At 70.7% G+C, this 114,438-nt stretch carries 99 protein-coding genes, 5 tRNA genes and 1 other RNA gene (2 of these 105 running past the window's edge); 36 read left to right on the top strand and 69 right to left on the bottom strand.

The features are described 5' to 3' along the window. Positions 1-140, bottom strand: the beginning of a protein-coding gene (locus tag AHOG_RS01030) for a hypothetical protein (protein ID WP_157736565.1). 145 nt of this gene lie to the left of the window's left edge; only the first 140 of its 285 coding nucleotides appear in the window; the start codon lies at positions 138-140; the stop codon falls past the left edge of the window. A 291-nt stretch (positions 141-431) separates the two neighbouring features. Here AHOG_RS01030 and leuA point away from each other — a divergent pair, with 291 nt between their 5' ends. Further along, positions 432-2,234, top strand: coding sequence for a 2-isopropylmalate synthase (gene leuA / locus AHOG_RS01025; RefSeq protein WP_093939691.1), 1,803 nt, complete (start codon positions 432-434; stop codon positions 2,232-2,234). Positions 2,235-2,482: 248 nt separating this feature from the next. Beyond that, positions 2,483-2,716: a hypothetical protein gene (locus AHOG_RS01020; RefSeq protein WP_093939690.1), complete on the top strand. Its 234-nt coding sequence runs from the start codon at positions 2,483-2,485 to the stop codon at positions 2,714-2,716. A 141-nt stretch (positions 2,717-2,857) separates the two neighbouring features. Here the strand turns inward: AHOG_RS01020 and AHOG_RS01015 are convergent, their stop codons facing one another. From AHOG_RS01015 to ffs, 10 genes are all read right to left on the bottom strand, one after another. Then, positions 2,858-4,009 (bottom strand): ABC transporter ATP-binding protein, encoded by a 1,152-nt coding sequence (locus AHOG_RS01015; protein ID WP_093939689.1) that lies wholly within the window; start codon positions 4,007-4,009, stop codon positions 2,858-2,860. Then, positions 4,006-5,001, bottom strand: a complete 996-nt coding sequence (locus AHOG_RS01010) for an ABC transporter ATP-binding protein (RefSeq protein WP_093939688.1) — start codon at positions 4,999-5,001, stop codon at positions 4,006-4,008. The genes AHOG_RS01015 and AHOG_RS01010 overlap by 4 nt, the downstream gene beginning before the upstream one ends. Positions 5,002-5,003: 2 nt before the next feature. After that, entirely contained in the window at positions 5,004-5,939 is a 936-nt protein-coding gene (locus AHOG_RS01005; protein WP_093939687.1) for an ABC transporter permease, read from the bottom strand. After that, a complete protein-coding gene (locus tag AHOG_RS01000) occupies positions 5,939-6,949 on the bottom strand; it encodes an ABC transporter permease (RefSeq protein WP_093939686.1) in 1,011 nt (336 codons plus the stop codon). The genes AHOG_RS01005 and AHOG_RS01000 overlap by 1 nt, the downstream gene beginning before the upstream one ends. Before the next feature lie 40 nt (positions 6,950-6,989). Further along, positions 6,990-8,684, bottom strand: a complete 1,695-nt coding sequence (locus AHOG_RS00995; RefSeq protein ID WP_093939685.1) for an ABC transporter substrate-binding protein — start codon at positions 8,682-8,684, stop codon at positions 6,990-6,992. 130 nt (positions 8,685-8,814) lie between these two features. Beyond that, positions 8,815-9,501 carry a uridine kinase family protein gene (locus AHOG_RS00990; RefSeq protein ID WP_311770207.1) on the bottom strand — a complete coding sequence of 229 codons (687 nt, stop codon included), beginning with the start codon at positions 9,499-9,501 and terminating at the stop codon, positions 8,815-8,817. 26 nt (positions 9,502-9,527) lie between these two features. After that, complete coding sequence (gene recR / locus AHOG_RS00985; RefSeq protein ID WP_093939684.1) at positions 9,528-10,136, bottom strand: recombination mediator RecR; 609 nt, start codon at positions 10,134-10,136, stop codon at positions 9,528-9,530. Positions 10,137-10,248: 112 nt separating this feature from the next. Next, a complete protein-coding gene (locus AHOG_RS00980) occupies positions 10,249-10,620 on the bottom strand; it encodes a YbaB/EbfC family nucleoid-associated protein (protein WP_221439167.1) in 372 nt (123 codons plus the stop codon). Positions 10,621-10,865: 245 nt separating this feature from the next. After that, the gene (locus tag AHOG_RS00975) at positions 10,866-13,073 is read right to left on the bottom strand and encodes a DNA polymerase III subunit gamma and tau (protein WP_093939682.1); all 2,208 of its coding nucleotides are present in this window, start codon (positions 13,071-13,073) and stop codon (positions 10,866-10,868) included. A gap of 206 nt (positions 13,074-13,279) precedes the next feature. Continuing rightward, an RNA gene (gene ffs, locus AHOG_RS00970) (signal recognition particle sRNA small type) lies at positions 13,280-13,374 on the bottom strand. A 754-nt stretch (positions 13,375-14,128) separates the two neighbouring features. On the opposite strand from ffs, the gene AHOG_RS00960 reads away from it, so the two are divergent. The 4 genes from AHOG_RS00960 to AHOG_RS00945 all read left to right on the top strand — a co-directional run bounded on the left by AHOG_RS00960 (position 14,129) and on the right by AHOG_RS00945 (position 17,929). Continuing rightward, positions 14,129-15,163, top strand: coding sequence for a sugar-binding protein (locus tag AHOG_RS00960; protein ID WP_157736564.1), 1,035 nt, complete (start codon positions 14,129-14,131; stop codon positions 15,161-15,163). After that, the gene (locus tag AHOG_RS00955) at positions 15,160-16,662 is read left to right on the top strand and encodes a sugar ABC transporter ATP-binding protein (RefSeq protein WP_093939679.1); all 1,503 of its coding nucleotides are present in this window, start codon (positions 15,160-15,162) and stop codon (positions 16,660-16,662) included. Before AHOG_RS00960 ends, AHOG_RS00955 begins: the two co-directional genes overlap by 4 nt. A 16-nt stretch (positions 16,663-16,678) precedes the next feature. Further along, positions 16,679-17,710 carry an ABC transporter permease gene (locus tag AHOG_RS00950; RefSeq protein ID WP_093939678.1) on the top strand — a complete coding sequence of 344 codons (1,032 nt, stop codon included), beginning with the start codon at positions 16,679-16,681 and terminating at the stop codon, positions 17,708-17,710. A 131-nt stretch (positions 17,711-17,841) separates the two neighbouring features. Further along, a tRNA-Ser gene (locus AHOG_RS00945) sits at positions 17,842-17,929 on the top strand. Between the two features lie 311 nt (positions 17,930-18,240). Here AHOG_RS00945 and AHOG_RS00940 read toward each other — a convergent pair. Then, a complete protein-coding gene (locus AHOG_RS00940) occupies positions 18,241-18,693 on the bottom strand; it encodes a hypothetical protein (RefSeq protein ID WP_093939677.1) in 453 nt (150 codons plus the stop codon). A 13-nt stretch (positions 18,694-18,706) separates the two neighbouring features. Then, entirely contained in the window at positions 18,707-19,576 is an 870-nt protein-coding gene (locus AHOG_RS00935; protein WP_093939676.1) for a helix-turn-helix domain-containing protein, read from the bottom strand. A gap of 152 nt (positions 19,577-19,728) precedes the next feature. Between AHOG_RS00935 and AHOG_RS00930 the strand changes: the two genes are divergently transcribed. After that, positions 19,729-20,475, top strand: coding sequence for an SDR family oxidoreductase (locus AHOG_RS00930; protein WP_093944033.1), 747 nt, complete (start codon positions 19,729-19,731; stop codon positions 20,473-20,475). A gap of 232 nt (positions 20,476-20,707) precedes the next feature. Here the strand turns inward: AHOG_RS00930 and AHOG_RS00925 are convergent, their stop codons facing one another. Genes AHOG_RS00925 through AHOG_RS00875 form a run of 11 tightly spaced genes read right to left on the bottom strand, consistent with a single transcriptional unit; the run spans position 20,708 to position 32,204 of the window. Then, on the bottom strand, positions 20,708-22,114 hold the full coding sequence (locus tag AHOG_RS00925) for an Nramp family divalent metal transporter (protein WP_093939675.1): 1,407 nt from the start codon (positions 22,112-22,114) through the stop codon (positions 20,708-20,710). Next, positions 22,114-23,274, bottom strand: a complete 1,161-nt coding sequence (locus AHOG_RS00920; RefSeq protein WP_093939674.1) for an enolase C-terminal domain-like protein — start codon at positions 23,272-23,274, stop codon at positions 22,114-22,116. Before AHOG_RS00920 ends, AHOG_RS00925 begins: the two co-directional genes overlap by 1 nt. Positions 23,275-23,301: 27 nt before the next feature. After that, the gene (locus tag AHOG_RS00915) at positions 23,302-24,243 is read right to left on the bottom strand and encodes a phosphoglycerate dehydrogenase (protein ID WP_093939673.1); all 942 of its coding nucleotides are present in this window, start codon (positions 24,241-24,243) and stop codon (positions 23,302-23,304) included. Then, complete coding sequence (locus AHOG_RS00910) at positions 24,240-25,418, bottom strand: sialidase family protein (RefSeq protein ID WP_093939672.1); 1,179 nt, start codon at positions 25,416-25,418, stop codon at positions 24,240-24,242. The genes AHOG_RS00915 and AHOG_RS00910 overlap by 4 nt, the downstream gene beginning before the upstream one ends. Continuing rightward, positions 25,415-26,182 carry an HpcH/HpaI aldolase family protein gene (locus AHOG_RS00905; protein ID WP_093939671.1) on the bottom strand — a complete coding sequence of 256 codons (768 nt, stop codon included), beginning with the start codon at positions 26,180-26,182 and terminating at the stop codon, positions 25,415-25,417. The genes AHOG_RS00910 and AHOG_RS00905 overlap by 4 nt, the downstream gene beginning before the upstream one ends. Positions 26,183-26,206: 24 nt before the next feature. Then, positions 26,207-27,160 carry an aldo/keto reductase gene (locus AHOG_RS00900; RefSeq protein WP_093939670.1) on the bottom strand — a complete coding sequence of 318 codons (954 nt, stop codon included), beginning with the start codon at positions 27,158-27,160 and terminating at the stop codon, positions 26,207-26,209. Beyond that, the gene (locus AHOG_RS00895) at positions 27,157-28,005 is read right to left on the bottom strand and encodes an ATP-binding cassette domain-containing protein (protein ID WP_093939669.1); all 849 of its coding nucleotides are present in this window, start codon (positions 28,003-28,005) and stop codon (positions 27,157-27,159) included. Before AHOG_RS00895 ends, AHOG_RS00900 begins: the two co-directional genes overlap by 4 nt. After that, positions 28,002-28,808, bottom strand: coding sequence for an ABC transporter ATP-binding protein (locus AHOG_RS00890; RefSeq protein WP_093939668.1), 807 nt, complete (start codon positions 28,806-28,808; stop codon positions 28,002-28,004). The genes AHOG_RS00895 and AHOG_RS00890 overlap by 4 nt, the downstream gene beginning before the upstream one ends. Beyond that, positions 28,805-29,704: an ABC transporter permease gene (locus tag AHOG_RS00885; protein WP_093939667.1), complete on the bottom strand. Its 900-nt coding sequence runs from the start codon at positions 29,702-29,704 to the stop codon at positions 28,805-28,807. Before AHOG_RS00885 ends, AHOG_RS00890 begins: the two co-directional genes overlap by 4 nt. After that, entirely contained in the window at positions 29,701-30,636 is a 936-nt protein-coding gene (locus tag AHOG_RS00880; RefSeq protein ID WP_093939666.1) for an ABC transporter permease, read from the bottom strand. The genes AHOG_RS00885 and AHOG_RS00880 overlap by 4 nt, the downstream gene beginning before the upstream one ends. A 2-nt stretch (positions 30,637-30,638) precedes the next feature. Then, positions 30,639-32,204 (bottom strand): ABC transporter substrate-binding protein, encoded by a 1,566-nt coding sequence (locus AHOG_RS00875; protein ID WP_093939665.1) that lies wholly within the window; start codon positions 32,202-32,204, stop codon positions 30,639-30,641. A 146-nt stretch (positions 32,205-32,350) separates the two neighbouring features. Here AHOG_RS00875 and AHOG_RS00870 point away from each other — a divergent pair, with 146 nt between their 5' ends. Genes AHOG_RS00870 through AHOG_RS00860 form a run of 3 tightly spaced genes read left to right on the top strand, consistent with a single transcriptional unit; the run spans position 32,351 to position 35,077 of the window. Continuing rightward, positions 32,351-33,193, top strand: coding sequence for a hypothetical protein (locus tag AHOG_RS00870; protein WP_157736563.1), 843 nt, complete (start codon positions 32,351-32,353; stop codon positions 33,191-33,193). Then, positions 33,190-34,188 carry a 4-hydroxythreonine-4-phosphate dehydrogenase PdxA gene (gene pdxA / locus AHOG_RS00865; protein WP_211290507.1) on the top strand — a complete coding sequence of 333 codons (999 nt, stop codon included), beginning with the start codon at positions 33,190-33,192 and terminating at the stop codon, positions 34,186-34,188. Before AHOG_RS00870 ends, pdxA begins: the two co-directional genes overlap by 4 nt. Positions 34,189-34,201: 13 nt before the next feature. Continuing rightward, entirely contained in the window at positions 34,202-35,077 is an 876-nt protein-coding gene (locus AHOG_RS00860) for a DeoR/GlpR family DNA-binding transcription regulator (RefSeq protein ID WP_093939663.1), read from the top strand. A 661-nt stretch (positions 35,078-35,738) separates the two neighbouring features. On the opposite strand, the gene AHOG_RS00850 is transcribed toward AHOG_RS00860, so the two are convergent. The 3 genes from AHOG_RS00850 to AHOG_RS00840 all read right to left on the bottom strand — a co-directional run bounded on the left by AHOG_RS00850 (position 35,739) and on the right by AHOG_RS00840 (position 39,760). Further along, on the bottom strand, positions 35,739-38,468 hold the full coding sequence (locus tag AHOG_RS00850) for an endonuclease/exonuclease/phosphatase family protein (protein WP_184451143.1): 2,730 nt from the start codon (positions 38,466-38,468) through the stop codon (positions 35,739-35,741). Positions 38,469-38,716: 248 nt separating this feature from the next. Beyond that, positions 38,717-39,238, bottom strand: a complete 522-nt coding sequence (locus AHOG_RS00845) for a GNAT family N-acetyltransferase (protein ID WP_093939660.1) — start codon at positions 39,236-39,238, stop codon at positions 38,717-38,719. 9 nt (positions 39,239-39,247) lie between these two features. Beyond that, positions 39,248-39,760 (bottom strand): MarR family winged helix-turn-helix transcriptional regulator, encoded by a 513-nt coding sequence (locus AHOG_RS00840; RefSeq protein WP_093939659.1) that lies wholly within the window; start codon positions 39,758-39,760, stop codon positions 39,248-39,250. Between the two features lie 117 nt (positions 39,761-39,877). Here AHOG_RS00840 and AHOG_RS00835 point away from each other — a divergent pair, with 117 nt between their 5' ends. Both AHOG_RS00835 and AHOG_RS00830 read left to right on the top strand, forming a co-directional pair. Next, complete coding sequence (locus AHOG_RS00835; RefSeq protein WP_093944031.1) at positions 39,878-40,540, top strand: FMN-dependent NADH-azoreductase; 663 nt, start codon at positions 39,878-39,880, stop codon at positions 40,538-40,540. A 40-nt stretch (positions 40,541-40,580) separates the two neighbouring features. Further along, positions 40,581-42,221, top strand: a complete 1,641-nt coding sequence (locus AHOG_RS00830; RefSeq protein WP_093939658.1) for an LLM class flavin-dependent oxidoreductase — start codon at positions 40,581-40,583, stop codon at positions 42,219-42,221. 173 nt (positions 42,222-42,394) lie between these two features. Here the strand turns inward: AHOG_RS00830 and AHOG_RS00825 are convergent. The 5 genes from AHOG_RS00825 to AHOG_RS00805 form a co-directional block, all read right to left on the bottom strand. Further along, a tRNA-Ser gene (locus tag AHOG_RS00825) sits at positions 42,395-42,481 on the bottom strand. A gap of 67 nt (positions 42,482-42,548) precedes the next feature. Beyond that, positions 42,549-43,175 carry an RNA polymerase sigma factor gene (locus AHOG_RS00820; protein ID WP_093944030.1) on the bottom strand — a complete coding sequence of 209 codons (627 nt, stop codon included), beginning with the start codon at positions 43,173-43,175 and terminating at the stop codon, positions 42,549-42,551. 200 nt (positions 43,176-43,375) lie between these two features. Continuing rightward, the gene (locus tag AHOG_RS00815; protein WP_093939657.1) at positions 43,376-43,591 is read right to left on the bottom strand and encodes a CsbD family protein; all 216 of its coding nucleotides are present in this window, start codon (positions 43,589-43,591) and stop codon (positions 43,376-43,378) included. 112 nt (positions 43,592-43,703) lie between these two features. Beyond that, positions 43,704-44,174, bottom strand: coding sequence for a nucleoside deaminase (locus AHOG_RS00810; protein ID WP_093939656.1), 471 nt, complete (start codon positions 44,172-44,174; stop codon positions 43,704-43,706). Between the two features lie 7 nt (positions 44,175-44,181). Further along, a complete protein-coding gene (locus AHOG_RS00805; protein WP_093939655.1) occupies positions 44,182-44,670 on the bottom strand; it encodes a tRNA adenosine deaminase-associated protein in 489 nt (162 codons plus the stop codon). A gap of 244 nt (positions 44,671-44,914) precedes the next feature. On the opposite strand from AHOG_RS00805, the gene AHOG_RS00800 reads away from it, so the two are divergent. Both AHOG_RS00800 and AHOG_RS00790 read left to right on the top strand, forming a co-directional pair. Beyond that, positions 44,915-45,901, top strand: a complete 987-nt coding sequence (locus AHOG_RS00800) for a prephenate dehydrogenase (protein WP_221439156.1) — start codon at positions 44,915-44,917, stop codon at positions 45,899-45,901. A gap of 706 nt (positions 45,902-46,607) precedes the next feature. After that, on the top strand, positions 46,608-46,826 hold the full coding sequence (locus tag AHOG_RS00790) for a hypothetical protein (protein WP_093939652.1): 219 nt from the start codon (positions 46,608-46,610) through the stop codon (positions 46,824-46,826). Positions 46,827-47,348: 522 nt separating this feature from the next. On the opposite strand, the gene AHOG_RS00785 is transcribed toward AHOG_RS00790, so the two are convergent. From AHOG_RS00785 to AHOG_RS00755, 7 genes are all read right to left on the bottom strand, one after another. Next, the gene (locus tag AHOG_RS00785) at positions 47,349-48,020 is read right to left on the bottom strand and encodes a putative glycolipid-binding domain-containing protein (RefSeq protein WP_157736562.1); all 672 of its coding nucleotides are present in this window, start codon (positions 48,018-48,020) and stop codon (positions 47,349-47,351) included. Beyond that, positions 48,017-48,190 carry an antitoxin gene (locus AHOG_RS00780; protein ID WP_093944029.1) on the bottom strand — a complete coding sequence of 58 codons (174 nt, stop codon included), beginning with the start codon at positions 48,188-48,190 and terminating at the stop codon, positions 48,017-48,019. Before AHOG_RS00780 ends, AHOG_RS00785 begins: the two co-directional genes overlap by 4 nt. 415 nt (positions 48,191-48,605) lie before the next feature. Next, positions 48,606-49,856, bottom strand: coding sequence for a thioester domain-containing protein (locus AHOG_RS00775; protein ID WP_169725792.1), 1,251 nt, complete (start codon positions 49,854-49,856; stop codon positions 48,606-48,608). Between the two features lie 1,269 nt (positions 49,857-51,125). Then, positions 51,126-51,198 (bottom strand) — tRNA-Arg (locus AHOG_RS00770). Positions 51,199-51,235: 37 nt separating this feature from the next. Further along, positions 51,236-51,326: transfer RNA gene (locus AHOG_RS00765), tRNA-Ser, on the bottom strand. A gap of 67 nt (positions 51,327-51,393) precedes the next feature. After that, positions 51,394-53,475, bottom strand: coding sequence for an acetoacetate--CoA ligase (locus AHOG_RS00760; protein ID WP_093939649.1), 2,082 nt, complete (start codon positions 53,473-53,475; stop codon positions 51,394-51,396). A 90-nt stretch (positions 53,476-53,565) separates the two neighbouring features. After that, on the bottom strand, positions 53,566-54,270 hold the full coding sequence (locus tag AHOG_RS00755; RefSeq protein WP_093939648.1) for a dienelactone hydrolase family protein: 705 nt from the start codon (positions 54,268-54,270) through the stop codon (positions 53,566-53,568). 305 nt (positions 54,271-54,575) lie between these two features. Here AHOG_RS00755 and hisC point away from each other — a divergent pair, with 305 nt between their 5' ends. Together hisC and AHOG_RS00745 are read left to right on the top strand one after the other, a co-directional pair. Beyond that, complete coding sequence (hisC, locus tag AHOG_RS00750) at positions 54,576-55,643, top strand: histidinol-phosphate transaminase (RefSeq protein WP_093939647.1); 1,068 nt, start codon at positions 54,576-54,578, stop codon at positions 55,641-55,643. Positions 55,644-55,776: 133 nt separating this feature from the next. Next, a complete protein-coding gene (locus tag AHOG_RS00745; RefSeq protein WP_093939646.1) occupies positions 55,777-56,076 on the top strand; it encodes a hypothetical protein in 300 nt (99 codons plus the stop codon). 133 nt (positions 56,077-56,209) lie between these two features. Here AHOG_RS00745 and AHOG_RS00740 read toward each other — a convergent pair whose 3' ends face one another. Further along, positions 56,210-57,454: an alpha/beta hydrolase gene (locus tag AHOG_RS00740; protein ID WP_169725791.1), complete on the bottom strand. Its 1,245-nt coding sequence runs from the start codon at positions 57,452-57,454 to the stop codon at positions 56,210-56,212. 575 nt (positions 57,455-58,029) lie between these two features. Between AHOG_RS00740 and AHOG_RS00735 the strand changes: the two genes are divergently transcribed. Continuing rightward, a complete protein-coding gene (locus AHOG_RS00735; RefSeq protein WP_093939644.1) occupies positions 58,030-58,785 on the top strand; it encodes a M23 family metallopeptidase in 756 nt (251 codons plus the stop codon). A gap of 248 nt (positions 58,786-59,033) precedes the next feature. Here the strand turns inward: AHOG_RS00735 and AHOG_RS00730 are convergent, their stop codons facing one another. From AHOG_RS00730 to AHOG_RS00705, 6 genes are all read right to left on the bottom strand, one after another. Further along, on the bottom strand, positions 59,034-59,255 hold the full coding sequence (locus tag AHOG_RS00730) for a DUF2188 domain-containing protein (protein ID WP_093939643.1): 222 nt from the start codon (positions 59,253-59,255) through the stop codon (positions 59,034-59,036). 762 nt (positions 59,256-60,017) lie between these two features. Next, a tRNA-Ser gene (locus AHOG_RS00725) sits at positions 60,018-60,102 on the bottom strand. A 28-nt stretch (positions 60,103-60,130) separates the two neighbouring features. Then, complete coding sequence (locus AHOG_RS00720; protein ID WP_093939642.1) at positions 60,131-60,598, bottom strand: MarR family winged helix-turn-helix transcriptional regulator; 468 nt, start codon at positions 60,596-60,598, stop codon at positions 60,131-60,133. Positions 60,599-61,136: 538 nt separating this feature from the next. Next, on the bottom strand, positions 61,137-62,285 hold the full coding sequence (locus tag AHOG_RS00715) for an endonuclease/exonuclease/phosphatase family protein (RefSeq protein ID WP_093944028.1): 1,149 nt from the start codon (positions 62,283-62,285) through the stop codon (positions 61,137-61,139). Between the two features lie 496 nt (positions 62,286-62,781). Next, complete coding sequence (locus AHOG_RS00710; protein WP_093939641.1) at positions 62,782-64,299, bottom strand: M28 family peptidase; 1,518 nt, start codon at positions 64,297-64,299, stop codon at positions 62,782-62,784. 129 nt (positions 64,300-64,428) lie between these two features. After that, positions 64,429-65,094 carry a GNAT family N-acetyltransferase gene (locus tag AHOG_RS00705; protein WP_093939640.1) on the bottom strand — a complete coding sequence of 222 codons (666 nt, stop codon included), beginning with the start codon at positions 65,092-65,094 and terminating at the stop codon, positions 64,429-64,431. A 102-nt stretch (positions 65,095-65,196) separates the two neighbouring features. Here AHOG_RS00705 and AHOG_RS00700 point away from each other — a divergent pair, with 102 nt between their 5' ends. Beyond that, positions 65,197-66,183, top strand: coding sequence for an NAD(P)H-quinone oxidoreductase (locus AHOG_RS00700; RefSeq protein ID WP_093939639.1), 987 nt, complete (start codon positions 65,197-65,199; stop codon positions 66,181-66,183). 60 nt (positions 66,184-66,243) lie between these two features. Here AHOG_RS00700 and AHOG_RS00695 read toward each other — a convergent pair whose 3' ends face one another. Continuing rightward, positions 66,244-66,909, bottom strand: a complete 666-nt coding sequence (locus AHOG_RS00695; RefSeq protein ID WP_093939638.1) for a class I SAM-dependent methyltransferase — start codon at positions 66,907-66,909, stop codon at positions 66,244-66,246. Between the two features lie 296 nt (positions 66,910-67,205). Then, positions 67,206-68,405, bottom strand: coding sequence for a cysteine desulfurase-like protein (locus AHOG_RS00690; RefSeq protein WP_093939637.1), 1,200 nt, complete (start codon positions 68,403-68,405; stop codon positions 67,206-67,208). Positions 68,406-68,684: 279 nt separating this feature from the next. Here AHOG_RS00690 and AHOG_RS00685 point away from each other — a divergent pair, with 279 nt between their 5' ends. The 5 genes from AHOG_RS00685 to AHOG_RS00665 all read left to right on the top strand — a co-directional run bounded on the left by AHOG_RS00685 (position 68,685) and on the right by AHOG_RS00665 (position 72,539). Beyond that, a complete protein-coding gene (locus tag AHOG_RS00685; protein ID WP_169725789.1) occupies positions 68,685-69,272 on the top strand; it encodes a bacterial proteasome activator family protein in 588 nt (195 codons plus the stop codon). Positions 69,273-69,393: 121 nt separating this feature from the next. Further along, positions 69,394-70,254, top strand: a complete 861-nt coding sequence (wzm, locus tag AHOG_RS00680; RefSeq protein ID WP_093944026.1) for a galactan export ABC transporter permease subunit Wzm/RfbD — start codon at positions 69,394-69,396, stop codon at positions 70,252-70,254. A gap of 15 nt (positions 70,255-70,269) precedes the next feature. Then, positions 70,270-71,088: a galactan export ABC transporter ATP-binding subunit Wzt/RfbE gene (gene wzt, locus AHOG_RS00675; protein ID WP_093939636.1), complete on the top strand. Its 819-nt coding sequence runs from the start codon at positions 70,270-70,272 to the stop codon at positions 71,086-71,088. Then, complete coding sequence (glfT1, locus tag AHOG_RS00670) at positions 71,085-72,032, top strand: galactofuranosyltransferase GlfT1 (RefSeq protein WP_093939635.1); 948 nt, start codon at positions 71,085-71,087, stop codon at positions 72,030-72,032. The genes wzt and glfT1 overlap by 4 nt, the downstream gene beginning before the upstream one ends. 252 nt (positions 72,033-72,284) lie before the next feature. Then, the gene (locus AHOG_RS00665) at positions 72,285-72,539 is read left to right on the top strand and encodes a hypothetical protein (RefSeq protein WP_157736560.1); all 255 of its coding nucleotides are present in this window, start codon (positions 72,285-72,287) and stop codon (positions 72,537-72,539) included. A gap of 190 nt (positions 72,540-72,729) precedes the next feature. On the opposite strand, the gene AHOG_RS00660 is transcribed toward AHOG_RS00665, so the two are convergent. Continuing rightward, positions 72,730-73,581: an NAD(P)H-binding protein gene (locus AHOG_RS00660; protein ID WP_311770190.1), complete on the bottom strand. Its 852-nt coding sequence runs from the start codon at positions 73,579-73,581 to the stop codon at positions 72,730-72,732. A gap of 149 nt (positions 73,582-73,730) precedes the next feature. Between AHOG_RS00660 and AHOG_RS00655 the strand changes: the two genes are divergently transcribed. Next, positions 73,731-74,342: a TetR/AcrR family transcriptional regulator gene (locus tag AHOG_RS00655; protein ID WP_245856499.1), complete on the top strand. Its 612-nt coding sequence runs from the start codon at positions 73,731-73,733 to the stop codon at positions 74,340-74,342. Between the two features lie 248 nt (positions 74,343-74,590). Here AHOG_RS00655 and AHOG_RS00650 read toward each other — a convergent pair whose 3' ends face one another. The 3 genes from AHOG_RS00650 to lhgO form a co-directional block, all read right to left on the bottom strand. Continuing rightward, positions 74,591-76,600: a glycosyltransferase gene (locus AHOG_RS00650; protein WP_093939632.1), complete on the bottom strand. Its 2,010-nt coding sequence runs from the start codon at positions 76,598-76,600 to the stop codon at positions 74,591-74,593. A gap of 3 nt (positions 76,601-76,603) precedes the next feature. After that, the gene (gene glf, locus AHOG_RS00645) at positions 76,604-77,791 is read right to left on the bottom strand and encodes a UDP-galactopyranose mutase (protein WP_093939631.1); all 1,188 of its coding nucleotides are present in this window, start codon (positions 77,789-77,791) and stop codon (positions 76,604-76,606) included. A 1,922-nt stretch (positions 77,792-79,713) separates the two neighbouring features. Further along, positions 79,714-80,907: an L-2-hydroxyglutarate oxidase gene (gene lhgO / locus AHOG_RS00635; protein WP_093939629.1), complete on the bottom strand. Its 1,194-nt coding sequence runs from the start codon at positions 80,905-80,907 to the stop codon at positions 79,714-79,716. Positions 80,908-81,093: 186 nt separating this feature from the next. On the opposite strand from lhgO, the gene AHOG_RS00630 reads away from it, so the two are divergent. The 5 genes from AHOG_RS00630 to AHOG_RS00610 all read left to right on the top strand — a co-directional run bounded on the left by AHOG_RS00630 (position 81,094) and on the right by AHOG_RS00610 (position 88,034). Further along, complete coding sequence (locus AHOG_RS00630) at positions 81,094-83,085, top strand: DUF6541 family protein (RefSeq protein WP_093939628.1); 1,992 nt, start codon at positions 81,094-81,096, stop codon at positions 83,083-83,085. Between the two features lie 1,057 nt (positions 83,086-84,142). Beyond that, the gene (locus tag AHOG_RS00625; protein ID WP_245856498.1) at positions 84,143-85,048 is read left to right on the top strand and encodes a glycosyltransferase family 2 protein; all 906 of its coding nucleotides are present in this window, start codon (positions 84,143-84,145) and stop codon (positions 85,046-85,048) included. 111 nt (positions 85,049-85,159) lie between these two features. Continuing rightward, entirely contained in the window at positions 85,160-86,842 is a 1,683-nt protein-coding gene (locus AHOG_RS00620; protein ID WP_157736559.1) for a polysaccharide biosynthesis protein, read from the top strand. A gap of 132 nt (positions 86,843-86,974) precedes the next feature. Then, positions 86,975-87,661, top strand: coding sequence for a glycosyltransferase family 2 protein (locus AHOG_RS00615; protein ID WP_093939625.1), 687 nt, complete (start codon positions 86,975-86,977; stop codon positions 87,659-87,661). A gap of 4 nt (positions 87,662-87,665) precedes the next feature. Then, a complete protein-coding gene (locus tag AHOG_RS00610; RefSeq protein WP_093939624.1) occupies positions 87,666-88,034 on the top strand; it encodes a DUF2304 domain-containing protein in 369 nt (122 codons plus the stop codon). A 225-nt stretch (positions 88,035-88,259) separates the two neighbouring features. On the opposite strand, the gene AHOG_RS00605 is transcribed toward AHOG_RS00610, so the two are convergent. From AHOG_RS00605 to AHOG_RS30185, 3 genes are all read right to left on the bottom strand, one after another. Further along, positions 88,260-89,192, bottom strand: a complete 933-nt coding sequence (locus tag AHOG_RS00605; protein ID WP_093939623.1) for an NAD-dependent epimerase/dehydratase family protein — start codon at positions 89,190-89,192, stop codon at positions 88,260-88,262. Positions 89,193-89,330: 138 nt separating this feature from the next. Then, positions 89,331-90,143, bottom strand: coding sequence for an HAD family hydrolase (locus AHOG_RS00600; protein WP_093944024.1), 813 nt, complete (start codon positions 90,141-90,143; stop codon positions 89,331-89,333). Between the two features lie 139 nt (positions 90,144-90,282). Next, complete coding sequence (locus AHOG_RS30185) at positions 90,283-90,414, bottom strand: hypothetical protein (protein ID WP_257787494.1); 132 nt, start codon at positions 90,412-90,414, stop codon at positions 90,283-90,285. Positions 90,415-90,653: 239 nt separating this feature from the next. Here AHOG_RS30185 and AHOG_RS00595 point away from each other — a divergent pair, with 239 nt between their 5' ends. Further along, positions 90,654-91,541 (top strand): LLM class flavin-dependent oxidoreductase, encoded by an 888-nt coding sequence (locus AHOG_RS00595; RefSeq protein WP_093939622.1) that lies wholly within the window; start codon positions 90,654-90,656, stop codon positions 91,539-91,541. 138 nt (positions 91,542-91,679) lie between these two features. Here the strand turns inward: AHOG_RS00595 and AHOG_RS00590 are convergent, their stop codons facing one another. Next, entirely contained in the window at positions 91,680-92,249 is a 570-nt protein-coding gene (locus AHOG_RS00590) for a helix-turn-helix domain-containing protein (protein WP_093939621.1), read from the bottom strand. Positions 92,250-92,510: 261 nt separating this feature from the next. Between AHOG_RS00590 and AHOG_RS00585 the strand changes: the two genes are divergently transcribed. Further along, positions 92,511-93,206: an endonuclease gene (locus AHOG_RS00585; RefSeq protein WP_245856497.1), complete on the top strand. Its 696-nt coding sequence runs from the start codon at positions 92,511-92,513 to the stop codon at positions 93,204-93,206. Between the two features lie 138 nt (positions 93,207-93,344). Here AHOG_RS00585 and AHOG_RS00580 read toward each other — a convergent pair whose 3' ends face one another. From AHOG_RS00580 to AHOG_RS00570, 3 genes are all read right to left on the bottom strand, one after another. Next, positions 93,345-93,815 (bottom strand): DUF350 domain-containing protein, encoded by a 471-nt coding sequence (locus AHOG_RS00580; RefSeq protein WP_093939620.1) that lies wholly within the window; start codon positions 93,813-93,815, stop codon positions 93,345-93,347. A 285-nt stretch (positions 93,816-94,100) separates the two neighbouring features. Then, the gene (locus AHOG_RS00575; RefSeq protein ID WP_093939619.1) at positions 94,101-95,264 is read right to left on the bottom strand and encodes a glutathionylspermidine synthase family protein; all 1,164 of its coding nucleotides are present in this window, start codon (positions 95,262-95,264) and stop codon (positions 94,101-94,103) included. Between the two features lie 4 nt (positions 95,265-95,268). Beyond that, entirely contained in the window at positions 95,269-95,901 is a 633-nt protein-coding gene (locus AHOG_RS00570; protein WP_311770189.1) for a hypothetical protein, read from the bottom strand. 262 nt (positions 95,902-96,163) lie between these two features. On the opposite strand from AHOG_RS00570, the gene AHOG_RS00565 reads away from it, so the two are divergent. Both AHOG_RS00565 and AHOG_RS00560 read left to right on the top strand, forming a co-directional pair. After that, positions 96,164-97,426 (top strand): septum formation family protein, encoded by a 1,263-nt coding sequence (locus AHOG_RS00565; RefSeq protein ID WP_169725788.1) that lies wholly within the window; start codon positions 96,164-96,166, stop codon positions 97,424-97,426. Then, positions 97,416-97,766, top strand: coding sequence for a metallopeptidase family protein (locus tag AHOG_RS00560; RefSeq protein ID WP_093944021.1), 351 nt, complete (start codon positions 97,416-97,418; stop codon positions 97,764-97,766). Before AHOG_RS00565 ends, AHOG_RS00560 begins: the two co-directional genes overlap by 11 nt. A gap of 543 nt (positions 97,767-98,309) precedes the next feature. Here the strand turns inward: AHOG_RS00560 and AHOG_RS00555 are convergent. Continuing rightward, positions 98,310-98,927: a histidine phosphatase family protein gene (locus AHOG_RS00555; protein ID WP_093944020.1), complete on the bottom strand. Its 618-nt coding sequence runs from the start codon at positions 98,925-98,927 to the stop codon at positions 98,310-98,312. 5 nt (positions 98,928-98,932) lie between these two features. Next, complete coding sequence (gene pheA, locus AHOG_RS00550) at positions 98,933-99,934, bottom strand: prephenate dehydratase (RefSeq protein WP_093939617.1); 1,002 nt, start codon at positions 99,932-99,934, stop codon at positions 98,933-98,935. 188 nt (positions 99,935-100,122) lie between these two features. Between pheA and AHOG_RS00545 the strand changes: the two genes are divergently transcribed. Next, positions 100,123-100,716, top strand: a complete 594-nt coding sequence (locus tag AHOG_RS00545) for a macro domain-containing protein (RefSeq protein WP_093939616.1) — start codon at positions 100,123-100,125, stop codon at positions 100,714-100,716. A gap of 461 nt (positions 100,717-101,177) precedes the next feature. Here AHOG_RS00545 and AHOG_RS00540 read toward each other — a convergent pair whose 3' ends face one another. Next, a complete protein-coding gene (locus AHOG_RS00540) occupies positions 101,178-101,708 on the bottom strand; it encodes an Hsp20/alpha crystallin family protein (RefSeq protein ID WP_093939615.1) in 531 nt (176 codons plus the stop codon). A gap of 136 nt (positions 101,709-101,844) precedes the next feature. Here AHOG_RS00540 and AHOG_RS00535 point away from each other — a divergent pair, with 136 nt between their 5' ends. Continuing rightward, the gene (locus AHOG_RS00535) at positions 101,845-102,477 is read left to right on the top strand and encodes a response regulator (protein WP_169725787.1); all 633 of its coding nucleotides are present in this window, start codon (positions 101,845-101,847) and stop codon (positions 102,475-102,477) included. A gap of 362 nt (positions 102,478-102,839) precedes the next feature. On the opposite strand, the gene AHOG_RS00530 is transcribed toward AHOG_RS00535, so the two are convergent. The 7 genes from AHOG_RS00530 to AHOG_RS00500 form a co-directional block, all read right to left on the bottom strand. Continuing rightward, a complete protein-coding gene (locus tag AHOG_RS00530) occupies positions 102,840-104,000 on the bottom strand; it encodes a GAF domain-containing sensor histidine kinase (protein WP_093944018.1) in 1,161 nt (386 codons plus the stop codon). A gap of 130 nt (positions 104,001-104,130) precedes the next feature. Further along, positions 104,131-107,913, bottom strand: coding sequence for a thiol reductant ABC exporter subunit CydC (gene cydC, locus AHOG_RS28170; RefSeq protein WP_157736558.1), 3,783 nt, complete (start codon positions 107,911-107,913; stop codon positions 104,131-104,133). A 26-nt stretch (positions 107,914-107,939) separates the two neighbouring features. Beyond that, positions 107,940-108,947 (bottom strand): cytochrome d ubiquinol oxidase subunit II, encoded by a 1,008-nt coding sequence (cydB, locus tag AHOG_RS00520; protein ID WP_093939614.1) that lies wholly within the window; start codon positions 108,945-108,947, stop codon positions 107,940-107,942. A gap of 126 nt (positions 108,948-109,073) precedes the next feature. Further along, positions 109,074-110,630, bottom strand: coding sequence for a cytochrome ubiquinol oxidase subunit I (locus tag AHOG_RS00515; protein WP_093939613.1), 1,557 nt, complete (start codon positions 110,628-110,630; stop codon positions 109,074-109,076). A 219-nt stretch (positions 110,631-110,849) separates the two neighbouring features. Then, entirely contained in the window at positions 110,850-111,551 is a 702-nt protein-coding gene (locus tag AHOG_RS00510; RefSeq protein WP_093939612.1) for a helix-turn-helix domain-containing protein, read from the bottom strand. Between the two features lie 17 nt (positions 111,552-111,568). Beyond that, entirely contained in the window at positions 111,569-112,774 is a 1,206-nt protein-coding gene (gene fahA / locus AHOG_RS00505) for a fumarylacetoacetase (RefSeq protein WP_093939611.1), read from the bottom strand. Positions 112,775-112,943: 169 nt separating this feature from the next. Then, complete coding sequence (locus AHOG_RS00500) at positions 112,944-113,747, bottom strand: hypothetical protein (RefSeq protein WP_281258101.1); 804 nt, start codon at positions 113,745-113,747, stop codon at positions 112,944-112,946. A gap of 131 nt (positions 113,748-113,878) precedes the next feature. On the opposite strand from AHOG_RS00500, the gene AHOG_RS00495 reads away from it, so the two are divergent. After that, positions 113,879-114,438 carry the 5' portion of a homogentisate 1,2-dioxygenase gene (locus tag AHOG_RS00495; protein ID WP_093939609.1) on the top strand. 625 nt of this gene lie beyond the right edge of the window, so 560 of the gene's 1,185 nt are visible here — the first part of the coding sequence; it begins with the start codon at positions 113,879-113,881; its stop codon lies beyond the right edge, outside the window.

Raw genomic sequence — 114,438 nt, 5'->3', positions numbered from 1 at the left:
ATCAGCTGGACCACCTCGATGCTCGAGTCCACGTTGAGCAGGACGAGGAGGACGTTCGCGACCAGCACGGCTGCCAGGACGAAGCCGACAGCGTTGATCAATCCGGCCAGTCCACTGCTTCCACGGTTCGATGCCGCCATGAGATGAGTGTTTCTCACCATCCGATCGCCGTACACTCCCCGTCCGGCCCAGCGTCCGCGCGGAGTTTCGGCAGGCGGCGCGACCGCCTCAGCGGCGGCGAGGTCGTCGTCCGTCTCCTCTCACCATCTGGACCACGGCTTTCGCGTGGACGGCCCGGTCGGCTAGCCTCTCGTCCGTGGCTCGCGCACTCCTGCTTCGCTGCCGCGACGGGGTCTGACCAGACCGGCTCCCCGGCGCGGAGTTCGAGGCCGTCGGTCGTCGTACCCGGCATCAGTAGGAGAACACCCGTCATGACCAGCCACTCCGACATCTCCGCGCCCGACGCCTTCAGCACCGGCCGCAGCAGGCTGCGCGTCCCGTCCCGTCCGGCGCCTGCCGACCAGCCTGCCTGGAACCCGCAGCGCGGCAGCTCGATGCCCTTCCACCGCTATCAGTCCTTCGCGGAGCAGGTGGAGCAGGTCACACTGCCCGACCGCACCTGGCCGGACGTCACGCTCCGCTCGGCCCCGCAGTGGTGCGCCGTCGACCTGCGGGACGGGAATCAGGCGCTGATCGACCCGATGTCCCCGGCCCGCAAACGGCGCATGTTCGACCTGCTGGTCCGGATGGGCTACAAGGAGATCGAGGTCGGCTTCCCCGCCGCGAGCCAGACCGACTTCGACTTCGTGCGCGAGATCATCGAGGACGAGGCGATCCCCGACGACGTCACGATCCAGGTGCTCACCCAGGCCCGTCCGGAGCTCATCGAGCGGACCTTCGAGGCCGTCGAGGGCGTGCACAAGGCGATCGTGCACCTGTACAACTCGACGTCGATCCTCCAGCGCCGCGTGGTCTTCCGCAACGACCGCGAGGGCATCAAGAAGATCGCCACCGACGGCGCCGAGCTGGTGGCCGCGTTCGCCGAGAAGTACCCCGAGACGGAGTTCCGTTTCCAGTACTCCCCCGAGTCCTACACCGGCACGGAGCTGTCCTACGCCGTCGAGGTGTGCAACGCCGTGATCGAGATCTGGCAGCCGACGCCGGAGCGTCCCGCGATCATCAACCTCCCCGCGACGGTCGAGATGGCCACGCCCAACGTCTACGCCGACTCCATCGAATGGATGCACCGGAACCTGGCCCGCCGGGACTCGATCGTGCTGTCGCTGCACCCGCACAACGACCGGGGCACCGGGGTGGCCGCCGCCGAGCTGGGCTACCAGGCGGGTGCCGACCGCATCGAGGGGTGCCTGTTCGGCAACGGGGAGCGCACCGGCAACGTGTGTCTGGTCACGCTGGCGTTGAACCTGTTCAGCCAGGGCGTCGATCCGCAGATCGACCTGTCGGACATCGACGAGATCCGTCGCACCGTCGAGTACTGCAACCAGCTCGCCGTGCCGGAGCGGCATCCCTACGGGGGTGAGCTGGTCTACACCGCCTTCTCCGGCAGCCATCAGGACGCGATCAACAAGGGGCTGGACGCGCTGCGCGCCGAGGCCGAGGCGACGGGCACGGCCGTCGACGACTTCCGCTGGGCCGTGCCGTATCTGCCGATCGACCCGAAGGACGTCGGCCGCAGCTACGAGGCGGTGATCCGGGTCAATTCGCAGTCCGGCAAGGGCGGCGTCGCCTACATCATGAAGACCGAGCACCAGCTGTCGCTGCCGCGCAGGCTCCAGATCGAGTTCTCCAAGCTGGTGCAGGCGGTCACCGACTCCGAGGGCGGCGAGGTCGACCCGAAGGCCATGTGGGACGTGTTCGCCACCGAGTATCTGGAGCCGACGGCGCCGCTGCGGTTGAGCAGGCATCGGGTGAGCGGTGGGGACGAGGATCAGATCATCGCGACAGTGGTGGTCGACGGCGAGGAGCGCGAGATCACCGGCTCCGGCAACGGTCCCATCTCGGCCTTCGTCGACGCGCTGGCGACGATCGGATACGACGTCCGGGTTCTGGACTACGTGGAGCACGCCCTCACCGGCGGGGACGACGCGAAGGCCGCGTCCTATGTGGAGTGCGCGGTGAGCGACCGGCTCCTGTGGGGAGTCGGCGTGGACACCTCCACCGTCACGGCCGCGCTGCGTTCCGTGGTCTCGGCCGTCAACCGCGCGCACCGCTGAGGCGGAATCGGTCGACGCCGACGCCCGGCGACGGCGCCTTTCTCCCGCCCCGGCAGGTCGAGTCGGGGCGGGCCGGGGCACGATCCGCCCCGCTGTTCGACGTCGGCGCCCCGCGGGTCACGGCGCCGACCGAGGCGGCGGGTCGGCATCCGTCGGGCACCGGCCGAACGATCGCCGTGAAACCGGACGCCAGTACTGTGAATACAATTCAGGTTATCCCGGCCCTACTAGCGATGAATGGAGACGGCATGAACGCCGGACCGGACGAGACACTGCGCTGGTGGGTCGACTGCTCGGACGCCTCGGGGCGAGACCGGCAGCTCACCGTCCTCGTGCTGGGTGACCGCGTGGCGGTCGTGACGCCGCCCGGCGAGACCGCCGTCCTGGGCCCGGCGGACGCCGTCGGCCTGGCCCAGGCCCTCGAACGCGCCTCCGACGCCCAGAAGGTCGTCGCCGCCGAGGCGTGTCAGGTGCTCTCCTGACTATTCGGATGCTCGCCTCCCGGCGACACACCAGGCGCTGAGGCCGCCTGCGGCAGCGCGAACCCCGGACACGGCGGACGCCCGACCCGACGAATCGGGCCGGGCGTCTCTCGTCCGCGCCGGACGGCTGCGATCAGCTCGTCACGGGTGATCCAGCGCCTCGGTGACCGAGGCGGGCCCGAACGGCGAATCGGTCGAACCGGTGGCGAGATCGGGATCGACCGCCTCGGCCGTCACCTCATGCCGCCCGATCCTGCCGTCCCGGATGTCCTCCGCGAAGTGGCACGCCACCCGATGGCCGGGCGTCAGCTCCCGCAGGACGGGACGCTCGGTGTCACACCGCGTCTCCTGCCGCCACGGACACCGAGTGTGGAAACGACAGCCGCTGGGCGGAGCGGCGGGCGACGGCAGATCGCCGGAGAGCAGGATGTGCTCCCGCCGATCCTCCAACGCCGGATCGGGCACCGGGACCGCCGAGAGCAGCGCACGGGTGTACGGATGCAGCGGTTCGGTGTAGAGCGCGTCGGAGGTGGCCTCCTCGACGATTCCGCCCAGATACATCACGCCGACCCGATCCGAGATGTGCCGCACGACGGCCAGGTCGTGCGCGATCACCAGGTAGGTCAGGCCGAACTCCTGCTGCAGGTCGCCGAGCAGGTTGATCACCTGGGCCTGCACCGAGACGTCCAGCGCCGAGACGGGCTCGTCGGCCACGATCAGATCCGGGTTGACCGTCAGCGCACGGGCGATGCCGATCCGCTGCCGCTGCCCGCCGGAGAACTCGTGCGGATACTTCCGCAGCGCGCTCTCAGGCAGCCCGACGGCCTTGAGCAGGCTTCGCAGCCGACTGCTCGTCTCCTCGCGGTCCTTGTCGAGGCCGTGGGCCCGCAGGCCCTCCACGAGGATCGACTCGACCGACTGACGAGGGTCGAGCGAGGACAGCGGGTCCTGGAACACCATCTGCATCCGCTTGCGCATCCGCCGAAGCGGCTCGCCCTTGAGCGTGGACAGATCGGTGCCGTCGAAGACGACGCTCCCGGTGGTCTCGTCCACCAGCCGCAGCAGCGCCCTGCCGAGGGTGGACTTCCCGCAGCCGGACTCCCCCACCAGGCCGTAGGTCTCGCCACGGCGGATCGTCAGGTCCACGCCGTCGACCGCGTAGACATAGCCGACGGTGCGGTCCAGGATCATGCCGCGCTTGATCGGGAAGTGGACCTTCAGGTCCTCCACGGAGACCAGCACATCCGGCTGCTCGGCGGCGGTGGTGTCGGCGGTGGTGTCGGCAGGGCTCATCGGGCCGCCTCCTGCTTCTCGGTCCGCCGCTTGATCGGGTTGTGGCAGCGCAGCAGTCGATCCTCGTCGGACTCCATCGCGGGCGAGTCCTGCTCGCAGACGTCCAGCCGATTCGGGCAGCGCGGGGCGAAGGCACAGGCGGAGTGCCACGGCAGGTTGTCCGCCATCGAACCCTCGATGGGGGTCAGTCGCTCCCCCTTCAACGAGTCCAGCCGAGGGATGGAGGCGAGCAGCCCGGAGGTGTAGGGATGCCTCGGCTCGGCGAACAGCCGGTGCCTGCCCGCGCGCTCGACCATCCGGCCGCCGTAGAGGACGTTCACCTCGTCGCAGAGGCCCGCGACGACGCCCAGGTCGTGCGTGATCATGATCAGCGCGGTCCCGGTGTCGCGGACCAGTTCGGCCAGCAGCGACAGGATCTGCGCCTGGATGGTGACGTCGAGGGCGGTGGTCGGCTCGTCGGCGATCAGCAGCCGCGGCTTGCAGGCCAGCGCGATCGCGATGAGTCCGCGCTGCCGCATGCCGCCGGAGAGCTGATGCGGGAACTCGTCGAGCCTGCGCGTCGGGTCGGGGATGCCGACCCGATCGAGCAGTTCGGTCGCCTCGACCCTGGCCGCCTTGCGGCTCATGCCCCGGTGACGCTCCAGCACCTCGGTGACCTGAAGCCCGATGGGGACCACCGGGTTCAGCGAGGAGAGCGGGTCCTGGAAGACCATTCCCAGGTCGCGGCCCCGCCGCTCGTCCATCTGCCTGGAGTTGAGCCGAAGCAGATCGGTGCCCTCGAACTCGACGCTGCCGCCGACCTTCGTGCCGCGCTCCGGCAGCAGACCCATGATGGCCAGCGAGGTGACGGACTTGCCGCAACCCGACTCGCCGACCAGGCCGACCGTCTGGCCGGGCTCCACGTCGAAACTGATGCCGTCGACCGCGGTGAAGGGCTTCTCGCCCTTGCGTTGGAACGTGACGGAGAGGTCACGGACTTCGAGCAGTGCCATCCTTACCGCCGCCTCTTCGGGTCAAGCGCGTCCCGCATCGACTCACCGACGAGGGTGAAGCCGAGCGCCACCAGGATGATGCAGCTCGCTGGATAGAACGCCAGGTGTGGATGTGTGTCGATGACCGTCTGCGCACTGCCGAGCATCTGTCCCCACTCGGGGATGGCGTCGTTGGCCGCGCCGAGACCGAGGAAGGACAGCGCGGCGGCGTCGATGATGGCGACGGCCAGCACGAGCGTCGCCTGCACGATCACCGGGCCCAGCGCGTTGGGCAGCATGTGTCGGAACACGATCGCGCCCCGCTTGACGCCCAGGGCCCGCGCCGCGAGGACGTGGTCGCTGGATCGCTGCGCGAGCATCGCGCCGCGCAGCAGCCGGGCGAAGACCGGGATCTGCACGATCGCCACGGCCAGGATCACCGTGAACTGCGTCTGCCCCGCGAACAGCGCGCCGATGGACACGGCCAGCAGCAGCGACGGGACCGACAGCATCACGTCGACGATCCGCATGACCAGCGAGTCGACCCAGCCGCCGAACGCGCCGGCCAGCGTGCCGAGGGTGAGACCACCGCCGAGGCCGATCAACGTGGCGAACAACGCCACCAGCAGCGTCTGCTGCGAGCCGAGCAACAGTCGGGACAGCAGGTCCCGACCGTTCTGGTCGCCGCCCAGCGGGTGGCCGTCCTGCGCGGGCGGGATGCTGTTCGTCGCCGCCGACACCTGGTCGGCGAGCAGCCGCGAACCGGGATCGTGCGGGGCCAGCAGCGGTGCGAGCAGCGCCAGCAGCACGAAGAGCCCGATGATCGTGGCGCCGACGAGGAAGGTCGGGCTGCGACGAAGTCGCCGCCACGCCGAGGCCGCCAGGCTGGTGCCCGACTCGGCGGGACCCGCCTCGGCCAGAGAGTCGATGCGCTCCTTGCGAGCGTTTCCGATCGCCATCACCGCGTCCTGATCCGGGGATCGATCGCCGCATAGGACAGATCGACCACCAGGTTCACCAGCACGTACACCATCGCCGCTGCGATGATCACGACCTGAAGCACTGGAAAGTCCTTACGCTCGAAGCCCAGCGCCAACGCCTGCCCGAGCCCGGAGATGTTGAACACGCGCTCGGTCAGCACCGCTCCCGAGAGCAGCGCGCCGGTCTGGAGACCGATCGTCGTGACCACGGGCAGCATCGCGTTGCGCAGCACGTGGCGACGTCGGATCACCGAACTCGCCAGGCCCTTGGACCGCGCCGTGCGGACGTAGTCCTCGTCCAGCACGTCGAGCACCGCCGCCCTGGTGATCCGGAAGATCACGGCGAACGGGATGGTCGACAACGCGATCGCGGGGAGGATCAGATGCAGGAACGCATCCCATGCCGCGTCCCACTCCCTCGTCATCAGGCCGTCGAGGATGTAGAACCCGGTGATCCTGGTCGCGTCGAGTCCCGTGCTCTGCCTCCCGGAGGCGGGCAGCCAGCCCAGCTCCACGGCGAAGATCCACTTGAACAGGAATGCCAGGAAGAACACGGGCACCGCGATGCCGATCAGCGACCAGCCGACGCTCAGGTTGTCCAGCAGGCCGCCCCGCCGACGCGCGGCGAGGTACCCGACCGGGATGCCCACCGCGATCGCGATGAGGATCGCCATGAACGACAGTTCGAGCGTGGCGGGGAACCGCTGGAGGAAGACCTCTAAAGCGGGCACGCCGCGCTGAACGCCGGTCGAGGTGCCGAAGTTCCCGGTGAAGGCACGTTCCAGGAAGCTGAAGTACTGCACGAAGATCGGCTGGTCCAGGCCCAGCTCGGTTCGAAGCTGCGCTGCGGATTCGGGGGTGGATCGGTCTCCCAGGAGGGCCGAGACAGGCCCTCCCGGGAGGATCCGAAGCCAGCCGAACAGCAGCACCGAGAGCACGGCGATGACCAGCACCAGCTGAGCCAGCCGCCGAACGGTGTATCGGAGCACGCGTTCGCCTCTTGTGGTGGGGTTCGGTGTCGGAGCTGATCTACTCGGTCACGGTGATGGTGTTGAACTCCTCCGCCGTGAGCGGACTGGTGATCAAGCCCTCGACGTTCGGCCCGACGACGATCGCGGGCGGCGAGTGCGACAGCGGGATCGACGGCAGCCAGTCGGACATCATGTTGCGGTTGATGTCCTCGTAGAGCGCCGCGCGGGCATCGGCGTCCGGCTCGGCGTCGGCGGCCTGCAGAGCCTCGGACAGCTCCGCGCCGCCCTCGGACTCACCGGTGTAGAACTGGCCTTCCAGCTCGGTGAAGAAGGTGCCGATGAAGTTGTCGGCGGTGTTGTAGTCGCCGGTCCAGCCGAGCAGGAAGAGCTGGGCGTTGCCCTGGTTGGTCGCCTCGATGTAGCCGCCGTTCCACGGGCTGCTGACGGCCTCGACGGTGATGCCGACGGCCTCCAGGTCCTCGGAGATCGCGTTGAAGATGGTCTGCGGGTTCGGCATGTACGGGCGGGTGACCTCGGTGGGCCAGTTGAACTCCACCGTCAGGTCGGACGCGCCCGCCTCGGCGAGCAGCGACTCGGCCAGCTCGGGGTCGTACTCGTAGGTCTGCACGTCGTCGGCGTAGCCCTCCACCGACTCCGGGTAGAACTGGGTCGCGACCTCGGCCCCCGCGGGCATGGTCGAGGAGACCAGTTCCTCACGGTCGATGGCGTGCGCGATGGCCTGCCGGACCCGCAGGTCACGCAGCGATTCGTTCTCCTTCTGGGAGATGCCCAGGTAGAGGATGTTGAACGGCTCGCGGATCTCGACCTGGAAGCCGCCGTCCTGCAGCGTCTGGTAGTCGGCCGGGTTCGGCAGGTCGTAGCCGTCGATCCCGCCGGACTGGAGCTCCTGGCGGCGGGTGGTCTCGTCCGGGATGATCCGGAAGATCAGCTTCTCGATCTGCGCCGCGGCGTCGGCGTCCCAGTAGTCCGCGTAGCGGGTCAGCTCGATCGTCGCGTTGCCCTCGTCGTAAGACGAGAACTGGAACGGACCGGTGCCGGTCGGGTGCTCACGGGCGTACTCCGAGAAGACGAAGCTGTCGCCCTCGGCCTGGACGTTGTTCGCGTCGTACTCCTCCAGCGCGGTGGGCGACTGCATGGAGAACGAGGGCAGCCCGAGGATCGACGGGAACTTGCCGGTGGCCCTGGTCAGCTGGATGACCGCGGTGCTCTCGTCCTCCACGGAGCAGGACTCGAACAGCGACGGAGACTCACCGTCGGAGAAGCCGCCGAAGGTGTTGTTCCAGTAGTAGGAGATGGCCGGGTTCTGCCCGGTGCCCTCCTGGTTGTACCAGCGGTCGAAGTTGAAGCAGACCGCCTCGGCGTTGAAGGGCGTGCCGTCGTGGAAGGTGACGCCCTCCTCGAGGTTGAAGGTCCACGTGAGGCCGTCGTCCGAGGCCTCCCAGTCGGTTGCCAGCTCGGGCTCGACGTCCACGCCGCCCGGTTCGAAGCCGACGAGGCCCTCGAAGATCTGCCGCGAGACCCGGAAGGTCTCGCCGTCGCTGGCGTAGAACGGGTCGAACAGCGCGGGCGCTCCGGCGGCACCGAAGACGAATGTGTCGCCTGTACCGCCGTTCGAGTCACCGTCGGAGGCTCGCTCCGACTCAGCGCAGGCGGACAGGGCTAGGGCTCCGGCGAGGCCCACGGCGCTCAGCCGTAGGAGCCGCGACCTCTGGGCCGTTCGGGATGTGGCCATCACGCACCTCGGTGTTCGGCTAACTCACAGTTGGTCGCAGACGATAACCCTTGGGCACTACCGATCCGTAGCGTGACCGGGTCACGATCCCGACACGCTGAACTATGCCACCAGAATTCGCGTGTCGCCGTCACTCACAGTGATGATCGGCTGTGGCTTGCAGTCCAGGCGGGCCGCCGTCCGTGAGGAGGACGTCCGCACGCTCCCACGGCCGATCCTCGGCGAACCAGGCGCGCTCGAAGCGCTGCCAGCCGAGCAGGGGCACACGGATCGACTCGCCGTCCCTGGCCACCGCCCGCTCACGTCTGTGCCCTTCGTCACCCCAGCAGACCCAGACCAGTAGACACAGCAGTCCCGCGGCGGCCCGCCGTCCCGTGGTGACGCCCTCGAGAACCAGCACCTCGGGGACCTCGACCCGGACCGGACCGCCGAGCCTCGGCCCCGACACCGTCCATTCGACGGGCCGGTAGCCGCCCGCCCGGCCCGCCCGCAGCGGGACCAGCACCTCGTGTTCGAGCCGGTGCCACCAGCTCGCGGGCTCGGTCCAGGTGGCGAAATGGTCCGAGCGCACCAGGCCCGTGACGACGCCGCGGGCCCGTGACTCGGCGACCATCGCGTCCGCCAGCGTCGACTTCCCCGACCCGGACGGCCCGTCGACCGCCGCCACCCGGACCGAGCCGAGTCTCGGCGGCCGTCCTAGCACGGTGTCGACCAGCCGGGCGGGCGTCCCGGCGGGCCACGGCGCGTCCCCGCCGCAGGACTGCTCGGCCTGCGGGCCGCAGGACTCCGCACGGTCGGGCCGCTCACGACCGGGCATCTCGCGATCGGTCCGCTCGCCGCCGGTCACACCGTGCGGCGTCCGGACAGCGCCCGACCCAGTGTCAGCTCGTCGGCGAACTCCAGATCGCCGCCCATCGGCAGGCCGGAGGCCAGCCTGGTGACCGTCAGTCCGGGGAAGTCACGCAGCATGCGGATCAGGTAGGTGGCGGTGGCCTCCCCCTCGGTGTTGGGGTCGGTCGCGATGATCACCTCGTTCACCTCGACCCCGTCCACCGAGCTGCCGATCCTCGCGAGCAGCTCACGAATCCGAAGCTGGTCGGGACCGACACCGGACAGCGGGTCCAACGCCCCGCCCAGGACGTGGTAGCGCCCCCGGAACTCACGGGTGCGCTCCACGGCGGGCACGTCCTTGGGCTCCTCGACGACGCAGACCACCCTCGGGTCCCGCCGCACGTCCCGACAGATCCGACAGGTCGGCTCCTCGGAGACGTTCCCGCAGACGTCGCAGAACACCACGCCCTCCTTGACCCGCTGCAACACCTCTTGCAGCCGGGTCACGTCGGCGGGCTCGGCGGAGAGCAGGTGGAAGGCGATCCGCTGGGCGCTCTTAGGACCGATGCCGGGCAGTCGCCCCAGCTCGTCGATCAGATCCTGAACCGGACCCTCGTACAACCCGACCTCTCCTTAACCTGGCGGTTCCGCGGGCGGCGGACCGCCGAGGGACGGCGGCGCGACACACGTCCGTGTCGGGCGGCCTCGGCCATGCCGTCCGCGTGCCGATCGACTACTGGGAGAACCCCGGCAGTGCCGGACCGCCGGGACCGCCGCCGAGACCACCGAGACCACCGAGGCCGCCCAGGTCGCCCAGGCCGCCGAGCCCGCCTGCCACCGGGCCGAGCTTCTGCTGTGCCAGCTCCTGGGCCTGCCGGTTCGCGTCGCGCACCGCCGCCACGACCAGGTCGCCGAGCGTCTCCGTGTCGTCCGGGTCGACGACCTTCGCATCGATGTTCACCGTCTGGAGCTCGCCGGAGCCGTTGACCGTCGCGGTCACCAGGCCGCCGCCCGCGCTGCCGGTCACCTCGGCCTCGGCGAGTTCCTGCTGCGCGGCGAGCACCTGCTGCTGCATCCGCTGTGCCTGCTGAAGGATCTGCTGCATGTTGGGTCCACCGGGCTGCACTTGTCTGGTTCCTCTCCACGACGGGCGGGGACTGCCGTCAGCCTACGGCGTGTTCGCCGGGCTCCGATGCGGTGTGGCGGCGCCGACGACCGGCCGCCGGGCGGCGGCGTGACCGAGAGGAGCCTCGCACGGCGGACCGACGAGAACCGTCGCGACAGGCCGAGGCCGATCGGGCGGTCGAACCCGGACCGCAGGGCGCCGGTACAGGACACCGCACGACGTCGTCAGATACGGAGCCTGCTCACGCCGAGTTCCTGGGTGAGGAGCTGTTCGGCCTGCCGCATCGGGTCCTGCGGCCGGTCCGACCCGCTCGCGGAGGGTCCGGGGCCGGTCGCCTCGACGGTGTCCGTCGGACGAGACGGCTCGTGATGGTCCCGACGAGGGTGTGCGGGCCGGCTGAACTCGGCTTGAGCGGGCGCCGGGTCGGCGGCGAATCGGGAGTCGGCGGGATCGGGTTCCGGGGGCTCCATGTCCGGCGGCTCCGGTGGCAGCGGCACCCCGTCCGCGTCGACGGTGTCCACCCGACGTGGACGACCACCGCCCGCGGGCTGTTCGCCCTCCGCCGGACGCCGCGGGCGAGCAGGCGCCTCCCGGCGTGGCGGCGCCTCCCGCACCGGCGGGGCGGCGGGCGCCGAGGACCGACCGGGCGTGATCGCGGCGACCTCGTCGGTCGGGGCGCAGCGCACCTGCCACGATCCGCCGAGCACCTGGCTCACCGCCCCGGCGATCGCCTCGGAGTTCCTGCTGTCCGCCAGGCGCCGGGCCAGCGGGGCGGACATGTGGGTGAGCACGAGCAGATTGCCTTGGACCGCATGCACCGTGGCATCGGACAGCATCGCGGCCAGGCTTCGGCTCCGGTCTCGGACGGTGCCGAGCAGAGTCGTCCACACTCGGCGGACGGCTGCGGCGTCGACGGCACCCGCGGCCTCCACCGTCGATGAGGCCTCCACCGTCGACCGGGACTGCTCCGTCGGCGAGGCCTGCTCCACGGCGGGGCCTGCGGGCGGTGCGGTCTGTCCCGCCGCCGGGCCTGCTCTCGTCGGCTCGTCGTGGTCTGCCCTCGGCTCGGCAGGCCGACGCGGCGGGGAGGGCTCCGGGGCGGTCGCGGCCTGCTGCTGGACGGGCTGTCGACCGGCAGGGCGCGGCGGTTCCTCGGCCGGGACCCGGTCCGCGGCGGCACGGTCCGGCGGACGGGCGACAGGCGGCGCGGCCTGCCGGGGACCGGCCTGCTCGGCGGACTGTCGATCGGAGGGCGCGGCGGCCGGGCTCGCGGCCGACATCCGTCGTTCCACCTGCTCCAGCCGCTGCAACAGGGCCTGCTCGGTGTCGGCGACGGCGGGCAGCAGCATCCGGGCACACAGCAGTTCGAGCAGCAGCCTCGGCGCGGTGGCGCCGCGCATCTCCCCCAGCCCGGCGTGCACGACCTCGGCGAACCGGGCGAGGGTGCCGGGCCCGAACTGCCCGGCCTGCCGGATCATCACGGCGAGTTGATCGGCGGGGACGTCCACCAGACCGCGCTCGGCGGCGTCCGGGACCGCCTGTAGCAGGACCAGGTCCCGAAGCCGCTCCAGCAGGTCGGCGGCGAATCGGCGGGGATCGTGCCCCGCGTCGGCCAGTCGGTCCACCGTCCCGTAGGCGGCGGCGTGATCGGCGGCGCCCAGCGCGTCGACCATCTCGTCGATCAGCGCGGCATCGGTGACGCCGAGCAGCGTGACCGCGCGCTGGTAGGTGACCCCCTCCGGCCCGGCGCCCGCGAGGAGCTGATCGAGCACCGACTGGGTGTCCCGCGCGGACCCGCCGCCCGCCTTGATCACCAGCGGGTAGACGGCGGGCTCGACGGCCACGCCCTCCTCCGCGCAGATCCGCTCCAGCAGTCCGCGCATGGTGGCGGGCGGCATCAGCCGGAACGGGTAGTGGTGGGTGCGCGAACGGATGGTGGGCAGCACCTTGTCCGGCTCGGTGGTGGCGAAGATGAAGATCAGGTGTTCCGGCGGCTCCTCCACGATCTTCAGCAGAGCGTTGAAACCCTGCGTCGTGACCATGTGCGCCTCGTCGACGATGAACACGCGGTAGCGGGACTCGGCGGGCGCGTAGAAGGCACGGTCTCGGAGCTCCCGCGCGTCGTCCACCCCGCCGTGGCTGGCGGCGTCGAGTTCGACGACGTCCACGTTGCCGGAGCCTTCCGGGGCCAGCGCCACACAGGAGGAGCACGTCCCGCACGGGTCGGGGGTGGGACCGTCGACGCAGTTCAGCGACCGTGCCAGGATGCGCGCGCTCGACGTCTTCCCACAGCCCCTCGGCCCCGAGAACAGGTAGGCGTGATTGATCCGGCCCGCCGCCAACGCGGTGCGGATCGGCTCGGTGACATGTTCCTGACCGACGACCTCGGCGAAGGTCGCCGGACGGTATTTGCGGTAAAGGGCCAGCGCCACACGACGAGGCTACGCGGCCCCCCGGACACGGTGGCGACAAGCCTGGGCGACCCGGGCGACCGACGGACGCCCTGGCCTGGGCATCGCGCGGGGAGACCGGCGGCCGGTTCGCTCGCCCGTCGGCGACCGGCGCCTCGACGGCCTGCCCGCGGAACGGGGAAGGCCGGAGGCCCTTGCCGAGGCCGGCGACGCACGGGCCTGGAGACAGAAGGGGACCCCGTGCACCCGCCAGAGCCCGCTTACCCTTGCTGCCTTCCGGCCCTGGGGGAGTTCACAGGATGGACGCCGCACGGGGTCCGAGGACAAGTGTAGCGACCCCTGCCGGGGGCGTGGGACGGGCGGGGGCACCATCCGCGCCGCGCCGGCGTCTCCCCAGTTCAGCCGCAGTGTGATGCCGTGTCGGCGGCGGGGTCGGGCGCCGGGTCGAGGCCGGATCACCGGCCGGCGCCGTGTCGGCGTCGATCGACGACGCGGGCTCCCGGGCGGCTGAGCGGACGCCGGCCGTGCGGCGTCGTGATCCGGTGCGTCGTGATCACGGTGTGCGGCCGGGCGCGGCAGGCGGCGACCCGTGGTTCCTCCTGGCGGAAGGCCCCAGAGTGAGGAGCGTCCGGCGCGAGGAGCGGCGCCACGGCGTTCGACGTCGCCGACCCTGCGGCGCGCGCTGCCATGCCGACCGAATCACCTCGTCGATTCGTGCTGACAGAAAGTGCTTCTCCCCTTGATCCGGCGATCGATGACAAGGGCCGGACGGGTGAAACGACTGGCCCGTCGGAATGAAGATTCGGCGCCGACGCGGCGATCCCAGGACCGAAACAGGTCGACGACTCGCCGCAGGCCGAAGAACGACGCGCACCGCCGCCATCCGAATCGGCGGCGACACGCAGGCGTCCCAGCAGGAGCGACGCCGCAGTGGTTCGTCCGAACGGCTCAGTCCGAGGATGCCCGACGTGAATACGGTTCTTGACGGCCACCCACGACTGGCCTAACTTTGCGACAGTATCTCGGACAGCATCCGATATCTCGGAACAGCGTGGTCACCGAAGGGATGTGCGAGGGTGCGACCGTTCCCGCTCGCGGTTTCCGTCGTCCTGGTCGCCCTCGTCGCGACCGGTTGCGGCTCCAATTCCGATTACCTGGCACAACAGCGTGAAACGATCCCCGACGACGCGAGCCAACAGGACGCGGCGGACCTCGCCGCCGAATTGGGCATTCCCGAAGTCACGGGCGAATCGGATGACCTCTACATCTTCCTGCCCAAATCGCTGGACAACCCGTACTGGGACGACGCGAGACTGGGGATGAACGCGGCGGCCGAACGATTAGGCGTCAGCGCCGAGTTCATCGGCCCGCAGACCACCGACGTCGGTCAGCAGGTGCAGATGTTCGAGGCCGCCGTGTCCCGCCGACCTGCTGGAATCGCGATCTCCCCCAATGATCCCGCATCGGTGCAGGCCACCATCTCCGCGGCAAGGGACGCCGGAATCCAGGTGATCGCCTGGGACTCCCCCGTTCCCGACAGCGACGTGCAGGGCTACATCGGCACCGACAACACCCAGGCCGGGCGCACGTTCGGCGAGAACCTCGTCGACGAGCTCGGCGGGGAGGGCGAGGTCGCCGTCATCGTGGGCTCGCTCGGCGCGGTGAACTCCCAACAGCGACTCACCGGCCTCCGCGAGGTGATCGAGGCCGAGCCGAACATGGAGATCGTCGCGATCGAGGAGTCCAACGACAGCCTCGCGCAGGCGACCAGTCGCACCGAGGCCATCCTGTCCGTCCACCCGGACGTCCGAGCGATCGTCGGAGTCAACGGCGGCGACGCCCCCGGCGCCGCCGTCGCCCTCCAGCAGCAGAACCGCTGCGGGGAGGTGCTGGTAGCCGGCTTCGACGCCATTCCGCAGTCCCGAGACCTGATGCGCGCCGAGTGCATCCAGCTGCTGGTCTCCCAGCGGCCCTACGGAATGACCGCCGCGGGTCTGCAACTGCTGGTGGCGATGGCCAACGGCGAGACGCCCGCCGAGACCGAGCTGGACACCGGCGTCGTCGCGGTCACCCCCGAGACGCTGGACGCCTTCGAAGAGGTCGTCTCATGACGAGCCCGGCCGTGCGGATGACCGGGGTCGTGAAGACCTACCCGGGCGTGCGGGCCCTGGACGAGGTGGACTTCGAGGTCCGCGCCGGCGAGGTCATGGGCCTGGTCGGCGAGAACGGCGCGGGCAAGTCGACGCTGTTGAAGATCCTCGCGGGCGCCGTCCTGCCCGACGCGGGCAGCACCGAACTGTCCGGCGAGCCGGTCCGGATCACCGATCCGCGCGTCTCCAAGGCCAACGGGATCGCCGTCATCCACCAGGAGCTGACGCTGGCACCCGACCTCTCGGTGGCCGAGAACATCCTGGTGGCGGCGGAGCCGACGCGGTTCGGAATGCTGGACAAGGCCGAGATGACGCGGCGCAGCACGGCGGCCCTGGCCGAACTCGGTGTCGCGATCGACCCGTGGGCCGAGGTGGGCACCCTGTCGCTGGCCCGGCAGCAGCTCGTGGAGATCGCCAGGGCGCTGGCCGCGAAGGCTCGGATCGTGGTGATGGACGAGCCGACCTCGGCGCTGACCGAGGACGAGGTGGACCTGCTGCTGGACGTGGTGCGCAGGCTGCGGGACTCCGGCGTGTCGGTGGTCTACGTCAGCCACCGGATGCGGGAGGTCTTCGCGGTCTGCGACCGGGTCACCGTCCTGCGCGACGGCAGGCACAACGGCGTCCTGGCGGTGGCCGAGACCGACTCGGACGCCCTGGTGACCCGCATGGTCGGCCGGGAGATCACCCGGCTCTACGGCGAACGCTCCGACGCCGCCCGCGACGAGGTGGTCCTCGAGGTGCGCGGCCTGCGCAGTGGACCGCGCGTGCACGACGTCTCCTTCAGCGTGCGTGCGGGCGAGATCGTCGGCCTGGCGGGCCTGGTCGGCTCCGGCCGCACCGAGACGGCCAAGGCCGTGTTCGGAGCGGCCCGCTTCGACGGTGAGATCCGGCTGCGCGGCGCCGCGGTCTCCTTCCGACATCCCCGCCAGGCGGTGCGCGCGGGAGTGGGCTATCTGTCGGAGGATCGGGCGCTGTCCGGTCTGTTCCTGGACAAGTCCGTCGGCGGCAACATCTCCGTGACCGTCCCGGAGCAGGTGGCGCCGGGCGGCTGGTTCCGCGCGGGCCGCGAACGACGGCTCGGCGAGCGGTTCCGCGCCGACCTGCGCATCGCCTGTCCCGACGTCTCCTCGATCACCGGGGCGCTCTCCGGCGGGAACCAGCAGAAGGTGGCCCTGGCCAAGTGGCTGGCCGTGAACCCGACGGTGCTGCTGCTGGACGAGCCGACCCGAGGCGTCGACATCGGCGCGAAGGCCGAGATCTATCGGATCATCCGGGGCCTGGCCGCCGAGGGCGTCGCCATCGTGCTGATCTCCAGCGAGCTGACGGAGGTCCTGGGCATGAGCGATCGGATCGTCGTTCTGCACGAGGGGCGCTCGGTCGGCGAACTGGACGCGGCGAGCGCGACCGAGGAGACGGTGGTGGCGCTGGCCACCGGTGTGACCACGGCATCCGCCGGTTGAGGAGGAGTGTCCATCCATGGTTGAGACGAAGTCCGCGAACCCGCCGGACCCTCCCGGCCGGACCGAGGCGGCGGCGACCCCCTCGGCGGTGCCGTTCTGGCAGCGGGCGCTGCGGGCGCGCGAGTCCGGACTCGTGCTGGTGCTCATCGCCTTACTGGTGCTGCTGGCGGTGCGGACCGACAGCTTCGTGACTCTGGACAACCTCGTGGTCGTGGCCAGGCAGGCCGCGCTGGTGGTGATCATCGCCGTCGGCGTGACCTTCGTGATCGCCACGGGCGGGATCGACCTGTCCGTGGGCTCGGTGGTGGCACTGACGTCGGTGGCCACCGGCTACTGGGTCATCGTCGCGGACCTGCCCTACATCGTGGCCATCCCGTTCGCCCTGCTCACCGGCCTGGCATGCGGTGTGCTCAACGGCGTGTTGATCGTGGTGACCAGGGTGCCTCCGTTCATCATCACCCTGGGCATGCTCGGCATCGCGCGAGGTCTGGCGCTGGGCCTGACCAGCGGCTCGACGCAGACGGGCTTCGCACCGCCGTTCCTGGCGCTGGGCCAGGGCTCCTGGCTGGGCATCCCGATCCCGGTGTGGATCGCGGCCGTGGTCGCCGTGGCGGCTCATCTGGTGTTGAGCCGCACCACGCTCGGCAGGCACGTCTACTTCACCGGCTCCAACGAGCCTGCCGCCGTGCTCTCCGGCATCCGCGTCGAGCGGGTCAAGCTGTTCGTCTACGCCACGGCGGGTTCGCTGGCGGCGCTGTCGAGCCTGTTGGAGACGGCGCGACTGTCGGTGGCCCAGCCCAGTGCGGGCGTCGGCTACGAGCTGACCGCCATCGGCGCGGTGGTGATCGGCGGGGCGAGCCTCTTCGGCGGCCGGGGCACCATCCTCGGCACCGTGCTCGGGGCGGTGCTGCTCAGCGTCATCACCAACGGGCTGATCGCCCTCCAGGTGAGCGCGTACTGGCAGCAGGCCATCCAGGGCGCGGTGATCATCCTCGCCGTGATGCTCAACGAGTACCGATCCCGGCGGTCGGTGGTGCCGACGGGTTGACCGGGGCGGGCCCGCCTGGTGGGCCCGCCACCGCCCTGCCGAAGCCCGAGCGACGTCCACAGGCACGTCCGCGTTCGGGCAGGTCCGGGGCGGTTTCCGCCCCGAAGACCCGATCGGGTAGAGTCTCTCTCGGAGGATTGGCCGAGCGGCCTAAGGCGCACGATTGGAAATCGTGTTGGGCTAAAACCCTCACGGGTTCGAATCCCGTATCCTCCGCCACAGGTCAGAGGCCCGAGCGTGTTCCTGCGCTCGGGCCTCTGGTCGTTTCGAGGCCGTGCCTCGGCGGGCACGCGTTCGCCCGGCGAGATGGTGCGCCGCCGTCCCGAAGACACCGGGTCGGCGTGGGCCGCCGGGAAGCGACGTCCTGCTCGGCACCGACTCGCAGGCCCGTCGAGTCGCACGATGTCCTCGCGTGGTGAATCGAACGGCGCTTCCGCACCGGGCGGCTCCGATTCGCCTCGACGGGCGCTCGTCGTCACCGACGGACGTGCCGCGAGCGTGGTGCGACCCTTTCGACAGGCACGGACGGCTCACCGGCGGCGCGGCGCGGCCCGGACGGCCCTCTCCGCCCGACGATCGCGTGCACGCAAGGGGCGGGCCCACCTCGGGTAGAGGAGATTCGGCAGTGGGATGAACGGCAGCAGGACGACCAGGAAGGGCAGGAACAGCAGCGCCGCGATCGGAGACGTCACCAGCATCAGATACTCGCCGACCGTCGGGAGGATGCCGAGGACGAGACACAGACACATCACGGCGAGCAGTGGCGCACCGAGCACCGTCCTCCGCTCGTCCACCGTCCGCTCGCCGAACCCGTCACCCATCCACTGCCGTGCCGAGGCGGAGCCGCCGCGACGTGCCCGGACGGAGTAGGCGAGTAGCAGGATTCCGACCACCGTCGTCCCGCCCGCGATCAGCAGACGGGCGGCCTCCGGATCGTCATGCGGGCAGTCTGGCAGAGCCCTCGGCCGGGCGCGGCCGACCATCTTCCCGAGGCGGTCAGCGTCGCGGACGCGCCGCCCCGAGGGAGTCGACGTCCGCGCCCGGCACCGAAGCGGCCGCGGCCGCACGCAGACCGTGTGCTCGCAGTCGCAGCAGGGCGAACGCCTCCGCCGCCGAGGTGCCCGGCTCCGCGTCGTAGACGATCACCTGGTGTCCCGGGCTCTCGGGGACGTCGAGCGCGTGGTACTCCAGAGTCAGGTCGCCCACCTCGGGGTGACGGATCCGTTTGGCCGCATGGGTCTTGCCGCGTACGTGCCTGCGTGCCCAGAGCGTTCGGAAGTGATCGTCGGCTTCGGCCAGCTCCTCGATGAAGGGGTCGAATTCGGCGGCCGGCACCAGGGTGGAGTTGTGCCGCAGCACGGCGACCGTGTTCTCCGCGACATGCTCCCAATCCCGATAGAACGTCCGGCCCGCCGGGTCCACGAACACCGCGCGAGCCAGATTGTCCGCGTGTGTCAACGGGGCGAAGAGGGCCTGCGCGACGACATTCGGCGCCAGAACGCCCAGGGTGCCGGTCAGGACGAAGGCGGCCTGATCGTGCCAGCGGCCGAGCTGCCCGGCCAACGCGGGGCGGACCGTGTCCGCCGACGCCTGAACCGGCGGGCTGTAACCCGCCAGCCTGAAGAGATGCCGCCGTTCCTCCGTGGTGAGGTTCAGGCCTCGGGCGAGGGATTCGATGATCTGCACCGAGGGATTCCGCTCGCGGCCCTGCTCCAGGCGGCGGTAGTAGTCCACGCTGATGCCCGCCAGCACCGCGACCTCTTCGCGTCGCAGACCGGTGACGCGACGCTGTCCGGTGTCGGGCAGCCCGAGCCGCCCAGGCATCAACCGGCCGCGCAGGCCGCGCAGATACTCGCCGATCTCCATGTCCGTCGAGCCTAGGCGGCATCGCACACGCCTTCCTGGCCCTGTCGCTGCCCCCTTGCGCGGACAGGTCGGGGCGCGGCCCGATGCGGCGCGGCCTGTCTCCGGCCGCCGCGGATCGCGAGCATGAGTGCCACGACCCGACGGAAGGCGCCATGATCAGACACTCTGCCCACCTGCCCAAGACCGTGCTCGTCACCGGAGCCTCCAGTGGGATCGGCGCCGCCACCGCCGCCCGGCTGGTGCGGGAGGGGCACACCGTCGTGCTGGGTGCCCGCCGCGTCGACCGGCTCGCGGAATCGGTGACCCGGTTGAGCGGCACCGGCGGCGCCGTCGACTCCGTGCATCTCGACGTCACCGACGCCGACAGCGTCCGACGGGCCGTCGATCACGTCCGCGAAGAGCACGGCAGGCTGGACGTGCTGATCAACAACGCAGGCGTGATGCCGGTGTCCGCCCTGGCGGAGAACAAGGTCGAGGAATGGAACCGGATGATCGACGTGAACATCCGGGGCGTGCTGCACGGGATCTCCGCCGCTCTTCCCGTCATGCGCGCCCAGCGATCGGGGCACGTCATCACGGTCGCCTCGACGGGAGCCCACGAGGTGGTCCCGACGGCGGCGGTCTACTGCGCGACGAAGTACGCGGCCTGGGCGATCAGCGAAGGACTGCGGATCGAGTCCGAACCCTGGCTTCGGGTCACGACCATCACCCCCGGTGTCACGGAGTCGGAGCTCGCCGAGACGATCTCCGATCCGGACGCGCGTGCCGCCATGCGTGAATACCGGTCCGGCGCGATCCCGGCCACCGCGATCGCCGATGCGATGAGCTACGCGATCAACGCCGATCCGGCCGTCGACGTCAACGAGATCATCGTGCGCCCGGTGCGGCAGCGGCCGTGAGCCTGCTTCGACGGGCGTCGGAGCAGACGGCGCGGTCGAGAACGGCCGCGGATCGCCGCGCGGACCACGATGCTCGACAGGTCACGGCAGCACCCGGCCACGACGCCGACGACCGTGATCCGCCGCCGGAACGACTCGTCGCGAACGGCGGCGGCGACCCGAGCAGACCGCGAGAGGCCGCGATGAGAGGCCCCCGCTGTCGGGGGCCTCTCCCGGCCGGTGGCGAGCCGACTCAGCCGATCGAGATGCCGAAGACCTCCAACGCCGAGTACACGCCCAACGCCATGATGGCGATGCTGCTCACCACCAGCGCCCCGGTGATGAACGGATTGGGCCGGAACCGCTTGTCCGGTTCCTTGGTTCGCAGGTACCACACGCCGATGACCACGGCGATCAGGAAGACACCGGATCCGATGCCGCCGATCTGCACCATCAGCACCGGCGACTGGACGAACAGATAGAACGACGCCCACAACGGCGGGAAGCAGAAGGTGAGCAGCCGGATCGTCTTGCGTCGCACCTCGGGGTTCTTCCAGTCCAGCACCCCGATGATGCCCAGCGTGTTCGTCCAGAGCCTCGGCACGCTCGCCGTCGAGCCGATGTTCGTCGAGAACAGCACGGCGATCGCACCGACCAGGAAGACGATCTCCGCCCAGCCGCCGATCGTGTCGGTGTACATCCGCGACAGGGTGGTGATCATCTCGTTGCCCTCGGGCACGAGTCCCTGTGGATGCAGCACGGACGCGCCGATGATGTAGAAGGCCACCGTGCAGATCGTGCAGACCAGCCAGGACACCGCGACGTCCAGTCGCATGACCTTGAGCCAGCCCTCCGCACGCCGATCCCGCTCCGGGGTGCCGTCGGCGGGTCCCGTCCACCGGGCGTAGCCCTTCTCCATGCACCAGTAGGTGTAGGTCGTCATCTCGTCGGCGCCGACCCCGGTCGAGCCGAACATCGCGACGGCCAGACCCAGCGCCCCCACGGGCACGGCCAGCTCCAGGCCGCCCGCGATGTCACCCATGCTCCAGCCGAACTCGGTGAACGGCAGTGCCAGGGCGAGTCCGACGGTGATCATCGTGAACATCGCCACGGCGATCACCGAGGCGGTCTCGACGATGGAGTACTTGCTGCTCTGGAGGATCGCGATCGTGATCACCACGATCACCACGCACCAGACCGTGGTGGACTCCCTGCTCAACGGTTCGCCGACGATCGGGAACAGGATCGAGCAGGCCGCCGCCGCTCCGCCGATGATCCCGCCGCGCTGGAACATCTTGGCGAAGTCCATGCCGATCCACAGATAGTTGATCCAGCTGCCGCGCCGAGTGCGCGGGGCGACGTCGCTGAACGCCTCGAGCGCGGGCCGTCCGTATAAGACGGTCAGCCGCCCGAGCTCCATCTGCACCCAGACCTTCACCGTCGTGGCGACGATGATCAGCCACATCAGCGCGAAGCCCGCCCGCGCGCCGAGGGAGGTGGTGAGGATCAACTCGCCGGAGCCGATCACCGCCGCGGAGAGGATCATGCCCGGCCCGAGGTACCGCAGCCTGCCCCGCAGGGTGGTGGGCGGCTCCTGCACGTCCTCGGCGCGCAGCGCGTACAGGTCGGGCTGTTCGGCTCTCGCCGTCTTGCCGGCCATCAGGAGAACTCCATGGTCTCGACGGTGTTCGCCTCGATGAGGTCCCAGTCGTAGGTCACGCCGAGTCCGTTGCCCTCGGGCACCGGCACGCAGCCCTCGGAGTCGACGGCGGTGAGCCCGTCGCGATAGTCGTCCGCGTAGACGAGCTGGCTGCGGCCGATCTCGCTCGACTTCGGGTGGACGAAGGACATCTCGTAGTAGTTGGTGTTGCGCAGCGAGGCCATCAGCTGCCGCTGCGCGGGCCCGGGGGTGTGCAGCTCGACGTCGAGTCCGAAGCCCTCGGTGGCATGCGCGATCTTCAACGCGCCGGTGATGCCGCCGTCGTACTCCGCGTCGGCGCGTACGAAGTCGGTTCCGCCGCCGACGACGAAGTCGACGTGCTGCTCCAGCCCCCGTACGTGCTCGGTCTGGAGCAGCGGAGTGCGGATCAGCTCACGGAGTCGTTTGTGCCCGAAGATCGAGATCCCGGTGTCCTTGTACGGATCCTCCAGCCACAGGAAGTCCGCCTCGTCGCAGGCCCGGCCGACCTGGACCGCGTGTGCGAAGGTCTCCAGCTTGCAGCCCGGGTCCAGCATCAGATCCATCTCCGGGCCGACTGCCTCCCGGACCTTCCGGATGGTACGGACGACCTCGGCGACCTCGTACTCGTCCCACACATGCAGCTTGTAGGCCCGATAGCCGAGGTCCTTGCACGCCACGGCGAAGTCCGCATAGGCCTCCGGGCTGTCCAGCCCGCCGTTGCGGTCACCCGCCGCCGTCGAGGCGTAGGCGGGCAGCCGTGTCTTCCAGCCGCCGAGGAGGGTGCGGATCGAGGCGTCGTGCGCGTGTCCGGCGAGGTCCCAGAGCGCGATGTCGACGAAGCCCATGCCCATCTTGTCGAACTTGCGGAGCTGCCGTTTGACGTCGTTGTAGATCAGCTCGCGCTGCAACGGGTTCTTGCCGATCAGGTAGTCGCCGAACATCCGCACCTGGGCGGCGGCGATCGCGTTGCCGCCGACGTAGCCGCCCGTCACGCCCTCGTCGGTGTAGACGCGGATGGCGTAGGCACTGGTCGGCTTCCGGCTGCCCGGCTCGTAGACCAGGGAGAAGCCGGTCGGATGCTTGGCGAAGTCCACCATGTCGAACCTGGCCTTGTCGATCCTGATGCGATCGATCTTCATGGGTGATCCTCTTCGATGTCTGGCCTTCTAGAAAGCGGAATGACGCGGCTCGCGGCCGCCGAGCACGCTCAGCACGCCTTCGACCACGGCGACGCCCATCGCCTCGTTGGCCTCGCGGCTGCACGCCCCGATGTGTGCGGTGAGCACCACGTTCGGCGCCGTCGACAGCGGACCGTCGCCGATCGGCTCGACGGCGAAGGCGTCGAAGCCCGCGCCCGCCAGGTGCCCGCTGTGCAGCAGCTCGGCCGCCGCCGCCTCGTCGACGAGGCCGCCTCGGGCCGCGTTGAGCAGGATCGCGCCCGGCCGCATCGATTCCAGCCGGGCGCGGTCGAGCAGCGGACCGGAGCCGGGCACGGCGGGCAGGTGCAGGCTGACCACGTCGCAGGCGATCGCGGTGTCGAGGTCGACCGAGGGAACGTCGCCGAAGCCGTCGGCGGGCACGAACGGGTCGTGTGCCACGACGGACATCCCGAAGGCGGTGGCGTAGCCGGCCATCAGCCTCCCGATCCGGCCGAAGCCGACGACGCCGAGACGACGGCCCGCGAGTTCGACGCCGAAGGTCTTCGGCCAGCCGCCCGCACGGACGGCCCGGTCGTTGGCCGAGATGCCTCGGGCCACGTCCAGCAGCAGCCCGAAGGTCAGCTCCGCGACAGCCCGCGAGTTGCTGCCCGGCGCGTAGACCACCCGCACGCCGTGATCCCGCGCGGCGTCGAGGTCGATGTTGTCGTAGCCGACGCCGTGCTTGGCGACGACCTTCAACCGGGGCGCGGCCTCGAAGACCGCCCGGTCGATGGTGTCGAGGCCGACGATCAACGCCTCGGCCGCGGGCACCTGCTCCAACAGCTCGGCGCGGGGCAGCGGCCCGTCCTCACGAGGTCGGCGGGCGTCGACGCCTGCGTCGCGCAGCAGGTCCCACGGCGTCGCGGAGTAGCGGCCGAAGGTCGGCGTGGTGATCAGTGTGCGGCTCATCGGGCCTCCTGCCAGCCCGGCCAGTCCGGTTCGATGCGGACGTGCCGGATGGACGAGCGGTGATGGGTGTAGGCGACGTGCACCCGGCCCTGCGGGTCCTCGACGATCGAGGGATAGGACAGCTCCCGGTTGAGCCCGTCGCGCGAGTTGTTGGTCAGGCAGGTGCCCTCGCCCTGAGCCAGGTCGGGGTGCCGCCGCCAGGTGCGTCCGTCGTCGGACGAGGTGGCCAGCGCGATCGGCGCCCGAGGAGCGCCCCAGAAGGCCTCCCGTCGGTCGGCGACGCCGCCGGGCTCGACGGCCACGGCAGGACGTTCCCGGCCTGCCAGCGCGCCGTGCTCGTCGACCTCGTCGTAGAGACCCGCGCGCCGATGGCTCGCCTCGGCGGCGCTGCTCGCGTTGTAGACCAGGGCTAGCCTGCCGTCGCGGAGCCGCGTCGCCTGCACCGAGGAGTTGTTGTTGGGCAGGTCCGTCGCCACGGGCTCGGACCAGCGCACACCGTCGGACGAACCACTGGCGTGGATCGCGTCGGCGAACCGACTCCGGTAGAGCGCGACGTAGCCGTCCTGGGCGGGCAGCACGTTCATGTGCACCGCGCCCCGGCTGCCGGGCACGTCGTGGCGGGTCCAACTCGTCCCGCCGTCGTCGCTCGCGTACACCGCGCTGGTGTCCTCGCCGCCGGACCAGGTGCCGGTCGCGGGGATTCGACAGGAGAACGTCGGCAGCAGCCAGGTTCCCTCGGCCGTGACCTGCACGGGCTGCCGGATGAACACGCCGCCGCGCTCGTCGGCGGGCAGCAGGACCCGTGGTTCGTCCCAGCTGCGCCCGCTGTCGACGGAACGACGAACGCGCACCTCGGCCGTGTCCTGCCTGCCCGCGTGCTGCGCGGTCCAGAACAGCCAGAGGCTGTCGTCCGGGGCGTGGAAGAGCAGCGGGTTCTGCTCGGAGCGCTCCGGGTCGTCGGTCAACGCGACCGGGTCGGACCAGGTGGTCGCGTTGGGGCCCAGTCGCGCGAACCAGATCCGGATGTCGTGCACGCCCTCCTGCGTGCCGCCGAACCAGACACAGCCCAGGTCGCCGTCGGGCAGCACGGCGAGGTTCGCCGCATGCGACTGCGCGACCGGGGCGACGAGGCTGGCCTCGGCCAGCCCCCGCCCCGTCTCGCGCAGGACGCTCACTGCTCGCCCCGCGCGGCGTTCAGGTGGGCCTTCGCCGCCTGCTCCAGGTGCACGAGGTCGGAGGCCACCGAGGCGAAGGTGTATCCCTGGGCGAGTCGACGCCGGGCGACCTCGCCGTTCGGGGTGTGGATGCCCGCGGCGATCCCGGCGGCCGAGGCCGCCTCGGCGATCCTGGTGACGGCCTCCTCGAAGGGCCCGTCGACGGCCGGATCGGTGGACGTGGCGCCGCCGACCGCGAGCCGCAGGTCGGAGGGCCCGACGTAGACGCCGTCCAGGCCGGGCGTCGCGCAGATCTCCGCGACGTTGGCCAGTCCCTCCGGCGTCTCGATCATCGCCAGCACCAGAGTGGCCTCGTCGGAGACGGCGGGCGTCGGGCCGACCCGCAGCTGCGCCCGCATCGGCCCGTACGAACGACGTCCGTGCGGGGGATAACGGGTGGAGCGCACCGCTGCCGCCGCGTCCTCGGCCGTGTCGATCAGCGGGACGATCACGCCGGTGGCGCCCGCGTCGAGCACCCGACCGATGGCGAAGGGATCGTTCTGCTCGACCCGCACCATGGCGGCCGAGGCCGCCCCGGCGTCGATGGCCAGCATCGCGTTGCGGATGCCCTCGTAGCCGAGCAGCCCGTGCTGGGCGTCGACGGCCACGTAGTCGTAGCCGAGCCGAGCGAGCCGCTCGGTGGCGATCGGGTCGTCCAGCACGACCCAGTAGCCGACGGCCTGCTCCCGGTCGCGGATGCGGCGGGCGAAGTCGAGTGCGCTCATGACAGTGGTGCTCCTTGTTCGTTCTCAGCGGTTGTAGGCGGGCATCGGTCCACGCAGCCGGGCACCGACGTCGTCGCAGGCGGCGACGACGTCGTCCGGCAGCGGACCCCGGCCCAGCGCGTCGATGTTCGAGGTGAGGTGGTCCAGCCGGGAGGCGCCGAGCAGCACGGCGTCGACGACCGGACGGGACAGCAGCCAGCGCAGCGCCAGCTCGGTGAGCGGCACGCCTGCCCGGGCCGCGATCGACGCGAGTGCGTCGACCGCCTCGAAGAGCTGGGCGTCCCAGTAGCGCTGCCGGTACATCCCGGCCAGCACCGAGTCGCCGAACCGGCCGCTGCCGGGGGTGCTGTCGAAGCGGTGCCGTCCGGTGAGCAGTCCGCCGCCGAGCGGGTTGTAGACGACCGTGTCCAGTCCGGTCGCGGCGGCCATCGCGGAGTACTCCTCGTCGATCCGCCTGGCCAGCAGGTTGTAGAGCTGCTGGGCGATGACGGGCCGGGGCGTGCCGAGCTGGTCGGCGATCCGGTTCAGCTCGACGATCTGCCAGGCCGCGAAGTTGGACACGCCGAGGCCGCGGATCTTGCCCTCCTCGACGAGTTCCGCGACCGTCCGCATCGTGTCCTCGGGCCGGGCGGCGGCGTCCGGCTGGTGCAGGTAGAAGAGGTCGATGTGGTCGACGCCGAGCCTGCGGAGGCTGCCCTCGACGCTCGCCCGCAGTCCCGCGGGCGACAAGGGCGAGTGCTCACCCGCGTCCGGATGCGGCATTCCGGCCTTGGTGGCCAGCCTGATCCGGTCGCGGCGTCGGGAGATCAGCGGGGCGAGCAGTTCCTCGGTGGTGCCCTTGGCGTACCCGTTGGCGGTGTCGACGTCGGTGATGCCCGCGTCGAGCGCCGCATCCAGCAGCCGCTCGGCGTCGGTCGCCGAGACGGTGTCCCCGAACGTCATCGTCCCCAGGACCAGTCTGGGGGTGCCGGTCGTCATGAGTTCCTCTCCTCCTCGGAGCCGCCCGCGCGCAGCGCGGCCAGCAGGTGTCGTGGTTTGCGGCCGGTGATCGCCGTCGGGTCCAGCGCCGCGTCCCGCAGCACACGGGTGTACTCGGCGGCGGGAGCGGTGAGCACCTGCTCGGTGGGTCCGTGCTCGACGACCGAGCCGCGGCGCATCACCAGCACCTCGTCGCTCAGTTCGCGGACCACGCCGAGGTTGTGCGAGATCACCACGTAGGCCACGCCCGTCTCGGCCTGGATGTCCTGGAGCAGCCGAAGGACCTGGGCCTGCACGGAGACGTCCAGCGCGCTGGTGGCCTCGTCGCAGACCAGGACGTCGGGACGGCAGGCCAGTGCCCTGGCGATGCCGATGCGCTGCCGTTGGCCGCCGGAGAACTCGCCGGGACGTCGCCCGAGGGCCTTCTCCGGCAGCTCGACGCGGGCCAGCAGCTCCGCCGCCTGCCGCCGTCGCTCCGCGGCGTCGCGCACGCCGCGGAGCTTGAGCGGCTCCCCGACGATGTCGCCCGCGTCCAGGTGCGGATCGAGCGAGGCGTACGGGTCCTGGAAGATCATCTGCACCCTGGCCCGCATCGGCCGCAGCCTGCGTTCGGACAGGTGGGTGATGTCGACGCCGTCCAGCAGGATGCGGCCGGACGTGGGCCGCCGCAGGCGGACGATGCTGCGCGCGATGGTGCTCTTCCCGCAACCGGACTCGCCGACGACGCCCACCGTGCGGCCCCGGTGCAGGTCGAACCCGACGTCGGAGACCGCGCGGATCGCACCGCCGGTGCCGGGGAACTCCACGACGAGGTTCCGCACGGACAGGATCGGGGTGTCGCTCATGCCCGTCCCTCCTTCGCGACGAGTCGGGGCACCGAGGCCAGCAGCTGCCGGGTGTAGGGATGCCTCGGGGCGTCCACCACCTCTTCGACGTCGCCGCTCTCCACGAAGCGACCCGCCCGCATCACGTGCACCCGGTCGGAGACCAGTCGGGCCACGCCGATGTCGTGGGTGATCATCAGGATCGCGACGCCCGTGCGCTCCTGCAGTTCCATCAGCAGGTCGAGCACGCCCGCCTGCACGGTGACGTCCAGGGCGCTGGTCGGCTCGTCGGCGACGAGCAGTTCCGGCTCGCCGGTGAGCGCGCAGGCGATCAGGACCCGCTGTTGGAGTCCGCCTGAGAGCTGGTGCGGATAGCGGTCGAGCAGCCACGCCGGGTCGGGGACGCGCACGCTCTCCAGCAGCGCCGCCGCCCTGGCCCGCGCGGCCTGTCGGCCGGTGCCCGGATCACGGAGCCGGACGAGCTTGGTCAGCCTGCGGCCGATCGTCTCCACCGGGCTCAGCGCGGTCATCGGATCCTGCGGGATCAGTCCGACGACGCGGCCTCGCAGTGCGGCGATCGACGCGGGGTCGGCCACGACGTCGTGGCCCGCCAGCATCGCCCGGCCGGAGAGCACGGCCAGTTCCGCGGGCAGGAGCCGCAGCAGCCCCATCGCCGTGGTCGACTTCCCCGAACCGGACTCGCCGATCAGGGTCACGGTCTCGCCCGCGTCGATGTGCAGCGATACCCCGTCGACGGCGCGCACCACGCCGTCGGCGGTGACCAGTTCGATCTGCAGGTCTTCGACGTCCACGATCCGGCTCATGCCGTGACTCCCTTCCTGCCGCGCGTGCGGTCCCGGAGTCCGTCGCCGAGCAGGTTCACTCCCACCACGAGCAGCACGATCACCAGTCCGGGCAGCGTCACCAGCCACCAGGACGTCGTGACGTAGTCCTGCCCGTCGGAGATCAGCCGGCCCCAGGTGGCGTAGGGGCGTTCCGGTCCCGCGCCGAGGTAGCTCAACGCGCTCTCCAGCAGGACGGCCTGTGCCAGCAGCAGGAGCACGACGAGGCTGGTCTGCCGGACGACGTTGGGCACCAGGTGCCGGAACAGCACGCCGGAGTGGGTCAGCCCGAGGGTCCTGGCGGCGTCCACATACGGCTTCTCGCGTTCGACGATCACCATCGACCGCGTCAGCCTGGCGACCTCCGGCCACTGGGCGATGGCGATGACGGCGGTGATGACCGGGATCGACGGGCCGAAGAGTGCGACGACCAACAGCAGCATCATCAGCAGCGGCAGCGACATCTGGGCTTCGAGCAGTCGGGAGACGACCGCGTCGACCCAGCCCCCGAAGTAGCCTGCCGCCGCGCCCGCGACGAGGCCGATCAGGCCGGAGACGACGACGGCCAGTACGCCGATGAGGACCGAGACCTGGCCCCCGTCGAGGATCCTGGCCAGCAGGTCTCTGCCGAGCTGGTCGGTGCCGAACAGGTGTCCGTCGGTCAGGGGCGGCAGGCGACGCGAGCCGAGGTCCTGTTCGTCGGCGTCCGGAAGCGGCAGCAGGTCGGCCAGCAGGATGGGCAGCACGACGAGGGCGGTGAGCAGCGCGCCGATCCAGGTCTTGGCCTTGGCGGTGCGCGCGCGGCGGGCGACCCCGGCGTCGCGCAGTTGTCGGGCGGTCACCCGGCTCGGCCGGGTCTCGGGTGAGGTGGTGGTCATCGCGCCGTGCCCTTTCCGAGCCGAACCCGCGGGTCGAGCAGCGGGTACACCAGGTCGATGAGGAGCTGGACGAGGATCGCGAGCGCGGCGGTGACCAGCACCGTCGCCTGGATCAGCGGATAGTCGCGCGTCTCCAACGCCCGCACGACCAGGGAGCCGACGCCCGGCCAGGCGAACACGACCTCCACCACGACCACGCCGTTGAGCATCGCGGCGAAGCGGGTGCCCAGCGCGGTGAGCACCGGGATCATCGAGTTGCCCAGCGCGTAGCCCCACACGAGACGGCGTTCGCCGAAGCCGTGCGCGCGGGCGACCGTCAGGTAGGGCGCGGTCAGGTTGGAGACCATCTCGCGGCGGACCAGCCGGGAGATCAACGCGATCTGGAGCAGCGCGACGGTGACCGCGGGCAGCACCAGCCCGCCCCAGGTGGTGAAGCCGGACGACGGCAGCACCGGGAGCAGGACGGAGAAGACGGTGAGCAGCATGATGCCGCTCCAGAACTCCGGCATCGACTGCGCCGCGACGGTCGCGATGTTCGCGCCGGTCTCCCGAGCGGTGTCGGCCCGGCTCGCCATCCAGATGCCCAGCGGGAGGGCGATGAGGGCGGTCGACAGGATCGCCGCCGACGCCAGCGTGATCGTGTAGGGCACCCGTTCCAGGACCACGTCGAAGGCGGGGGCCCGGAACGAGTACGAGGTCCCGAGGTCGCCGGTGAACAGCTGCCCGAGGAAGGTCAGGTACTGCGAGCCGATCGAGCCGTCGAGTCCGAGCTGGGTGCGGATCTCGGCGAGGTCCTCGGTGGTGGCGTTCGGCGCGGCGAAGGCCGTCGCGGGGTCGCCCGGTGCCATCCGGATCAGCACGAAGACCGTCGAGACGGTGAGCATGACGACCAGGACGCTCTGGCCGAGTCGCTTCAGGACGTATCGGAGCACCTCTACGCCTCCAGACCGATGCGCGCGAGCTCGTAGGAGTTGGTCGGTTCCAGTCCCACGTCGCTGATCCGCCGTCGGTAGGCGAGCACCGAGTTCGGGACGAAGGCCCACATGCTCGGCCAGGAGTCCCACACCACCTGTTGCAGCTCGGCGGTGATCTCCTGACGCCGGTCGGCGTCGACCTCCGCGTAGGCCTCGTCGAGCAGCGCGACGACCTGGGGGTTGACGTAGCCGTGGTAGGTGTCGCGGGTGCGTTCGCGCTCCGGGGTCCCGCCGTACATCCCCTGAAGGATCGGCAGAGCGGCGCCCACCGGGGAGGCATAGCCGTTGCCGAGGACGTCCCAGTCCCCGCCGCGGCCCTGCCGCCATTCGGAGATGTCGCCACCCGGCTCGAACTGTCGGAGGCGGACGGGCACGCCCACGTCGCCGAGCATCTGCACCACCGCCTCCATGACGGTGGTGTCGCTGGCGAACTCGCCGGTCTCCCAGATCAGGGTCAGCCGCAGATCGCCGTCGGCGATCCCCTCGGCCTCGAGCATCTGCTTGGCCCGCCGGGGGTCGTAGGCGTACTCGCCGCAGACGACGGACCCGTTGAGCGTCTCCGCCACCGGACCTCGCGCGGCCTCCACGGAGCCGGCGAGGATGTCCTCGGCCAGCCGCCTGCCGTCGATGGCGAAGGACAACGCCTGCCGGACCGACGCCCTCGACAGCGGATGGTCCGAGGGTTTGCGGAAGTTGTAGAAGAGCTGGTTGAGCCGGGTTCCCTTGACCTGGTCGATGCGGATGTCGGGGAGGCCCTGGAGCTGTTCCGCGGAGTCGGGGCTGATCGTGTCGATGACGTCGATCTCCCCGGAGCGCAGGGAGACGACGCGGTTGGACTCCTCCGGCATGAACCGGACCTGCACCTGCTCCACCCGGGGGCGGTCGGCCCAGTAGTTCTCGTTGCGGCGCAACGTGTAGTCGCCGGTCCCCCGGTTCGACGCGGTCACGCGGTAAGGGCCGCTGCCGACGCCGGTCTGGAGCTCCTCGGGCACGTTGGCGGCCGCGGGAGTGATCAGGATGTTCGCCATCAGGTAGTCGAGGACGGGCAGCGGGTGGTTCGTCTCCAGGGTGAAGGTGTGCTCGTCGATGGGCACGACCTCGGGCCACTCGGGGAAGAACGCGGCCAGATAGGAGCCGCTGACCTGCCGATACATCGCCAGCGCCGTCTCGACGTCGGCGATCTCGATCGGCGTTCCGTCCGAGTACCGCACGCCCTCGCGCAGGCGCACCGTCCACTGGGTGGGCGCGGTCAGCTCGAAGCGCTCGGCCAGGACGGGGATCGGCGCCAGGTCCGGGCCGATGCGGGTCAGCCCCTGCCGGACGGCCCGCTGGACGGTCACCGCGGCGTCGAACTGGTTGAGCTTGTTGTCGAGCGAGACGAGCGACCGGTTGAGGCCGAGCGTCACCGAGCCGGGGGGTGGTCCGCCGGTCGGACCCGCGCATCCGGTGAGCGCGCCCGCGGCCAGCGCGCCGCCTGTGACGCCCAAGGCCTTGAGCAGCGCTCTCCGGGACATCTTCGTCTGCATTCGCCAACCTCCGTTGCCCTCGGGCGCCGTCGCCCGTGGAGCACCACCTGCTGGAGCGCCACCCAAGCACGCTTGCGTGATATGCGCAACACCGATAGCGTGATTCGCGCAGAACACGTAATAGATCAGCCCGAGAGGAGGCATCCATGAGATCAGGCAGACGCCGCCTGGCCTTGTGCGATGACCTCGCCGGCGCAGATGGAGCAGCCCTTTCACCGACCGAGGGCCGCGACGACTCGTCGGTGCGCCACACGCCACCAGACGCCAATGTTGCGCGTTTCGCGCATTGCGCGACTCGCAACGGCGCGGCGTCGACCGACGTGCACGCGACCGTTCCCGACGTCTCAGGACCGGTGTCGCTCAAGATCGGCTCGCCGCTGCGCGCAGCCATCACGCCGACGGTGCGCGGTCCGCGCGATCGGCGCGTCCGCACCGGGGCCCGCGCGCCCGTCCTGCCCACGCTGCCGGCACTGGCCGCCGAGAGTCGGGCCGCCGCGGACGGTCACGGGGTGCTCGCCGCACACTCGGGCGTTCCCGGCCGGGCAGAGCCACGGCCGCCGTCCGTCACGGCCGCGCTCGCCGGGCCGCCGATCCGACGTCTCCGGCTCGAGGCGGTGCGCCCGACGGACCGAGCCGCGAGCCCGGCCGAGGCGGCCGCGACGCGGCACGTGGCTCCGTGCGACGCGGAGACCGGCGCCGACCTCGATGGCATCGCCGCCGCGGCTGCGGCGGTCCCCGACGTGATCGCGGTCGGGTCGCCGCGCCGGGCCGCGGTCTTCGGCAGACCGCGTGACACCGCCCGCCGAGCGCCCGCCCGCCTCGGCGTCACCCGACTCGACCTGCTCCACCAGGTCCATCCAGGCGCCGTGCGCACCCGCACCGGCGCCCACCACGAGATCGTGACCAGGCCCGGCAGCCACGGCGGCCCGGACAGCCTGCTCCCGATCGCCCGCCAGCCTCGTCATACCGATCATCAGGAGGACCCGTGAGCACGCCCGTGATCGCCATCACCATGGGGGACGGAGCCGGCATCGGCCCAGAGGTCGTCGTCGGCGCGCTCGCCACCCAGACCGTGTACGAACGGTGTCACCCGCTGGTGATCGGCGACGCACGACGCCTCCGCGCGGCCGCCCGGCTGATGAACGTGGAGGTGGAGGTCGTCGGAGTCGACTCGGTCGGCGACGCCCGTTTCACGCCCGGCCGCATCGACGTCATCGACCTCGGACTGCTGCCCGAGGACCTGCCCTGGGGTGAGTTGAGCGCGACCGCGGGCGACGCGGCGTATCAGTACATCCGCACCGCCTCCGAGTTGGCGCTGGCGGGCGAGGTGCAGGCCATCTGCACCGCCCCGCTGAACAAGGAGGCCCTGCACGCCGCCGGGCACCTCTACCCCGGCCACACCGAGATGCTCGCCGCGCTGACCGGGACCGAAGAGGTGTCGATGATGCTCTCGACGCCGAAGGTCAAGGTCATCCACGTGACCACGCACATCGGCCTGATCGCCGCCATCGCCAAGATCGAGCCGGGGCTGGTCGAGCGGACCGTCCGCCGGGGCCACGAGGCCATTCGGGCCTCCGGGGTGGACGCCCCGGTGATCGGGGTGTGTGCGATCAACCCCCACGCCGGGGAGAACGGGCTGTTCGGCGAGGGTGAGGAGGAGGAGAAGATCGTCCCCGCGCTGGAGCGGCTGCGGGCCGACGGCATCGACGCCCGCGGCCCGCTGCCCGCCGACACCGCCTTCTTCCTGGCGGGTCGCGGCGACTACGACCTGATCGTGGCGATGTATCACGACCAGGGCCACGGGCCGGTGAAGGTGCTCGGCATCGAGGCGGGCGTCAACATCACGGTCGGCCTGCCGGTCATCCGAACCTCGGTGGACCACGGCACCGCCTTCGACATCGCGGGCACCGGCACCGCGGAGGTCGGTAGCATGATCGAGGCGCTACGCCAGGCTGCCGAGCTGGCGCCCGCCGCCGCAGGCTGAGAGGGACGAGCGCGTGCCCCGTGATTCCGAGCTCCGTCGAGAATCCATCGTGGCGATGGCCACCAACGGCCTCGCCAACGTCGACGAGCTGTCCGCCCACTTCGGCGTCACCGCGTCGACCATCCGTCGCGACCTCGCTCAGCTGGAGCGGTCCGGGGCGCTCGCCCGCACCTACGGCGGCGCCATGGCGCTGGTCGCGCATCCCGAGTCCAGTCTGCGCCAGCGTGTCGGCGAGCAGTTCGAGGCCAAGCGCGCCATCGCCCGCTGGGCGGCGAGCCAGATCGGAGCGGGCGAGACTCTGCTGCTCGACGCGGGCACCACCACCGGCGCCCTCGCGCACGAGTTGCACTCGGTGCCCGCGCTCACCGTGGTCACCACCGGGATGACCGCGCTCCAGGAGCTCGCCGTCTCCGACACGGTGACGGTGGAATGCCTCGGCGGCGTGCTCCGACCGAAAAGCCTCGGCTTCATCGGACCGCTCGCCGAGGCCGCTCTGGAGCGCCGCACCTTCGACCGGGTGTTCCTCGGGGCCGACGGCGTCACCGCGCAGGAGGGCATCTGTGAGGCCGACATCCGGCAGACGCGACTCAAGGAGCTCATGGCGCGCCGCGGTGAACGGGTCTACGTGCTCGCCCACGGCTCGAAGATCGGCAGGCGCCCGTTCCACGCCTGGGCGCCGATGCCGCCACAGTGGACATTGGTGACGGATCTCTCCGCCCGCGAGGCGGACTTGGCGCCCTTCCATGAGCGGGGCGTCACCGTCGTCATCGCCGACGCGAACGGCGTCGACGTCACCGACGCGAACGGCGTCGACGTCACCTCTCAGGAGCACGCGGGCCGGGCGCGGCGGGCAGCAGGGCCGACCGCGGCGGCGGGACAGGCAGGCTGAGCTCGCGGGGGTGTCTGCCACCGGGGCTTTCGCGTCGTTCGCGGTCCGCCGAGGCCGGTGAACCGACGTCCCCCCGACGTACCGACGCCCGCGACGACCCGGCGTCCGCGATCGCCCGGTGTCACCGGGTCGCGCGCGGCCGCCTGCCGTCCTCGAGTCGACGTCGCGCCTCGGCGAGGTCGTGCTTCAGCCGGTCGACCACGCCCTTCATCGACCGCGAACCCGAGTCCGCTCCGGCGGAGAAGCCCTCCCGCCAACCGCGACCGTATGCCGCCGCGAGCGCCCGGTCGTGCTCGTCGGCGTGGACTCCACAGGCGACGTCGTACCCGTGCAGTCTCGATCGACACGGTCTTCCCGTGCGCGTGGGCCGACCGCATGTGCGGACGTCCGACCAGTGGTCACGCATCTGCATCGTCCTCCAGGCCTCACCTGCGGCGGCACGGACCGCGCGCACCCTGCACTCGGTTCAGTGACGCTTCGTCACGCTGTGCATCGTCTAGTCGCGCCAGGGCGTTGCATATCAACCCCGGTGCGTGACCACAATCCTTCGAACGGACCAGCGCGAACCGGCAGGCCACGCCTCGAACGCCGGACGGGGCCCCGGCATGACGCCGAGGCCCCGTCCCGATCACGGTGCACGCTCGCACCGACGGCGATCGCGCTACGCCGACTCGGAGTCGTCGGAGCCTGTCTTCCTCCGGCGGGTCAGCACCAGTGCCGTGCCGCCGCCCGCCAGCAGGACCACGGCGGCGACCACCAGCCACACCATGCCCGACACCCCGGTGTTGGCGAGGCCGCTCGCTCCCGCGAGAGCGGGTGGCAGGCTGCCGGGTTCGGTGGCGGGCGGCGGGGTCTCGCCGCCCGGCGGCGCGTCGTCGACCCCGCCGTCGCCGCCCTGACCGTCGTCCTCGCCCGCGCCGTAGTACTCCCGTTCCTCGGCCGCGTCGATCTCGGCATCGCCCGACAGCGGCCGGAATCGCACGATCTGCGGATCGTTGTCGCTGGCCTGATCGGCGAACTCGGCGTTGATGCGCACCGGGTCGTAGTCGGCGCGCGTCGACAGGTTCCCGCTGACCAGCAGGTGATCCAGCGCCTGCGAGTTGCCGTCGAACACGTACCCGTAGCGCTCGGTGGGAGGCAGGCCGTTCATGGGGTTGACCAGCACATCGGCCTCGGTGAGTGTGCCGAGCACCGGAGAGAACTGGAAGTCGTTGAGGTCGCCCACCACCAGCACGTTCGCGGCCGGGTCCACGGCGACCACCTCGTCGACGAAGGCCCGGACGACGGCGGCCTGTTCCAGCCGCTGTTCCTCCGAAGACCGATGCGGGGGCTGGAAACGGCCGTGCAGCGGCTGATCCCCGCCCTTGGAGGCGAAGTGATTGGCCACGACGAAGACGTTGCGGCCCTCGAAGCGGAACTGCCCGACCAGCGGCTTGCGGCTGTCCACCCACGCCGGATCGGCAGGGTCGATCCGGCCCGGCGAGACGCTGAGCGTCGCGCGCCCGTCCTCGTCGGCACGCACCGCGACGGCGGTGTCGGCGTCCCCGCCGGGAGCGTCCACGAAGGACACCCGGTCGGGGTCGAAGAGGAATGCCACCCGGATGTTGCCGCCGGGCTGCCCTCCGTCCTGTCGGTCGTTCGGGTCGATCTGCCGCCATTCGTAGCTCGGGCCGCCCGCCGCCGTGATCGCCGCCGTGAACCGGTCGAGGGTCGCCGTCGCGCCGACGACGCCGTCGTCGGTCGGACCGCTGTCGTCCTGGATCTCCTCCAGCGCCACGATGTCGGGCGAGGACAGGTTCTCCACCACGCCCGTGGCGAGCCGGTCGAACTTCTCCTGGTCGTCGGCGGGCGAGAGGTTCTCGACGTTGTACGTCGCCACCGCCAGCTCCCAGTCCTCGGCGGGTCTGGTGACCTCCCTCGCCAGCTCGCCGGAGACGTGCTCGCCAAGGGTGGTCGCCTTGATCAGGTAGCCGCCGTACTGGGAGTAGTACAGCGGCCCCTCGGTGACTCCGACGATCTCGTCTCCGACGTCGGCGATCGGGAACGGCCGCTCGTCCGCCGGGAGAAGCGACTCGATCTTCAGTCTGCCCGTGTTCGAGTCGCCGTAGCCCTGGTAGACCGTGCCGCCGCGCTCGCTGCGGTTCTGGTCCGGCTTGGTGGTCACCCAGAGCGCGGAGTAGGCGTCGGTCGGCCCGACCACGGGGGCGTCCTCCACCCGGACGAGCATGCTCTCCCGCGAGGCGTAGAAGTCCAGCGCATACTCGGCGGGCTCCAGCTCCAGGCCCTCGATGTCGCCGTTCGCGTGCGGGGCCTGCGTGAACGGCACCGCCTCGGCATCCAGCAGCTCGGCCTCGGGCAGCGGGTTCTCGCTGGAGAGCACCGTCCACCGCGCCCCGCCGAGCTGAGTGATCGACTGCGCGGCACCTGCCTGACCGCCCGCTCGGTATTCGTCGACCCGGCCGGAGACCAGGACGTCGTCGCCGATCGCGACGTCCGGCGTGGTGCCGCCGGTGAAGACGAACAGGCCTTCGCTGGTCCGTTCGTCGCCGTCGCCCTCGACGTCCTGGAACCAGAAGCCGCGCGCCGAGCCGAAGGCGTTGACGGCGGTGACGATCCCCGGCACGCCGACGACCTCCTCGCCGAGGTGCGGCGAGATCCTGGTGACGCCCTGGATGTCGTGGATGCGCAGGTCGCCGGGCTCCTCCGGTCCCGGTGGAAGCTCCGGTTCCTCCGCCTCGCCCGGGCCCTCTCCCGCCGAGTTCACCGGCGCGGGCGGGCCGACGGTGAAGTCGGCGGCGTTGTCGTCGGTGTCGGTGAGGTCGGCGTCGCGCCGCACCGACGAGGTGTTGTTCGTCGCTGGCGCGGGCGTGCCCTCCCGGACCTCGGCGGAGCCCCAGCCCACCAGGTCGACGATCCGATCGTCCTCGGCGCAGTCGGCGAAGGTCAGACAGGTGAGCGGTTCCCGGTCGCTCACCAGCGCCACGGTGCCGGTGCTCGCCGACATGGCGATCGAACCGACGGCGTCCGGTTCGGGCAGTTCCACGGAGCCGCCCGCGCCGCGACTCTGCGCGATCAGGAAACGACCGTCCGCGGCCACGCCGCCGGTCAGGGCGGTGGCCTGCCATCGCGAGTTCGGCCCCGGCGAGGCGGTCAGGTACTGCACGCTCCAGCCGTCCACCGACACCTCGGCGGATCCGCGATTGCCCAGAGTGACGAAGTCGGTGGTCAGGGCGGCCCCGGAGTTGCCCCCGCCGCCGTAGACCTCGGCGATCACGACGTCGGCCGACTGCGCCGTCGCCACGGGCACCCACGCCAGGCCTGCCGCGACGGCCAGGCCCACCGCCGCGCCGACGGGGGCTCGGCACCGAGACCGGCGCCGGGATGAAGACAAGAGACTCACTCGATCCTCCGAGTCGACAAGGAGCCGGGGCGCCGCCAGACGTGCGGCGGCCGACGGCCTGACTCCCACGGTCGGAGAATCTTCACCTTTGCGGGTGAACGCGAGGAAGACAACGGAGGAACTGATACACGGTCCGCTACCAGATCGTTGTGATCAGGTCACGAACAACGGCGCGGAACCGGCGAGCGGCGCCCGCGACCCACGGGGTCAGCCGCGGCGGGCGGTGACGGCGGAGCGACTCAGGTACGAAGGGCGAGGCAGCGGGCGGTCTCCTGGACGCCGTTCAACTCCATCGGCACCGCGTCGATCTGGCGGAAGCCGTATCGGAGGTAGAACAGGACGGCCGCACGATCGCGGTCGAGCACGTCGAGCACCGGAAGCAGCCCATGCCGACCGGCCTGCGCGCAGGCCGCGTCGAGCAGCAGCGTTCCGACGCCCCGACTTCGAGCGACCGGGGAGACGAAGAGCCTGCTGATGCCTGCCGGGCGCGCGGCGGCCGGGCCGGCGTGCCGCAGCCAGGCCCGCCCCGCGATCTCCTCGTCCGCGGCGACCAGCGTGACATGGCCGAGCAGCGAGCCCACCGCGCCGGAGTCGACGGCCACCCAGGAGCCCAGGACCGGTCCGGGCGGCCTGAGCCACCGAGCCGGATCGGCGGGCCACCTCGTCGGGTAGCCGTCGGCACGGTGCGTGTCGCCGAGCATCGCCACGCAGCCGTCGAGATCCTCGGGCCGTCGCGCCCTGATCAGTACGCGCGTCCGCATGCGTGGCGGCTACTGGAGTTCCTCGACCAGCTGGCACGTATGGGTGATGGGGTCGAGCCCGTTGGCGTGCGTCGCGAGCCGTTGCAGCAGGATGCGAAACGCGGCGGCATCCTCGCCCAGCACGCCCAGCACGCGCAGCTCGACCTGCCGCAACGCGGCCTGTCGGTCGGTCCACAGCGCGCGACCCTTCGGCGTGGCGACGACCAGGCGGCTCCGTCGATCCGCCGGGTCGGGGCGACGCTCGACGAGATCCATCTTCTCCAGATCGTCGATCAGGTAGGTCAGGACGGTGCGATCGATACCGAGCTGCGCCGCGAGCGCGCCCTGGTTGCCGCCGAGGTCCTGGACCGCGGAGGCCAGCACCTGATAGCCCCGCGGGCCGCCGGGGATGTCCGCCAGCACGGCGTGAGTCGCCTTCACATGCGAGCGAAAGACGACGCCGAGCGCCCAGCCCAGGTCGTCCTCCAGCGCCGCCGCGCACGCATCGTCGCGGGCCGGTTCCGCTGAGGCAGGAGTCGCCATGTGTGTCAGCGTACCCCCCGCGACACCTACCATCTTCCCGAAATATCTTCTGCATAAGATAACGTCTTATCCACAACACATCTGCGACGCAGATCGAATGTGACCGAGGAGCTGTTCATGTCCCTGTTCCGTCTCGACGCCAGCATCAACCCCGCGCACTCGGTGACCCGCGAGATCGCCGACGTCGCGCAGAACGCCTGGCAGGACACCAGGCCGGGTGCGCCGGTCGTGCGGCGTGACCTCGGCGCCGACCCGATCCCCTCGGGGGCCTGGGCCGCGGCGACGCTGTCCGGCTTCGTGCCGGTGGATGAGCAGGACGCGGACCAGCGCGCGGCCCAGGCCTTGGCGGCGACGCTGGCAGCCGAGCTCGTGGCCGCCGAGGCCTACCTGTTCGCCGTGCCGCTCTACAACTACGGCGTGTCACAGCACTTCAAGACCTGGGTCGACCTGGTCCTCGCCGACCCGACCTTCGCCGCGGGCGGCCCGCGCGACGCCATCGCGGGCAGGCCCGCCGTGCTGGTCACCGCCAGGGGCGGCGGCTACGGCCCCGGCACACCCAAGGAGGGCTGGGACCACGCCACCCCGTGGATGGTCCGCATCCTCGCCGACGTGCTCGGGCTCGACGTCCAGGTCAGCGCCGCCGAACTCACCCTCGCCGAGTTGACGCCCGGCATGGAGTCGCTCGTCGACACGGCCCGCCAGTCCCGCGATGACGCGCGTGAGTCGGCTCGCACCCAGGGCCGTTCGCTGGCCGAGCGGGTCGTCGGCGCGTCAGTCTGACCAAGGCACCATCCGACCCGGTCGCCGAAGGAGAGAGAAGATGACCGACTACGGGCATGATCTGCGTTTCGGGACGTTCCTCACCCCGGATGCCGACCACGCCGACCAGGTCGTCGCGCTGGCGCGGCTCACCGAACAGGTGGGGCTCGAGCTGGTGACGGTGCAGGACCACCCCTACCAGGCGAGGTTCCTGGACACCTGGACGCTCCTGTCGGTGATCGCCGCCCGCACCGAGACACTGCGGGTGGCGCCCAACGTCGCGAACCTCCCCCTGCGCCAGCCCGTGGTACTCGGCCGCAGCGCCGCGAGCCTGGACATCCTCAGCGGCGGGCGCGTGGAGCTGGGCTTGGGCGCGGGGGGATTCGCGGAGGCGATCACCTCCATCGGCGGGCCCACACTCAGCGCCGCCGAGCGGGTCACCGGCCTGGCGGAGGCGATCGAGATCATCCGGGGCATCTGGGCGCCGGAGGGCGGCCGGGTACGGGTGGACGGCAGTCGGTATCGGGTCCCCGGCGCACGTTCGGGACCCGCGCCGGCGCACGACATAGGAATCTGGCTCGGCGCCTACAAGCCCCGGATGCTGCGGATGACGGGCAGACTGGCGGACGGCTGGCTGCCCAGCAGCGCCTATGCCGCGCCCGAGGCCCTGTCCGCGATGAACGCGACGATCGACGAGGCCGCCGTCGCGGCGGGCCGGGCACCCGAGGAGATCACCCGGCTCTACAACCTCATGGGGTCCTTCGGTCGCGACGACGGCACATTCCTGCACGGCCCGGCGTCGGTCTGGGCGGAACAGCTGGCCGAGCTCACGCTCACGGAGGGGATGAGCACCTACATCCTCGCCTCGGACTCCCCCGAGGACATCCGACGGTTCGCCGCCGAGGTCGTCCCCGCCGTACGGGAGCTCGTGGCGGCCGAACGAGGCCTGCGCCGCGCGGCGTCCGATGAGCGGCAGGCGGGTGGAGCGGCGCACGACGCGGGCGGCGGGCCCGGCCCGCACCGCGGCGACGCGGCGGCGGGCGACGCGCCGAGCGGGGACGAGCGCGAGCGGACGACCGCACCGGTCCGGGTCGCCTCGACGAGCTTCGCCGTGACACCGACTCCGGACGACGGCGTGCGGTACAGCGACCACGCGGCCTGGGACGAGTCGACCAGACCCAGCGGCCCCGACCCGGACCCCGATCGGCGCTACACCGCGCACGAGCAGGCGGCGGGCCGTCATCTCGTCGACGTCCACGATCACCTGCGGCAGGAGCTCGCCCAGGTCCGCGACCTCGTCGAGCAGGTCGCGGCAGGCACCCTGGACGCGGGCAGCGCCCGGTCGCACATCAACACGATGACGATGCGGCAGAACAACTGGACCCTCGGCGTCTACTGCGAGACGTACTGCCGAGTGGTCACCACGCACCACACCATCGAGGACGTGAGCCTGTTTCCTCATCTACGGAAGGCGGACCCCCGGCTCGCCCCGGTCCTCGACCGACTGAAGGAGGAGCACCACGTCATCCACGAGGTGCTGGAAGGGCTGGACCGGGCGCTCGTCGCCTTCGTCGCCGATCCGACGAACGGGATGAAGGGACTGCGAGCCGGTGTCGACCTGTTGACCGACACGCTGCTGTCGCACCTGTCCTATGAGGAACGCGAACTCGTCGAGCCGCTCGCCCGTCTCGGCTTCACCTGATCCGGTCGGCCCCGGCGGGCAGCGGCCCGCCGGGGGCTCGTCCGATCGAGACTCCGACGGCGCGTCGGGACTCGGACGGCCCCGCGACCGACGGGTCTCCCACAGGCCCCTCTCGACGACGAACGCCGGGCGAGTCATGATCGACTCACCCGGCGTTCGGTCTGCATCCTGCGCGGTAGCGGTGGGATTTGAACCCACGGAGGGGGTAAACCCTCACGCGCTTTCGAGGCGCGCTCCTTAGGCCGCTCGGACACGCTACCGTGCGCCAGAATAGCGAACGACCCACCGCGGCCGGCACGGGGGGGCCGCCAACCGGCCGCGCCACGGTCAGCGCCATGCCCGCAAGGCGTCGGCCAGCCGACTCCGCGCCCGGCAGAGCCTGCCCCGAACGGCCCGTTCGTCGAGGTCGAGCAGTCGCGCGGTCTCCGAGTGCGAGGCACCGTCGACGTCGATGAGCAGCCACACCGCCCGCTGCGGCGAGGACAGCGTGCCCACCGCACCGCCGAGGTCACGGAGCTGGGCGCTCGCCTCGGCCGTCCGTTCCGGCTGCGCCCAGCAGTGACCGCCGCCCGGCCAGAAGACGACGTCCTGCTCGGGAACCTCGGCGTAGGGCTCGGTGCGTCGTCGACGGCGCAGCCGCAGAATCTGGAGACACTGCCGTTGCGTGACGCGGAACAGCCAGCCGCCGATCGCCTCGGGCTCCAGCAGAGCGGAGAGCTTTCGCCAGCAGATCAGGAACACGTCCTGGGTCACGTCCTCGGCCTCGGCACGATCACCGAGCATCCGCAGCGCGACACCGAACACCTGGCCGGAATGTCTGCGCAGCAGCTTCGCGAAGTCCGCGTCGGTGAGCGGCGACCGCTCGCGAGCCGAGGCAGGCAGGTCGTCGTCCGCCGGATCGACCGCACCGCGGGCAACCGGTCGGGCCACCTCGACGTCCCGATGCTCGGCCATCTTCGCCACACCCCCGAGGTCGCGCACAGGAAGGCCCGCCCCACCGTCGTGGGACGGGCCTCATGGTGGCAGCGTCGGGGCGCCCCCGCCGGGCGAGATACCGAGCGACTTTCGCGTTCAGCGACGGTTCAGCTGCCCGCGAAGCGACTTTCCGGCCGAACCCTCGGGATACGCCGACGGGCGCTCACCGTGCCGACGCCTCAGCGGTTGCCGCCGTCGAACTTGCCCTTGATGTCGTCGACCGCTCCGGCGGCCTTGTCCTTGACATCCTGACCGGCCTGCTTGGCCTGGCTCTCCAACCTGTCCCGCGTCCCCGCGTTCTCCATGTCCTCGTTGTCAGTGGCGCGGCCCAAGGCCTCCTTCGCCTTGCCCGCGACTTCCTGAGCCTGGTGCTTGGCCTTGTCGAACACGCCCATCGGGTGACTCCTTCGCTCTCATCGGCGAGAAGGCTCCGCGTCGGGTGACGCCCGCCCTCATGTCCACGGGGTGCCCAACCCGCGCAGCAGCGTCACAAATCTGTGAGGTTCGTCACTCACGCGGGCGGCGGCGGCCGAGGAAGAACCGATCCAACAGTGCGGCGCACTCCGACTCGAGCACCCCGCCGACCACCTCGGGGCGGTGATTGAGCCTGCGGTCGCGCACCACGTCCCACAACGATCCGACCGCGCCCGTCCTCGGCTCCCAGGCGCCGAAGACCAGCCGGTCGATTCGCGCCGCGACGACCGCGCCCGCACACATCGCACACGGCTCGACGGTGACCGCCAGCGTGCAGCCGGTCAGCCGCCAGCCGTCGCCGTGCGCCGTCGCCGCGGCCCGCAGGGCGAGGATCTCCGCATGCGCCGTGGGGTCGCCCGCCGCCTCCCGCCGGTTGTGCGCCGCCGCCAGCAAGGCGCCCTGTCCATCCACCACCACCGCTCCGATGGGGACGTCACCGGTCTCGATCGCGCCTGCCGCCTCGGCGACGGCTCGTCGGATCAGCGCTCGGTCGGACTCGCGCACATAGAGGTCAGACACTCTCCCGATGCTCCAACACGGTGGCGAGCGGCGCCGCGAAGCCACAGCGTTGCGCGATCATCATCAACTGCTCGTCGGGGTAGACGTCCTCCTCGACGATCACCGTCAACTCGGCGTCGGACAATCCCAGGTCCGCCAGGATCCCCAGATCGCCCTCGGGCCAGAGTTCGTCCTCGTCCTCGTCCGGCAGCTCGATCCGAAGCAGGTCCAGGACGTCCGCCGCGATGTCGTAGTCGAGGGCGGCGGTGGCATCCGAGAGCAGCATCGACACGCCGCCGGGTGCGGGCCGCAACAGGACGAAGAACTCGTCGTCGACGTTCAACAGCGCGAACGCCGCCCCCGTCGACCGGGTGTTGCGCAGTTCCGTGATCGCCGTGTCCAGGTCGAGCAGGGCCGACTCGGGCATCCGGATGCACCGCCATTGGCCGTCTTCCCGAAGCACCGCCACGGCGGTGCCCTGGATCGGCTCCTGCACCGACATGACACCACGGTATGCCCACCCGGCGTCACACGAAAGCACCATCGCTGTGAGACAACCCGGACGGGGACCACGCCCAGGGAACGCGACCGGGGACATGGCGGGCCGCCAGGCCCGTCACCTGCGAGAACCGCAGGCCTGGGCCTGCGTGTCCGGTCGAACCGGCCCGGCCGCGGCGGCTGGACGGCGGTCACTCGTCCGCATGGAATGCGGGTTCCCTTCACACAATGCCCGCGAACGGGGGAGGATGACCGGCGTGCCCGCGGTGTGTGTGATCGGACTCGGATTGATCGGCGGGTCGGTGCTGCGCGCCGCCGCGGCAGCGGGTTGGCAGGCCTACGGGGCGACCGCCTCGACCGCCGACGCCGACGCGGCCCGCGGTGCAGGTCACGACGTCGCGGCCGACGTCGACGAGGCGCTGCGCCGGGCTGCCTCCGACGACGCCCTCCTGGTCATCGCGGTCCCGCTGACCGCGCTCGACAGCGTCCTGCGCCAGATCGCCCGATTCGCACCGCACTGCGGCCTGACCGACGTGATCAGCGTCAAGGGGCCGGTGGCGGCGAGCATCACCACGAGGCTGCCCGAGGCACGCTACGTCGGCGGTCATCCGATGGCGGGCAGCTCGACGTCCGGCTGGGCGGGCGGCTCGGCTGAGCTCTTCCGCGACGCGCCCTGGCTGCTGGTGACCGAGGACGACACCGACCGTGCCCACTGGCTGCGGACGGCCCGCCTCGCACTCGCCTGCGGCGCCGAGGTCGTGGCGGCGTCCGCCCGCGAACACGACGCCGCCGTCGCTCGCATCTCGCATCTTCCCCACGTTCTGGCCGCCGTGCTCGCCTCGGTGGGCAGCGGTGGCGGCGGACTCGCGATGAGCCTCGCGGCGGGGTCCTTCTCCGACGGCACCCGAGTGGCGGGCAGCAGACCCGCGCTGGTTCAGGCGATGTGTGAGGGCAACCGCGACGAGCTGCTCGCCGCCATCGACGACGCGCTGGGCAGGCTCGGCGTCGCACGTGGATCACTGGCCACGACCGGATCGCTGGCCGCCACCATCAACCACGGGAACCTGTCCCGCATGCGGTGGACCGAATCGAAGACGCTGCCGACGGGCGAGTTCCGTCTTCAGTTCCTCGATCCCGACGCGCCCGCCGAACTGCGTGCCATCGGCGAGGCCGGCGGGCGGATCCACACCATTCGCGGCGACGTGCTGCACGGAACCCTGCCCCGCCGCGACTGACCGAGCCCTCGAGGCGACTCCGTCCCCGCCGCGATCGACGAGATCCGGTGGCCTGAGGCGTCCACGCCCCGCGGCCCTGCTGCCCATCGCGGCCCTGCCGATGCTGGGCGGTGCCGTCTTCCTGCTGCGCGACCAGGTGGATGCCGTGTCCGCGCCGACGTGGGAGATCACCGATCCGCTGATCGCCGAGCAGGCCGAGTCGGTCGGCCATCGACCGACCATGCCGCTCCGGCCGCCGCGCCGCCGCTTCCGATCGAGAGCAGTCGCCACCCGCTCGCCGCGGCACACCGCGCGGAGTTCGTCAGCACGCTACCGATGGCGAACGGCGTGAGGCTGCTCCTCGACGGCGCGGCCGTACCGGCTGGGGAGGAGCCCGTCGACCGAACCGGGACGAGCCTGGATACGGGCCGACCCGCCGATGCCGGCGCTACGGGCGAAGCCGGCAGGCCTCACGGCCGGCGGGGCCGGTGGTGCCGTGGCGCCGACGGGCCGGGTTCGCGTGTGGTCGGAGCCGTCGGCGGAACCTGCCGAGGCACATCCGTTGTCGTAGGCGGCACCGACCACACCCGTGCTGCCCGTGATCTCCGCCAGGGTGCGCGGCGACGGCGGGCCGATCGCCGTGCGGGCGTCCGAGGCGTCGGTGCCCCGGGCGCACTGTTGATCACGCTTCGTCGACGGGCATCACCCTGGCGGGCGGATCGATCAGGTGCTGTCGGCCACGGGCTTCGACGTGCTGGCCGACGACGACGTGCTCCTCCGGGTCCCCGCGCACGAGGACGGGCCGATGGTCGGCGGTCTGCACGACATCACCGTGGACGTCTCGAATCATCCGCATGACACGCTGATCCTGCGCGCCGCGGTGCACGGCCGGACGGCAGGCGAGGTCGAGGCCGGTCCGATCGCCCGGCTCAGACTCACCGGATGACGGGGCGGGACGCACCAGCCGGATCGCGGGGCGGGCGATCCGCGCACGGTCGCCCCCGCTCGCCGCGATCTCGGCGGCGTGCAGGCTTCTCACCCGGCTCGACGTCACCGTCGACGACGTGGTGCCCCGGAAGATCGACGAGGCGGTCGCGATGGTGTGCCGGTGCGGGCGCCGCCGGACATCGCTCCACCACGGAGACGACCGATGCGGCGGATCGGCGCGCACGGCGGGGTACCTGCCTGCGGGCCTCCGCTCGGCTCCTCGATGTCGCGCGTCGTCGACCTCTGTCGGCACCGTCAGGCAGGCGGCGGGCCGGGTATCCAGACCGCGTGCCTCGCGACCGCCCAGGCATCGCGATCGCCGTCGAGCCCTGACCCACTCGAGGCTGCGAGGGATCGATCGTCGGCGGCCGGGCCGCTCCGGGGCCGATCGCCTGCCACCCCGTATCCCCGATCCGCGCGAGCCGCCGCGCGGCATGGACCCGAGCCCAGCCGGCCGCCGCTCGACGAACGGGGAAGGCGGTCAGATCCGGCGGGCCAGGCCGGGGTGGTCCAGAACGAAGCCGTCGGCGTCCACGGTGAGTTCGACCGTCTCCGCGCCCGAGGTGAAGGCCACGATCGTCGCCGTGTCGTCGGCGCGGACGAGTTCGTAGCGCCGCGTCACCGGCTCCACCGCCAGATCGGGGAGGCTGACGAGGGCCATCGGCACGTCACGTGCCCCGATCTCGGTACGCAGACCCAACCGGTTGATCGGCATCGTGGCGAAGAGCGCCGAGCCCGCCAGCTCGATGTCGACGGCGCCGTTCAGCTCCGTCCGCTCGACCCGCTGCTCGCCTGCCGCGAGGTTGTCACCCCGGTCGATCAGCCAGATCCCCTCGTGAGAGTGGCTGATGGACAGGTGGCGCTCCTCGTCGGCGGTGACGGAGTGCACCAGCAGGCGCCGCACGCCGCCCTGGTCGTCCAGGTGCAGCTCGTAGGAGACGGTCATCGCGGGAGCGGCGTCGGCGGCCGCGGCGATGATCTGCCCCAGCGCGCGCAGCCGCCGTCCGCTGCGCAGCACGCGCGCGGATTCCAATCGGCCGCCGTCGACGCCCTGCCAGGTCAGCATCCGCGCGGACGGGGCAGCCGGAACGGCCTCGGCCGAGCGGGCCCCACGCTCCCCGGGGGCCCGCTCCGTCGTGTCAGGAATGTTCACTCTCCACCCGGGATGTAGTCCTTGCCCTTGTCGACGGCCTTGTCGACCTGTTCTTCGTGGCCCAGCTTGTCCTTCGCGGACTCGCCCGCCTTGTCGGCACCCTCACGCAGCTTGTCGCCGTGCTGTTCGCCGAGTTCCTGCGCCTTCTTCTTCATGTCGTCCAAGCCCATGAACACCCCTCCTCTTTCCGGCCCGTCGCCGGGCTGTCACAGGCGGAGCGCGTGGCTCTGGAGCCGGAGAGTACCCGAATCCTGTGCCCTCCACCTATACGAATGAAGGCCACCGAAAGCGAGCCGGTATCAAGCTGAACCATCGGTGACCAGGGCGCGCGTCCTGATACCGCCTGCGGCCGACCAGGACACCCGGCCGACGCTACTCCGAATGACGCAGAGCGCTCGGCTGCGCAGTGGACGCTCACCGAAGTGGGTAATCACCGTGAGTCGACAGCCTCGACAGAACGCCACTGAGGAGTGAGCAGACAACGCGACGGGGCCGCCCCTCCGGATGGAGGAGCGGCCCCGGATCACTCGGTTGAATCGATGCGGCGACCGGCTCTGGACTTCACCGGTACGGCCTGAGCCGGACTCAGACCTCGCCGGTCTTCTTGCGACGCATCATCAGCAGGGCGCCTGCGCCGCCGCCGATGAGCACCACGCCGATGATGACCGGCAGCCAGATCGACGCGCCGGTGTCGGCGAGGTCGTCCTGTTCGTTCACGTCCTCCACGTCGGTCTCCGTGGTCGGCGGCGTGGTGGTGCTCGGCGCCGGCTCGGACGGGGTCGGGGTGGACTCGGTCGGGGTGGGCGGCGTGGTGGTCCCCTCCGGCGGGGTGGTCTCGGTGGGGGGAGCGCCCTCGACCCACGAGGCCGTCGCCTGGCTGTCGAGCGCGGTCGGCTTGGACTCCGCGACGATCAGCGACTGGGTCCGCATCTCGCGACGTGCGGTCTCGTGCCGCACCCCGCTCCAGTTGGCGGACTCGTCGCCGATGAACAGCCGACCGGCGTTGACGGTGGCGGTGGCGTGCGCGGTGATGGTGGCGCTGCCCTCGGCGACGTCCGCCGGGACGTCGAGGAAGAGCTCGCCGAGGTCGGCGGTCGAGACGTCGCCGTCCAGGATCGCGACCGGCTCCGCGTCACCGTTCTTGCTGACGAGCTGCACACCCTCGGGCGCGTCCACGGCCAGCTCGACCGTGTCGGCGGTGGTCTCCAGGGAGAACGGGCCGACCAGACCGCCGGCCTCGCCCTGCACCTCGGCGGGGGCGAACTGGAGGGTGGGGCTGGGCTGCTCGCCGATCCCGACGTTCTCGTCGCCGGTCAGGTAGTCGAACAGCGCGATGACATCGTCGGCGTTGTCATCGTCGAGCTGAGCGCCGTTGCTGTAGTGCCAGATCGCGGCCTGCGTGCCGCCGATGGCCTCCTGCTGGTCGAGGTCGGTGCCCAGTTCCTCGTTGAGGGCGTCCACGGCGACACTCGGGAAGGAGTGCTGGAGAATCCACAGCACGTTCTCCCGGTTCTCGTCGAACGTGGCGCCGTCCACGGTCGGGTACTGGTCCCAGGGCACCTCGATCATCGGGGCGCCGGTCCGTGCACCGACGGTGAGCTCCACGCAGTAGGTACGCAGGACCGTGCCATCGTCGAGGCCGAGGCTCAGCAGCCGCGTGACCTGGTCGCCGCCTTCCTCCAGGCTCACCCGAGTTCCACGGTCGGGATCGGGATTGGGCGCGGGAAGAAGCTCGCCGCGAGTGGCTGCGAACGCAGGCAGCGCGGTGGTCGCCAGAATGGCCGCGGCGCCGAGGAGGGCCGCACCCGCCTGCGCGACACGCATCCGGATTCCCATATCTCTCCTTTCGCCTGGACCTGGGTCCGGTCCAGAAACCGCCGACCGCCGGCGGAGCGTCCTCGTCTTCGGACCGCGACATCGCATCCCGACACCGACTTCGACAAGCCGATGTCCACCTGGTGTGAGAACCACGGACTCTCGCCGGATCGCGAGACGGAGCGGGCGTGGATCGCCGTCCACATTCGAGTGACACGCGGACTTTACTTCCCACCCGAATTCGGCGCTGAACGGGGGTGGCTGACGTCGGGCGTCCGATGGCAAACCGTCGCAGCCGGTTACCGCCGATGTCGACGAGCCGAAAGCACCACCGCGGCACAAGCTCGAATGGGGCGACCAAATGATAACGACCTGATAAATACGATGCCTTGGCTGAAACATTCTCGCCGCTATCGACGATCACCGGCGAATGCCGGGTCCGCGCGGCGTCGCCTCCGACGGCGCACCGGGGCGCCCCGGCGACCGCGACCACCGCTCATCACCGGATGGACCACCGCTGTTCACCACGACATCGCCAGGTCGCCGCCGTGACGGGTCTGTCGCGGGACCGTCGTCCACGGGGCGCTCGCACGCGTGGCCGAGGCCGCCGATCGAGCCGACGTTACAGATCCACGCCACACCTTCGGCGGACCAGCCTTCCCGTCCTGTGACGAAGATCGGTTCCCCGCCGATCGTCACCCTGGCGATGGTCAGCTAGAAGGATTCCCCCGACTTCGGATACACACCATCCGAAGTAGACGAATAACGGCGACTCGGCTGACCGGAGCAGCAGGCCAAGCTATTCGAACTCCGATCAACGACCCCGATCGATCCACTCGACAGTCCCGTTCGCCGCCATCGTCACTCCGCCGCCGTCACCCGAGTCCGCCCGCATCGAAACGCGGGCGGGTCGGTGACGCCGCGCACACGACGGTGCGCCGGGAACGACCGAGCGGGCGGGTGGTCCTGATCTCATTTCGTCGGATGCCGTGAATGCGGCGCGACGGCGAGGCCCGGACATCGCGGGCTTCCGGTCGAGCATCCGTGCCGGGCCGTCGGATCGTCGACCGACACGACATCGGTGACGTCGGACACAACGGCGAGATCGGCGTCCCGACTCGCGGACCACCATCGAGGAAACCGGGTCCAGACGGCTCAGGCACACGGCACACGGCACACGGCGAACATGCCGGGACAGCCGGTTCGACGCCGCCCGCACCGCGAACCGCCAGACAGCAAGAAGCCCCCACCGACGAATCGGTGGGGGCTTGCTGCTGTCTCAACCAGACGCGCGCCCGTAGGGATTCGAACCCCAAACCTTCTGATCCGTAGTCAGATGCTCTATCCGTTGAGCTACGGGCGCATGTTCAGTTGTCGGCGGTCAGGTTCGACCACCAGCGCGGAGGCTCCGGGATTTGAACCCGGGAGGGGGCTTAAACCCCCAACCGCATTAGCAGTGCGGCGCCATAGACCAGACTAGGCGAAGCCTCCCGGGACCTCGTTGGCGTCTGGGCATACAGTACACAGCCCCTGGGGGAAGAAGCAAAGCGGTACCCCCTTATCGCGCCCTCGGCGGTGGGAAGGGCAGCGCCTGCGACGGTGTCGACGCCTCCACCTGCGTCGATGTCTCACCAGACCGGTTCGCCATCCGCACGAAGGGCTCCAACGCCTCGGGGTTGGCCAGTGCGTCCCGGCTCACCGCGTGCTCGACGGGCGTCCCCGCGAGGATCTTCTTCACCGGCACCTCGCACTTCTTGCCGTTGAGCGTTCGAGGAACGGCGGGGACGACGACGAAGAGATCCGGAACGTGCCGAGGCGAGAGCTCCCGACGCAGCTCGACTCGCAGTCGGGCCGCCACGTCCTCCTCGACGGCCTCCGGGGCGAGCACCAGGAAGCACAGCAGCCTGCCCTCCGGCTCCCCCGCACCACTGGTGTCGATGACCAACGAGTCGAGCACGCCCTCGTCCTGCTCGGCGATCCGGTAGAACTCGGCGGTGCCCATCCGGACGCCGCCGCGGTTCAGCGTCGAGTCGCTGCGCCCGTAGATCACGCAGGACCCCCGGGCGGTGATCCGAATCCAATCGCCATGCCGCCACACGCCGGGGAAGTCCTCGAAATAGGCGGCGGAGAGCCGTGCGCCGTCCGGGTCGTTCCAGAAGGCCACCGGCATCGAGGGCATCGGCCTGGTGAGGACCAGCTCACCCACCTCGTCCGCCACCGGCCTGCCCACCTCGTCGAAGGACTCGACGGCGGCGCCGAGCATGGGGCCGGACAGCTCGCCCAGCCACACCGGACGATCCGGCCAGGCACCGATGAAGGCCGTACACAGATCGGTCCCGCCGGACACGCTCGCGAGCTGCACCCTCGGACCCAGTTCCCGTGCCACCCAGTCGAAGCCCGCCGCCGACAGCGGCGCACCGGTCGAGCCGACCGCGCGCAGCCTGCTCAGATCGCGCCCCGCCGCCGGGTGGACGTCCTGCTTCAGGCACGCCTGGAGGTAGCCCGCGGACGTGCCCAGGTAGGAGATCCGATGCCGCTGGGCCAGCTCCCAGAGCCGGGCGGTGTCGGGATGCGCGGGGCTGCCGTCGTAAAGCACGACCGTGGCGCCGACGAGCAGACCGGAGACCAGGAAGTTCCACATCATCCAGCCGGTGGTGGTGTACCAGAGGAACCGCTCCCCCGGCCGGAGGTCGGCGTGCAGGCCGAGGGCCTTGAGATGTTCCAGGAGGATGCCGCCGTGCCCGTGCACGATGCCCTTGGGCAGGCCGGTGGTCCCCGAGGAGTAGAGCACCCACAGCGGGTGATCGAAGGGCACCGGATCGAACCGAGGGCGCGTACCCCAGTAACGCTGCAGGGCCTCGGACCAGTCGAGCACGGGATGCGGTCGGTCCGGCAGGACGGCGTCCGGGTCGAGACGTCGGATCAGCAGCGTCCCGCGGAGGCTTGGAATCTCGGCGCGCAGCCGATCGACCGTCGGACGGATGTCGAACCCTCTGCCGCCGTACTCGTACCCGTCCACGGTGATCAGGACCACCGGCTCGATCTGCTGGAATCGATCCGCGACGGCTCGGACGCCGAAGTCCGGCGAACAGGACGACCAGATCACACCGAGGCTCGCGCAGGCCAGGAAGGCGACCACCGCATGAGCCGAGTTCGGCAGCAGCCCGACCACTCGATCGCCGCGACGCACGCCGAGGTCGACCAGATAGGCCCGAATGGCGGCGACATGAATGCGCAGCTCGCCGAAGGTGTAACGCTCGACCCGCCCGTCCTCACGCGCCTCCACGAGCGCCAGGTCGTTGTTCTGTCGACCCGGACCCCGCCGCAGGGCGTGCTCGGCGTAGTTGACGGTGGCACCGGGGAACCACCGGGTGCCCGGCATGGTCGCGTCGGCCAGGACGTCCGAGGGCCGCTCGTGGAAGCTCACCTCGAAGAAGTCCGCCACCGCGCCCCAGAAGCCTGCCAGGTCCGTCACCGACCAGCGGTACAACGCATCAGGCCCCGAGGGAGCCGGTCCGCCGTCACCTCGCCGGTCCCACTCGGCCGCCAGCCACCGCCGGAACTCGGCCATGGTGCTGTCCGCCGTCCGCTGCGCGTCCGGCTGCCACAACACCCTCGGTTCGACCTCGTCTGCCGCCATAGTCAACCGTCCTAGCCGATGTTCGCTGATCCGCCAAGATCCTTCCGCCGCGACAGCGGGATGCGCAACGTTCGTCGATTCGCGAACGGGTCAGCGCAGGTGAGCGTCGAACCAGTTCAAGGTGCGCTGCCACGCCTCGGCGGCGACCTCCTGATCGGCGTCGAACCGATGTCCGGCGTCTCCGTAGCTGACCACGTCGATGGCGACCTGAGCGCCGGAGGCGGCCTCGCGGAGCTTCGCGACGTGGTCGGCGGGGATGTCCGTGTCCTGATCGCCGTAGATGCCCAGCCACGGGCAGCTCAGTTCGGCGGCCAGATCGGCCAACGGGGTCATCCCCGGCGCGATCGGCTCGATGATGCCGCCTGCGCCGACGCTGACCGCGGCGCCCACCGATCGGGTCGCGGCGACGGTGAAGGCGGCCACTCCGCCGAACCCGAAGCCCAGAAGCCCGATCTGATCCGCCTGCACGCCCTTGTCCACGAGCCAGACCGACACGGCGTCGACGTCGCCGAGCACCGGCTGGCCGGAACCGGCCGCCTCGGGAGCGCCGTCGGGTTCGGGCTGCGGCGCTTCGGTGACCGGCCGCCCGACCGGCGACGGCGTCAGATGCGGCGCGACGGTCAGCCAGCCCTCCACGGCCAGCGCCGAGACGAGCCCATCCAGCCGCTCGTCATCGCCGGAGGATTCATGCAACAGGACGAGGCCGCCACGCAGCGTGTCCTCCGGTTCCGCGACGGTGACTCGCATGTCACTGCCGTCGGTCAGCGCGATGGTCTCGATCCGCGTCTGCGTCATGGCCTCAGCCAATCACGCGGGGGTGAACATTCGTCAACGTGACCAACGGAACGGACCGGTTCTCGCCTCGCGATATCGACCCCGAGTCACCATTGCGAACACGCTCAGTGCACGCGGTCGTACCGTCACGACAGAAAGGCCGCAAAACGGCCGAACAAGTCGAGCCGACACCGGCGAAGGACGGCCGACCGGGTTATTACGCGACACGAAAGAGCTAACCTCATCTCGGTAGCCGTCCCGCCCGCCGACCGTGTCCGGCAGCGTGGGCGCCGCAGACGCCGGGAGTTCGAAGCGAGGAGTCCGCCATGACCGTGCGCATTCGCGCCGACCTGGAGCAGCTTCCCGGCTATGTGCCCGGTCGCAGCATCCCCGGCGCGGTGAAACTTGCCAGCAACGAGGTGCCGCACGGGCCGCTGCCCAGCGTCGCCGAGGCCGTCGCGACCGCGACGGTCGAGATCAACCGATACCCCGACAACTTCGGCTCGGCGCTCATCACGGAGCTGTCCTCGTTCCTCGACGTCCCCGCCCCGCAGCTCGCCATCGGATGCGGCTCGGTGAGTCTCTGCCAACAGCTCGTGCAGGCCACCTGCACGCGCGACGACGAGGTGCTCTTCGGCTGGCGCTCCTTCGAGGCCTATCCGGTGCTGTCCCACGTCGTCGGCGCGCGCCAGGTTCGCGTCCCACTCGATGAGCACCTCGGACTCGACCTCCGCGCCATGGCGGCGGCGATCACCCCCGCCACCCGGCTGGTCTTCCTCTGCAACCCGAACAATCCCACCGGCACCGCCGTACGTCGGGCGGAGCTGGAGGAGTTCCTGGACCGAGTGCCCGAGGACACCCTCGTGGTGCTCGACGAGGCCTACCGTGAGTTCGTCACGGACCCGGACGTGCCCGACGGCATCCGGCTCGCCGAGGAGCGCTTCGCCAAGGGCAGGCACAACATCGCGGTGCTCCGGACGTTCTCGAAGGCCTACGGCCTGGCGGGGCTGCGCGTCGGCTACTGCTATGCCACCGGCACGATCGCGGAGGCGCTGCGCAAGGTCTACGTCCCCTTCAGCGTCAACGCGCCTGCCCAGGCCGCGGCCATCGCCTCCCTGCGGTCCCATGACCTGCTCATGGCCCGTTGCGCCGACCTCGTGGCCGAGCGGGAGCGTGTGCGCACAGCCCTCGTCGAGGCGGGCTATGCCGTGCCGGACACGCAGGCGAACTTCGTCTGGCTCCCCCTCGGCGACCGCACCGAGGCCTTCAACGCGCACTGCCTGACGCACAAGATCGTCGTCCGCGCCTTCGCCGCCGACGGGGCCCGCGTGACCATCGGTACTCCTGAGGAGAATGACGCCTTCCTCACCGCCGCCCGATCCTTCCTCAGCTGAGCACGCGGGGCCACGCCCGTATCACCCGCCACGCGGCCCGACCCGCGTGCGACGGCTGCCGAGCCCATAGCGGCTACGGTGGGACTGACGCGACCCAGAGGCAGAACAGTGTTTCTGTCGAAAGGAGCTGATCATGCTCACCGTCACGGACACGGCTGCGGAGACCATCCGCACGCTGCTCGCCGACCACGGAGCGCCCGAAGACGGCGGACTCCGGATCACGGCGAGCCAGGAGACCGCGACCGAGACCGCTCTCGAACTCGCGCTCGTCGCCTCGGCGGAGGAAGGGGATCAGACGGTGCCGGCCCAGGCAGGCGCCTCGGTGTTCCTCGATGCCCGCGCCGCGGACATCCTCGACGACAAACTGCTCGATGCGCACAAGGACGTCGACGGCGAACTGAACTTCGCGCTGCGGGACCAGTCGTCGGACTAGTCCCACGCGCCGCGAGGTGCATCGACTCCGCCGGAGGGCGGGCGCGGATCCTCCCGCCCGCCCTCCGGCGTCTCTTCCTTGAAGATTCACGGTGAGTGGCGCACCGGACGTGAGGTCGTCGACGTCGTCCGGGTCAGCGCAGGAACTCGACCTGCGGATGCTCTGGCGACGGACCGTCCAGGAGCGGGTCGGGAACGCCCTTCAGCTGTTCATCGAAGAACGCACGCGCGTAGTCCTGCTGTGCGGCGAAGGAGACCGCCGGGTCGACCGTGCCGATCTGCTGCCGGAAGCTCTCGGCGGGCAGTCCGAAGGCGGCCTCGATCTGCGGGTAGAGGAATTGATAGTCGGTGAAGGAGTTGTGGCTGGCGCCCACGAGGTCCAGCTGCCAGGCCTCTCCGCGCAGGTTGGGCCACAACTCGTCCCACGACTCCCACCAGACCGGTACCTCGAAGATCCGCTGGGTGAACAGCAGGAAGGGCTGGTCGAAGCCCGTCTCGGGCACCGGTGAGTACACCGGCCCGTCGAAGGACATCGCCGCGTCGAACCTCGTGTCGTCCTGTAGCGCCACGGCCGCCGCCGAACCGCCGAGGGAATGCCCCAGCACCCCGAGGTCGCCGAGGCCGAGCGCCACGCCGAGCCCTGCGGGCGGCGTCCCGTGACGCACCGCGTCGGAGGTGCCGTCCTCGGCGATCTCGGTCAGCACGTCCACGACGAAGCTCAGGTCCTCGGCGTGCACCGAGGCCTGCGCGCCGAAGTCGTCCCCGAGGTCGAGGGCGGAGACGACCCGACCGCCGGGGAACTCGACGTGCCTCGTGTTGTAGGTGTGGTCCACGGTGACGACGACGTAGCCGTGACTGACGAGATCCTGGACGACGGCCGTGCCCACGGCCCTCGGCAGCCCAGACCCCGGCGAGTAGAGCACCACCGGACGGCCGCCTGCCTGCGCCGCGGCGGGGACACCGAGCTGCCCGTGTGTCTCGGGCAGCAGGACGTCGTCCATCGGCAGTCCGGTGCTCTCCTCGACGTCCGCCAAGAGGCGCGCCGCGGAGTTCGGCGGCATCCAGGGCGTGGTGGGCTCCCCGTCGGCCTCGGTCGGGTACCAGACGCTGATCATCAGCTCTCGGTAGGGGACCTCGGGTGCCCAAGGGTCCGTCCTGCTCTCGTCGACCACGTGCAGTTCCGTCGCGCCGATCGCGAAGTCTCCGGTCGGCGCGGGTATCGACAACGCGATCCGGTCCGCGTGCGTGGCGCCGCCGGAGACATCCCCGGTGGGACTCGCCCCGGCCGCGGCGGGTGCCAGCAGCGCCGTACCGGCCAGGAGAGCGGGCAGCAGCACCGCCGTCCGTACGCCGGTGCGGCGTGCACGGTGAATTCTCATGCTCCCAGTCAAGATCACCGGCGAGCCCCGCGACATCCGGGACGATCCGGATCGCGAGCCCCGGGTGCGCCTTACGGGCGCGATCGATGTGATCGGAGTACGGAGCCCGGGCGGCCGTCCGGGGCTCCGAAGCCGCCTGGGCGGGCCGTGATCGATCGGGGTTCCGCGGCGTCGCCGCGCGATCGTCGCTCTGGGTGCAAGTCCTGATACGTCAGTGGTCCGAGGGGCTTCCGAGGTATACGGCGCCGTGGTCGTCGTCGTGGTCGTGGTCGTGGTTTAGGGGGTGGTGGTTCGTCGGAGGTGTTCGGGGTCTGGGGACGGGGTTGGTGGGGAGTGGTGACGGTCTGTGGAGTTTCGGGCTGGTGGTGGTGGCTGGGTGGGGTGGTGGGTCACAGAGGGTGGGAGCGGTGGCGGGGGGTGGTTACCTTCGCTGGTGTTCGTCACGGTCTGGTCACGTGGTTGAAGGTTCCCGTTTCCCTGTGTGTGTGGTGCGGGTGCAGCCGATGTCCCCCCGCTCGGTTGTCTGGTGACTGTGGCCGTCTTCTTCCCCCGAGATGGTTGAGGAGAGTTCGTCCATGCTTCGTTTCACCGAGCTGTTCACCAACACCGACGCCAGGCCCGCTTCCCGGTCCGCCGGTGCCGTTGCCGGCACCACCGCTGAGGCTCCCCGTAGCGCCCGTTCCTCCCGTCGTGGTGTGGGTAAGGCTGTGGTGGCGTCGGTGTTGGCGGGTGCGTTCCTGGTGGGTGGTCAGCCGTTGGTGGCTGGTGCCGCCGAGGGTGACACGCCGGAGAACTTCGTGGAGGTCCAGGAGGGTGCCGGGTCGGTGTTGCCTGCGTTCTATGACAATCCCGCGCGTGGGTTGACGTCGTTGGTGAACGAGACCAAGGCGGAGGCCGATCGCCTCGCGGCGGAGGAGGCCGCGGCGGCGGAGGCGGCGGCGCGTCCGGACTTCGTGAAGCCGGCGGAGGGTACGTTCACCTCTGGGTTCGGTGGTCGTTGGGGTACGACGCATTATGGTGTCGATATCGCGAACGTGATCGGGACGCCGGTGGTCGCGGCGACCGAGGGCACGGTGATCAACGCGGGTCCGGCGACCGGGTTCGGTCAGTGGGTTCGGGTCCAGGCCCCTGACGGCACGATCACCGTCTACGGGCATGTGGAGTCGTTCACCGCCGCGGTCGGACAGAAGGTCGCCGCGGGCGATCAGATCGCCACGATCGGTAATCGTGGTCAGTCCACCGGCCCGCATCTGCACTTCGAGGTCCAGGTCGGCGGCCAGAAGATCGATCCCCAGCCCTGGCTCGCCGAGCGCGGCATCACCCTCCAGTAAGAACCGCCCGACCCGGCCACACACCCCACGCGCCCGCCAGGTTGCCCTGGCGGGCGCGTCGGCGTCTCCGACACCCGAGCCCCACCCGACGACATCCGACGACCTCGGAAGGAGCCCCGCAGCGAACCTTGTCGACGTCGACCGAGGACGCGGCCGGGGCTCGGCGCAGGCCGTGGCCCCGTCGGCGGCGTCTCCGGGGCCGCACTTCGGTGGGCGTCCGGGACCGCTGCCGCCAGGCGGCGTCTCGGTCAGCCGTGCGAACGTCGCGGGGCGTCGAAGGTGCGGTTGTCCTGGAAGGTTCCGTCACGGCGTCGGATCACCAGCTGACTGTCGCGGTCGGCTCGCGCCGCCCGGACGCCCTCGTCCACCGCCCTCGACTTGAGATGGTGGTTGGACAGCACCCTGCCCGCGCGGGTGACCCTCCAGTCCCCGCCGTGCGGGACGACGCCGTATCGCCTCCGTCGAGCCATGTCGTCACGCTCCTCTCGCGTCAGTGCCGGGCGTGGTCGTGACCGGCAACCACCGGCCTACCCCAGCCCGCCGTCGGACTAACCGACGACGGAGCGGGTCGGCGCCCGGCGGGCCTCGCTCGCCAGCGGTTCTCAGCCCGGGCACGGTGCGCGGAGACCGAGGCCGGCCTGGGCGGACGCGCGATGACGACAGCTTCCGAGAGCAACGCCGAGGACCCCGACGCGCCGTGGGGACGTTCCGCCGTCACGCCAGGTCGGTGTGGCGGCTGCCGCGCTCGCACGCGACGAGGTGGGCACTGCCCAGCCAGAGAGGACACCGCACCGGAAGAGGCGTCGGCTGCGCGTGGCCGGCCCGGCGAGGCTCCCGCAAGGCTCCTGAAGCCTGCGGGAAGCGATCGAGATCGCCGCCCCCGTGAGGGCCGGAGCGGCCCGGGACAGTCGGGCGAAAACCGGCGGGTCGCGTCGCGGCCCAGTGAGATCCGCCTGCGGCGATCGCGGCCGGATGAAGAACGCCGGCAGGCACGATGCTCGTCGTCACGCTACGACGGCGCCGCTCATGTCCGGCCGGTCGCCGACCCCACAGCCGCGGACCGATGCCTCTCGCGCAGCTCGTCGCCGGCACGTCACGTCCGACATCCGTCGCGAACTTCGCGGGCCGGCTCCCGCGCGCTCTGGGCGGAATGAGACTACGTCTGAGACCGCCTGGGCCGGGCGGGTGCTCCCCTCGCGGAGCGTCCGCCCGGTCTACGCTGGTCAGCGCTGCGGAAGCGGAGGGATTTGAACCCCCGGACCCGTGAAGGTCTCCCGCTTTCAAGGCGGGTGCATTCGGCCGCTCTGCCACGCTTCCTCTGTGCTGCAGAGTAGTCAATGCCCGCTCAGCTCCGTTCCCCGCCCAGCCGTTGCGTGACGCGCTCGAACACTCGGCCGAGGACGGCCTGTTCCTCGCCGTCGAGCAGGTCGATCAGATGCCTGCGGACGCCGTCGACATGGGTGGGGGCGGCCCTGGTCAAGACGTCGTGTCCGCGCTCGGTGAGCACGGCGAAGACGCCCCGGCCGTCGCTGGGGCATTCGATCCGATGGACCAGGCCCGCGTGCTGAAGGCGTGAGATCTGATGGGACACCCGGCTCTTCGACGAGGCCACCTCGGCGGCGAGTTCGCTCATCCGCATCCGGCGATCGTCACGTTCGGAGAGACGGACCAGGATCTCGTAGTCGGCCAGGGCCAGGTCGTGTGCGTCCTGCAGCTCTCGATGCAGGTGGTATTCCAACAGGGAGCTGCCGACGACGTAGTTCCGCCAGGCCCGCATCTCATCGTCGTCGAGCCATTTCGGCTCGACCCGCATTCCAGTTGTCACCACCCCAGGTTATTGGTTCCGGCCGAGGACACGACCCGCCGCCTCCGCACACAGTCACCGTTCAACTACTCTCCGCACATGTCCGGTGCGGGTAGAGGGTACGGATCGCAACGAATGGAGCAGGCCGACGCGACGGTGCTCCCGTCGTCGTGCCCAGGACGGTGTCGCCCCCGATCAACCGGCTCACCGCCGCGACGGTGTCCGAGCACACCGGTCCGGCCGACCCGATGACTCCCGTCAGACGGGCCGGACCAGCACAGCTGGCGCCGGTGCCCCCCGTCCCACGCGCTCCACGCGCCGTGGAAGGCGGCACCGCGGACGGCAGGCCGCGGCCGTCGATTGCCTGCGGGCTCGCGCCGGCGCGGTCGGACGGCGCTCGTGTCCTCGGCCGCCACCGCCCCTAAAGGTTCACCCGGCCGGCGTAGCGTCGAGAGGCGTCGAACGGCCTGCCCAGCAGGCTGCGGGCGGGCGCCTATGCCGTCGTCGATCGCCCGCCGGGCGGCGTGTGTCAGGACGCGGTGTCGGCTCAGCCGAGGCCCGTCAGCACGTCGACCCAGACGAGGTGGTGGTCGGAAGCGGAGTTGAGCCTGCTGAGGGCGGATTCCGGCACGGGCCAGAACACCCCGCTGCCGACCGGAACGAGACGCCGGGAGGGCAGCACGTAGTCGACCCGCAGGTTGCCCGGGCCCTCGTCGGCGAAGTCGGCGGTGTCGAACCACGAGAGGCCGCGATGCTCCCGGTTCGCGCCGCCCTGCTCCCAGGACGCGCGGATCGCGCCGAGGCTGCCCGGCCACGGGTCGATCAGGGTGGGTGCGGCCAAGAGCTGTGCGATCGCGCCTGGCTCGCCGTCTCCGTCCATCGGATCGGCGTTCTGGTCGCCCGCCACCACGAAACGTGCCCCGGCGGGCAGTCCGCCGCGGCCGCCCTCGTCGTCGTAGGCGTAATCGCCGCGGCCAGGCGTGACGTAGTCCGCCCAGAACCGGATCTCGTCGTGATTACGCAGCCGATTCCGCCGTTCGGGGCCGTCGAAGGCCGGGGGGGTGGGGTGAGAGACCAGGAAGTGCACGGTCTGTGAGCCGATGCGGATCGGCACGTCCCAGTGCGACTTCGAGGACAGCGGCAGGACGTCCAGCGCCTCGGGCGAATACCAGTCGCCGGGCTCCGGCGTCTCGACGTCGTCAGGCAGCAGCGCGCCGGGCATGTCCCGCCACCGGAAATGCTGGAAGGTGCGCACCGCGTCCAGGTCGATGGGATGGCGCGACAGGACGACCATGCCGTACTGCCCGGGGAACGCGCCGAACCCGAGCGCGTCGTCCGGCCCGCCGATCTCCCCGTCCCGATTGAGGTCGAAACCACTGGGCACCCCGGTGTTCACCGGCGCGGTGTAGGCGTACGGATATTCGATTCCGCGCGCGCCCCGCCGGCCGACGGCCAGATAGTTCCGCTGGAAGGCCTCGACGGCCGCGCCGCCCTCGACGTGGTCGAACTCGTTGAGCAGCACGACGTCGGGGCGGTTCCGCTGGATGACCTCGGCGATCTGGGCGGCCTGCGGATCATCGGGGGCGCTGAGGTCCGCGAGCAGATCCCCGTCGGCTGCCCGGTTCAGCGAGGCGTTGAAGGTCGCGAAGCGCGTCGCGCCGGGCAGCGCGGGGCGGGCGGCGCCGTCGACCGCCATGGTGCTCGTGTCCGGGCCCGTCGCGGGTGACGCCGTCGACGCCACGGCGGTCGCGCCGCCGGCGGCCGCTCCGATGCTGATCGCCACGGCACCGAGTATCGCCGCAGACCCCGCCGCACCGCGCCTGACTCGGAGACTCACAGCCGCTCCCGTACTCGTTCCACCCACCCCTCGATCACCCGACCGAGTGGCAGCCGACCTGGTCCGGTCGCGGCCTGACCCTGGCAGAACGACGCGACGCCCGGAAAACATGGAGGTGAACGATCGATGTGCTCCCCGGCACTCGATCGGTGTTGGACCGGACACGGCGGGATCGGTCATGCCAGGGCCGCCGAATCCGGCTGAGCGTCGCGGCCGCGGAACGGCCCGATCACCGGGAGCCGGCTCGGCACCGAGTCGAACAGATCGCTCGGTGCCGAGCCGTGATCAGCCGCGCAGGCCTCTTAGACGCCGCGCCCGACTCACGCCGCCGCGCGCGGTGACGAGGCCGACGGCCTCAGCTCGCGACCAGGTCGGCGCGGTGCGCCGACGCCGACGCCACGCGCGTCGTCGCCCGTATCTCGGCCCGCTTCGCACGCGGCGGCACCCCGTTCACCGTCTCGGTGCTCTCGCCGTACGCCGTGGTCACGTAGGCAACGGCCTTGGCGTTGCGCTCCAGAGCCACCCGGTCGACGTTGCCGAGGTCGTCGGCGGGGAAGTGGTAGTTCGGGTCGTAGGCCTCGCCCGCGACGCCGCCCCACTTCTCCGCCTGCTCCTCGGTCTTGAGTCCCTCGGCACCGGTGAACAGACCACCCGAGGGGATGCCGACCGCGATGAACTCGGCGTAGTCGGACCGCCCGCTGAAGTCCGCGCCCTCCGTCTCGATGCCGCCCTCGGCGAAGTAGTCGACGAAGGCCTGCTCGATCTGCGCCGATCCGTACGGACCCGGGGCGGACAGCCCCTCGGAACCGTCGCCGTCGAGGACGAAGTAGCCGGCGTTCGGCGAGCCGATCATGTCGAAGTTCAGGTACAGCGCGATGTCCAACTGCTGCTCGAAGTCCAGCGAACGGACGTACTGCGTGGAGCCGTGCAGACCGAGTTCCTCGGCGCCCCACCAGGCGAACCGCACCGCGTTGTCGACGTCCGGCGCGCCCCCGAGCTGGACGGCCGTCTCCAGCAGGGCGGCCGATCCGGTGCCGTTGTCGTTGATGCCCGCGTACACCGAGTCGAGGTGGGCCCCGGCGACCACCACGTTGTCGGTGCGGCCGGTGCGGGTCTGCGCGATGACGTTGCGGCTGGTCCTGGTCTCGAAGCCCGCGATCAGCTCCAACTCGACGTCAGCGCCCGCCTGAGACCACAGGGCGTCGCCGTCGGCGCGGGTCACTCCGCCGGTGGGGATGGTCGCCAACGACGGGTCCCCGAGCGTGCCGCTCAGCGCACCATCGACATTGTTGGCGATCAACGCCGCGGCCGCACCCGCCTCGGAGGCGAGCCGCGCCTTCAACGCGAAGTCGCATTCACCGCGACGAATCAGCAGGACGCTGCCCTCGGCGTCGACGCCCGCGTAGTCCTCCGGGGCGCAGCCGAGCTCCGAGCCCGCCGGGAGCACCGCCAGCGGCGCGGTGAGACCGCCCTCGGCCGTGCTCGGGGTGAACTCCAGCGCCTCCAGGTCCACACTCTCGCCCGCCACGGCGAGGCGTTCCGTCGAGGCGACGAAGAGCTCGTAGTCGAACTCGGGCGTGCTCACGTCGTAGCCCGCGGCCCGCAGCCTGCCGACCACGTAGTCGATGCTGGCGTCGTAACCGGGTTCGCCGTCCGCCCTGGTGCCGCCGTTCTGCTCGGCGATGCGCTGTAGGGCGATCAGGTGGCGATTGACCCCGGTCAGCTCGACCGCGTTCGCCACGTCCTGCGGCAGCGAGCGCACCGCGAAGGCCTCCTGCGGGTCCGCGACGGCGGGCGAGCCCACGAGCCCGAGGCCGACGCACGCGGCGAGGACGACGGCGGCGGGTCTGGCGCCGCTTCTGGTGACCGACATAGACGATTCCCCTCAGTGTGGCCGACACGGCTGTGCGACGAGCAGTGGACGGCGACCGCTCCGTCGGAGGTCACGCTCGTAGAACGGATCGGCCACCGCTGGTCACCTTCGTCGGTGGATCTGAGCGAGTCAAGGGTGATCGCGCCGTGTCCGCACCCCGAGAACCGCCGCGCACCCCGCGAATCCCTCGACCTCCGTCGTCCACCCGGGCCGCGACACCTGAAACCGCTCGGCGGTGAGCAGCAGCCGCTGCTCGGTGCTCCGGTCCCCTCGAAGCACGAACTCCTCCGTTCCGTCCGGCAGGTAGCCGAGCCTGCGACTGACGGCGAGCGACCTCGGGTTGCCGTCGACGACCGCGGACCTCGCCCGACGGGCGCCGAGGTGATCGAAGGCGAACATCAGCACGGCGGCCCGCATCTCCGTGCCGTAACCCTGGCCCTGGCTGCGGGCTCCCAGCCAGGAGCCGGTGGCCACGGTGTGCAGCACGGCCAGGTCGTCGGCGGCGAGGCCCTGGGTGCCGATGACCCGGCCCTCTCGTCTGACCAGGAAGTTCAGTCGCCACTGCTCCGGCCGAAGCGCGGCCCGTTGCGACCAGTGGAACTGCAGGATCGATCGACCGAATCGGTCGGTCGGGATGTCGGTCCACGCCTCGCGGAACGGCATCTCCGAGGGCGGGTGGATGCCGGCCTCGGCTTCGGCGACGAGTTCGAGCAGTCCGGCGTCGTCGTCAGGGCGCAACTCCAGACGGGGCGTGCGCAGCACGAGATCCCGCAGCGGCCACGGATCAGGACTCATGAGGACGGATCATCCCGCGAGTACCCCGATTCCTCGACGTCGTTTCCGGGCCCGGCGAGCGTCGGACCGCTTCAACCCGGCCGCAGCAGCTAGCGTCGTGGGATGCGAGCGATCGTCATCCGGGAGCCAGGCGGCCCCGACATGCTGGAATGGGTCGACCACCCCGATCCGAGCCCCGCGGCGGGCGAGGTCGTCATCGATGTCACGGCGAGCGCAGTCAACAGAGCCGATCTGATGCAACGACAGGGCCTCTACGATCCGCCGCCCGGCACCACCCCCATTCCGGGTCTGGAGTGCTCCGGGGTGATCAGCGCGCTCGGCTCGAACGTGACCGACTGGCGGGTGGGCGACGAGGTCTGCGCGCTGCTGGCAGGCGGCGGCTACGCCGAACGGGTGGCGGTGCCTGCGTCCCAGGTGATGCCGGTGCCACGCGGCGTCGACCTGGTCACCGCGGCGGGCCTGCCGGAGGTCGCCTGCACCGTGTGGTCCAACGTGGTCGGCGTCGGCAGGCTGACGGCCGAGGACGTGCTGCTGGTGCACGGCGGGGCGAGCGGCATCGGCACCTTCGCGATCCAGCTCGGCAAGGCACTCGGTGCGACGGTCGCGGTGACGGCGGGCTCCCCAGACCGGGTGGCGCGCTGCCGGGAGCTCGGGGCGGATGTCGCGATCGATCATCGCCGGGAGGACTTCGTCGCCGAAGTGCGTCGCGCCACCGCCGGGCACGGCGCGGACGTCGTCTTGGACAACATGGGCGCGAAGTACCTGAGCCGCAACATCGACGTCCTCGCGGCGGACGGTCGTCTGGTCGTCATCGGAATGCAGGGCGGACGCAAGGCGGAGCTGGATCTCTCCGCGCTGCTGCCCAAGCGGCTGAGCATCAGCGCGACGGGGCTGCGGTCCCGTCCGGTGTCCGGCCCGAGCAGCAAGGCCGTGATCGTCGCGGACGTCGTCGAGCGGCTGTGGCCGATGGTGGAGGACGGGAGGATTCGGCCGATCGTGCAGGATCGCGTGCCCCTGACCGAGGCGGGCCGTGCCCACGAGCTGCTGGAGTCCGGCGGCGTGGTCGGCAAGCTGCTGCTGGTCCGCTGAGCCGCGCCCGATCACGACCTCCGGTCGTCGGCGGACTCGGCCGGTGTTGCTCGGTCGGCGTCAGATCCGCACGACGGCGACGGCCAGCCCGGCCGTCCGGTCGCGATGAAATCGCAGGCCGAACTCCCGTGACCACCGGTCGAGCACCGCCCGCCCGCTCTGCGGGTCCGCGTCGTCGCCCACCAGGACCGTCGCGCCGGGTGACAACGCGCCGCGCAGCACCGGCAGCGCGGGGTACCTGGACAGGTCCGTCTCGGGAACGCCGTCCGCGATCGGCGGGCCGTCCACGAGCAGCAGGTCGACGAGCCCGTTGCGATCGACGAAGGACGTGACCATCTCGAAGACGACCGACGGCTCGTACCAGGAGAGCCCGCCGACGGCGGCCGGATGCGCCGCCAGCGGCGTGTGCACCACCCGCGCCACCTCGGAGAGTCGTTCTCGCCGCAACTGGCTGGTGACGAACGCCGCCGCCCGTTCGTCGTGCTCCAAGGCGAGCAGCCTGCCGAAGCCCCGTCTGCTCAGCAGCCGGGCCAGCAGGATCGAGGAGGAGCCGCTGCCGCACTGGACCACGACGCTGCGGTCGCCGATCAGCACCTCGTCCAGCAGGGCGACGATCGCGGTCGGGCGCAGCGAGCCCGCCGGAAACGGCAGGTAGTCCGTGAGCAGCGGTCCGAGCCGCTGCCAGGCGGCGAGGTCGGCGACAGCCTGCGAGGCGAAGCCGTCCACCGATCACCTTCCCCCTGGTCGCACGCCATGCGGCGTGGATGTCCGTCACTGCCCGCGGTCGGCACCGCAGCCTGACCACCGTCATTCAATCGCACCCGTCGACGGCCCGACCATCATCCGATCCGGGATGCGCCCAGAAGCATCAACGCAGGCAGGCTTATGCGCGCCGAGGTACACCGAGCGGAACCGGATCACCGAGGACGACGCCCGAAAGGATCAACGAATATGCCCGGACGGCAGGGCCTGCCGCACCGGCCACGGGTTCTGCTCGGCCGAGGAGAATCCGGCCGCAGACGTCAGCCGAGTTCGTCGACCGCCCCGAGGAGCCGCTCCACCTCGACGGTCGTCGTGTAGTGCGCGAGGCCGATCCGCACCGCGCCGCCGACCTCGCCGACGCCCAACACCGCGAAGACGTCGTGCGTCCCCGGATCGGAGAAGGCGCACACCCCGCCGCGCAGCAGATGGTCGACGACGTCGCGCGCCTTCATCCCGTTCACGGTGAACGCCATCGTGGGCACCCGGCGCATGGCGTCGCCGATCACCATCACCTTCGGCAGCGCGCGTAAGCCGGTCGTCACGCCGGCCAGCAGCCCGGCCTGGTAGGCCTTCACCGATCCGAGCGAGGTCAGCAGCCGCTCGCGCCGAGGTCCCTTCGCCGTGTCGTCGAGAGCCGCCAGGTAGTCGACGGAGGCGACCAGCCCGGCCAGCAGCGGGTAGGCGTGCGGCCCCAGCTCCAGTCGTTCCTGGCCACGCGCGGCCGGGTCGAGCGAGACCGAGGACCACCGGTCGAGCAGCGCCGGATCGCGGAACACCAGGGCTCCGACGGGCGGACCACCCCAGGACGTCGCCGACACCGCCACGACGTCGGCCCCCATCGCGGTGATGTCCAGCGGCAGAAACGGTGCGGCGAAGGAGGCGTCGACCACCACGAGCGCGTCGACGGCGGAGGCGAACTCGGCGATCTGACGGATGTCCGGCCTGGTGCCGACGGCGCCGGAGGCCGCGGTCACGGCCACCACCTGGGTCCGTTCCCCGATCAGCTCCCGATACTGCCATTCCGGCAGCTCGCACGTCTCGATGTCGACCTCCGCCCAGCGGACGGCGGCCCCGCTGCGTTGAGCGGCCCGTCGCCACGGCGCGACGTTCGCGGGATGGTCGAGACGGGAGACGATGACCTCGTCGCCCAGGACCCAGTTCTCCGACACCACCTCGGCCAGCCGTTGCAGCAGCACGGCCGCGCTGGGACCGAGGACGACCCCCGCCGGGTGGGCGCCCACGAGATCGGCGATCGAGCGGCGCGCCGCCTCCAGGATCGCCGCGGAGCGCTGTGATGCGGGGAACAGACCACCCGGGCCGGAGACGGGTGCCCGGAGCGCGGTGGCGACGGCGGTGGCGACCTGCTCCGGCACCTGCATGCCCGCGGGCGAGTCGAGATGCACCCAGCCGTCGCCCAACGCGGGGAACAGCCCGCGCACTCGTGCGACGTCGAACGCCATGGGACCACCGTACGGAGGCGGCGCCAGTGGCTTCTGCGCGGGTCAGGGCCGGTGAGCGACGACGGAGGCGTGTCTCGGCCCGGTCGGGTGGCACGCCGTCGGCGGGTGTCGGCGAGAAGGGGCGCGGAGGGCGGGCCTCGGGAGCGTTCGCGCAGGTCGACCGGTGCTCCGATCCCCGAGGGGGTGCGGTGCTCGACGGTGCCGACGCGGAGGCGAGCCCGGCTCGTCTCTTCGGCGGGCCGCCGCACCGTCGACGGGCCGCGGGTCCAGGATGGAGACATGAGTCGCGAGAGGGAGAACGGACAGGACCACCCCGACCAGGTGGACGCCGACGAGCGGCACCGGGTCGTCCTCATCGGCGACGACGGCCTGCCGTTGGAGCCGGACGAGGGTGTCGAGGCCGACGCCGACGATCTCGGTCGCCACGACGGGGAGCAGATCGCCGACCTGGTGGAGCAGCCCGCGAAGGTGATGCGCATCGGTACCATGATCAAACAGCTGTTGGAGGAGGTCAGGACCGCGCCGCTCGACGAGGCGAGCCGCAGCAGGCTCCGCGAGATCCACGTCTCCTCGATCAAGGAGCTGGAGCAGGGCTTGGCACCCGAGCTGGTCCGCGAGCTGGAGCGACTGTCCCTGCCCTTCGCGGAGGAGTCGGTCCCGTCGGAAGCGGAGCTGCGGATCGCCCAGGCGCAGCTCGTCGGCTGGCTCGAAGGCCTGTTCCACGGCATTCAGACGGCCTTGTTCGCCCAGCAGATGGCGGCCAGGGCACAACTCGAGCAAATGCGTCGCGGAGCGCTGCCGCCGGGGACCAAGGCCACCGAGCCGGGTGAGTCCAGTCCCCTGCGGGGCATGGGTCAGTACCTGTGACCCCGCCCAAGCCTCGCAACACAGTGCTCAATGGTCACCCATACAGGTGATCCGAAGGAGTGACGGGAGCGTGACCTACCGGCGACGGACCACACACACCGTCGCCGGTACTCTCTCCCCCGTGCAGGCAACCAGCACGCGTGAGCGTTCGACCGAGCCGCCCCAGCCCTCTTACCGAAGCTGGAGTCGCGCCTTCAGCGACCTGCGCCGAGGATGGCAGCAGCGCCCGTTGTGGGGCTACCTCGGCTGGCAGGACATCAAGCAGGGCTACAACCGCTCGGTGATCGGCCCGCTGTGGATCACGATCAGCATGGCGGTCACGGCATTCGCGCTCGGCGTCCTCTATTCGACGTTGTTCAATCAGGACCTCGCGACGCACCTGCCGTATCTGACGGTCGGCTTCATCGTCTGGAACTTCATCGCGGGCAACGTCAACGAAGGCGCCTCGGTCTTCATCGCGAACGAAGGGCTGATCAAGCAGCTCCCGGCGCCGTTGTCGGTGCACGTGTATCGACTGGTGTGGCGGCAGATGCTGTTCTTCGCCCACAACCTGGTCGTCTACGTCATCCTGATGTTCATCTTCCCGAAGCCGCTGGGCTTCCACAGCCTGATGGCCGTTCCCGCGTTCGCCGTCCTGGCGGTCAACGCGATGTGGATGGCGATCCTGGTGGGCATCATCTCCACCCGGTTCCGGGACATCCCGCCCGTCACCGGCAGCCTCATGCAGCTGCTGTTCTTCATGACGCCGATCGTGTGGAACTACTCGATCATCGCCGACCGCAGCGAGGAAGTGGCCGCCCAGCTCTGGGTCGTGCAGCTGAACCCGTTCCTTCACTTCCTGGAGATCATCCGCCAGCCGATGCTCGGCGAGTGGGCCTCGTGGCACCACTGGGCCATCGTCGGAGGCATCACCGTCCTCGGCTGGGGAGCAGCCCTGGTCATCCTGCGCAACTACCGTGCCCGTGTGTCCTACTGGGTCTGAGTGAGGCCGTAACAAGTGGTCAGCATCGATGTCTGGAACGCTTCGGTCGACTTCCCCATCTTCGACGCGAAGTCCCGTTCTCTGAAGAAGGCCGTGCTCAACAAGGCGGGCGGCAGAATCGGCACCGACACGAAGGTGCCGCAGATCGAAGCGCTACGCGATATCAACCTGTCGCTCGGCGACGGCGATCGCGTCGCGCTGGTCGGCCACAACGGCGCGGGGAAGTCCACCCTGCTGCGGCTGCTGACCGGCATCTACGAGCCCACCAAGGGCCATTCCCAGATCGTCGGAAAGGTCGCTCCGGTCTTCGACCTCGCCGTGGGAATGGACCCGGAGATCTCCGGGTACGAGAACATCATCATTCGCGGCCTGTTCCTCGGAATGTCGCGCAGGCAGATGGAGAAGCGGACCGACGAGATCGCCGAGTTCTCCGAGCTGGGCGATTATCTGGCGATGCCGCTGCGCACCTACTCCACCGGCATGCGCGTCCGGCTGGCGCTCGGCGTGGTCACCTCCATCGACCCCGAGATCCTGCTGCTGGACGAAGGCATCGGCGCGGTCGACGCCGCGTTCCTGGAGAAGGCGCGCGACCGGCTCAACGACTTGGTCAAGCGATCCGGAATGCTCGTCTTCGCCTCGCATTCCGACGAGTTCCTCGTCGAACTGTGCAACTCGGCGATCTGGATGGACAAGGGTCGTATCCGCGAACACGGTTCGCTGCGCGAGGTCCTCACCCACTACAAGGGCAAGGACCCGTTCGAGAGTCTGAGCCCGGAGACCATGGCGCGCATCAGCTCGCCGATCACGGCGAACGGTACAGGTGAGCAGGCATGACCAACGGCACTCCCTCGTCCGCGGGCGCCGACGAGCACGCGGGCGAGGCCTCTACGCTGCCGCCCGGATCGGTGGTGGCGGTCATCGTCACCCGGCATCGCGCCGAGCTGCTCGCCGACTCGCTGAAGGTGATCGCCGCGCAGACCCACCGCCCCGACCACGTCATCGTCGTGGACAACGGCCCTGATCAGCCCGCACGGGCGATCGTGGAGTCCTGCCCGCTGCCTACCACCTACCTCGTCTCACACCGCAATCTCGGCGGTGCGGGGGGCTTCGCGCTCGGCATGCTGCATGCCCTGTCGCTGGGAGCCGAATGGGTGTGGCTCGGCGACGACGACGGCAGGCCCGGCGACGAGACCGCGCTGGAGACCCTCATGTCGGAGGCGGAGCAGCGCAGGCTGGCCGTCGTGTCGCCGGTCGTGGTCAACATCGACGACCCGGACCTGTTGGCCTTCCCGCTGCGCCGGGGGCTGACCTGGAAGCGACGCAGGCGCGAGCTGGGCACCACGTTCCTGCCGGGCATCGCCTCGTTCTTCAACGGCGCGCTGTTCCGCGCGAACGCCCTCGACGTGGTCGGCGTGCCCGACTACCGACTCTTCTTCCGCGGCGACGAGGTGGAGATCCACCGCCGGGTGGTGCGCTCCGGGCTTCCGTTCGGCACCTCGCTGCGGGCGACCTTCGTACACCCGGACGGCTCCGCCGAGTTCAAACCGATGCTCGGCGGCCGGTTCCACGCGCAGGACCCGGAGGACCCGGTCAAGCGCTACTACACCTACCGCAACCGGGGCTATCTGCTCTCCCAGCCGGGCATGCGCAGGCTGGGGCTGCTGGAGGTCTTCCGCTTCGGCCTGTACTTCCTCGCCGTCCGCCGCGATCCGAAGGCCTTCGGTCAGTGGGTGAGGCTCGTCCTGCAGGGACGCCGGGAGCACTTCTTCCGCAAGTAGGCCGCCGCGACGACTCGGGGCCGTCTCGTCCACATCGACGGGGCGGCCTCGTCGTTTCTCTTGTCTCCGTCGACAGCGGCGGTCGTGTCGACCGCGACGCGAGCAAGGCGGACATGCGGTGATGCCGTGCCGTGCGGGTGACCGAGATCGCCGCGCCCGACGCGGCCGACCCGGCGCGGAATCGGGGCACGGCTTTGCGCCCACGGTGAAAACCGCTGCGGCTCGCCAGGCCGATGAGGTCTGATGGCGCCCATGAGCACTTCTGGGCAGGCCTTGATCCTGCATCCCGTCAACGGCGGCGGCCCCCTCACCATCGCGGTGTCCGAGGAGGCGGCGCAGGAACTGCGAACGGGGCTGGTCGAACTGGTCCGCAACGGCGCGACCGAGGTCGTGCCGACCCAGGACGGCGGGGAGGTCGTCGTCAACTTCGCGCAGCTGGTGACGGCGCATCTCAGCGCTCTGGGCCGGGGCACCGCCGCCTACGGCAGGCCTGCGAAGACGGACTAGGGGCGCAGGCCCGGTTCACGAGACGAGCCTGCGGCGGTACCGGTCAGCGGGACGGTCGCGGTCCTCTCGTAGCGAGGCCGCGACGGCCGGTCCGCCCTCGACGTCGCATCGCGGACGGTGCGGCGCGCCCACCACGCATCGCTCTACAACAGGATCGGACCCACGATCACGCGGTGCGCAGGTCGCCGCCTCAGGCCGCCGCGAGCCGGTCGGCGACGCCGCGGGGCTCGCGGCCGAGGAGTTCGGCCAGCAGGGGGTCGGCGGTGGCGAACCAGCCTGCGCGGCCCGCCTGGTACCAGGTGAGCATGAGTCGGGCGGCCTGCTCCGGAACGCCGGTCCTGATCTGATCGGCGACCCACTGTTCGTCCTCCACGACGACGCGCTCGATGTGGCGGCCGGTGAGATCGGAGGCGATCTCGGCGAGATCGCCGAAGGTGACGGCGGTCGGCGCGGTGAGGGTGACCGGCCCGTCGAAGGAACGGTCACCGGCAAGGATGACCGCCATGGCCTCGGCGACCTCGGCACGGTCGGTGTACGGAACGGGCCCGTCCGCCGGCAGGGCGATCTTCCCAGTCCGTCGCCACGGGCCGAGCGTCTCCGCCAGCGTGCCGTAGGCGCCGTTGCGCAGCGCGGTCCAGGCCACCGGCCGTTCGGCGAGGATCGCCTCGGTCGCGATGTGGATCTCCGACGGCCGGTACGGATTCCCGGGGACGGCGGCCTGCTGGCTCGTGTAGAGGATCCTTCGGGCGCCCGCCGCGACGGCGGCGTCGACGGCATCGCGATGCAGGGACACCAGGTCGGCCGACGGGTCGTTGCCGGACACCAGCAGCACCTGTTCGGCTCCCGCGAAGGAGTCGCGCAATGCGGCGGGGTCCTCGTAAGAGCCCTGCCGGACCCGGACGCCGCGGTCGGCCAGGTCCCGCGCCCTCGCCGCGTCACGGACACTGACGCCGATCCGGTCGGCGGGTAGCCGCTTGAGGAGGTGCTCGACGGTGGCACGCCCCAGCCCGCCGGTCGCACCGGTGATGATGATCATTATCATCTCCCCTTCCTCGCGCGTTCGCGCCGCATCCACCCTGGTGGTAGCAGGCACGACAACTTGACCAGGTAGGTCAAATTCGCTCCTGGCGGCCACCGTAGGTAATCTGACCCGGTGAGTCAACTTCTGCGGACGAGGGGCGGTGCGAGACCGTGAGCACCGTGGAGGGCGCGGTCCCGGCGAAGGCCCGACTGCGCGCCGACGCCAGGCGCAACTCCGAACAGATCCGCTCCGCCGCGATCGGTGCCTTCCAAGGACGAGGCCTGACCGTGCCGCTTGAAGAGGTCGCCAAGGCGGCAGGAGTGAGCAAGGCCACCGTCTTCAACCGGTTCGGCGGCCGGATCGGCCTCATCGAGGCCGTCATCGAGGAGGTCGTCGCGACGGAGCTGTTCGCCGTCATCGACCACACCCGGTCCGTCGACGACGTCGACGAGCGGATCGCGTACTACCTCACCGCCATACGCGACCTCCAATACCGCCAGCCGGCCGTCAACGACGTCCTGTTGCAGACCTATCCGCACTCACGACAGCTCATGGAGATCTGCCGGGCCGGTACCGAGATCAACGACGAACTCGTCGCCGCAGCGCGGACGACCGGCGCGCTGCGGCCGGAGTTCACGGCGGGCGACCTCCACGCGCTCGTCGTCGACAACGCCCTCGCCCTCAAGCACGGCGAGCTGCCTCCGCGCGGCGACTACGACCGCCGAACCGCCTACCTCCTGGACGGAATCCGAGTGCGCGGGCCCGACTCGGACGGACGATGACGACGCCGTCGCCCGAGACGGCGCGGTCGAGGCCGGTTCGACGCGAACCACCCAGGTGACCCGGGCCTTCGCTCCAGCCCGGACGCGGACCGGATGTGGCGAGATCACCGAAACACGATCGGCGTGGCAGGGGCGCGCGTCCGACACCGACCTCTGCACGGGTCGGCCCGCCGACACGACGAGGCGGTGGCGACCGGATGTCACTCCGGTCGCCACCGCCTCGGCAGAGTTTCAGACGTCGGCGCGGGTCAGTCGCCGAAGACCCGCTTCCACGAGTCGGCGCTGGTCAGCTCCGGCATGGCGTCCCGATAGGCACGCTTGAGCCGAGGCCACTCACGCATCAGGCGCCGGTAGTTGTTGATCACCTGCGCGCCCAGCTTGCGGAACTCCTCCGGGTCGCGGCGGCGGAACGCCACCCCGGAGCCGTCCGCATTGGACACGGTCGCACTGTCCAGCGATCCCAGCAGGAACCACAGCGCGCTGCTCGACGGCACGTTCATCTGCGGCCGTTCCTTGGCCGCCGTCTCCGGCGCACGCAGATTGTGCAGCAGCGCCTTCGAGGCACGTGCCGCGATGACCACCGGATTCACCGGCGGCTTCAGCATCGCCTCGGCCCGGACCATGTCGAAGGTCGGCGGCGGGAACTCCCGCGACGAGGGCAGCACCTGGGCGTCGCTGTAGTTGTTCCGCAGTTCCCGGACCTCGGGCAGCGCCGTGCGCAGCGACTCGACCAGACCGTCCGGGCCCGCCAGGAAGTCCTCGATCGCCTTCTGCTGCACCGCGACGGTGGAGTACTCCATCGACAGCAGGTGCCGCAGCGACAGCTTGAGTCCCTGCTTGAGCAGGGTCCGCCGCACGTCATAGGGGCTGTGCAGCGCCGCGAGGATCAGCCGATTGCGGGTGTGGAAGTAGGCCGTCCAGTCCGTGGCGTCGTTCTTGTCCGTCCACGGCATGTGCCAGACCGCCGAGCCCGGCAGGCTCACCGTCGGGAAGCCGTGCTCGGCGGCCCGCAGCGAGTACTCCGCGTCATCCCACTTGATGAACAGGGGCAGCGGGTAGCCGGTGCGCTCGATGACCTCACGGGGGAAGTTGCACATCCACCAGCCGTTGTAGGTGGCGTTGATCCGGCTGTGCAGCTCCGGCGTCTCGCGCAGCGACTCCTCGCCGAAGTCGTGGTCCACGACGGCACCGGGCGCGGGCCGCCAGAAGCAGCTGTTGAGGTCGACGACCTCGCCCATGCTGTGCAGCCGAGCCCTGGCCTGCAGGTTGAGCATGTGGCTGCCGACGACCACCGGCTGCGCCAGCGCCCTGGTGAAGGCGTTGGAACGGAGCACCGAGTCGGGCTCCAGACGGATGTCGTCGTCCATCAGCATGACCTGATCGACGTCGGTGTGCTCGATCGCCTCGTAGAGGCCTCGGGTGAAGCCGCCGGATCCGCCGAGGTTCTCCTGCTCGATGACCTCCAGCCGGTCGCCGAGCAGCTTGGCCGCCTCCGCGAAGCCCTCGGTCTCCCGGACCTTCACATTGCCCTGGTCGGCGACGAACACCTTCTGCACGACGTCGAGCACGTCCCGGTCCTCACCGAGCGCGCGCAGCGCGATCACGGCGTCGACGGGACGCATCGTCGTGATGCCGATCGCCATCTTCTGCCGAGGAAGGTCCTCGTCGGTGGTCCAGGCCGCGTCCTTGATCTGAAGCGCGGTCTCGTCGGTGAAGACGTCGAACCAGATCCAGCCGCCGTCCTCGAACGGCGCGAGGCTGACCCGGATCTCGACCGTGCTCCACGCCTTGGCGCTGCGGACCGGATGGCCTTCCAGGTGCACGATGTCGCCGCTGGGCTTGGACCGGTACAGGTCGACGCGGCCGGTGCCCTTCACGGACAGGCGCAGCGTCACCTCGTTGACGCGGGTCCACCGCTTCCAGTAGCTGGCGGGGAAGGCGTTGAAGTACGCCGCGAACGACACCTTCGCCGACGGGGGCACCGTCGCCGCGTGCCTGCCGGAGACGTGCGTGTGCAGGTTCTCCGGCTCGTCGAGGTACAGCGGACGGACGTCGAGCGGGTCCTCGTCCCTCGGCAGGATGAGCCGTTGCAGCACCTGCGCCGGCTGGACACCGGAGCGGCTGCTCACCCGGACCGAGGTCTGGTCGCTGACCTTGCTGTCGGCGTCGGCGGCGGGCACGGACTCCACCGACTCGCCTGCGGCGGGCGCGGAGTCGTGCTGGCGGGTCGCCTTCGGCTGCCCGGGTTGCTCGGTCACGTCTCAGTCCTCCAACGAGCCGTCGAGCGAGCGGCCCTCGGTGAAGTAGGGGGCGATGCGGTTGTCGAACATGCTCAGCGCCGAACCGATGGCCATGTGCATGTCCAGGTACTTGTAGGTACCGAGCCTGCCACCGAAGAGGACCTTGCGCTGCTTCGCCTCCTGCTTCGCCAGCTCGCGGTACTTCTCGAGCTTCGCCCGGTCCTCGGCGGTGTTGATCGGGTAGTACGGCTCGTCCTTCTCCTCCGCGAAGCGGGAGAACTCTCGTACCACGACGGTCTTGTCGGTCGGGTACTCGCGCTCCGGGTGGAAGTGCCGGAACTCGTGGATGCGGGTGTAGGTGACGTCCTCGTCGGCGTAGTTCATCACCGGGGTGCCCTGGAAGTCGCCGATGGGCAGGACCTCCTGCTCGAAGTCCAGTGTCCGCCAGGACAGCGCGCCCTCGGAGTAGTCGAAGTAGCGGTCCAGGGCGCCGGTGAAGACGATCGGAGCGCCCTCGGGCAGCTGGTCGCGCACGTCGAAGAAGTCGACGCCCAACCGGACCTCGATGTTCTCGTGCTCGGCCATCTTCTCCAGCCACGCGGTGTACCCGTCGACGGGCAGACCCTCGTAGGTGTCGTTGAAGTACCGATTGTTGAAGTTGTAACGGACGGGGAGGCGCGAGATGATCGCCGCGGGCAGGTTCTTGGGGTCGGTCTGCCACTGCTTGGCGGTGTAGCCGCGGACGAACGCCTCGTACAGCGGACGACCGATCAGCGAGATCGCCTTCTCCTCGAGGTTGGCGGCCTCCTTGGTGTCGATCTCACCCGCCTGCTCGGCGACGAGCGCCTTGGCCTGGTCGGGGGTCAGGTACTCGCCGAAGTACTCGCAGATCGTCGCCAGGTTGACCGGCATGGGGAAAACGCGACCCTGGAAGATCGTGAACACCCGGTGTTGGTAATCCGTGAAGTCGGTGAACTGGTTGACGTAATCCCACACGCGCTTGTTGGAGGTGTGGAACAGGTGTGCCCCGTAGCGGTGCACCTCGATCCCGGTCTCGGGCTCGGCCTCTGAATAAGCGTTGCCCCCGATGTGCTCACGGCGATCGAGCACCAGTACCCGCTTGTTCAGCTGGGTGGCGGCCCGCTCGGCAACCGTAAGGCCGAAGAAACCCGAACCCACAACGATCAAGTCATAGCCATCAAAGCTCACGGTCGTCGAGAGTACTAATAGCGCCGTCGACGCATGAACCCACCGTCTCCTCACGGGCCGTCCGTCCGGATGACGGCTGCTCGGAGAGCACGAGCCGGGAACGGGCCGGGCAGCGGAGATCCCCCGGCTCGATTCGGCGCGCATCGACACCCGACTGCGGCACCACCTGCCGGTTCGCCAGACGCCCGCCATCCTGGATCGATTCCGGCGGCGGATGCCGGAGTCGAGACACGGCGGACTCGACGGCGACCGTCGGCGAGCGGCCGGTCGAGCGCGTCGACGCCCTCGACGGACCGATTCGACCGATCTCGACCGGATCACCGAACTCTCCCGGCAACCGATCACAGCCGCGCAACCGATCACGACGCGACAGTCGCCGACGAAGCAGGCCGAGGACATCGAATCGACTCGACCGCATTTCACCGCCACTTCACGAGTCGAGAAGTACCCGGACGATCACCTTCCGTGACAATGAATGCGTCGAAAAATCAATATCCGAAGTGGAACAGCACCTGCGATCGCGGCAGTGCACACCGAAGCGCACTCGGCGCGGCCCGCGACGGAGGCGACTCGGTGCACCGGGATGACATCGATGCTCGTCGCCCGACACCCGAAGAATGGACGGTCCCGACGTCCACCGGCCACGCCAGCCGATTCATCACGACCCGGTTCTCGGGCTTCCCCATGCCGCCGCGGGTACCCGGCGGGCTCGCGGCGAACGACCGGACCGGTCGCAGAGGATCATCACGGCGAAACCGAGCACTCCGTGCCACGGCGGTGCGCAGGCTGCGATCGGGCGATCTGGTCGGCGGGAGCGCTCGAATAGAACCGCCTCGATTTCGCTCTCGACCGCTTTCCCCGTCCGGCCGCGACGACTCGGCTCGACGACGATCGCCGTCCTGCCGCCATACGACCAGCGGCGGACTCGAGCGCGAAGCCCGGCGGCACGCCGCCACGCCACCCCCGGCTGCTTCGAAGACGCGTCTGCCGACGATGCCCGGCTACGGAGAACCGGCAGGTCGACGGCGAGCGGTCAGCCGCGAGACGGGTGTCGGGTCGTGCCTCGCCCACCGCGTCGAGGACATCCGAAGAGAAGACGGTCGCCGGTCCCCTCGAGAATCACGACAGGCATCCGACGAGTGGGCCGGTCCCGTCGATCGTGCACGACAGCGCCCTTGCCGAGGAATCCGTCGAGCCGTGCCGAGAATCGTCGTGACATGCCGATCGTGAACTCGGGCGACGTGTCATGCCTGCGACGTCGGTACCGGTTCGTCCTGTGTCATGCGCCGGGATGAACCACGGCGGGAATAACCGAGATCGATCAGCACCCCGGCCGGCGGAAGTCCGTGCCGGACGAATGCGTCCCGGATCGCCTCGGCATGGGAGTCGACCAGGAGAAACCGTCGGGACGACGTCCCGGATCGGCGAAGATCGACCTCCCGCGGGAGTCCGTCACCGTCTCGACGCGGGAAACCAGACCGGTCGACAGGTCGCCCGTGAACCGCCGGCCGACATCGTCGGGTCCCCGACGTCCACCACATCGGAAGGCGCGATGATCGTCTGCGGACCGCGGCGGGATTACCCACCGTGACAGGGCGCGTCGACTCGTTCCGTCTTCTCCATACTCAGAACGGCGGCGACCGCGAGCAGGCCAGGTATCCGGCCCCATACCGTCGCCCCGTGGATCGCCCTGCGAGATCACCGAAACGCTGCTCACCGACCGTAGGCCGATCATCGCGGCGAACGGCTCCACCGACGACCGGGGCTCGACGGGCCGACGGGTCGACGGGCGTTCCTCCGCGAATCCGCAACGCGCTCCCGAGACGGCCGTCTTCCTGTCTGCCGCCGATACTCCGGGCACCAGCCTGCCGCCGCGTCTCCCGCGCGGGAGACGGCAGAGCCTCCACGCCGCGCGCCCGCGGTCACAGCCCGACCGCCGCCACCACTCGATCCCCGAGATGCCGGGCGATCTCCAGCGCGCTGGTGGCCGCGGGCGACGGCGCGTTGAGGACGTGCACCTGTCGCTTCCCCGTCTGCACGAGGAAGTCGTCGACCAGGCGACCGTCCGGCAGCACGGCCTGCGCCCGCACCCCGGCAGGATGCGGGACGAGATCCTCGGCCCGGATCGCGGGCACCAGCCGCGCCAGATCCCGAGCGAACCGCTCCCTGGACCACGAGCGACGGACCTCGGCCACCCCGGTGCGCAGGTGACGCCGGGCCAGCCGCCAGGCCCCGCCGAAGGCCGCCACCTCGGCCAGGTCCCGTACCGACACGTCTCGCCATCGGTACCCCTCGCGAGCCAGGGCGAGCACCGCGTTGGGGCCGGCGTGCACCTCGCCGTCGACTCCCCTGGTCAGGTGGACGCCGAGGAAGGGCAGCGTCGGGTCGGGCACGGGGTAGATCAGGCCGCGCACCAGGTGACGACGCTCGGGTCGCAGCGCGTGGAACTCGCCCCGGAACGGGACGATCCGAGCCGTGGGCACGATCCCGGCCATCCGGGCCACGACATCGCTGTGCAGGCCCGCGCAGTTCACCAGCCCGTCGAAGACGTCGACACCGTGCCCGGTCGCGATCTCGACTCGGCCGTGCCGGTGGCGGATCCCGAGCACCGCACTGTCCAGCCGCAGGTCCGCCCCGTGCTCGGCAAGGTCCCGCACGAGCGCCCCGCTGAGGGCGACGTAGTCCACGACGCCGGTGTCGACGACGTGCAGGGCGGCGACGCAGTCGACCTCGGGCTCGTGCTCCCGAGCCTGCGCGGCGCTGATCAGTCGCGCCGTCACCCCGTTGGCGGCGGCCCGCGCGGCGAGGGCGTGCAGGCGAGGCAGTTCCGACTCGTCGACGGCCACCACGAGCTTGCCGGTCCGCCTCGCCGCGACACCTCGGGATCGGGCGTAATCGATGATGGACCGGTTCCCGGCCCGGCACAGCCGCGCCTTGAGGCTGCCTGCCGCGTAGTACAGCCCGGCATGGACGACGCCGCTGTTGTGTCCGGTCTGGTGGCGAGCCCACCGAGGCTCCTTCTCCAGAACGGTGACCCGACACCCACGTCGAAGGAGAAGCTCCCGGGCCACCGCCAGACCGACGATGCCTCCCCCGATCACCACGATGTGTGACATCTCCCGCTCCAGTTCACCCTGTCGGCTGTACCACTCACGCTGTGCACCGATCGCCCATCCAGCCTGCCGGCTTAGAATCCGGCCGACGGCATGGCACGCAGTGCGGCCCGACGACGATCTCGCCGAACACATGCGGCACGCCCTGGGGGAAGGCGGCGTGCCGCCGAGGCAATGGGGACTTGACGAATGAGCTGGTTGGAAGCCGTCCCGACAGCGCTGATCGCACTCGGCTGGCTGGTGGCGCCCGGCCTGCTCCTCGCCTACGCGGCGGGCTTTCGGGGAATTCCGGCCTGGGGGGCCGCGCCGTTGGGCAGCCTCGCCCTGATCGGGTCCATCGCCGTCGTGGCGGGGGCGGCAGGCATCACCTGGAGCCCGCTGATCGTCGCGGGCGGCACGGTGCTCGCCTCGATCGTCGCGCTCGGCATTCGGCTGCTGCTCGCCCGCCGCCGCTCCGCACCGCCCGGCCCCGACCCTGATCCGCTGCCGATCCGGATCGCCGCGGCAGTGGGCATCCTGGCCGCCCTGCCCGTCGGCGCCCTCACCGTCGCCGCGGGCATGGGCGAACCGGACCGCCTCGTCCAGGCCTTCGACGCCGTCTTCCACCTCAACGCCATCACCTTCATCCTCGAGGACGGCAACGCATCGAGTCTCGCCGTCGGCGGGGCCACCGACCCCAACGGCGACGGCGGCTTCTATCCGGCCGTCTTCCACGCCCTCGCCGCGCTCGTCGAGCCGGTCACCGGGGTCGGAGTGGTCGCGGCGGCGAACCTCACCGCGGCCGTCATCGCCCTGGTCGCCTGGCCGCTGTCCTGCCTGCTGCTCGTCCGGGTGATCGTCGGCCCGTCGATGCCCGCGATGGCGCTGACCGGCCTGCTCAGCATGGGTTTCGCGTCGTTCCCGTGGAATCTCCTCGGCTTCGGGGTGATCTGGCCGAATCTGGCGGGCCTGGCGGTGCTGCCTGTCGGCCTGGCGGCCGTCGTGGCGCTGACCGGGCTGACCGAACGGGCGACGCTACGCCGAGGCCAGGCGGTCCTTCTCCTGCTCGCGGCCCTGGCAGGCGGCGGCATGGCGCACCCGAACTCGGTGTTCAGCCTGCTCGCGCTGAGCGCCGCCCCCGTGGCCATCGCCCTGTTCCGGCAGGCGCGTGTTCTGATGACGGCGAAGCGGTACATCCTGGCCTGCGCCGTCGTCGTCGTCCCGGTCGCGGTCGCGCTGACGGGATGGGCGGTCTTCCGCTCGACGGCGATGTACGCCGAGCTCAGCTCGCATGACTGGCCCGCCTTCCAATCCCCCGCCCAGGCGCTCGGCGAGGTCGCCTTCGGCGGCCTGGGGGGTCGATCGGCCACCTGGCTGCTGGCCTTCCTCGTGATCGTCGGCCTCGTGTCGGCCTGGCGGTCCGTGGTGAATCGCTGGCTCGTCTTCGCCCACGTCATCACGGCGGGGCTCTACATGTTCGCGTCCGCGCTGGACACCGACCTGTCGATGCTGCTGACCGCCTTCTGGTACAACGACGCGGCCCGGCTCGCCGCCATGGTGCCGATCACCTCGGTGCCGCTGGCGCTGCTCGGCCTGATCAGCATCGCGCACGCGATCCGCAAGGCACTGGCCGAACGCGAGTGGACGGCCGGGCCGATCGGCCGACTGACCAGGACGAACGCCCCGGTCACCCTGCTGCTCGGCATCCTGCTGGTCATCCTCACCGGCGGCATGTACGCGCGCGACCATCCGGAGATCATCGCCCGCCTCTACCCGGAGGGCGTCCCCGATCCGGCCCTGAACCTCGTGACCGCCGAGGAGCGCCGATTCTTCGAGGAGGTGGCCGACATCGTGCCGCCCGACGCGATGGTGGCCAACCAGCCGTGGGACGGCAGCCCGCTGCTGTGGGCGTTGGAGGGTCGTCGGGTGCTGTACCCGCACCTCGTCTTCGAGTGGGGCGAGGATCAGGAGTACCTCGCCGAGCATCTCGCCGACGTCGACGAGGATCCTCGGGCCTGCCAGGCGGTCCGGGATCAGGGCATCGAGTACCTGATCAAGGCGTCGCCCGACTACTACTGGCCGTGGGACTCGCGGCAGGCGAACTATCCGGGAATCGACGCCGCCCCCGGCTCACCGGGCTTCGAGCTCGTCGTCGAGGACGGCGAGATGCAGCTCTACCGGATCACCGCCTGCGCGGACTGACCAGCGATCGCACCACCCCGCCTGCCCGCGGCCCGGCGGGCGGCGGCGGGCGCTCCCGACTGACGCCGCGGCCGCCGACCGCCGGATCGCCGTGGCCGGCGCGTCGCTCGCTGCCGCAGGCGGGCTCGGGCTGGTGCGTCGTGGCGCACCGGGCGGGCATGGGCGGGCCGGGCGAGTCGCCTTCCCCGCGCTCCCCGTGCCGCCCGGGCAGAGCCTCGCCGCCGAACCCCGCTCGGGCGACTGCCGGGCGTGCAGACGCGCACCGGAGCGGCGGGGGTCGCCCCCGCACCAGGCGCGGAGCGCGACGCGACGCCGCATCGGCTCCCTGCCGGGCGGACCGACACGGAATCGCGTACTCGGACGCGAGATCGAAATCGTCGCCTCACGGACGACACCGATCACCGAAAGCCCGCGACGGCCGACACCACGGCACCAGTGCAGCGCGGACCGAACAGAGGGCACCGTTTACGAGCAATCGCCGGTCGTCATCGCGGACAATGGCCACACCAGACTCGTGGTTCACACTTTTCACACCCCGCAACGCAATGGCGGGACGGCCGCGAATCGGCGTCGTGCGCCCCACGACGGACGGATACCGGCTCTCCGGGCGTCTCTCCGGCGCCCGCCCGCTCGTCCCGCACCGTGTCGGAGCGTGGGCGGCGAGGACGGCCGGACCGCAGGCATCGAACGGGCAGGTCTTGTCGACACTCACGCCCGTCTCTGAGCTGGTGGGACCGATCGGCCGGCGAACGAGGGCGCAGTCCGGCATCCCGGAAAGCCGGAAGTCGTCGATGCCGTCGCACCCGACGTGCCGGACGGACCCGGACACCGTCGTCGCCCCGGCGGGGCGCGCCCACGATGGATCAGAAAAGGAGAACCCGGCCGGATGCTCGCCGATTCATCGAACCTCTCGAGTCGCCTCACATCACATCGATGACCTGAACCAACGGATGCGAGGCGAAATCGGCGTCAAACAGCCGTGACGTCCACGTCAAATCGATCTTGTCGGCTGTCGACATTCTCGGCGACCTGTTCGAAAACAACATACAGTGGCGCAGTGGCCTCCCCTCTCGACATCATGCTTCCGTATTACGGCGACGTCGGCCTGATGCAGACGACGGTGCGCAGCGTGCTCGGGCAGGACGATCCGGACTGGCACCTGACGGTCGTCGACGACGGCTACCCCGACGACTCGATTCCCGGCTGGTTCGCCTCGCTCGGCGACGACCGGATCACCTACCTGCGCAACGAGGAGAACCTCGGCGCGAATCGGAACTTCCAGAAGTGCCTCGGCCGCATCGAACACGACCTCGCCGTCGTGATGGGCGCGGACGACGTGATGCTGCCGAACTACGTGCGCACCGTGCGGGCTGCGCACCGGGCCCACCCGAACGCCGCGGTGATCCAACCCGGCGTCGAGCTGATCGATGAACACGGCGAACCGGTGAAGACGCTGGTCGACGTGGCCAAACGCAGGCTCTACTCCCCGAAGGTCCACGGCACCCAGGCCTTCCGCGGCGAGGACCTGGCGATCAGCCTCCTCCGGGGGAACTGGCTGTACTTCCCCTCGCTCGCCTGGCGGGCGGACGCCATCACGAAGGTCGGGTTCCGCACGGGACTGAACGTCGTCCAAGACCTGGCCCTGGTCCTGGACCTGGTGCAACGCGGCGACCAGCTCCTCGCCGTGGACACGGTGTGCTTCCAGTACCGACGACACCGGGAGAGCGACTCGTCCTGGCGTGCCATGGCCGGGACCCGCTTCATCGAGGAGCGCAACTACTTCCTCGCCGTCGCGGACCGGCTGGACGGGCAGGGCTGGACTCGCGCGGCCAAGGTCGCCAGAAGGCACGTCTCCTCACGCCTGCACGCCCTGTCGCTGCTGCCCAAGGCCGTGAAGAACGGACACCGCGAAGGCATGCGCAACCTCAGCAGGCACGCCTTCGGGCCGAGCAGGCCCGTCTGACCGCGCGCCACCCATGCTCGACGGACGGACGTCCGCCGGACGCACCGGCCGTGCCGGGCACATCGGGTCCGCCGGGTCGGCGCGGGCACAGCCCACATCTAGGCTGTCGCCGTGACTCGATCAGTCCGTTCCTCTCGATCCGCCATCCTGATGGGGATCGGGCTGGTGATCGTCGGCATCGCCGGCTTCGGCTTCCTGGCGATCGTCGGCAACACCATGCCTCCCGCGCAGACCGTCGCCCTCCAGTCGCTCTACATGATGGTGAGCATCATCGGGCCAGGTCTGTTCGTCTCGCTGGAACAGGAGACCAACCGGGTCGTCAGCAGTGGTCTGGCGGCGGGAGTGGACCCGCGCCCGGGCATCCGACGCATCGGAATGCTGGGCCTGGCGCTGGCCGGACTGACCGCCGTCGTGCTGCTCGCCGCGTCGCCGCTGCTGATCGACCGGCTGCTCGGCGGCAACGCCGTGCTGCTGCTCCTGACGCTGTTGTCGGTGGCCATGTCCGCCGGCATGTTCCTGACCAGGGGCCTGCTGGGTGCCAGCCAGCAGTTCACCGGCTATTCGGCGTCCCTCGCCGCCGAGGGCCTGTCCCGGCTGATCGGCTGTGTCCTCATCGTGCTGCTCGGCCTCAGCACCGAGTCGCTGTTCGGTCTGGCCTTCGTCCTGGGCGGCGGCTTCGCCGCGCTGATCGCGCTGCCGTGGCTTCGTCGCGAGTTCGCCCGGTTCCCACGTACGGGTGCGGCGCCGACCACGAGCACGGTCACGTCCCCGATCGAGGCCGCCGACGCCGAGAAGCCCCACGAGCCGACGGAGTCGCACCCGAGCGGCCCGGCGTCGGATGCCCCGAAGTCGGATGCCTCAGTGTCGGATGCCCCAGTGTCGGATGCCTCAGTGTCGGATGCCCCAGTGTCGGATGCCCCGGCGTCGAAGACACGGTTGTCGGCTGCTCGGCCGCAGAGCGGGCTGACGATCGGTGCCCCCGGCGCCGAGCTGCCCGCCGACACGGCCGCCGATGCCACGGCGGATCTGGCGGGCGGGGAGCGGTCCTCGGCGCAGCGGCCCGCGACCGGTCGGGCGACGCACACCGCGACGCCTCGGCAGACCGTCGATCATGCCACCGCCGTCGCCGAGGTCGTCGCAGGTCACACGGTCGGACGCATCGCCAGGGGCCTGGTCTTCCTCGGCGTGGCGACCCTGCTCGCCCAACTCGTCGCGAACCTCGCGCCGCTGGTGGTCAACGGCAGGCTCGTCGAGGACCGGGCCACCGCCACGGCCTTCGGCTTCGCCTTCGTCCTCACCCGCATCCCCCTGCTGCTGTTCAGCCCCATTCAGGCGATGCTGCTGCCGGTCCTGACCAAGGCCGCCGTTCACGGCGAATACGACGTGGTGCGCAAGCGCGTCGGCATCATCGTCATCGCGGTCGGCGTCGTCGGTCTGCCCGGCGCGGTCTTCTCCGCGCTCGTGGGGCCATGGCTCGTGGTGACCTTCTTCGGCGCTCAGGCCGAGCCCTCAGCTGCGGTGATGGGCCTCCTCGGCCTCTCCACGGTGCTGCTGATGCTGGCGCAGATCCTCCAGCCCGCCCTGGTGGCCATGGGCATGCACCAGACGGTCTCGCTGGCCTGGGTCCTCGGCACGGTGCTGCTCATCGGGCTGCTCGCCCTTCCAGGCGACCCCATCGCCGCCGCTGTCATCGCGCAACTGGCGGGACCGCTGGTCGTGGTATCGCTCACCGGGACGGGGCTGGTTCGACGACTGCGTTCCCATAATCGGCCGCGCCCGCTGCCGAGTGAATGATCGGGGCGGCCGTCAAGCACCTCGACCCCATTGGAGTAAGCTCGAACCGCTTCGCGCAGAGCGGCCTGGCGCCTCGACAGGCAGCCTGAGTGTCCAGGCGCGACATCTTCTCCACGACCCGGGAGCTCTGGCATGTCCGACTACGACGATGTCTGGCTGATCGTCCCCGTCTACAACGAGGCTCAGGTGATCTGCGATGTCGTGCAGAAGGCACGACTGACCTTCCCGAACATCGTCTGCGTGGATGACGGCAGCCGAGACGCATCCGTCTCCGAGATTCGCAAGTCGGGCGCGCACCTGGTGCGGCATCCGGTGAACCTCGGTCAGGGCGCCTCGCTGCAGACGGGCATCGAATACGCCCGTGCCCAGCCCGGCGCACGATTCTTCGTCACCTTCGACGCCGACGGTCAGCATCGGGTCGAGGACGTCGTCCGGATGATCGACCGACTCCGGCAGGAACCCCTCGACATCCTGGTCGGCACCCGCTTCCACGGCGACACCAGCCACATCCCGTGGATCAAGCGCGTGGTGCTGAAGACCGTCGTCGCTCTCAGCCCTCGAACCCGCCGGATGAAGCTCACCGACGCGCACAACGGCCTTCGCGCATTCAACAAGACGGTGGCCGACGATCTCGACATCACCATCAACGGAATGGGCCACGCCTCCGAGATCATGGCGATCATCGACCATAAGGGCTGGCGGGTCGCCGAGGAGAAGGTGACCATCATCTACACCGAATACTCGATGGCCAAGGGTCAGTCCCTGATCAACGGCGTCAACATCCTGTTCGACAGCGCCCTGCGCAGTTCGAGGCGGTGACCTCATGATCATTCAGATTCTGCTCATCGGTGCGGTGCTCGTGCTGATGGTGTTCTTCCTGCGCAACCACGGCACCACCCGTACCGCGGCGGGCGTGAAGATCGGCTTCGTGCTGTTCATCCTCTTCGGGGTGCTCGCGGTCCTGTGGCCGGATGCCCTGACGGTGGTGGCCGACTTCGTCGGCGTGGGTCGCGGCACCGACCTGCTGCTCTACGGCCTGGTGGTGGCCTTCGCCTTCGCCATGGTCAACACCTATCTCCGTTTCAAGGAGCTGGAGCTGCGCCACGCGCGCCTGGCCAGGGCCATCGCGATCCAGTCGGCCGAGCCGCCCGCGCTGGACCACGAGGGTGAGAACGTCCCGACCGCCTCCTGAGCCGGAACCCGACGAGCAATCGGGACCATCCGTCCAGCAGAGCGGGGCCGCCGAGCGCGGCGAGCCCCGCTTTCACGGCACGCATCCGGAGCAGGCGCACATCCGCGGCACCGCGTCCCGAATCATCCGGGCTCCGGGACGACCCGGGCCACCATGCCTCTCCGCGGTTCCGCGGCAGCCCCGCCGCGGCAGCCCCGAACACGGGGCGCCTACGGCGAGGACGGTTCAGCCGCGGAAGTACTCGACCGTGCGACGCACGCCCTCGGCGACGTCGACCGCGGGCCGCCATCCCAGCTCACGCGCGGCGGCGGTCGAATCGAGAGCGGAGGCCCGCAGATCGCCGAGCCGCGCCGGGTGGAACTCCGGCTCGTCGGCCGCCCCCGCGGCGGCGGCCACCAGCGTGTGCAGGCTCCGGTCGGATGTCTGGACCCCGGTGCCGATGTTGTAGCGCCTGCCCGAGCCCGCCTCGCCGGCGGCCGCGGCGAAGGCGGCCACCACGTCGCCGACGAACACGTAGTCACGGGTGTTCCCGCCGTCGCCGAACACCTTCGTGGGACGTCCCGCCAGCAGCGCCTCGGCGAAGATCGCCACGACACCCGCCTCGCCGTGCGGGTCCTGGCGCGGACCGTAGACGTTGGAGAGCGCCAGATGAGTGCAGTCCAGGCCGTAGAGACCCCGATAGGTGTTCAGATACACCTCGCCGGACACCTTCGACGCGGCGTACGGCGACTGCGGGTCGACGGGGACGGTCTCCGCGATGGGCAGGGCGTCCGGCGTGCCGTAGATGGAGCCGCCGGACGAGGAGAAGACGATCTTGCGCACCCCCGCGCGTCGCGACGCCTCCGCGAGATTGATCGTGCCGAGCACGTTCTGCCGCGCGTCCAGCAGCGGATCGGCCACGCTGACCCGCACGTCGATCTGCGCGGCCAGGTGGAAGACGACCTCGGGGCGCACCCGGTCGACCAGCTCGATCAGCTCGGAGTCGGCGATGTCGAGTTCGTGCAACGTCGCACGTCCGGTGTCCAGCGCGGCGGTGAGGTTCTCGCGCCTGCCCCGGCTGAGGTCGTCGACGACGGCGACCTCGCGGCCATCGGCGAGCAGCCGGTCGACGAGCGTGGAGCCGATGAACCCGGCCCCACCGGTTACCAGAACGCGCATGGCTTGACAGATCCTTCTCCGAGGCGGCGGGATACTCGGTCATCGTAACGACGCGAGCGCGCTCCGCAGCCCGGCGGTCGAGCGCCTCGACGGCGCCGCCCACGTCGCTCCGGCCCCGTTCGCCACCAGGACGGCCGGTCAGAACCAGCGTTCGAGGACCTTCGCGACGCCGTCCTCCGCGTTGCTGGCGGTCACCTCGTCGGCCACCGCCAGCACGGCGGGATGGGCGTTGGCCATCGCCACCCCGTGTCCGGCCCAGCTCAGCATCGCGAGGTCGTTCGGCATGTCACCGAAGGCGATGACCTCCTCGGCGGTGCGGCCGAAGTCCGCGGCCACCTCCGCCAGTCCGCTCGCCTTGGTCACCCCGGCGGGCATCAGGTCGATCAGGCCCAGGTCGGTGGAGAAGGTGACGTCGACCGCGTCGCCGAGCAGCGCGGTCACGGCGTCGACCATCTCCATGCTGTTCAGCGAGTCGTGCCGAACCATCAGCCGCACCGCGGGCCTAGTGAACAGCTCCGCCACCGAGGTTCGGATGAAGAACGAGTCCGACCAGGGGTGAAGGTAGCCGGGGCCCGACCGGAACTCCTCGACGAAGTCGGCCCGCCCCTCGCCCTCGATGCGCTCGACCGCGAGACCGCAGCCGGGCACCAGCCCCTGTATCGCGTCACCGAGGTCCCGCAACAGGATCGGATCGAGGGTGTGCACGCGGTCGATCCGACCGTCGCCGGTGTCGAGGATCACCGCTCCGTTCACGCAGACCGCCGGGCCGGTGACCCCGAGCAGCGCGCTGATCGGCAACACCCACCTGGGGGAGCGTCCGGTGGCGAGCACGAAGGGCACGCCCGCCGCGCCCAGCCTGTCGACGGCCGCCGCGGTCCTCGGTCTCAGCTGTTCCAGGGGGTCGAGCAGCGTTCCGTCGATGTCGGAGGCGACGAGTCCTGGGATGCGCACTCCGTCATAGTGCCCGCCGTCGGGTCGATCGAGTGGTCGAACGTCGCCGCTCATCGACGGCCCGCGGACGCCGTCGGTGTCACGGCGCCGCCGAGCCGGAGAGGCACACCACGTCGTGGCCGCTCCACCTCGGCGTCGGTCACTCCTCGTTGCTCACGAGCTCGATGCTGACCGTGGGTGCGGAGTCGACGAGATTGAACAGGACGAACCCGAACGCGGCCACCACTGCGAACACGAAAGCAGCGAGCATGGCGGTCAGTCGAAGCGCCATCCGGCTGTACCTCCCCAATGGACATCGGCTTGGTATCCATCCGAGACATCGTGGCTGCCGTCACTTTCGTTAGTCGGTCTCATTCCGCTACACCCGATCGGCCTAATGCATACGGAATGCGTACCGCTGGTCACGGCCGATCCTGCGACCGGACCGAGGCCTCCCCCGGCCCTGGTCTCAACGGGTGATCGTCGGGCGGTGGTTTGCAACCGGCTGCGCGGCCCGTAACGTGAGCCCGCGTGCGAATCGGCATCGTGATCCTGCCCGAGTACCGGTGGTGGATCGCCGAACCCAAGTGGCGGGCCGTCGAGACCTACGGGTTCGATCACGCCTGGACCTACGATCACCTGGGTTGGCGTTCTCTGGTGGACGAGCCGTGGTTCGGCGCCATGCCGACCCTCACGGCGGCGGCGATGGTGACCTCGCGCATCCGACTCGGCACTCTCGTCGCCTCGCCGAACTTCCGACATCCGGTCGCCTTCTCCCGCGAGGTCACCGCGCTGGACGACGTCTCGGACGGGCGACTGCAACTCGGCATCGGCGCGGGCGGCACCGGCTTCGATCTCTCGGTGCTCGGCAGCGATCACGGCACCCTCCGCGACCGGACCGACCGGTTCGAGGAGTTCGTCGAGTTACTCGACGCGGTGCTCACCCGGGACGAGACCACCTGGAAGGGCACGTACTTTCAGGCCGTCGAGGCCCGCAGCACCCCGGGATGCGTGCAGCAGCCTCGAGTCCCGTTCCTGATCGCGGCGAACGCGCCGCGCTCCATGCGACTGGCCGCCCGCTTCGGCCAGGGGTGGCTGACCAACGGCGACCGGACCGAGAACCGCGCCGACTGGTGGCGCTCGGTGGCGACGCTCTCGCAGCGGATGAACGAGGAGCTGGACATCGCCGGTCGCAGGCGCGACAGCATCGACCGGTATCTGAGCGTGGACTCCGCGTCCTTCTACTCGATGGACAGCGTGGAGCGGTTCCGCGACGTGGTCGGTCGCGCGGACGAGCTGGGCTTCACCGACGTCGTGGCCCACTGGCCACGATCCGACGGCGTGTACGCGGGCAACGAGTCGGTCCTGGAGCAGATCGCCGCGGAGGTGCTGCCCACGCTGCGTTCGAACACCTGGTGAGAACGGGCGCCTGCCGATCAGGACGGCGCCCCGCGCCAGACCCGTCGTGCGACGGCACGGCCTGCTACACCGGCGGCGCCTCGCCACCCGACGGGGGACGAGCCCACCGTGGAAGGCAGACGGGCCCGCGCCGCAGGCTCAGCCGGTGAGAGTGTGGCCGATGGCCAGGAAGTCCACGGGTCTGCCGTTCTCGGCACGCAGTCGGTGCGGAACCCGCGAGCTGAAACTGACGCTGTCCCCCGGCGCGAGGCTGATCGCGTCCGTCCCGAAGTCGACGCGCAGGACGCCGTCGAGCACGTAGATCCAGTCGTTGCCATCGTGGATGAGCAGATCGGTCGTCTCGGCCGCGGGTTCGAGCTGGTAACGAGTGGCGTACATCCCCGGAACGACCGATCTCGGGGTGAGCACCTGCGTCGAGAGACCGCCCGAGGAGACCGTCGGCACGCTGTCGCCACGCATGACGACGGCGGCGGGCCCCGGCGGCTGGTCGGTGAGCAGCTCGGCCAGCGGCACGTCCAGACCGGAGGCCAGCCTGGCCAGCATGTTCAACGACGGCAGCCGCTCACCGTTCTCCAGCCGTGACAGGTGCGGCTCGCTGAGGCCGCTGCGGGCGGCGAGCTGCGAACGGCTCAGTCCTCGACGTATCCGCAGCCCGCGAACCCGCTCACCGAGACCGGCCAGCGCCTGTTCCGACACGTCGACGGACATGCCTTGCAGGCTACGTCAGCGGCCGTCGCTCGGCCCGGCGTCGAGCAGGCACGGCGAGACCGGTCGGATCATCGGATGCGCGGCCGTCGTGACACTCACGGACACCGCGGCTCGGCTCCGAGGCGGGCGGCACCCGTACGGGTGCCGCTGCCGCCGGATCGCCGTCAGCGCCTCCGACCTGCTCAGGTGTCATCCGAAGAGGTGATGGGTAGCCCCACGGACGGAGAGCGAGCCAGAGACGAGAGCGCGAAGGAGGCGGACATGGCGAGGAAGCAGGAGACGGGTCGCGGCTCGCGCCGGGCTGCTCGGGACGACCGCGCCGCCCACGAGATCGCCGACCGGCTGCTGGCGGAGGCGGGCACCACCTATGCCGAGGAGGCTGGCATCCGCATCGCGGACAAGCCCGCCGCGCTCTATCGGCTGCTCATGCTCGCCGAACTGGTGTCGGTGCCGATCCGCGCGAACACGGCGGTGGCCGCCGCCCGCGAGATCGCCGACAGCGGGATGGGCACGCCTCGGGCCGTCCGCGAGTCGAGCAGGCACGATCTGATCCACGCGCTGGGCCGGGCTCACTACGTGCGCTACGACGAGAGCACCGCCACGGCGCTGCATCGGGGCGCCGAGCTGATGCGCAGGCGATACCACGACGACCTGCGGCGACTACGCAAGGACGCCGAGAGAGACCCCACCAGGATGCCGGAACTGATCCGCGAGTTCCCCCGCCTCGGCCCGGTCGGCGCCGACGTCTTCTGCCGCGAGGCCCAAGCCGTGTGGCCGGAACTCCGTCCCTACTTCGACGCCAAGGCGCAGGCGGGTGCCCGACGGCTGGGGCTGCCCACCGAACCCGAGCGGCTCGCCGAGCTGGTCGACCCCGACGACTACGCCAGGCTCGCCGCCGCCCTGGTGCGGGCCACCCTCGAACGAGATCTCGCCTCGCGGGTGACCGAACAGGTCTGAGGGCCGAGGCCGCCCGACGTGCGCCTGCCGAGTTCGCCGCGCTTCCGGCACGACTCGCCGTCGGTGCGCTGCGGCCCCGGCGCCCCGCAGCTCGAATCCACTGCTGCTCAGGTCCATCGCGGCCGAGACCGCCGCGGCTCAGGTGATGGCGACCGCGACCACGAGGCCGAGCCCGATATGGGCGGCGGCCACGACGAAGCTGGCGGGGGTCAGCGAGTCGGCATGGATGAGCTGGCCGATCTGAATGCCTGCCACCCACTCCAGCACCCGGACCGCCAAGACCTGCACCACGATGCCGACGAGGCCGAAGACCAGCGCGGCGAGCAGCCCCTCGACCAGGCCGCCGTGGGCATTGAAGATCGCGACGACGACGATGAAGGCCATGCTGAACAGGCCGGCGGCGGTGAGCACGACCGCATTGGGCTTACCCGCCCTGACCAGCTCGCTCAGCTTGCCGGGGGTCGTCAGGTCGATCGCGTAGAAGCCGACCAGCATCAGCAGCAGGCCGAGGATGGCGTAGAGGGCGATGGCTCCGACGCCCGCGCCGAGGAAGCCGAGATAGCCTTCTTGCAGCGCGAGACTCGTCTGCGCGACGTTGGTGGTGACCACCGGGTTCTACCTCCCCGAACCAGCCAGGTGGTCCGCCCCGGCCGATGGTTCGTCATCGAGTGTCTTCGTCTTTTCCAGCGATGCGGCGGGAGACGCCGACAGAGCATCACCAGGTATGATGATCATGGGTCGAACTCCCGCACCGCGGCGGACGCCTGCGGGCAGCCGTTCGCCCGTTTTGTCGCACCACGACGAGGATCGTCCCATCATCAGCGAGATCCGGCTCAGCCGGGGAGGTCGAGACGACCTCGGGCCAAGCCGGTCCGGCTCCTCGTCGGCGTGAGATCAGCCCGGGATGCGATGCGGGATGAACGACGCACCGTCGTCGGTCACCAGGCCCGCCGTCTCGCGAATGCCGAGTCCCGCCGCCTGATCGCCGACGACCCACGCGCCTAACGCGGGGCGCATTCCGTCGAACTCCGGCAGCGGAGCGAAGAGCTGATAGACGAAGCCCTCCTCGCCGTACACCCCGCCGGTCTCCTGCTCGATCCCCGGCGCGACGATCTTGATGTTCGCGCCCTCCCTGCCGAGCCGCGGCTTGCGGACGTACTCGGTGAGGAAGCCGGGCTCGTCGAGGAAGGCGGGCAGCAGGTTGGGATGGCCGGGGTACATCTCCCAGAGCACCGCGAGCAGCGCCTTGTTCGAGAGCAGCATCTTCCACAGCGGCTCGACCCACAGCGTCTCGGGCAGCGTCGCGATCGCATGCTTGCCGAAGACGTCGTCCACCACCCATTCCCACGGGTAGAGCTTGCAGATCGTGGAGATCGGCGCCTCCTCCAGATCCACGAAGCGCTCAAGCAGCGTGTCCCAGCCGAGATCCTCGATGGCCAGGCCGATCGTGTTCAGGCCCGCCTCGGCGGCCGTCTCCTGAAGGTAGGCCGCGGTGACGTGGTCCTCGCCGCTGGTGTCCCCGGAGGACCAGCTGAAGTGGACCTCGTTGGACGGCAGCATGTCGGCTATCTCGCCCCAGCGCTCGACCAGCTTCTCGTGGATCGAGTTCCACTGATCGTCGCCCTCGCGGGTGTCGGTCAGCCAGTGCCACTGGAGCACGGCCGCCTCCAGCAGCGAGGTGGGCGTGTCCGCGTTGTACTCCAGCATCTTCGCCGGGCCGCTGCCGTCGTAACGCAGATCGAAGCGCCCGTACAGATGCGGGTCACGGCGGCGCCAGGACTCGACGACCGCGGGCCAGGCCTCCTCGGAGATGCCGAAGTCCCGATACCGGTCGGTCATCACCGCGTTGTCCACCGCCTCCAGACACATGGAGTGCAGCAGCTCGACGTCGGCCTCCATCGACAGGACCTCGTCCAGGCTGAAGACGTAGTGCACGGACTCGTCCCAGTAGGGCCTGGGGGCGCCGCCGAGCCCACGAGACGGCGTGCCGAAGACGAGGCCCTGCTCCTCCGTCCGCTTCCGCCAGTCCGGGCGTGGCGTCGAGGTCTCGCGATGCACCGTGTCAGCTCCCCCCGCTGCCGCGGCCCGTGCCGAAGCCGCCGCGCTGGATCGTGGACCCGCTCTTGCTGCGGATCTCGGCGTTGTCAGGACGAACCGTAGTCCCTCCGCTGACCGTGCCGCCCGGCCCCGGGGTCCCGCCGTAGTTGTAGTGGTACTGGTTGCCGCCGCCGCCGAAACCGGGAAGGAAGATGATCCCGCTCGGGCCTACCGTGCCGCCCTGCTGCTGGGCGTACGCCGGGTCGCAGACCCGCTCGTCCTCGGCCTCCACGCCGTTCTCGTCGACGCAGTAGGCCGTCACCGGCTGTGGCCGTGAGGCGTAGGCGACGGCGATGAGGGCCACGACACCCAGCGTCACGCCGCCGCCGATCATCACCCGCTTACGGATCTTCCGCTTGCGTTCGGACTCGTGGAACTCCTGCTCCTCCGCCTCACGCTGCCGTCGTTCCGCGGCGAGTCGAGCCCGCTTCTCGGCCAGCGTGGGCTCGCGAGGCGTGGTGGTGCCCGCCTCCTGGTGTCGGATCCGTCCCCTGGCGGGCCCGCTGCCCGCCATCCGAGGCTGCGGCCTCGGCGGCCCGGCCGCGGAATCCGCCGGCTCCTGTGGGCCGTCGACTCTGTTCTCGTCGCCGTTGGTCATCAGTCACTCCCCCGAAATCCAGCCGCAGGTGACCCTCGAGAGCCATCCGGTCTCGTAGCCGTGCACCACGTCCGAGGACCGATTACAGGCACTTGAGACGTCGACTCCTGGTCACAGGAAACATGTTTCACCCGAATGGAGCAAGGAGCGGTGTCGAGTCCTCCTCTGCCACCTACCGTACGACGGACTGCCGCCAGGCATGATGGACACGATGTCCGATGCAGCCGAGACTCCCGAATCATCGCGGCCGAAGCGTGGCGCGATGAACACGCGACTCGTGATGATCGGCGCTGCCGCGGGCGCGCTGATCGTCCTGACGGCGTCCGCCCTCTCCCTGTTGCCCGGCGATCGGTCGGGCGGCGGTCCGGGCGGTGGCGGCGTCCGACCCGGAGCCGGCTCCCAACAGCCGCAGCAGGCACCACTGCTCTTCGAGACCGAGGCAGGCGAGTGTCTGACCTGGGCCGAGCCCGACGCCTCGGACATCCGTCCGGTGACCTGCGAGGAACCACACCTCTTCGAGGTCTCCGGCTCCATCGATCTCGCCGAGCTCCCGCCGGAGGACGACGCGGCGGAGTCCGAGGACCTCGACGGAGCAGGCGCGGGAGGAGCGGGCGCGGGAGGCGTCGGGGGCGGAGCGGCGACGGACGAGGGCGAGCCGAGCAGCGAGCCGTCCGCCGGGGACGAGCCCGAGCCTTACGGCGAGGGCGCTCCGTTCCCCGACACCGACACCTGGCTGGCGCTCAAGGACACCCACTGCCTGCCGCAGGCGGCCGACTACCTCGACGGGATGCTCGACCCGCACGGCCGGTTCCGGGTCAGCGCGTTCACGCCGAGCGCCGAGAGCTGGGAGGAGGGCGACCGGGCGATGCACTGCGGGCTCCAGTGGCCCGCGACCTCGGGCGGGCTCTATTCGATCATCGGTGAGATCGCGGACCTCGACCAGGCCAACGTGTACGAGCCGGGGGTGTGCCTCGGCATCAGCGGCGGCGCGGTCACCGATCCGGTCGACTGCGCGGAACCGCACTCCCAGGAGATCATCGAGGTCTACGACCTCTCCGAGGGCTTCGACGTCCATCCTTCCGACGCGGCGCAGGACGAGTACCTGCAACCGCTGTGCAGGCAGGCCTCCACCGACTACGCGGGCGGTCCGGTGAGCGAGCAGGGGCTCACCTACGCCTGGGACCTGCTGCCGCTGGAGAGTTGGGAGGCCGGCACCCGCCGCGTGAAGTGCTTCGTGGCGGCCGTGCTGCCGGACGAGAGCGGAATGGCCCCGATCACCGGGAGTGTGCGCGGCGAGTTCGAGGTCAGCGACGAGGAGCCCGCCCCGGAGGAGAACACCGTCACGCCGGGCGCACCGCTGCCCAACCCGACCGGTCCCCCCATGCACGGCGACCACGACCTGTCGGAGTCGCCCGAACCGGGCGACGCCGACGAGGGCGCGGACGAGGAGGGCGCCGAGGCCGATCCCGACGATGAGGCCGGCGAGGACGTCGGAGGCGATGGGGGTACCGGCGATGGCGGTTGAGATGTCCCGCGTCCGCTTCGACGAACTGGTCTCCGATGCGCTCGACCTCATTCCGGTCGAGTTCGCCCGCGCGATGAACAACGTGGTCGTGCTGGTGGAGGATCACAACCCGGAGGAACCGAGCCTGCTGGGGCTCTACGAGGGCATCGCCCTCACCGAGCGGGACTCGACCTACGGCGGCGTGCTCCCCGACCGGATCACCGTCTACCGCGAGCCGCTGCTGGCGATGTGCGCCGACGAGGCGGAGGTGGTGGATGAGATCGCCGTGACCGTGGTGCACGAGATCGCCCACCACTTCGGCATCGACGACGAACGGCTGCACGAACTCGGCTGGGGCTGAGCCGGGCCGCCGCGCACGCCGCCGAGCGATGCGGACTCGGGCCCCGGCCCAGCCAGGAACGCGAGTGGAGTGCGCCCCCCGGATCGGGGCGAAGCAGGCCGGCGCTCTCCCACCCGGTGGGCCACGGCGTCGCGCTCTGGTCGGTCGGTCACCGCGGGCCGGCGACGAAGCGGGCCGCGGTCCGACGAACGCGGCCGTCCCACGGCGAATACGGACCTCGGAGTCTTCGGGCCGACCGAGCCGGCGACAGCCCGGGCCGGAGTTCGCGGCAGTACCGGCGCCGTCCCGACGACCGGTCACACGCCGGTCGGTGTGCTCCGGCGTCGCGCTGATTCGAGGGGGTATGCCGCTGGTGTCCGGCGCCTGGCGGAGGATTCCAAGACCGGCTGTGCGCCCACGTCAGGACCGTCCTACCCGTCGATGACCTGACCCCGCGACCGTGATCCGTCCGACGGTGGGCGCTTCGGCCGGGAGCCGCGCCCGTGGACAGCCGACAGCGAGGGATGTCGCCAAGGGTCCGCGGGCCACGCCCGGCCTCCCCGATCAGACCGTGATCTCGTGGCCGGTCCACTCCAGGCAACGCCACCCCGACGACGCGACGCCGTCTTCGGTCAGGACGATGCGCCCTGTGTTGGGCAGGTGCGTGGCATTCGCGAGGGAACCGGTCACGTTCTCGGCGAGGCTCCCGCCGACCAGCCGCAGCGCCGCCCCATGGCTGACCAGGACGACCGTCCCGGAGCGATGCCTCGTCCTGAGCTTGTCGATCACCGCGAGGAACCGGTCGACGACCTGTCGCCCGCTCTCGCCGCCGGGAAACGCTCGATCGAGTTCGCCCTCCTGCCACTGGGCGTAGACCTCGGCGAATCGGGCCAGCGAAGCGAGGTCGGAGGCGCCTTCCAGCTCGCCGACGAAGACCTCCTGAATCCCGTCCAGCACCTCCACTTCCAGTTCGTGCCGAGCGGCCACCGGAGCGGCGGTGAGCTGCGCCCGCAACGCTCGACTGGCGTAGACGGCCGCCACCGGCTCGGCCGCCAGGTCCTCGCCGAGTCGCTCCGCCTGCCGGAAGCCCTCCTCGGTGAGCGGCGGCCCCGGCGGCACGGTGTCGAGCGCGAGCCGGACGTTCGACTCGGTCTCCCCGTGCCTGGCCAGAATCAATCGCAGCCCGCTCATGCCCGACTCCCCTCTTGTAGCGACTGAACCCAGGCCGCCGCCTCGGCGAAGGCCGCATCGGAGTAGGCATCCGGCGGCGAGATCTCGGCGGCGACCGCGCGGCCCGCGATCCGCGCTCGCGGGAAGGACCCGAGGAACCTGACCTCCTGACTGCGCCGACGCAGCGCGGCCATCGCGTCGGCGACCCGCCGCTCGGCGACATGGCCGTCTAGGTCGAGGAAGAAGCGATAGCGCCCGAGCCGATCCCGCGTCGGCCGTGACTCGATCCTGGTGAGGTTCACGCCCCTGGTCGCCAGCTCGGTGAGAAGGTCGGCCAGCGTCCCGATTCGGTCGTCGACGGTGACCACCAACGAGGTTCGGTCGACGCCGGTCGGCTCCGGGACCCTGCCGGGCGAGCGGAGCAGCCGGAAGCTGGTGACCGCGTCGCGGACGTCGGCCACGTCGGAGGCCAGCACGTCGAGTGCGTAACGCTCCGCCGCGAGCGGCGCGGTGACGGCCGCGTCCGCGCGCCCCGCGAGGACCTCCACGGCGGCGGCGGCGGTCGAGGTGGCGGACACGACGACCGCGTCCGGCAGCTCCCTGGCCAGCCATTCCCGAACCTGGGCGGCGGCATGCGGATGCGTCGCCACGGTGCGAACCCGCTCCGGCGTCGTTCCCGGGGCCGCCAGGACGCTGAACCTGACGGGCAGCACCGTCTCGGCGACCGCGACGACGGGGTCGGCATCGACCAGCGCGTCGAGCGTGGCCGGGACGGAACCCTCCACCGAGTTCTCCACGGGCGCCACGACCGCCTCCGCCCGGCCCGCGGACACCTCCACCATGGCGGCGCGCACCGTGACGGCGGGCGCCAGGACCAGATCGGCGTCGGGTCCCGCGGCGACGGAGAGCACCGCCTGCGCGGCGCCGACGGTCGCGTCCGGGTAGACCCGGCTCACGAGTGTCCTGGCTGCCTGCTCGGTGAAGGTGCCCTCGGGGCCGAGATAGAGAATGCGCCGCACCAGGCCACCCTACGGGCCTGCCTCGCTGTCGGGTGCCCTGCACCACGACGACCCGCTTTGCCCGATCGAGAAGGAAGGACTGACGCGCTGCCAGCACATCGACACCCACGGTGACAGGACCTAGATCACTATGATCCGGTCGGGTGCCCTGGTTACGTGAGACGGTGGTGTCCTGTAATGCTTGCAGGGTGACCGTCGGTTCGGTGGGCACCACTCCCGTAGATCAGCAGGCTCTGCACCTCGTCCTGTGCGCGGTCGAGCCACGGCTCGCCGACGCGTGGCACGGGATCGCCGCCACCCGGCCGGGGATCTCCGTGCACGCGGGCTCCGTGCTGGACGTGAGAGCCGACGCCGTGGTCAGTCCGGCCAACTCCTACGGATGGATGCGCGGCGGCGTCGACGCCCTGTACGCACGGGCGTTCCCGATGGCCGAGGAGAACGTGCGCAGCGCCGTGCTCGCCTACCACGGCGGCGAGCTGCCCGTCGGCGAGGCACTGCTCGTGCCGACCGGCGCGGGATCACCCCGATGGCTGGTGAGCGCCCCCACGATGCGTGAGCCCGGCGAGCAGCTCGCCGCCGACACGGTGCACCCCTATCTCGCCGCACGGGCCATCCTGCGGCTGTGGGCGGAGGGCACGCTGGAGCAGGGCACCCCGGTGCGGCGGGCCGTCCGCACGATCGCCATGCCCGGCCTGGGCACCGGAGTCGGCGGGGTGGACCCGGCGACCTGCGCACGGCAGGTGGCCGCGGCCTGGGACGAGGTCTTCGCCCTGCATCGGTGAACCGGCCTGCGTGTGAACCGGCCTGCGGTGGCGAGTCGGCCCGCGTCGATACGCATGGACACCGGCCGGACTCGGGGTGACGACCCACGCCGTGGACTACCGCCAGGCACGAGCAGGCAGTCCTCGTCAGCACGGGGAGCGTGGGACGAGAACCGGTCGGTCCGGCGTCACCTGATGGTCCGACGTGCGTCGGCGCCGCGGCGACGTGCCCGAGCCGTCGCACCCGACGCGATCAGCCGCGTGCTGCTTCGGGTGCGGGCGAACAGCACGGGGAGGCCCCCCGACGGTCCCCAACCCGACGGTCTTCACCAGTCCAGCGGCCTCGGGGATCGCTGATCGGGCGTCGGGCTCCGGGCCCGACGCCGATCAACGAAGGCGCCCCCGCAGGGGCGCATCCGACTGCTTCCGGGCGGAGCAGGCGCCGCGGACGCCGGCTCCGCCGCGAGTGCGGCCGCGGCATCTCAGTCGTCGCTCGACTCGGCGGCCGCTCCGTCCTGCTCGGCGGGCTGCTCGACGGCGGTGGGCGCGGGTGCGCCCTGTCGCACGGTCACCCTGGTGGTGGTCGGCTCTGGACGGACGACACGGCCGACCCGGACCTCAAGCAGGCCGCGGTCGTAGGACGCCTCGACCTGATCGGGCGTCACATGCTCCGGAATCGTGAACTCACGCCGGAAGGCACCGGTGCGGATCTCCTTGGCGATGCGGTCGTCCTTCTTCGTCTCCCGCGCCTCGCGCCTGCTGCCGCTGATCGACAGCCTGCCCTCGGAGACCTCCACCGCCACATCGGAATCGATGTCCACGCCGGGCAGTTCGAGGGTGATGAGGACGTCGTCGCCGTCGCGACTGACATCGGCGGCAGGCGTGAAGTTGACCGCGCGGCGGGGCGCGGCCGCACCGAACGCCCTGCCGACCAGGGTGTCGAACGCCGCATCGAGCTCGCGGTTGAGGCCGCCGAACGACTCCCAGCCGGACCGTCGCGTGATGATGGCCATGAACTCATCCCTTCTCGCAGTGCTGCACTCGCTTTACATGAGCCTCAACGACTCAACTTCGCTCAGTGTTCCCGACTACGCGAAATTCTTCGGAAGCCGCCGACGACGCCGGCTCGCGACTCCGTACGGTGGGCGGGTGTCCATCGGTGTGCTGCTCGTCGACGACCACGAGGTGGTGCGGCGCGGGCTGCGTGAGCTGCTCTCCGCCGAGCCCGACATCGACGTCGTCGCCGAGGCGGGCAGCGTCGGCGAGGCGATCGTGGCGGCCTCGGCGACCCGGCCGCAGGTGGCCCTTCTCGACATGCGCCTGCCGGACGGCGACGGCCCCTCGCTCTGCGGGCGACTGCGGGCGACGCCGCACCCGCCCGCCTGCCTCGTGCTGACCGCGTTCGACGACGAGGACCTGCTCGTGGAGGCGATCCAGGCGGGCGCGGCGGGATACCTGCTCAAGCAGGTCCGGGGGCAGGACCTCGTGACGGCGATCCGGGAGGTCGCGGCGGGTCGATCCCTGCTGGACCCGACCACCACCGCGCGGGTGCTCGATCGACTCCGCCGGCCCGCCCCGATCGACGAACTCGCCATCCTGACCGATCAGGAACGTCGCGTACTGGAACTGATCGGGGAGGGACTGACGAACCGGCAGATCGGTCTGCGGCTGTTCCTGGCCGAGAAGACGGTGAAGAACTACGTGACGGCCGTCCTGGCGAAGCTGGGCATGGAACGGCGCACCCAGGCAGCCGCCTGGCTGGCCCGCCGCCAGGCCCGCTGACGCCGCCCCGGTCCGGCCCGCCGCACGCCACTCGAGGGGACGGGCGTCAGGACGATCCCGCGTTCCACGAGGAGCGGGCCCACGCACGGATGGTCCGGCATCGGGTCGCTCGAGGCCCGCCGAGCCGTAGCAGGCCGCGATCCGCCGCCTCGTCACCGCCCTCGACACCACGTCGCGGCGGCATCCGACGGGCGCTCCACGTGACGAGGGCTCGACCTGTCGCCCCACAGGACGGCCGCCCCACAGGACCGGGCCCACGCGCGCCGGCCGAGGGCGTCCCGGCGGCCGAGCGACGGCGTGCCGCGGACGACACGACTTGTTCGACGCCGGGGCGACGGCCCCCACCCCCGCCGACGCCGCGGTCAGGGCAGCGGAACCGTCCAGATCACGTCCGTGCCGGATCGAGGCGAGGAGACGACCGTGCAACGGCCGCCCGCCGAGGCCGCCCGCTCCTCCAGATGTCGCAGGCCACGCCGGGTCACTCCGGGCGGAATGCCGCAGCCGTCGTCGACCACCTGCACGCTCAGTCCGTGTTCGTCCCGCCGAAGCCGAATGAGCACCCGCCCCGCCCCGGAGTGCCGCACCACATTGGACAGCGCCTCCCGCAGCGCCGCCCTGGCATGGTCTGCCACCGTGGTCGGAACGTCGTCCACGGGGCCGGTCAGCTCCAGGGTCGGAGCGATGCCCAGCAGCTCTCCCGCCGTCGCCGCCTCCGCCCGTGCCGAATCGGCGAGACCGCTCGGTGCGGACTCCGCCGGATCGGCCGACCGCAGCGCCCGCACCGTGGCCCGGATCTCGTCGATCGTGGTGTCCAGTTGGTCCACGGTCTCGCCGAGCCGCCTGTCCTCGTCCGGCTCCAGGCGCCCGGCCAACCCCCGACCCAACAGGTCGAGCTGCATGCCCGCCGCGTAGAGCCGCTGCACGATCACGTCGTGCAGGTCCCGCGCGATGCGCTCCCGCTCCTGGTACACCGCCACCCGGCGACGGGCGGTGGTCCCCTCGGCGAGCACCAGTGCGAGCCCGGCCTGAGCGGCGAACGCCGTGAGAACCTCCACCGACTCGGCCGAGAAGCCCGCCGTGCCACGTCGGCGGTACACGGCCAACGCCCCGAGCCGCCGTTCCCTGGTGCCGAAGGGCGCCACGGCGAACGGCCCGTAGCCCCGCAGCACCTTGGGCACGAACGGCGCGGTCCTCGGGTCCGAGGTCAGCTCGTCGACCACCACCGGGACGCCGCCGCGGGCCACCCTGGCCGCCGTCGACCGCGCCGACAGCACCGCGCCGACGGGATCGCCCACCGAGGAGGCCCCCTCGAGCGCTCCGCCCTCGACGCCGCCGTGCGCGGCCTCCACCGTCAACGTCCCGTCAGGCGAGCGCACCATCGCCAGGCCCAGGTCCGCGCCGGTGAGCGCGGCGGCCTGCTCGACGACCATCGGCAGCACGAGATCCGGATCGTCACCGGCCAAGGCCGCGGTGGTGATCCCGGTCGCGGCGGCGAGCGTGCGGCCCGCGAGGGAGGAGTCCATGGTCATGCCCAGGATAGGAGCCGGTCCTCGGCCCTCGCAGACCGCAGGCCCCGCCGAGCGGCGGCCCGCCGCGTCGCCCGCCCATGCCGCCTCGGCCTGGGCGCGGACCCGTCTCGACGCCGACATCCGACTAGTCCGCCCTCGCCTGCTGAACCGGAACCACCACCGGACCGCTGTGCAGGCCGATCTCCATCGAGAGCGGCTGGCTGGACAAGGCCAGCGCACCCAGTTCGGGGTAGGCCCGCACCGTCCCGTCGCGCACCTCCAGCACGAGATCGGCGTCCTCGGCCTCCTCGATGTGGTGAGTCACGTGCACCACGGTGTGGTCGGCCAGCTCGGAGCGGATCGCCGCTCGGACCCGCGCGGCGGCCTCGGCGTCGAGCGATGCCGTCGGCTCGTCCAGCAGCACCAGGTCGGCATCCCGAGCCGCGAGCAGCGTCCGCGCGAAGGAGAGCCTGCCCGCCTCGCCGCCGGACAAGGCGACTCCGTCACCGCCGACGACGGTGTCCAGTCGGTCGACGAAGGCGTCCAACCCCGCCGACCGCAGGGCGGCCCGCAGGCGCTCGTCATCCGCGGTGGGGTCCGCCAGCCGGAGATTCTCCCGGATGCTGGTGGAGACGAGTGAGGCGTCCTGCGGGCACCAGGCGACCCGCGCGGGACGGCTGATCATGCCCTGTTCAGCGGGCAGGAAGCCCAACAGGAGCGCGAGCAGCGTCGACTTGCCCGCGCCCGACGGACCGAGCACCGCGACCCTGGCGCCAGGAGGCAGCTCCATCGTCACGTCGCGCAAGGCGGGCTCCGCGGCGCCCGGCCACCGGGCGTCGACCTTGATCAGCCGTACCTCGGCGGTGTCCGGCGTGGGTCGCAGCGCGGTGTCGGCACGCGGCCTGCCCGTCACACGTTCGTCGGCGGGCAGGAGCCTGCCCTGCGCGCCCCGCAGCGCGGCGGCCTGCTGCCAGGCCGGGGGCACGGTCGCGACGATCTCGCCCGCGGTCAGCGCGACCAGCACCACCACCGCGGCCCACGGCCCGCTCAGCGCACCCGCCGCGACCGCGTCGGCCACCGCCGCGAGGCACACCAGCAGTGCGGCGCCCGTCGCCGTCGTCACCACGGCGGCCGCCGCGCCGACGCCCACGGCCTCGCGTCTGCTCAATCGCGTCAGTTCTCGATCATCCCGGTCCAGCGCGTCGCGGCACTGCCGATCGGCGCCCATCGCGGTCAGGTCGGCCGCCCCGTCGAGGAGTCCCAACACCCGGTCGGCCACCCGCCTGCGCAGCGTGGCGGGTACCGCGACGCCGCGACGTCGCACCGTCGCTGCCACCCAGCCGCCGCCGATGGCGGCGATCAGCAGACCGGCGGCCATGGCCGCCCCCGCCGCAGGCAGCAGGGACCACTGAGCGATCACCACGAGGACGCCGACCACCCCGGCGACCAGCGGTGGCAGCAGCACCCGGGGCACGAGGTCGCGCACGACGTCGACGTCCGTGACGAGGGTGCGCAGCGCCTCGGCGTTGCCCCGGTGATTCGCCTGTGCGGGCCCGGCGCGCACCAGCGATCTCCACAGGGAGAGCCGCAGTCTGCCCGCGAGCCGGAAGGCCGCGTCGTGGGTGAAGAGCCGCTCCAGGTACCGCAGCAACGCCTTCGACAGGGCGAAGGTGCGGACGAGCACGGCGGCGACCGTCAGCGTGAGCACCGGGGGGTGGTCGGCCGCGGTGGCGATCAGCCAGCCGGCCGTGCCGGTGAGCGCCACGCCCGCGAGGACGGAGAGGGCGCCGAGCCCGACGGCCACCGCCCACCGCCGGTCCAACAGGTCCCACAGTCTGCCGGGGAGCGCTGGTCGGGTTGCGGTGTCAGCGGCGACCGGACGTGTCGTCTCGACCCCGGCAGCGGCGTCGGTGGGCCGGTGTTCGGCCAACACCACCACGGCGCCGTCGTCGGCGTATCGACGGACGCTCGCCCGCACCGTGCCCGCCGTGGCGGCGTCCAGATGCGATGTCGGCTCGTCCAGCAGCAGCAGGCGGGCGCCGCGTCCCATCCGTAGGAACGCCCGGGCCGTCGCGACTCGCTGACGTTCGCCCAGGGAGAGCGCCGCCGTCGATCGGCCGAGCAGATGACCCGCGGCGGCCGATCGCGCGGCCACGATCAGCTCCCGCTGGCTCGGCGGACCGCCTTCCTGGTCCGCCGTGGCGAGGGCCAGTTCCTCCGCGACGGTGGGCTCGGTGAATCGGGGTCGCTGCGGAACCCAGGCCACATTGCGTCGCCATTCTCGGAGGTCGCAGCGCGACAGCTCGAGGTCGCCTACCCGCACGTCGCCCGCATCGGCGGGCAGCAGGCCCAGCAGCACGGCGAAGGTGGTGGACTTGCCGCTGCCGCTGGGCCCGATGCCGTTCTGCCCGTCCAGCCGCAGGATCTCGCCCGGCTTCACGTGGAAGCTCAGCCCGGCGGGCGCGTCTCGATCGCGCCTGTGCACCCGGAGGTCCGTCACATGAACGCCGCTCACGGCGAGTTCGGCGGCGAGCCGCCCAGCGGATTCGGCGGCGAGCCGCCCAGCGGATTCGGCGGCGAGCCGCCCGAACGCCTCGGCGGCCTCGCATGCCTCGGCCGAGGGCGGCCGGGCCGCGCCGTCGTCGCCGCCTCCGGTGAAGGAGCCGCCCCCGCCCTCAGCGTCAGACGCGGCAACCGGCCCCGGCTCGCCCGCCTGGGCGCTGATTCCGGTCGACGGCACGGCCGCCGGTCTGCTTCGAGTCGCCCGCGCGCCGGTGGCGGGGCGGATCGCCGGCTCCGCCGCGGCCGTCCCGGGTCTCGGTTCTCGGTCGAGCGAATCAGCGAGGTCGAGGACGTCGTGGACTCGGCGGACGGCCTCCACGCCGTCCTCGGCGGCATGATGCGCCGCCCCCGCCGCGCGCAGCGGCAGGTAGCACTCGGCCACCAGGATGAGCACGACCAGCGCGGTCGTCAGCTCGACATCACCCGCGACCACCCGAAGGCCGATGTTGACGGCCACCAGGGCCACGGACATGGACGCGATCAGTTCCAGTGCCAGCGCCGAGAGGAACGCGACGCGCAGCGTCGCCATGCCTGCCCGCCGGTGCTCCTCGTCGACACGTTCCACCAGAGCCGTCTGCGCCGCCGCCCGGCGAAACGCCGTGAGCAACGGCAGCGCCTTGACCAGTTCCCGCAGTCGGTCGGACAGCCGAGAGGCGGCATCTGCCGTCCTGGCCGATCGTGCCTCGGTGAACCGGCCGATCAGGACGGCGAAGAGCGGGATCAGCGGGACGGTCACCAGGATCAACATCGCCGAGGGGGGATCGGTGAGGAGGATCCAGCCGCCGACCAGCGGCGGCACCGCCGCCGCCGTGACAAGGGCGGGCAGGAGCCGGATGAAGTAGGCGTCGAGCGCGTCCAGTCCGGTGGTCGCGATCGAGGCGAGATGGGCCGCACCGCCGCGAACCTGTGACGGCGCGGTCGGGCCGTCGGCGGCCGCGCCGTCGGAGTCGACGTGCGCGGCACCCGGGCCGCCGCCGTGAATCCATTCGGGGCCGATCCGCAGGGCCGCGTCGAGCAGGGCGCCCCGCAGCTCACGCCGAGCCGCACCCGCCGCACGAGCCGCGACGGACTCGGTCGCCCAGCTCAGCCCGGCCCTGGCCGCCACCGCGATGCCCAGGACCCACAGGTTCCCCGCCAGTTCGGCCGCGCCGACGCCGGAGACGACGACCGCACCGAGCGCCTCGGCCATCGCCACCGCCTGCACGACGAGGACCACCGCGTTGGCCGCCGCGAGCAGGCCGGTCAGCAGCAGGGCGCGGCGCGTCGACGTCGGCAGCAGCGACAGCCCGGCCATCGGCCCGCGTCCAGCCGATGCCTGCCTGCGGGCCGAGGGGAACGGCAGGGCGGCCGCGTCCCCCGACGACACGGCCGCCCCCTCCGTCGTCGACGCCCTCACGGCACGCGCACCGCGGGGATGTGCGCCGTGCTGATCCGACGTCGGAACACCCAGTAGGTCCACCCCTGGTAGAGCAGCACCGCGGGCGTTCCGAACGCCGCGACCCAAGTAATCACGCTAAGTGTGTAGGGGCTGGAGGCTGCGCCGGCAACCGTCAGGGTGAACATCGAGTCGATCGTGGACGGCATGACATTGGGATACAACGATCCGAACAGAACCACCACCACTGCGGCGAGCATCACTCCCAACAGAGTGAAGGCCCGGCCCGCCCGCCCCCGGGGCAGCAGGAGCAGAGCGCCGATCGAGGCGAGGACGGCCACCCCGGCGATCACGGCCGTCCAGGCCGCACCGTGCCGGAACTGGACGATCGCCAGCAGGGCCGCGCCCGGCAGCAGGAGCAGCGCCCCGTACCGGCTCGCGAAGCGCTGCATCCGCCACCGGATGTCGCCGTCGGTCTTCAAGGCGAGGAACACCGCACCGTGCAGCAGGCTGAAGCCGGCGAGTGCCAGGGCTCCCAGCAGCGTCTCGACGCGCACCAGGTCGATCAGCCCGCCCCGGAGATCGCCGTTGACGTCGATCGGCAGTCCGGTGACCGTCGCGGTGATGATGAAACCCCAGCCCAACGGCGGGAGCCAGGAGCCGATCTGGATGACCCGGTCCCAATTGCGCCGCCATCGGACGCCGTCGACCTTCCCTCGGTACTCGAAGGCCACGCCCCGACCGATCAGGCTCAGCAGGACGAACAACACCGGCAGATAGGCGCCCGAGAGCAGCGCGGCATACCAGTCGGGGAAGGCGGCGAAGGTCGCCCCGACGGCGACGATCACCCAGACCTCGTTGCCGTCCCAGACCGGGCCGATGGTGTTGATGAGAACCCGGCGTTCCTTCTCGTCCCTGGTGCCGATGCCGAGCAGCATCCCGACGCCGAAATCGAACCCTTCCAGGAAGAAGTAGCCGAGCCACAACGTCGCGATGAGGAAGAACCACACGGTGGGCAGGTCCATGGTCAGCTCCCGACTCGAGCGATGCGGCAGGGGCGGCCGCGGCCCCGCCGCCGAACGGGGGTCGCCCGGCGACTATGGGGCGGACGGGCCGCACCCCGGTGTGACGACGCGATGAGGGCCTCCGGCTCAGTACGCGAACGAGAGGACATCCTGGTCCCGCCCCTTCTGTTGCCCGTCGTCGCCCGCGTCGGCGGAGGCCGGCGGATCGTCGTCCGGCGGGTCGTCCTTCTCCCAGGGCGGCCGCATCACCCCGTCGACCCCGGCCCTGGCGTACCGGATCAGCAGGAACAGCTCGACGACCGCGAGCGCCGCGTAGACGAGTGTGAGCGCGACCAGGGAGAAGACCGCCTCGCCCAGGGACACCCCCGCCGAGACGGCGCTGGCGGTGAACATGTACACGCCGTCCACCCCGGTCGGGTTCGGCACCACCACGAACGGCTGGCGCCCCATCTCGGTGAAGATCCAGCCGAAGGTGTTCGCCAGGAACGGCGTGGCGATCGAGGCGAGGGCGACCGGCGCGAACCATCGCCACCTCGGCACCCGGCCGCCTCGGGTGAACCAGAGCGCTGCGGCTGCCGCGGCGGCGGCGATCGATCCGAAGCCGATCATGAGTCGGAAGCCCCAGTACGTCACCGGCAGCGAGGGCACGTAGTCGATGGGCATGCCCGCGAGTTCACCGAGCCGCGGATCGTCGGGATAGTGCGATCCGTACTGCTCCTGGTAGGCGGGGATCAGCTCCTCGATGCCCTTGACCTCGCTCTCGAAGTCGCCCTCGGCGAGGAAGGACAGCAGGGCGGGCACGGTGACGCTGACGATGTTGTCGCAGCTCGGGTCCCTGAGGTCCCCGATGGCGAAGATCGAGAAGCCCGCGGGTTCCTCTGTCTCGCACAGCGCCTCGGCCGCCGCCATCTTCATCGGCTGCTGCTCGAACATCAGCTTGGCCTGGATGTCGCCGGACACCGCCACGGCGGCGAAGGAGGCCAGCCCGACCCAGCCGCCCCATCGCAGGGACGTGTGCCAGACACGACGGTCCGGGTCGTCCACCGGGGAGTTCCGATGCCTCCGTGCGAGATGCCAGGCCGAGACTCCGATGAGGACGGTGCCCGCCACGGCGAGACTGCCCGCCAGCGTGTGCGGAAAGGCGGCGAGCACGGTGGAGTTGGTCAACAGCGCCCAGATCGAGTTGAGCACCGGGTCGCCGTCCGGCCCGATCTCGACCCCGACCGGATGCTGCATCCAGGAGTTCGCGGCGAGGATGAAGTAGGCGGAGGCGACGGTGGCGAGTGCGGCGGCCCAGATCGAGGCCAGGTGGAGCCGCTGAGAGATGCGGCCCCAGCCGAAGATCCACAGTCCCAGGAACGTGGACTCCACGAAGAAGGCGACGAGGCCCTCCATGGCCAGCGGGGCGCCGAAGACGTCACCGACGAAACGTGAGTAGGCGCTCCAGTTCATCCCGAACTGGAACTCCTGGACGATGCCGGTGACCACGCCCATGGCGAAGTTGATGAGCATCAGCTTGCCCCAGAACTTGGTCATCGCCAGGTACCTGGGGTCGCCGGTGCGGTGCCATGCCGTCTGCATGATCGCGACGAGCAGGGCGAGTCCGATGGTCAACGGCACCATCAGGAAGTGGTAGACGGTGGTGATGCCGAACTGCCACCGCGCCACGTCGAGGATCTCCACGCTGCCTCCTTCAGGGCACGTGGCGAACCTAGCCGCGGTAGATGAGTGATCTTCAGGTTCGAGAGTCCCGTCGACGCGGGACCTTGGTCCCGTCTCGGACCGTCTCCGCGGCGGCCGACCGGATCGTCGGCACCCGATCGCGGGCCGCTCCGCCGACACGCCGCCCGAGGCACGCGACACGCATTCGGCGAACGCGCCGCACGGGTACCCGGGGACCCGTCAGCTCAGCGCCGCCGCGATGTCCGCCGCGGCCCGCAGCACCTGCGGCCCCACGGCCTCGGCGTCCAACGGAGCCAGCGCCACCACACCCACGCTGGCCCGCAGTCCGTCGACGCCCGTGATCGGCGCCGCCACCCCGTGCGCGCCGGTCTGAAGCTCGCCGCAGGAGACGACCCAGGGCCCGTCCTTCGACGTCAGGTCGATCGCCCGGCCAGCCGCCCCGAAGCGCACCGAATGCCGGGTGCCGACCCGGTAGGAGACGTGGAACGCCGTCCAGGACGGTTCGACGACGGCGACGGCCTGGGCGTCCATCCCGTCGGCCACGGTGATGTGCGCGGTGGCGCCCACCTGCTCCGCGAGGACCCGCAGCGACGGCAGCGCGGCGAACCGCACCTGCGGGAGCACCCGGTTGGCCAGCCGGAGCACACCGAGACCCAGCCGGACCTTCGAGCCCTCACGACGCACGAGGCCTCGAGCCTGCAACGGTCCCAACATCCGATAGACCGCCGCCCGGCTCGCGCCGATGGCCGCGGCCAGATCACTGATGCTCGGCGCGTCCGACTCCGCGTCCGCCACCGCCTGAAGCAGGGTGAGCCCGCGTTCGAGGGTGAGGGAGCGCTCCCTGCCCGCCGGTACGTCGTCGCCCTCCGCCGAGGCCGTCGCCCCGCCGGAATGTCGCCGCCGCGCGGCCGGTGCCACCATCGCCTCAGTCCTCACGCTCACGCCGACGCGGCGGGTCTGACCGTGCCCGCCACCTCGGCGAGCCCGACCACCGAGCCGTTCGGGCCGGGGGCCGTCGCGGTGACGACCACGGAGTCGCCGTCGGCCAGGAAGGTCCGGCGAGCGCCGTCGGCCAGCTCGATCGGCTCCGCACCGCCCCAGCTCAATTCCAGAAAGGAGCCGCGTTCGGCTCGGAGCGGCCCGGACACCGTGCCCGAGGCGAAGAGATCGCCCGGCCGGACCGTAGCCCCGTTCACCGACAGATGGGCGAGCTGCTGGGCGAACGACCAGGACATCGCCGCGAACGGCGGCCTGCTGACCACCGTGCCGTTCCAGCTGATCTCGAGCCGGAGATCCAACCCGGCGGGTCGATCCTCCATGAGATAGTCCAGCAGGTCGTGCGGAGGTGCCTGCGGCGACACCCTGGCGTGGTCGAAGGCCGCCAGCGGAGTGATCCAGGCCGCGATCGACGTCGCGAACGACTTCCCGAGAAACGGCCCCAACGGCTGATACTCCCAGGCCTGGATGTCCCTGGCCGACCAGTCGTTGACCAGGGCCACCCCGAAGACGTGGTCCTCGGCCTCGGCCGTCGACACCCCGCCGGCGACCGCTCCGCCGCAGACGAACCCGACCTCCGCCTCGATGTCCAGCCGGGTGCTGGGCCCGAAGACGGGGAGCTCCGTGCCCGGCGGCCTGCGCTGTCCGTGTGGACGGACGACGTCGGTCCCCGAGACGACCACCGTGCCCGAGCGCCCGTGATAGCCCACCGGCAGGTGCGTCCAGTTCGGCAGCAGCGGCGCCGAATCGGGCCGCAGGATCCGGCCGACGTTCTCCGCGTGGTGCCGCGACGAGTAGAAGTCCACGTAATCGCCGACGGTGAACGGCAGGCTCGGGCGCAGGTCGCCGAGCGGAATCAGCCGGGCACCACGCGGCGCCGTCGACTCGGCGGTCAAGGTGCGCAGCCGCTCCCGAAGTTCTCGCCAGATCGACGCATCACACGCCAGCAGCGGGTCGAGCGAGTCCTGAACCACCAGCTCCGCCAGCCGAGGCCCCAGCACATCGGCCAGCCCGCGCAGCGGCAGCGCATGATCACCGACTCGCACCGCAGGCGTCGGACGACCGTCCACCCGCACCAGCCCATAGGGCAGGGTCTGCGGTCCGAACGGTGCATCGGCATGGAATCCGGGCACGTCGATCCAGGTCACTCGTCAAGCCTCTCTCGGGAGTCCCGACCGTGGAAACCTCTTTTCGTCGATTTCTGGCGGAATCGCGGCCACTCGCCCCTGCCCGCGCCGACGGCTGGATCGACGCGATGCCCGCCCGTCGTCGACACCCGCCCGGCCCTGTCGGTGACGCGGGCAGAAGACGAGTCGCTCACAGCAGGCCGAGCTGTTCCAGGTCCTCGACCGGCTCGGTGAGCGAGCAGGAGCCGTACGAGGCGAAGACCGACCGGACCGCGGTGGCCGCCTCGTCGCCGAGCGCCTCGGCCTCGTTCACCAGGGCTTCGGCGTCGGTGCTCAACAGGGCCTCGCGGACGTCCTTGCCCGACAGCGACCTCGCGGTGGCGACGATGAGATTGAGGAATCCGTGGTGGGTGAAGCCGGTCTCCTCGTCGGTGTACCGCACCGCGTGATGCATCCCCGCCGTGGCCTTGAAGGGCAGGCCCGTGGTGCTCGCCACAGCGAGGAAGTCCGCCACCTGATCGGCGCCGGGGAACGCCTCCATCGTCTGGCCGCCGCAACGCAGTTTCGGCCAGGACCCGTGCTCGGCGACCCGCCGCACGCTCTCCAGCCAGCCGGGACCGCCGCGACGCGGTTCGATGACCCGGATGACGTCCTCGGGGACGAACTCCGAGACACGTTCCAGCCAGACCTCGTCCAGATCGGAGGGAGCGGGCATCTCGACCATGCGCAGCGCGAGCAGCTCACTGCGGGACTCGACGATCGACACGGCCTTGGGCACACCCCCCAGGCCGGTGTCGATCACCAGCGACAGGGCTACCGGACGGATCGGCTTCGCCTTGATCAGCTCGGTGATCAGCTCCGACAGCCTCGACGCCGGGCACAGGAACAGACCCAGCACACCGGCCGTTCCTCCTGCCCTGGCCTCGAGGTGGCGGCGTACCGCATCCGGCATGCTCGCGCTGCCGGGTGGGAACAGTGCGGCGTCATCGATCAACCTCGCCAACAGGGGTGGGATACCGCGTGGACCGGGCGCATGGAGTTCTACGGCGCTTGACACGGCTGCGAGGCTAGTGCGTACCACAGAATGAACAAAGGTGTCCGTATAACGAACGCCGGGAGCAGATCGTGCCGCACTACCGCGCCGTGGGCGAGATTCCCCCCAAGCGACACACCCAATTCCGCAGGCCAGACGGGGGTCTGTACGCCGAGGAGCTGATGGGCGTCGAGGGCTTCTCCGCTGATTCCTCGTTGCTCTACCACCGCCATCTTCCCACCGCCATCGTGAACGCCGAGACCGTCGAGGAGACCGGGCGCGGCTCCACGCCGAATCTGCCGCTGAAGCCGCGCCACTTCCGTACCCAGGCGTTGAACTGGCGCGATGCGGGCGACCCGGATGCCATAACGCATCGAAGGCAACTTTTTCGTAACGCCGACGTCTCGATCTGCTTCGTCGAGGCGACCTCCCCGAGTCCCCTGTACCGCAACGCCGTGGGCGACGAGCTGTTCTACGTCCAGTCCGGACGTGGCGCGGTGGAGACGATCTACGGCGCGCTCGACGTCGGCGAGGGCGACTACGTCGTGCTGCCCACGTCATGCACCTACCGGGTGAGACCCGAGCCGTCGATGCGGCTGTTGATCCTGGAGGCGAGCGGCCACATCGGACCGCCGCGCCGCTACCTCTCGGC

The sequence above is a fragment of the Actinoalloteichus hoggarensis genome (assembly GCF_002234535.1).
In the GTDB taxonomy this organism is placed as follows: domain Bacteria; phylum Actinomycetota; class Actinomycetes; order Mycobacteriales; family Pseudonocardiaceae; genus Actinoalloteichus_A; species Actinoalloteichus_A hoggarensis.
The sequence above is the reverse complement of the archived record's forward strand: the minus strand, read 5'-3'. Positions and strand labels throughout refer to the sequence as shown.

What these genes read in the sequence shown, in the direction of transcription:
- AHOG_RS00895 (WP_093939669.1), bottom strand. Translation starts at nt 28,005, where the DNA reads ATGAGCGACACCCCGATCCTGTCCGTGCGGAACCTCGTCGTGGAGTTC.
- AHOG_RS00755 (WP_093939648.1), bottom strand. Translation starts at nt 54,270, where the DNA reads ATGACGCAGACGCGGATCGAGACCATCGCGCTGACCGACGGCAGTGAC.
- AHOG_RS00615 (WP_093939625.1), top strand. Translation starts at nt 86,975, where the DNA reads ATGTCCGACTACGACGATGTCTGGCTGATCGTCCCCGTCTACAACGAG.
- AHOG_RS00760 (WP_093939649.1), bottom strand. Translation starts at nt 53,475, where the DNA reads ATGGCGGCAGACGAGGTCGAACCGAGGGTGTTGTGGCAGCCGGACGCG.
- AHOG_RS00940 (WP_093939677.1), bottom strand. Translation starts at nt 18,693, where the DNA reads ATGGTCGGCCGCGCCCGGCCGAGGGCTCTGCCAGACTGCCCGCATGAC.
- AHOG_RS00990 (WP_311770207.1), bottom strand. Translation starts at nt 9,501, where the DNA reads ATGCCCGGTCGTGAGCGGCCCGACCGTGCGGAGTCCTGCGGCCCGCAG.
- AHOG_RS00775 (WP_169725792.1), bottom strand. Translation starts at nt 49,856, where the DNA reads ATGGGAATCCGGATGCGTGTCGCGCAGGCGGGTGCGGCCCTCCTCGGC.
- AHOG_RS00915 (WP_093939673.1), bottom strand. Translation starts at nt 24,243, where the DNA reads ATGAGCCGCACACTGATCACCACGCCGACCTTCGGCCGCTACTCCGCG.
- AHOG_RS00845 (WP_093939660.1), bottom strand. Translation starts at nt 39,238, where the DNA reads ATGCGGACGCGCGTACTGATCAGGGCGCGACGGCCCGAGGATCTCGAC.
- AHOG_RS00930 (WP_093944033.1), top strand. Translation starts at nt 19,729, where the DNA reads ATGATCAGACACTCTGCCCACCTGCCCAAGACCGTGCTCGTCACCGGA.
- AHOG_RS00705 (WP_093939640.1), bottom strand. Translation starts at nt 65,094, where the DNA reads ATGAGTCCTGATCCGTGGCCGCTGCGGGATCTCGTGCTGCGCACGCCC.
- AHOG_RS01005 (WP_093939687.1), bottom strand. Translation starts at nt 5,939, where the DNA reads ATGGCGATCGGAAACGCTCGCAAGGAGCGCATCGACTCTCTGGCCGAG.
- AHOG_RS00950 (WP_093939678.1), top strand. Translation starts at nt 16,679, where the DNA reads ATGGTTGAGACGAAGTCCGCGAACCCGCCGGACCCTCCCGGCCGGACC.
- AHOG_RS00830 (WP_093939658.1), top strand. Translation starts at nt 40,581, where the DNA reads ATGACCGACTACGGGCATGATCTGCGTTTCGGGACGTTCCTCACCCCG.
- AHOG_RS00685 (WP_169725789.1), top strand. Translation starts at nt 68,685, where the DNA reads ATGAGTCGCGAGAGGGAGAACGGACAGGACCACCCCGACCAGGTGGAC.
- AHOG_RS30185 (WP_257787494.1), bottom strand. Translation starts at nt 90,414, where the DNA reads ATGGCGCTTCGACTGACCGCCATGCTCGCTGCTTTCGTGTTCGCAGTG.
- AHOG_RS00800 (WP_221439156.1), top strand. Translation starts at nt 44,915, where the DNA reads ATGACCGGCGTGCCCGCGGTGTGTGTGATCGGACTCGGATTGATCGGC.
- cydB (WP_093939614.1), bottom strand. Translation starts at nt 108,947, where the DNA reads ATGGACCTGCCCACCGTGTGGTTCTTCCTCATCGCGACGTTGTGGCTC.
- AHOG_RS00875 (WP_093939665.1), bottom strand. Translation starts at nt 32,204, where the DNA reads ATGCAGACGAAGATGTCCCGGAGAGCGCTGCTCAAGGCCTTGGGCGTC.
- AHOG_RS01010 (WP_093939688.1), bottom strand. Translation starts at nt 5,001, where the DNA reads ATGGCACTGCTCGAAGTCCGTGACCTCTCCGTCACGTTCCAACGCAAG.
- AHOG_RS00955 (WP_093939679.1), top strand. Translation starts at nt 15,160, where the DNA reads ATGACGAGCCCGGCCGTGCGGATGACCGGGGTCGTGAAGACCTACCCG.
- AHOG_RS00530 (WP_093944018.1), bottom strand. Translation starts at nt 104,000, where the DNA reads ATGGACTCCTCCCTCGCGGGCCGCACGCTCGCCGCCGCGACCGGGATC.
- AHOG_RS00735 (WP_093939644.1), top strand. Translation starts at nt 58,030, where the DNA reads ATGCTTCGTTTCACCGAGCTGTTCACCAACACCGACGCCAGGCCCGCT.
- AHOG_RS00820 (WP_093944030.1), bottom strand. Translation starts at nt 43,175, where the DNA reads ATGGCCGAGCATCGGGACGTCGAGGTGGCCCGACCGGTTGCCCGCGGT.
- AHOG_RS00740 (WP_169725791.1), bottom strand. Translation starts at nt 57,454, where the DNA reads ATGAGAATTCACCGTGCACGCCGCACCGGCGTACGGACGGCGGTGCTG.
- AHOG_RS00660 (WP_311770190.1), bottom strand. Translation starts at nt 73,581, where the DNA reads ATGATAATGATCATCATCACCGGTGCGACCGGCGGGCTGGGGCGTGCC.
- AHOG_RS00885 (WP_093939667.1), bottom strand. Translation starts at nt 29,704, where the DNA reads ATGACCACCACCTCACCCGAGACCCGGCCGAGCCGGGTGACCGCCCGA.
- AHOG_RS00980 (WP_221439167.1), bottom strand. Translation starts at nt 10,620, where the DNA reads ATGCAGCAGATCCTTCAGCAGGCACAGCGGATGCAGCAGCAGGTGCTC.
- AHOG_RS00630 (WP_093939628.1), top strand. Translation starts at nt 81,094, where the DNA reads ATGAGCTGGTTGGAAGCCGTCCCGACAGCGCTGATCGCACTCGGCTGG.
- lhgO (WP_093939629.1), bottom strand. Translation starts at nt 80,907, where the DNA reads ATGTCACACATCGTGGTGATCGGGGGAGGCATCGTCGGTCTGGCGGTG.
- AHOG_RS00570 (WP_311770189.1), bottom strand. Translation starts at nt 95,901, where the DNA reads ATGACCAACGGCGACGAGAACAGAGTCGACGGCCCACAGGAGCCGGCG.
- AHOG_RS00585 (WP_245856497.1), top strand. Translation starts at nt 92,511, where the DNA reads ATGGCGAGGAAGCAGGAGACGGGTCGCGGCTCGCGCCGGGCTGCTCGG.
- AHOG_RS00815 (WP_093939657.1), bottom strand. Translation starts at nt 43,591, where the DNA reads ATGGGCGTGTTCGACAAGGCCAAGCACCAGGCTCAGGAAGTCGCGGGC.
- AHOG_RS00690 (WP_093939637.1), bottom strand. Translation starts at nt 68,405, where the DNA reads ATGGCGTTCGACGTCGCACGAGTGCGCGGGCTGTTCCCCGCGTTGGGC.
- AHOG_RS00780 (WP_093944029.1), bottom strand. Translation starts at nt 48,190, where the DNA reads ATGGGCTTGGACGACATGAAGAAGAAGGCGCAGGAACTCGGCGAACAG.
- AHOG_RS00540 (WP_093939615.1), bottom strand. Translation starts at nt 101,708, where the DNA reads ATGGCCATCATCACGCGACGGTCCGGCTGGGAGTCGTTCGGCGGCCTC.
- AHOG_RS00710 (WP_093939641.1), bottom strand. Translation starts at nt 64,299, where the DNA reads ATGTCGGTCACCAGAAGCGGCGCCAGACCCGCCGCCGTCGTCCTCGCC.
- AHOG_RS00805 (WP_093939655.1), bottom strand. Translation starts at nt 44,670, where the DNA reads ATGTCGGTGCAGGAGCCGATCCAGGGCACCGCCGTGGCGGTGCTTCGG.
- AHOG_RS00925 (WP_093939675.1), bottom strand. Translation starts at nt 22,114, where the DNA reads ATGGCCGGCAAGACGGCGAGAGCCGAACAGCCCGACCTGTACGCGCTG.
- AHOG_RS00905 (WP_093939671.1), bottom strand. Translation starts at nt 26,182, where the DNA reads ATGAGCGCACTCGACTTCGCCCGCCGCATCCGCGACCGGGAGCAGGCC.
- AHOG_RS00565 (WP_169725788.1), top strand. Translation starts at nt 96,164, where the DNA reads ATGAACACGCGACTCGTGATGATCGGCGCTGCCGCGGGCGCGCTGATC.
- AHOG_RS00745 (WP_093939646.1), top strand. Translation starts at nt 55,777, where the DNA reads ATGCTCACCGTCACGGACACGGCTGCGGAGACCATCCGCACGCTGCTC.
- leuA (WP_093939691.1), top strand. Translation starts at nt 432, where the DNA reads ATGACCAGCCACTCCGACATCTCCGCGCCCGACGCCTTCAGCACCGGC.
- AHOG_RS01015 (WP_093939689.1), bottom strand. Translation starts at nt 4,009, where the DNA reads ATGAGCCCTGCCGACACCACCGCCGACACCACCGCCGCCGAGCAGCCG.
- AHOG_RS00560 (WP_093944021.1), top strand. Translation starts at nt 97,416, where the DNA reads ATGGCGGTTGAGATGTCCCGCGTCCGCTTCGACGAACTGGTCTCCGAT.
- AHOG_RS00920 (WP_093939674.1), bottom strand. Translation starts at nt 23,274, where the DNA reads ATGAAGATCGATCGCATCAGGATCGACAAGGCCAGGTTCGACATGGTG.
- AHOG_RS00835 (WP_093944031.1), top strand. Translation starts at nt 39,878, where the DNA reads ATGTCCCTGTTCCGTCTCGACGCCAGCATCAACCCCGCGCACTCGGTG.
- AHOG_RS00510 (WP_093939612.1), bottom strand. Translation starts at nt 111,551, where the DNA reads ATGGTGGCACCGGCCGCGCGGCGGCGACATTCCGGCGGGGCGACGGCC.
- AHOG_RS00605 (WP_093939623.1), bottom strand. Translation starts at nt 89,192, where the DNA reads ATGCGCGTTCTGGTAACCGGTGGGGCCGGGTTCATCGGCTCCACGCTC.
- AHOG_RS00870 (WP_157736563.1), top strand. Translation starts at nt 32,351, where the DNA reads ATGAGATCAGGCAGACGCCGCCTGGCCTTGTGCGATGACCTCGCCGGC.
- AHOG_RS00935 (WP_093939676.1), bottom strand. Translation starts at nt 19,576, where the DNA reads ATGGAGATCGGCGAGTATCTGCGCGGCCTGCGCGGCCGGTTGATGCCT.
- AHOG_RS00730 (WP_093939643.1), bottom strand. Translation starts at nt 59,255, where the DNA reads ATGGCTCGACGGAGGCGATACGGCGTCGTCCCGCACGGCGGGGACTGG.
- AHOG_RS00700 (WP_093939639.1), top strand. Translation starts at nt 65,197, where the DNA reads ATGCGAGCGATCGTCATCCGGGAGCCAGGCGGCCCCGACATGCTGGAA.
- AHOG_RS00995 (WP_093939685.1), bottom strand. Translation starts at nt 8,684, where the DNA reads ATGGCCACATCCCGAACGGCCCAGAGGTCGCGGCTCCTACGGCTGAGC.
- glfT1 (WP_093939635.1), top strand. Translation starts at nt 71,085, where the DNA reads ATGACCAACGGCACTCCCTCGTCCGCGGGCGCCGACGAGCACGCGGGC.
- hisC (WP_093939647.1), top strand. Translation starts at nt 54,576, where the DNA reads ATGACCGTGCGCATTCGCGCCGACCTGGAGCAGCTTCCCGGCTATGTG.
- AHOG_RS00840 (WP_093939659.1), bottom strand. Translation starts at nt 39,760, where the DNA reads ATGGCGACTCCTGCCTCAGCGGAACCGGCCCGCGACGATGCGTGCGCG.
- AHOG_RS00715 (WP_093944028.1), bottom strand. Translation starts at nt 62,285, where the DNA reads ATGGCGGTCGACGGCGCCGCCCGCCCCGCGCTGCCCGGCGCGACGCGC.
- AHOG_RS00890 (WP_093939668.1), bottom strand. Translation starts at nt 28,808, where the DNA reads ATGAGCCGGATCGTGGACGTCGAAGACCTGCAGATCGAACTGGTCACC.
- AHOG_RS01020 (WP_093939690.1), top strand. Translation starts at nt 2,483, where the DNA reads ATGAACGCCGGACCGGACGAGACACTGCGCTGGTGGGTCGACTGCTCG.
- AHOG_RS00665 (WP_157736560.1), top strand. Translation starts at nt 72,285, where the DNA reads ATGAGCACTTCTGGGCAGGCCTTGATCCTGCATCCCGTCAACGGCGGC.
- AHOG_RS00720 (WP_093939642.1), bottom strand. Translation starts at nt 60,598, where the DNA reads ATGCGGGTCGAGCCGAAATGGCTCGACGACGATGAGATGCGGGCCTGG.
- AHOG_RS00590 (WP_093939621.1), bottom strand. Translation starts at nt 92,249, where the DNA reads ATGTCCGTCGACGTGTCGGAACAGGCGCTGGCCGGTCTCGGTGAGCGG.
- AHOG_RS00610 (WP_093939624.1), top strand. Translation starts at nt 87,666, where the DNA reads ATGATCATTCAGATTCTGCTCATCGGTGCGGTGCTCGTGCTGATGGTG.
- AHOG_RS00900 (WP_093939670.1), bottom strand. Translation starts at nt 27,160, where the DNA reads ATGACGACCGGCACCCCCAGACTGGTCCTGGGGACGATGACGTTCGGG.